Below are 115,343 nucleotides of genomic sequence, written 5' to 3'. Positions count from 1 at the left end.
AGAGTTCGAGCGGATTGCGCAGGATGATGCGAATGATTTCCAGCCGGCTCGGCGGCACGGTACGCGGCAGCGGTGCTGGCGGGACGAAGGGGTCCGGACGCATGTCCATCGTAAAAGCCTTTCGGGGAAGATCTAGGCCTTCCCGGCAAGCTTGAAGCTAGAGCAGGCCCTTGAGTTCGTCCAGCTTGTCGTTGATCAGCCAGCCGTAATAATTCTCTTCCGGCCAGACCGCCGCACCGGCGCCGCGGTTTTTCGCAGCAAGTGCTGCGGCGCGCTGGCGCGAATTGCCGACATTATAGAGCGTCGCCGTCAGGCCGGGATTGCCCGAGATATCCATGCCGGCGATCTCCTTGTAATCGTCGATCGACCTGCGGATCGAGGCCGCGACGAAGGCGAGCGAGATATCGGGATCCATGATGGCCCTGTAGACGGCGCCGGCATTCTTCTCGTTCAGCTTCGGATAGCCGGACACGCGGGTCACAAGATCGGAAAGCATCAGCGCCGTCAGCGGATTGACCTGGCCGAGGCCGAAGGTCTGGCCGGCATAAAAGGGCTGGAAGAAAACCGCGCTGAAACGGTTGTTAGGAAAGCTCGTGCCACCCACCGTCTTGCCGCGGAAATCGGTTTCCCAGACATCTTCGCGACAGGACCAGAGCGTGTAGGAATCGCTCTTGCCCTTGCATTCAGAAAATTGCGGCCGCGCCACGAACTCGTCGACGCTTTCCCCATCATAAGCGAAGCGGAAGCTTTCTCCGGCATAGGAGGCAGCCTTGACATAATAGGCCTGCAGCCGGTCGTAGGCATCGACATTATAGGTGTGTTCGCCGACGATCGCGCCGACGACATGGATCGGATTGATGCCGTAAGCGCTGGAGATCTTGCGGATCTTGCTCATCAGCTCGCGATCGGTCGCCAGAAGCTCATGAACCTTTTCGTATTTCAGATCGAAGCTGCTCTTGGTGCCCTTGGTGCGCCGGATGGAAGCGCCTGGAATATCGGGCTGCTCGGCGTGACGATTGCCCGCCGGCACCGTCTGCATTGCGAAGGCCGGCGCCGAATTCACCAGGGCAACGGCAATCATAAGGCTTGTCAAAAGGCGTCGCACGATCCGTTATCCCGTCCGTTCCATCGTCCTGTTTGTGATGCGGCTGCCTGGACCAGAATCTTGGCCGAATAAAGCCGAGCGGAAACAAAACGGGCCTTAACTAGAAAGTAAAAGGCCCGTTGTCGAGAGTCGCATTCGTCACAATCCGTCATTCATGCCGGGAAAGACATGAAGCGGTGCGCCGATATCACAGAATGAAGCGCGAGAGATCGGTATTCTGCGCGAGATCGCCGACATGTTCGCGCACATAGGCGGCATCGATCGTCACGGCCGTCCCGCCCCGATCCGGCGCGTTGTAGGAAATATCGTCCAGCACCCGCTCCATCACCGTCTGCAGACGGCGTGCGCCGATATTCTCGACGGAGGAGTTCAGATGCACGGCGACATCGGCAAGCGCGTCGATTGCGTCGTCGGTGAATTCGAGGCTCAGGCTTTCCGTCTCCATCAGAGCGCGGTACTGGCGGATGAGGCTCGCTTCCGTCTCGGTCAGGATCCGGCGGAAATCATCCTTGTTCAGCGGACGCAATTCGACGCGGATTGGCAGGCGGCCCTGCAATTCCGGCAGAAGATCCGAAGGCTTGGAGACATGGAAGGCGCCGGAGGCGATGAACAGGATATGGTCGGTCTTGACCGGCCCGTATTTGGTCGAGACCGTTGTGCCTTCGACGAGCGGCAAGAGGTCGCGCTGGACGCCTTCGCGCGAAACGCCGGCGCCCATGCCACCGTCGCGGGCGGCGATCTTGTCGATTTCGTCGAGAAAGACGATACCGTCATTCTCGGTGGAGCGAACGGCTTCGCGCTGGATCACTTCGTTGTCGATCAGCTTGTCGGATTCGTCGCGGATCAGGTCACTATACGAGGCCTTGACAGTGGTGCGGACCTTCTTGGTGCGGCCGCCCATCGCCTTGCCGAACATTTCCGACAGGTTCAGCACGCCGATATTGGCGCCCGGCATGCCGGGAATTTCGAAGCCACCCATGCCGGAACCGGCATCGGCCACCTCGATATCGATTTCCTTGTCGTCGAGTTCGCCGTCCCGGAGCTTCTTGCGGAAGTTTTCGCGCGTGGCAGGCGATGCCGTGGTGCCGACCAGCGCATCGAGAACGCGCTCCTCGGCGCTCACATGCGCCTTGGCCTGTACCTCGGCCCGCTTCTTCTCGCGCACCAGGCCGATGCCGACCTCGACGAGGTCGCGGATGATCTGCTCGACATCGCGGCCGACATAGCCGACTTCGGTAAACTTGGTGGCTTCCACCTTGATAAAGGGCGCGCCTGCGAGTTTTGCCAGGCGGCGGGAGATTTCCGTCTTGCCGACGCCGGTCGGGCCGATCATCAGGATGTTCTTCGGCATGACTTCGTCTCGCAGGCTCGGATCGAGCTGCTGGCGGCGCCAGCGATTGCGCAGCGCAATCGCAACGGCGCGTTTGGCATCATGCTGGCCGATGATGTAGCGATCGAGCTCTGAAACGATCTCGCGGGGGGAAAAAGTGGTCATTGCGTATCATTCTCCTGGCGGTCCAGGGCCATCAACAGCGCCCGGCCGTAATTAGTCGTTGTTTCGCCAAGTCCTTGAAAGCCCGCCTTGGTATAGGCTCTGATTGCGAATGCATTGTCAGGATGCGGATCGACCAGGATCCGCTGCGCGCCCTTTGCAAAGAGCATATCGCAGAACCCTATCATAAAGGCCGGTCCATGACCTTTGCCCGCGAGTTCCTCGATGCCAATGAACTGGTCGATGCCGTAGGTGCCCTTCGGCTGACCGGCGAGCGCTTCATCGTTCTCGTCGTCGAGATCGGCCGCCTGGATAAAGGCGAAGTCCTTTCCATTCAGCGTGACGATGAAGCACGAGACGGAGGCCGCATCGATATGCTTTTCCATCGAAGCCAGCGCCTTGGCCGGATCGCTCCACCAGCGCCTGACGTGCCGGCTTTCCAGCCATTTGGCGAGGAGCGGCAGGTCAACCGCGGCAAGCGGCCGGAAGGCATAGGGTTCAGCCTTCGGCATCCAGCGATTCCACCACGACGTTGTGGTTCGTGTAGACGCAGATGTCGGCGGCGATATCGAGAGCGCGGCGAGCGATCTCCTCAGCCGATTTGTCGGTATCCATAAGCGCGAGCGCGGCCGCGAGGGCAAAATTGCCGCCGGAACCGATCGCCGTCGTGCCATGCTCCGGTTCCAGAACGTCGCCATTGCCGGTGATCGCCAGCGTGATCGACTTGTCGGCGACGAGCATCATGGCTTCGAGATTGCGCAGGTATTTGTCGGTGCGCCAGTCCTTGGCGAGCTCGACGGCGGCACGCATCAATTGACCGGGATATTGCTCCAGCTTCTTTTCGAGCCTTTCGAGCAAGGTGAAGGCATCGGCGGTGGCGCCGGCAAAACCGGCGACGACTTCGCCCTTGCCGATGCGGCGCACCTTGCGGGCATTGCCCTTCATGACGGTCTGGCCGAGGCTCACCTGGCCGTCGCCCGCCATCACCACCTTGCCGCCTTTTCGAACTGTAATGATTGTTGTCATAAAACACCTGTCTGCCGGGCCGCATGCCGGCCCTGTTGAGCCCTATGTAAGTGGGCCGGAGCGGATTGCAAATGGGCCGGCTTTTCTCTTGCCCGGCTTCTGGATATTTCCCGATGCGCCTGATAAGGAACGGCCTTATTCCCGATGGAGGGCCATATGGCCGAGACCGCAGCAAGCCGCACGGGCAGCGTTTCCCGCAAGACCAACGAAACCTCGATTTCCGTTTCCGTCAATCTCGACGGCACCGGCAAATCGACGATCTCGACGGGCGTCGGCTTCTTCGACCATATGCTCGACCAGCTTTCGCGACATTCCCTCATCGACATGGAGATCGATGCCAAGGGCGACCTGCATATCGACGACCATCATACGGTCGAAGATACCGGCATCGCCATCGGCCAGGCGATCTCCAAGGCACTCGGCGACCGGCGCGGGATCACCCGCTACGCTTCGATCGATCTCGCCATGGACGAGACGATGACCAAGGCTGCGGTCGATCTTTCCGGCCGGCCGTTCCTCGTCTGGAATGTCGCCTTCAGTGCGCCGAAGATCGGCACTTTCGACACCGAGCTCGTTCGCGAATTCTTCCATGCACTCGCCCAGAATGCCGGCATCACCTTGCATATTCTCAACCATTATGGCGCCAACAATCACCATATTGCCGAGACATGCTTCAAGGCCGTTGCCCGCGCGTTGCGCACGGCGACAGAGATCGATCCGAGACAGGCGGGCCGTGTTCCCTCGACCAAGGGCACGCTGGTCTGAGCCCTTCAAGGGAGCGGCGGCAATGACATCCAGCTATATCTTCCTGACACCGCCCGGCGGCACGAGCGCCACGGCCGATGAGACGCGAACCATCCGTGATGGCTTCACGCTGCTCGGCTTCCTGTTTCCATGGGTTTGGCTGCTGGCGCATCGGCTTTGGCTGCATGCGGCCGCGGCCTTTCTGCTGCAGGGGATTGGTGGTGCGCTGATGGACGAACCCGGCCTCGGGCCGGCGGGAGCGGCAATCCTGCTGGGCGTGAATATGCTGGTCGGTCTCGAGGGCCAGAATTTCCGTGTCCGCAACCTTGCTGCCAAGGGCTGGAACGAAGACGCATTCATTGCGGCCGATACGATCGGCATTGCTGAGCAGGTCTATTTTTCGGACAAGACGGCTATCGCAGTTAGTGACGACACCGCGGCACCGGACTGGCAGAGCAAGGCCCGTCCGAACAGCCAGCACGGCCATGACACATCGCTTGGTCTCTTTGGTTTTGATGGAGGACGCTGACGATGCGCGTCGCGATTATCGACTATGGCTCCGGTAACCTACGCTCGGCGACCAAGGCTTTCGAGCGCGCCGCCCACGAAGCTGGCATCGATGCCCATATCGATCTCACCGACAGGGCGGAGGATGTTGCCGCGGCCGATCGTATCGTGCTTCCTGGCGTCGGCGCCTATGCCGATTGCCGGCGCGGCCTCGATGCCGTGCCTGATATGGCCGAGGTGCTGATCGAGGCTGTCGAGAAGAAGGCGCGGCCGTTCCTCGGCATCTGCGTCGGCATGCAGCTCATGTCCTCGCGCGGCCTCGAGAAGACCGTGACGCACGGTTTCGGCTGGATTCCCGGTAACGTCGTCGAGATGACGCCGGATGATCCGGCACTCAAGATCCCGCAGATCGGCTGGAACACGCTCGACCTGAAACGCGAACATCCGCTATTCGAAGGAATTCCGACGGGGTCGCAGGGACTGCACGCCTATTTTGTGCATTCCTACCATCTTGCCGCCGAAAACGCCGAGGATGTTATTGCGACGGCCGACTATGGCGGTCCGATGACCGCTTTTGTCGGGCGCGACAACATGGTCGGAGCGCAGTTTCACCCGGAAAAGAGCCAGAAGCTCGGCCTGGCCCTGATCGCCAATTTTCTACGCTGGAACCCGTAGAGCCCGAACCCGTCAAGCATTGTTCACGCAATCCCGAAGCAAAGCGGCTACACGGTTTTGCTGGAATTTCTCCAAGGGCTGGCTTTTAATACAGCCGCCTTATTTCCCTTGTATGGAAACGGCGGAACAGGAGTGCGCTCGATGCCGGCTTCACGGAAATCAGGCAAGGTGTTCTACACGTTGCGGCCCTCCAGGGAGGGCTTGCCCCCCTTTTCTGATATCAAGCTTCCCGGCGGCACGATCATCCGCCGTGTCGACGAAGCCATCCACAGGAAGGCGCTTTCCAATGCAGCCAAGGCGCTGAAAGAAAGGCTGGACCGATGATCCATGAATCTTTCCCCGCAAACGACGGTTCGAGCCGGCGGCAAAACGGGGTCAGCGCCGGCGATATCGCCGAGGCCGTGCTGGAATTCTATATCGAAGGTGAGGACGATCTGATCGGCCTGCTCGCCTACGCACTCTACGAGCGGCAAAAGCGCGATTTCGTTCTCAGCCATCGCAAGCGAAATGCCGGCCGTTCGCCCGATGAGGCCGAGCTTGCCGCCGTCAACAGCAATTATCTCTCGACCGACCTGCGCAACACGCTGCGCGACCGCGCCTCGCAGATCCTTTCGAGTTATGCCGAAACCTATGTCGAGGCGATGGAGCCGCAGATCCGGCTGACTGCCGTCAACAGCGATGCATTGCGCCAGGTACGAAGCATCGAGAAATCGATCAAGAGGCGCCTGGGCTTCTGGCGACAGGTCCGGGCCGGCTTTGCCGTCACCCTGCTCCTCCTTCTGCTTTTCGGCGCTGCGGCCATTGCCGCTGTCTTTTTCCAATCGGATATCGTAGATGCGTGGAATGCGCTGATGGTACCGACCACTCTACGGATGTAAGACGACATGATCCTTTTTCCCGCGATCGACCTGAAAGGCGGCCAATGCGTCCGCCTGAAGCTCGGCGACATGCAGCAGGCGACGGTCTACAACACCGATCCGGCCGCCCAGGCGAGATCCTTCGAAGATCAGGGTTTCGAATGGCTGCATGTGGTTGATCTCGACGGCGCTTTTGCGGGACATTCGGCCAATGGCGATGCCGTCGAAGCGATCTTGAAGGCAACGGACAATCCCGTGCAACTCGGCGGCGGCATTCGCACCCTCGATCATATCGAGGCCTGGCTGTCGCGCGGGCTGCGGCGCGTCATTCTCGGCACCGTCGCGGTCAGAAATCCGGCGCTGGTCATCGAGGCCTGCCGGAAATTTCCTGATCGTGTCGCCGTCGGCATCGATGCCAAGGGCGGCAAGGTGGCCGTCGAGGGTTGGGCGGAGGCCTCCGAACTCGGTATCATCGAGCTCGCCAGGAAATTCGAGGGCGCCGGCGTCGCCGCGATCATCTACACCGATATCGACCGTGACGGCATTCTGGCCGGCATCAACTGGAGTTCGACGCTGGAACTTGCCGACGCCATTTCCATTCCCGTCATCGCCTCGGGCGGCCTTGCCTCTCTCGACGATATCCGCCGCATGCTGGAGCCCGATGCGCGGAAGCTGGAAGGGGCGATTTCAGGCCGTGCGCTTTATGACGGTCGTATCGATCCCAAGGAAGCGCTGGCGCTGATCAAGGCGGCCCGGGCCAAGGAGACCGCATAAATGACCCTCAAGGCCCGTGTCATTCCCTGCCTCGACGTCAAGGACGGCCGTGTCGTCAAGGGCGTCAACTTCCTCAATCTCGTCGATGCCGGCGATCCCGTCGAAGCCGCGAAGGCCTATGATGCGGCCGGCGCGGACGAACTCTGCTTCCTCGACATCACCGCTTCCTCTGACAATCGCGAGACGATCTTCGATGTCGTGTCTCGCACGGCCGACCAATGCTTCATGCCGCTGACGGTCGGCGGCGGGGTGCGCACCATCGCCGATATCCGCAAGCTGTTGCTGTGCGGTGCCGACAAGGTCTCGATCAATTCGGCAGCCGTCAGCAATCCCGACTTCGTCACTGAGGCAGCCGACAAGTTCGGCGACCAGTGCATCGTTGTTTCGATCGATGCCAAACGCCGGCGCACGCAGGCGGTCGGCGGCGACAATCTCAGCGCCTGGGAAATCTATACCCATGGCGGCCGCAACGCGACCGGCATCGATGCCATCGAATTCGCCCAGAAGATGGTGGCGCGCGGCGCCGGCGAGCTCTTGGTCACCTCGATGGACCGTGACGGCACCAAGGTCGGCTACGATCTGGAACTGACGCGAGCGATCGCCGATGCGGTGCGTGTGCCGGTGATCGCCTCCGGCGGCGTCGGCGATCTCGACGATCTCGTCGCCGGGGTGAAGGAGGGCCATGCCAATGCGGTGCTTGCCGCGTCGATCTTCCACTTCGGCACCTATTCCGTCAGCGAGGCGAAGCACTATATGTCGAAGTGCGGCATCGACATGCGTCTCGACTGAACCTTGAAAGCGGACCTATGAGCGGATTTTCCCTTTCCGATCTCGAAAGCATTGTCGCAGAACGATCGAAAGCTTCGCCGGAGCAATCCTGGACAGCCAAGCTCGTGGCCGCCGGCCAGCCGAAAGCGGCAAAGAAGCTCGGTGAAGAGGCGATCGAAGCCGTGATGGCGGCGGTGACCGGCGACCGCGACAATCTGACCTATGAGGCTGCCGATGTGCTCTATCACCTATTGGTCGTATTGAAGATTGCTGAAATACCGTTAGAGAATGTCATGGCCGAGCTCGAGCGCAGAACCGCGCAGTCCGGCCTCAAGGAAAAGGCCAGCCGGCAGAGTTCATGAGTATCGCGACTGAGATTATCGGGGTGCCGGAAACGTTGGATCACTTCCAGTCGGAATCCTATTCGCCCTACCACTTCTTCTCTTCCGAACAATGGGCGAAATTCCGCGCCGACACGCCGTTGACGCTGACGAGCGACGAGGTCAAACGGCTGCGTTCGATGGGCGATCCAATCGATCTCGACGAGGTCCGGCGCATCTATCTGTCGCTGTCGCGGCTGCTCTCGGCACATGTCGAATCCTCGCAGATGCTGTTTGAACAGCGCAACCGCTTCCTCAGCCTGTCTGATGTGACGAAAACGCCCTTCGTCATCGGCATCGCCGGCTCGGTCGCGGTGGGAAAGTCGACCACCGCCCGTATCCTCAAGGAACTCCTGGGGCGCTGGCCTTCCAGCCCGAAGGTCGATCTCGTCACCACCGACGGTTTCCTCCACCCCAACGCCGTGCTGCAGCGAGAAAAGCTGATGCAGCGCAAGGGCTTTCCGGAAAGCTACGACACGGGTGCAATCCTGCGCTTCCTCTCGGCGATCAAGGCCGGGCGGCCGGATGTGAAGGCGCCCAGCTATTCGCACCTCGTCTACGACGTGCTGCCGGACGAATACAAGATCGTCGACCGGCCGGACATCCTGATCTTCGAGGGCATCAATGTGCTGCAATCGCGCGACCTGCCTGCCGGCGGCAAGATCGTGCCGATGGTCTCCGACTTCTTCGACTTCTCGATCTATATCGATGCCGCCGAAGACGAGATCCACAACTGGTATGTCACGCGCTTCATGCGGCTACGCGAGACCGCCTTCCGCGATCCGAATTCCTATTTCCATCGCTATGCCTCGATCAGCGACGCGGAAGCGCTCGAAATCGCCGAGGATCTTTGGGCAAACATCAACCTGAAGAACCTGCGGCAGAACATTCTGCCGACGCGTCCACGCGCCGATCTCATCCTGAAAAAGGGCAAGGATCACCTGATCGAACAGGTCGCGCTGCGAAAACTATAGCAGCGGTCGTTAGAGCCTTTCCGTTTTTCTCCGAATCACGGAAACGCTCTATCGCTTTGTTTTTACGCAATTCCGGACGCAAAACCGCTGCGCACTTTTGCTGGAATTGCTCTAGTCGGTGGGATTGACGCGGCGAAGCGTCAGATTGATGCGGCCACCATTCTTCAGCAGCGTCGACGTCGCCGGATGGATGCGGTCGACGCCGTGGAAACACAGCCTCCCCTCGCCGCCCAGCACCACCAGATCACCGCTCGAAAGCTTGAAAGATAGCGTGCGATCATTGCGGCTGAGGCCGCCGACGCGAAAGAGGCAGCTGTTGCCGAGCGAGATCGAGACGACCGGGGCTTTGAGATCCTGTTCGTCCTTGTCCTGATGCAAGCCCATGCGCGCTTCGTCGGAGTAGAAATTGACGAGGCAGGCTTCCGGCGGCTTGTCGTAACCCGAAACGTCATTCCAGATATCGAGCAATTGCTGCGGCATATCAGGCCAAGGTCTGCCGGTTGCCGGGTGCGTGGGCTGGTAGCGATAGCCGCGCTCTTTGTCCGTCACCCAGCCAAGCGGCCCGCAATTGGTCATGCGCACGGACATCGGCTTGCCGGTGCCGGGCATGGCGGGCACATAAAGCGGCGCTTCGGCGACGACGATACGGATCACCTCGACCAATGCCTCCTGACGCGCTCGGTCGAGGTAACTGGGGAGATGGCGGATGCCGCTCAAGAGCTCCGGCATGTCACTCACCGCTGCCGCCGCCGGGGCGGCCGCGCATTTTCTTAACTTCCGAGCGACCGGATTTTTCCTTCAGGCGGCGTTCGACCGAACCCTTGGTCGGCCTGGTCTTCTTGCGCGGCGGCGGTGGCGGCTTGGCGGCCTCGAGAATCAGTTCCTTCAACCGGTCGCGCGCATCCTCGCGGTTGCGGTCCTGGCTGCGAAACCGGCTCGCCTCGATCATCAGCACGCCCTCCTTCGACAACCGCCGGCCGGCGAGCTTGATCGCATTGGTTTTGACACGATCGTTCAGGGACGGCGAATTCGCGATGTTGAAGAACAGCTGGACCGCGGTCGAGACCTTGTTGACATTCTGCCCACCGGGACCGCCCGCCAGAACGAACTGTTCCGTCAGCTCCCATCCCGCGATGGTGATCCTGTCATCGATATAAAGCGCGTCGCTGGCCATGCGGCGTTCTATCTCACATCAATGGCGAATTGAAAATATCGGCCGTCATCAAGAAAAACCCGGCAATCCTGCGATGCCGGGTTTCAGGTGAGTCAGCGGCTAGAACATTCCGATTTTCTTCACTGAATGCTCTAGCTCTTTGTCTAACGCAATTCCGGACGCAAAACCGCTGCGCACTTTTGCTGGAATTGCTCTGAGCCTTATTCGGCAGCGACCTTCACGCCGGGGGCGGCATCGCGGACGCCGCCGTCGACATGATTTTCGAACTTGGCGAAGTTCGCGATGAACATTGAGACCAGCTTTTCGGCCTGCGCGTCATAGGCTGCCTTGTCGGCCCAGGTCGAGCGCGGATCGAGAATGCTGCTGTCGACGCCGTCGACGGAGACCGGCACGGCGAAGCCGAAGTTGGTGTCAGCACGGAATTCGGCCTGTCCGAGTTCGCCGGTCAGGGCGGCAGCGAGAAGCGCACGCGTCGCCTTGATCGGCATGCGCTTGCCGGTGCCATAGGCGCCGCCGGTCCAGCCGGTATTGACAAGCCAGCATTGGACGCCATGGCGGCCGATCAGCTCCTTGAGCAGATTGCCGTATTCGGCCGGATGCCGCGGCATGAAAGGAGCGCCGAAGCAGGTGGAGAAGGTCGCTTCCGGCTCGACGACACCCTTCTCGGTGCCGGCCACCTTGGCGGTGTAGCCGGAGAGGAAGTGATACATCGCCTGATCAGGCGTCAATCGGGCGATCGGCGGCATGACGCCAAAGGCATCGGCGGTCAGCATGATGATTGTCTTCGGATGCCCGGCACGGCCCGTTTCCGAAGCGTTCGGGATGAAGTCCATCGGATAGGCGCAACGGGTGTTTTCGGTCAGCGACCCGTCGTCGAAATCCGGCTCGCGGCTTTCGTTCAGCACGACGTTTTCCAACACGGTGCCGAAACGCTGCGTCGTCGCGTAGATTTCCGGCTCGGCTTCGGCCGAAAGGCGGATGGTCTTGGCGTAGCAGCCGCCTTCGAAGTTGAAGATGCCGTTCTCGCTCCAGCCGTGTTCGTCATCACCGATCAGCGTCCGGGCCGGATCGGCCGAAAGCGTCGTCTTGCCGGTGCCGGAAAGGCCGAAGAAGACCGCCGCGTCACCGTCCGGGCCGACATTGGCCGAGCAGTGCATCGGCATCACGCCCTTGGCCGGCAGCAGGTAGTTGAGCACGGTGAAGACCGATTTCTTCATTTCGCCGGCATAGGAGGTGCCGCCGATGAGGACGAGACCGTTGGTGAGATCGCAGGCGATCACCGTTTCCGAACGGCAGCCGTGGCGGGCCGGATCGGCCTTGAAGCTCGGCAGATCGATGATCGTCAGCTTCGGCACGAAGCTGGACAGCGCTGCAGTGTCGGGGCGGATCAGCAGATTGCGGATGAACAGTGAATGCCAGGCGAATTCGGTCACGACGCGGGTCGGCAGAGCATGACCTTCCTCGGCGCCACCGACGAGATCCTGGACGAAAAGCTCCTTGCCCGCGGCATGCGCCAGCATATCGTCGCGCAGAACGGCGAAATGCTCCGGCGAGATCGGCTTGTTGTTGTCCCACCAGATTTCGCCATCGGTATTGATGTCGCGAACGACGAACTTGTCGCGCGGCGAACGGCCCGTGTGCTGGCCGGTGATAGCCCGCAATGCGCCTTGAGCGGTCAGTTCGGCTTCGCCCCGGCGGATCGCTTCTTCATAGAGCGCGGCGGCGGAAAAGTTGTAGCGAACGCTGGCTGCGCCGCCCAATCCAACCGTTGCCAGCTCTATTGCCGGGTTATGAACTCCGAACATTTCCATGGCTAGTTCCCTTCACTCAGGCTCGTTGCCGTTAAAACTAACCGCGAAAATACGGGCAGAAATTTTAAAACACAAGATGGAAAACTTGAGAAAATGCAGTGATATCAAACAATTAATCGATTTAAATTTATCGTCTTAATTTTAAATCGTTTGAATAGATCGCGTTTAAACATTTCGACGCGCTACCTAAGATTGCCGGCGAATTTTACGACAATCTTCCCCTTTATCTTTGCCACAATTTGTTCCACCTTTATCCTCCATAAGCGCATCCGGTCACTGAGACCGCCTGGGGAGAGCAAATCCGGGAGATTGCGCACTGATGACGGAGACCAACACCATGCCGACAATCGCGCTCGTTGATGACGACCGCAACATCCTCACCTCGGTGTCGATCGCACTGGAGGCCGAAGGATATAAGGTCGAGACGTATACGGACGGTGCTTCGGCGCTCGACGGCCTGCTGGCGCGACCGCCGCAGCTGGCGATCTTCGACATCAAGATGCCGCGCATGGACGGCATGGAACTGCTGCGCCGCCTGCGGCAGAAGTCGGATATTCCGGTCATCTTCCTCACCTCCAAGGATGAGGAGATCGATGAACTCTTCGGCCTGAAGATGGGTGCCGATGATTTCATCACCAAACCTTTTTCGCAGCGTCTGCTGGTGGAGCGCGTACGCGCCGTCCTGCGCCGCGCGTCAAGCCGCGAAGCCGCTGCTGCCGGCACCAGCCCCACCGGCGCACCGAAGACCGGCGCGGTGCAGCAGGCCCGCTCGCTGGAGCGCGGGCAGCTGGTCATGGACCAGGAACGCCACACCTGCACCTGGAAGGGTGAGGCAGTGACGCTGACGGTGACCGAATTCCTGATCCTGCATTCGCTGGCGCAGCGCCCCGGCGTCGTCAAAAGCCGCGACGCGCTGATGGACGCAGCCTATGACGAACAGGTCTATGTCGACGACCGGACCATCGACAGCCACATCAAGCGGCTGCGCAAGAAATTCAAGATGGTCGACAACGACTTTGATATGATTGAAACACTCTACGGAGTGGGATACCGCTTCCGCGAAGCAGCCTGAGCCCCGAGCGGCGCAGCGCGCTCCTGCATAATTTCCTAAATCGGCATCGATTTAAGGATTTAATTATGCAGCAGTTCAAAATGTCACAGCGTCCTTTGCGCGTCTGAAAAGACGCGCGGCGCTGTCGGAAATGTTGAGGGCTGCGGGCCGGCCCATCCGGCCCCGCCCTTCGAAAGGGCCTGTCATTGGCACAGTTGGTGCAGGAAAGGGATCTGGACGATGCGGAGGGCGTGAGCACCCGTCGCGTCCGAGGCCGCCGTTGGTCGCATCCCTTCACCCTGATCCGCCGGATCTTCGGCAATGCCGTCTTTTCGAGCCTGACACGGCGCATCCTGTTCTTCAATCTCGTCGCGCTGGTGGTGCTCGTCGGCGGCATTCTCTACCTTAACCAGTTCCGCGAAGGATTGATCGACGCTCGCGCCGAAAGCCTGTTGACGCAGGGCGAAATCATCGCCGGCGCCGTTTCGGCCTCCGCGTCGGTCGATACGAACTCGATCACCATCGATCCGCAGAAGCTGCTCGAGCTGCAGGCCGGCCAGAGCATCACCCCGGTGCCGAACGACGAGGACCTTGAATTCCCGATCGATCCCGAAAAGGTCGCGCCGGTCCTGCGCCGGCTGATCTCTCCGACACGCACACGCGCCCGCATCTTCGATGCCGATGCCAACCTGCTGCTCGATTCGCGCCATCTCTATTCGCGCGGCCAAGTGCTGCGCTTCGACCTGCCGCCGGTGGAGGAAGAGAAACAGACCTGGAGCGAGTGGTTCGCCACCCTCTTCAACAAGGCGCTGCAGCCCGGCAATCTGCCGCTCTATAAGGAAGCGCCGGGCGGCGACGGCTCGATCTATCCCGAAGTGATGAACGCGCTCACCGGCGTGCGCGGCGCAGTCGTGCGCACCACCGAAAAAGGTGAACTCATCGTTTCCGTCGCCGTGCCGATCCAGCGCTTCCGCGCCGTGCTCGGCGTGCTGTTGTTGTCGACACAGGCGGGCGACATCGACAATATCGTCCATGCTGAACGGCTTGCTATCATGCGCGTCTTCGGCGTGGCGACACTCGTCAACGTGCTGCTTTCACTGGTGCTGTCATCGACCATCGCCAATCCACTGCGCCGTCTTTCGGCAGCTGCCATCCGCGTCCGCCGCGGCGCCAAGACGCGCGAAGAGATCCCCGACTTCTCTGCCCGCCAGGATGAAATCGGCAACCTTTCCATCGCATTGCGCGAGATGACGACGGCGCTCTACGACCGCATCGATTCGATCGAGAGTTTCGCGGCCGATGTCAGCCATGAGCTCAAGAACCCGCTGACCTCGCTGCGCAGCGCCGTCGAAACGCTGCCGCTTGCCCGATCCGACGATTCCAAGAAGCGGCTGATGGACGTCATCCAGCACGATGTCCGCCGCCTCGACCGGCTGATCAGCGATATCTCCGACGCCTCCCGTCTCGACGCCGAACTCGCACGCGTCGATGCCGGCTCCGTCGACATGGAGGTGCTGCTGCGCGACCTGATCGAGGTTTCGCGCCAGGTTAGGAGCACCAAGAAGCAGGTGGAAATCGAATATGCGATCGAACGCAAGCCGAACGTCAAGACGCGCTTCGTCGTCAACGGCCACGATCTACGCATCGGCCAGATCATCGCCAACCTGATCGAGAATGCCCGCTCTTTCGTGCCGGAAAAGGGCGGCAAGATTACCGTGCGGCTGGTGCGGACACGCTCGCGCTGCGTCACCACCATCGAAGACAACGGCCCCGGCATCCAGGCGGAAAATATCGACCGCATCTTCGAGCGCTTCTATACGGACCGGCCGGAGGCGGAAGGCTTCGGCCAGAATTCGGGGCTCGGCCTTTCGATCAGCCGGCAGATCGCCGAAGCGCATGGCGGTTCGCTGAGAGCCGAAAACATCACCGATGCCGAGAGCGGGCATATACTCGGCGCGCGGTTCATCCTCTCTTTGCCAATCGGCGCCGCAGCATGACCGAGGCAGGTTTCAACGTCCATGCGACGGCGATCGTCGTCGGCAAGACGGGGCTGCTATTCAGCGGTCCCTCCGGCTGGGGAAAATCGATGCTGGCCTTCACCTGCATGACCGAGGCGCGCCGGCTCGGGCTTTTCACGGCGCTGGTCGCCGACGACCAGGTGCTTCTCTCCGGAGAGGCCGGCGCGGTGATCGCTACATGCCCGCCGTCGATCGCCGGGCTGATGGAGCTTCGCGGCACCGGCATCGTTCGGCAGGACCATATTCCGCGGGCGACCATGCATTATGCCGTGCTTCCTGGCAGCGCCTCCGGTGAAAACCGGGTGCCTCCAGAAGGCGAAACCGTAGGCCTTGCCGCCGGTTTTTCGCTTCCCGCATTGCGGTTGCTCACAGGCGTCTCTTCACCCCTTGCGATCCTGATGGCAAAAGTGCCTGGCATCGGGCACTGAGGCCTTCCGGATTGGTCAATCTGCCTTATATATTCGCATTTTTATCTTGCACTTCGGCTTTTCATAGCCAAGATGTGCCCCCACCGGTGGACGTAATTGCTGCATTGCGATATTGGGGCCACCGTTTGTATATGGGAGCAGTAATATCATGATCGGACTTGTGCTTGTCACTCATGGCAAGCTGGCTGAAGAGTTTCGTCATGCTGTCGAGCACGTCGTCGGTCCTCAGAAATTCATCGAGACGGTCTGTATTGGCCCCGAAGACGACATGGACCAGAGACGGCAGGACATTCTGGAAGCCGTTTCCGGTGCCGATGATGGCCATGGCGTCGTCATCCTGACCGACATGTTCGGCGGCACGCCGTCCAATCTCGCCATATCAGTCATGAGCAGCGGCCATACCGAGGTCATTGCCGGCGTCAACCTGCCGATGTTGATCAAACTTGCCGGGGTGCGCGGCGAGAACAACATGGAGAAGGCGCTGGTCGAGGCTTCCGAAGCCGGGCGGAAATATATCAATGTCGCGAGCCGTGTGCTCAGCGGAAAATAACGGGCATTCATGACATCGCTCTCCCGGGAACTCCTCATCATCAACAAGCGCGGTCTTCATGCGCGCGCTTCCGCCAAATTCGTGCAGATGGTCGAGACCTTCGATGCCGCCATCACCGTTTCCAAGGATGGAATGACGGTCGGCGGAACCTCCATCATGGGCCTGATGATGCTTGCGGCAAGTCCCGGCTCAAGCGTCGTCGTTTCGGCGAGCGGCAGCCAGGCCGAGGAAGCGCTGGAGGCCCTGGACAAGCTGATCCAGAACAGGTTCGGCGAGGAGATGTGAGCTCCGATCGAGTTCATATAAACATATAAAGACTTCTTTATATCCTTATTGCTATCACCGGCGAAGCCTGCTAAACGGCGGACATGCCGTGCGCTTGCACGCGGGTCATTTTTCGCGCCTGCGCCAATTTTGAGACGTTTTTCAGCCTGGAGGCCTCTATGAGCACTGAAAAAGATTATGTCGTCGCCGATATCGGGCTTGCGGATTTCGGCCGCAAGGAAATTACGATCGCCGAAACCGAAATGCCGGGGCTGATGTCCTGCCGCACCGAATTCGGCCAGACAAAGCCGCTGAAGGGCGCGCGCATCACCGGCTCGCTGCACATGACTATCCAGACGGCTGTGCTCATCGAGACGCTGGTCGCGCTCGGTGCCGAAGTCCGCTGGGCCTCGTGCAACATCTTCTCGACGCAGGATCATGCCGCTGCCGCGATCGCCGCTTCCGGCGTGCCTGTCTTCGCCATCAAGGGCGAATCGCTCGAGGATTACTGGGTCTATACCGACAAGATCTTCCAGTGGGCCGATGGCGGCCTTTCCAACATGATCCTCGATGACGGCGGCGACGCCACCATGTACATCCTGCTTGGTGCCCGCGCAGAAGCCGGCGAGGACGTGCTGTCTCACCCGCATTCCGAAGAAGAGGAAATCCTCTTCGCACAGATCAAGAAGCGTCTTGCCGCTTCGCCTGGCTGGTTCACCAAGCAGCGCGACGCGATCAAGGGCGTCACTGAGGAAACGACGACCGGCGTCAACCGCCTTTACCAGCTCAGCCAGAAGGGCCTGCTGCCCTTCCCGGCGATCAACGTCAACGACTCGGTCACCAAGTCGAAGTTCGACAACAAGTATGGCTGCAAGGAATCGCTGGTCGACGGCATCCGTCGCGGCACCGACGTCATGATGGCCGGCAAGGTTGCCCTCGTCTGCGGTTACGGCGACGTCGGCAAGGGTTCTGCCGCTTCGCTCTCCGGCGCCGGCGCCCGCGTCAAGGTGACCGAAGCCGATCCGATCTGCGCATTGCAGGCTGCGATGGACGGTTATGAAGTCGTTCTGCTCGAGGACGTCGTTTCCTCGGCCGACATCTTCATCACCACCACCGGCAACAAGGACGTCATCCGCATCGACCATATGCGGGCGATGAAGGATATGGCGATTGTCGGCAATATCGGTCACTTCGACAACGAAATCGAAGTCGCCGCATTGCGCAATCTCAAGTGGACCAACGTCAAGCCGCAGGTCGACCTGATCGAATTCCCCAAGGGCAATCGCATCATCCTTCTGTCCGAAGGCCGCCTGCTCAACCTCGGCAACGCCACCGGCCATCCGTCCTTCGTGATGTCGGCTTCGTTCACCAACCAGACGCTGGCGCAGATCGAGCTCTTCACCAAGCCCGACCAGTATTCCAACCAGGTCTATATCCTGCCGAAGCATCTCGATGAAAAGGTCGCACGCCTGCATCTCGACAAGCTCGGCGTGAAGCTGACTGAGCTTTCTGAGGAACAGGCTGCCTATATCGGCGTCTCGCCGAAGGGGCCATTCAAGTCCGACCACTACAGATATTGATCTGATCGTTAATATCCACAAGATGTAGAAGCCGCGGCATTGACAAATGCCGCGGCTTATTTTTTGGACGCTCCCTTCCCGCAGATTCCCTTCCGAAGTATTGTTTTAAGACTTGATTCGTGGCGCCGGACCCTGTCCGACCGTTGCGAAAATGGGATGTCTTGTCGTAATGCGGCACATTGAAGGACGGAGACATACCGCGGATGTCGGAAATGAAAAGCAGCCTGCCCGGTCAGGCGGATGATGGCGCTCGCGCCGATCGCCGCCCGCTCATGGCAGGCCAAGGATATAAATCTGCAACGGCACACGAGGCCGCAAAGCAAGAGCACGGACCATTGGCGCGCTTCCTGAAAAGCTGCGCGGCCGGCACGGCGCTTGCCGCCCTGGCGCGGCCGGCTCTGGCACAGGCGGAGCAGCAGGCGGCGGCCTCGGCTCACCTCTTCACATCCTCGCAGGTGATCGGTGTTTCCGTCGTCATCGGCGTCATATCGGCAGCATTGCTGTCAACGCTGTGGCTCGTGCGCCAGCGCGGCAACCTGGAAAACGAGAGCCGGGAAATCCGCTCGGCGCTCTCCGATGCCCAGCAGCGCATTTCGCAATACCAGGCTCTGATCGCCGACAAGAACCGGCGGATCGTCATCTGGGACGGCAATGCGCGTCCCGAACTGCTCGGCCAGCTTCCGCCCGAGACCGGCGCACCACAGGACGGCGAATTCCTGGCCTTCGGCCTATGGCTGAAGTCACGTTCGGCTTCCGAGCTGGAAAAGGCGATCGACCGGCTGCGCGACGAGGCGCAGAGCTTCGACATGGTGGTCGAAACCATCCGCGACGAAATCCTCGAGGCGCAGGGCCGGGTTTCCGGCGGGCGGGCCTTCGTCCGTTTCGTGGCGCTCAACAATCTGCGTGCCGAGCTCGCAGAGCTCAGGATCGAGCGCGACCGGCTGATGACCTCGATCTCGGCCTTCCAGACCATGCTCGACGCGATCGACATGCCGGCCTGGCAGCGCGATCCGGTGGGCCGCCTCACCTGGGTCAACCAGGCTTATGGCGAGGCGGTCGAAGCGCGATCGCCGCAGCAGGCGATCAATGAAGGCCGCGAGATGCTGACGACCGTGGCGCGCGAACGCATTCGCGCCACGACGACGCCGGAATCGCCCTTCCACGACAAGATCTCGACGGTCGTGCACGGCAACCGCACATTCTTCGACGTCGTCGACGTCAGGGTTCCCGGCGGCTCGGCCGGCATCGCGATCGATGTGTCCGACATAGAGGCCGTGCGCGCCGAGCTGGAACGGACGCTGAAGAGCCATGCCGAAACGCTCGACCATCTCGCCACGCCTGTTGCCATCTTCGACGGCGAGCGCCGGCTGCAATTCTACAACCAGGCCTTCGTCGCGCTCTGGGAGCTGGATATCGCCTTCCTCGAGGGCCGGCCCGACAATAGCGAGCTGCTCGAGCGGCTGCGGGCGGCCAAGAAACTGCCGGACCAGCTTAATTGGAAAAGCTGGAAGGAAGCCGCACTTTCGGTCTATCGCGCGCTCGACACGCAAACCGATCTCTGGCATCTGCCGAACGGGCAGACGTTACGGGTCTTTGCGACCGCCCATCCGCAGGGCGGCGCCACCTGGGTGTTCGAAAACCTGACCGAGCAGGTCGATCTCGAAACGCGCTACAACACGCTGGTCAAGGTGCAGGGCGAAACGATCGACCACCTTTCCGAGGGTGTGGCGGTGTTCGGTCCTGATGGACGCATCCGCCTTTCCAACCCGGCCTTCCGCGCGCTCTGGGGGATCACCGAAACCGAAGCCAAGCCCGGCACCCATATCCGTGCGCTGGGCGAGGCCTGCGCCCCGTCCTATGATCGGCCGGACGGCTGGAAGACCTTCGCGGAACTGATCACCAGCTTCGACGACGAACGCCGCTCAGGACAGGGAACGCTGGAACTCTTCTCCGGCCTCGTGCTCGACTATGCCGTCATCCCGCTACCGAACGCGCAGACCATGCTGACCTTCGTCAACATGACGGACAGCGTGCGTGCCGAGCGCGCGCTGACCGAGAAGAACGAAGCGTTGCGCAAGGCCGACGAGCTGAAAAACGATTTCGTCCAGCACGTTTCCTATGAACTGCGCTCGCCATTGACCAACATCATCGGCTTCACCGATCTCCTGCGCACGCCGGGCGTCGGGCCGCTTACCGAACGGCAGGCCGAATATATCGACCACATCTCGACCTCGTCCTCGGTTCTCTTGACGCTCGTCAACGATATTCTCGACCTTGCGACCGTCGATGCCGGCATCATGCGCCTCAATTATGCGGATATCGATCTCAACGATCTGCTCGACGACGTCTCGATGCAGATTGCCGATCGCCTCCACGAAAGCGGCGTCGCGCTTGAAATCACCGCACCCGCCTATCTCGGCTCGATCGTTGCCGATCCGCAGCGGCTGAAGCAGATCCTTCTGAAGCTTCTGTCCAATGCGGCGAATTTCTCGCCCGAAGGCACCTCAATCTCGCTGGAATGCCATCGCGAAGGCACGGATTTCGTCTTCGCCGTCAGCGATCGCGGCCCCGGCATCTCACCTGATATGATCGCGACCGTCTTCGACCGTTTTGCCACGGGGGCAAAAAGCGGCAAACGCGGCGGCGCCGGCCTCGGCCTCTCGATCGTCGACAGCTTCGTCAGTCTGCATCATGGCGATGTGACGATCGACAGCGAGCCGGGCAAGGGCACGACCGTCGTCTGCCGTATCCCCTCGGTCGATGTCCCGCATTCCGCCGCCGCCGAATGACGACCAGCGATACGATCTCGCTTTTCCTGAAAGACGAGGCGGCTACCATCCGCCTCGGCGAGGACCTGGCGCTGGCCCTGAAAGCCGGCGATTGCCTTGCCCTTTCCGGCGATCTCGGCGCGGGGAAATCCTCGCTCGCCCGCGCGATCCTGCGCGCCATCGCCGATGACGAGGGGCTCGAGGTCCCGAGCCCGACCTTCACGCTGGTACAATCCTACGATCTGCGCATCGCCGTTTCGCATTTCGATCTCTACCGGCTCGGCGATGCCGCCGAACTGACAGAGCTTGGCTTCGACGAGGCCCTGCAGAACGGTATCTGTCTCGTCGAATGGCCTGAGATGGCGGAGAGCGAACTGCCCGCGGAGCGCATCGCGCTGACACTTGAACATGAGGTCAATGGCCGTCGGGCGACAATCAGAGCCGCGGGCGCGCAAAATACACGCATCCGCCGTGTCCTGGCGATCCGCGATTTCCTTGACGGTGCAGGTTATCCCGAAGCGAGACGCCGCTTCCTGACCGGCGACGCCTCGCTGCGCGCCTATGAGGCGATCTATCCGCAAGCCGGGAACCAACGCATCATCCTGATGGACTGGCCGCCGCTTGCTGAAGGCCCGCCGGTTCTCGACGGCAAACCCTATCCCAAAGTCGCGCATCTTGCCGAAAACGCTTATCCCTTCGTGGCGATCGCCGATACGCTGCGCAAGGATGGTTTTGCGGCGCCCGAAGTCTACAAGGTGGATTATAACAAGGGTATCCTGCTGATCGAAGATCTCGGCAGCGAAGGCGTGCTGGATATCCACGGACAGCCGGTTATAGAACGCTATCGCGAAAGCGTCGCCTGCCTGGCCAAGCTGCACGCCCTGAAATTTCCGCAGGACATCCCCGTTGGAAAGGGCCATATCCACCATATTCCTGATTTCGACCGCACGGCGATGAAGATGGAGGTGCGGTTGGTGCTCGACTGGCACCTGCCCTGGAAGCGCCAGGGCGCACCCGCAACGGAAGCCGAACGGGCGGAATATCTGGCGATCTGGGATGCACTCATCGACGAGCTCGCAACGGCCGAGAAGAGCCTGCTGCTGCGCGACTTCCATTCGCCGAACATCATCTGGCGCGAACATGAAAGCGGTATTCGCAAGATCGGCCTGATCGACTTCCAGGACGCGATGATCGGCCCGACGGCTTATGACCTTGCGTCGATCGTCCAGGATGCGCGCGTAACGATCGAGCCGGACCTCTTCCGGCAGCTGATGGATGATTATCTGACGCTTCGCCGCGCGGAGCGCGGTTTCGACGAAGCCGGATTTATGAAGGCCTGGGCGATCATGGCGGCGCAGCGCAATTGCAAGCTTGCCGGTCTTTGGGTGCGCCTGTTGCAGCGCGACGGCAAGCCAGGCTATCTGAAACACATGCCGCGCACGCTTTCCTATCTGAACGTCGCGCTCGAGCATGAAACGCTTGCCCCCTTGCGCGATTGGTGCGCAAGGGCTGGAATAGGCCAGAGCGAATCATAAGTTTCGGATCAGAATGACCATCAGACAAGCCATGGTACTGGCCGCGGGTCTCGGAACCCGCATGCGCCCGATCACCGACAAGATCCCGAAGCCGCTGGTGAAGATCGACGGCAAGCCGATGATCGACTACGCGCTGGATTCGCTGGTGGCGGCCGGCGTCGAACGCGCCGTCGTCAACGTTCACCATCACGCCAACCAGATGCTCGACCATCTCGGGAATTATCGCGGCCTCGACATCGTCATATCGGACGAGCGGGACGCACTGATGAATTCCGGCGGCGGCCTGGCGAAGGGGCTGAGGCTGCTTAACCGCGACAATATCTTCGTCATGAATGCCGATCTCTTCTGGATCGGCGAACAGCCGGGGCGGCCGACGAACCTGGAACGCTTAGCCGGATTCTTCGATGCCAAACGCATGGATATGGCGCTGCTTTGCGTCGGGATCGAGGATACGACGGGTCACAATGGCAAGAACGACTTCAGTCTTGCGGCCGATGGCCGGCTGACGCGTTATCGCGACGATCCGTCCAATCCCGTCGTCTATGCCGGCGCGATCGCCATGAACCCGTCGCTGTTCGACGATGCGCCGAAGGATGCCTTCAACCTCAATATCTATTTCGACAAGGCGATCGCGCGTGGACGGCTTTTCGGCATGGTGCTCGAAGGCCATTGGCTGACGGTCGGCACGCCGGAGGCAATCGGCGAGGCGGAGGAAACGATCCGGCGATTGCGGACGTTTGCTTAAGCCATGGCGGAGCGGCACCAGCCACGCATCCTGACGATCCCGGCGGGCCTCTCCTTCCTGAAAACGCTGGCGACGACAGTTTGCGACGGCCGATTGACGCCGATTTTCCGGCACGACGCCGATGATCCGCTGTCGCTTGCCAAAGTCACGATCTACCTGCCGACCCGGCGCGCCGTGCGTGTGCTGCGTTCTGAATTCGTCGACCTGCTCGGCGGCCGATCAGCGATCCTCCCCGTCATCCGCCCGCTCGGCGAAACCGATGACGATAGCGGCTATTTCGACGAGGCGCTGCCGACAACGATCGATCTCGCCCAGCCGCTATCGAATACCGCCCGTCTGCTGGAGCTTGCGCGTCTGATCCTTGCCTGGCGAAATAAGTTGCCGGAGATCGTCCGCCACATTCACTCGGACTCGCCGCTCGTCGCGCCGGCAAGCCCGGCGGATGCGATCTGGCTCGCCCGCAATCTTGCCGAGCTGATCGATTCCATCGAGACCGAGGATCTCGACTGGTCGGAGCTGTCGAAACTCGATACCGGCGATTATGCCGCCTGGTGGCAGTTGACGGCGGAGTTCCTGCAGATCGCCAGCGCCTTCTGGCCCGAACGGCTTTCCGAACTCGGCAAATCCTCGCCGGCACGGCATAGAAACGCCATTCTGCGGGCCGAAGCAGGCCGGCTTTCGGCGACGAAACCCGCGGGACCGATCATCATCGCCGGTTCGACGGGTTCCGTTCCCGCCACCGCCGATCTCATCGCCGCCGTCGCCCATCTGCCTGAAGGTGTGATCGTGCTTCCAGGTCTCGATCTCTCCATGCCCGAAATGCACTGGCAGATGGTCGCGCCGGAACCGGCGCCCGGCCAACATGCCAATCCCGCAAGCCGGAGCCATCCGCAATATGGCCTGTCACTGCTGCTCAAGCGGCTGAAGCTGACACGCGCCGACGTCACGCTCCTCGACAGACCGGAGGCCGATCTTGACCGGCGGGCCGAAATCCTGTCGCGGGCCCTTGCTCCAGCGGAGGCGACCAGCGACTGGGGAGCGTGGAAGAGCGATCTGCCGGCCGGCGCGCTGTCTTCGGCCTTCTCTGATGTCTCGCTGATTGAAGCCGCCAATGAGCGCGAGGAAGCAACGGCGATTGCCATCGCACTCCGGCTGGCGCTGGAAAGACCGGGACAGGACGGCGAGAGCCGGGCAGCTCTCATCACTCCGGACCGCAATCTCGCGCGGCGGGTGATGGCCGAGCTTTCCCGCTTCGGCATTCTCGCCGATGATTCGGCGGGCACACCGCTTTCGGCCATGCCGCAGGGCACCTTGCTGCAATTGCTGCTGGAGGCAGCGCTGCGACCGGGCGATCCGGTGGCAATCATCTCACTGCTCAAACATCCGCTTGCCCGCTTCGGCCTGGAGCGCGGCGCATTGATTTCCGCTACCGAGGCGCTCGAGCTGCTGGCGCTGCGCGGCGGTGTGGCCGAGGTGGATATCAGCACGCTCGAACCTCTCCTCACGCACCAACTTGCCGAACAGGCGCTGGACAGGCACGCGCCGCAATGGCGAAAATCGCTTTCGCCTGAGGCCGCCGACGCCGCATGCGACCTTGCCCGCCGGGTCACACAAGCGACCGAGCCTCTGGCTTCGGCGCTGATGCGGCACCGGCCGGAAGATCGTGGAAGAACAGTGCGCTTCACATTGTCCGAATGGGCCGAGCGCACTGGCCGTTCGCTTGAAGCGGTCGCGGTCGATCCGCAAGGCAATCTCGCCGATCTCTGGTCGAACGAAGCGGGAGACGCCCTCGCCGCCCTGCTCAGTGAAGTGATCGACACGGACGGCCAGATGGAGGCCGACGGACCGCAATGGATCGACATCATGGCAGCGCTCGCCGCCGGTCATGCGGTGAAACCACGGGCGCTCAGCCATCCGAGGCTCTTCATCTTCGGCACGCTGGAAGCCCGCCTGCAGAGCGTCGATACGCTGATCCTCGGCGGCCTGAACGAAGGCACCTGGCCGGGACAGACCGCCAACAACCCCTTCATTCCGCGAATGATGAAGACGGAGATCGGCCTCGAGCCGCCGGAGCGGCGCATCGGCCAGCTGGCGCATGATTTCGAGATGGCAAACGGCACACGCCATCTGATCTATTCGCGCGCGCTGCGCCAGGGCTCGACGCCGACCGTCGCCTCGCGTTGGCTGCAGCGGCTGCTGGCGCTCGGCGGAGAGGCGTTCGAAGCGGAATTGAAGGGACGCGGCAATCGGTTCCTCCAATGGGCCGCTCTCATCGATCGGGGAGATGCTCAGGCGCCGGTGCAGCGCCCCTCGCCGAAACCGCCGCTGGCGCTGCAGCCGAAATCCTATTCCTTCAGCGAAGTCGGCCGGCTGCGCCGAGATCCCTATGCCATCTATGCCCGTCGCATCCTGCGGCTTGACCCCGTCGACCCGTTCAATCGTGATCCAGGGGCGGCCGAACGCGGAACGCTCTACCACGAGATCATCGATCGATTCATCCGCGAGGCTCACATCGCCGGCACGCCGGATGCGGCAGCGGCGATGGAGGCCATCCTTTCCGAGCTTTTCGACATGGAAAAGTTGCCGCCGCATATCGACGCGGTGTGGCGGCCGCGCTTTCGCGCGGTGGCCCGCGTCTTCCTCGAATGGGAGGCCGGACGCCAGCATGGCATCCTGAAAACGCTGACGGAAGTACGGGGCGGCATGGAATTGGAGCCGATCAATATCCGGCTCACCGGCGTTGCAGACCGGATCGACGTCACAGGACCAAACTCGGCCGACATCATCGACTACAAGACCGGCTACAATCCCTCACCGGCGCAGGCACGTGTGCTTCTCGATCCGCAGCTTGCGCTTGAAGCGGCCGCCTTGAGCGCCGGTGCCTTCCGCGATGCCGGCAGCCTCGTGCCGCAGGACCTTCTCTATGTGCGTCTGCGACCCGGAAGCCGCTTCCAAGTCGATACCGTCAACAACGAGAGCTCGGCGCGCAGCGACAAGGCGAAATCGGCGATGGATCTGGCCGCCGAATCGATCGACCAGCTGGTCAAATTCGTGGGGTTGCTGCAATCCAGCGAGAGAGGCTTTACCTCGCGGCTGATCCCGGCCCAGCAATTCGATTTCGGCGGCGACTATGATCATCTCGCCCGCGTCTCCGAATGGTCGACGGCCGAAACCGAAGAGGGCGGCGATGAGTGATGTGACCGCCCTTCCCAACGATGACGATCCGGGCGCCTGGATCGGCTGGACGACGATCCAGCAGGCGATTGCCTCCGATCCGCTGCGTTCAGCATGGGTCTCGGCCAATGCCGGTTCCGGCAAGACGCATGTGCTGACACAGCGCGTCATCCGGCTGCTGCTATCAGGTGCGCGGCCTTCCGCCATTTTATGCCTCACCTACACCAAGGCCGCGGCGTCGGAAATGTCGAACCGCGTCTTCGAACGGCTGGCGGAATGGGTGGTGCTTGACGATGAAGACCTCGGCCGCCGCATCACACAGATCGAAGGTACGGCTCCCGACGGACTGAAGCTTGCCGAGGCACGCCGGCTGTTTGCCAAGGCGCTGGAGACACCAGGTGGACTGAAGATCCAGACGATCCATGCCTTTTGCGAGGCACTGCTGCATCAGTTCCCGCTGGAAGCCAACGTTGCCGGGCATTTCTCGGTTCTCGACGATCGCGCGGCGGTGGCGCTGCTTTCCGATGCGCGCCGGGCACTGCTGACGGCAACCGCGCCGGACGAAGACAGCGCCCTTGCCGAGGCATTCGCCTACGTGCTCAATCTCGGCGACGAATCCGGGCTTGAGAACCTGCTCGGCGACATCGTCGCCAATCGCAATGCCATTCGTCGTTTCACCGCGACGGCTGAACAGCAGGGCGGCGTGGAAATGGTTCTGCGCAAAAGGCTCGGCCTTGCCGTCGGCGACACGGAAGACAGGATCGCGGCGCAATATTGGCCTTTGCCGGAGCTTTCGGGCGGCACGCTGGAACTTTATCTTTCGCTTGCCGACCAGAAGGGCGGTGCCAAGGCGCAGGAGGTTGCCTATGGCCTCAGGCTCGCCGGGCGGGAGCGCGATGACGCAAGGCGCGCGCAATTTCTCGAGAAAATCTTTCTGACCGTGAAGGGCGAGCCCAAGGCGGACTCGCAATTCTTCGTCAAGGCCATGCTTGCCGAGGCACCGCAGCTGGCGGAGGCCATCGCCATTGCCCGCGCGCATGTCGCAGCAAGCCGTGACCGGCTGAAACTGATGCGGATGTACGGCGCCACACATGCAGCGCTCGTGCTCGCCGATCGGCTGAATCACGATTATGACGAGTTGAAGAAGCAGCGCAGCCAGCTCGATTTCGAGGACCTGATCACCCGCACCGCCGACCTCCTGACGAAAAGTGGCGTCGGCCCCTGGATCCACTACAAGCTCGATCGCGGCATCGATCATATCCTCGTCGACGAGGCGCAGGATACCAGCCCGATCCAGTGGAGCGTCATCCAGTCGCTCGCCGAAGATTTCTTCTCCGGCGAAAGCGCCCGGCCGATCGTGCGCACGCTTTTTGCCGTCGGCGACGAAAAGCAGTCGATCTATTCCTTCCAGGGGGCAAGGCCCGAGCGTTTCTCCGAGGAGAGCGACCGAACGCGGCGGCGCGTTTCCGATAGCGGGCAGAGTTTTTCCTCCGTGAGGCTGCCGCTCTCTTTCCGCTCGACCGCCGACGTGCTCGAGGCGGTCGACCACATTTTCAAGACACCCGAAAACGCGCGCGGCCTCAGTGCGGTCGGCGAACCGGTCGTGCATCGTTCCAGCCGCATCGGACATCCTGGCGCCGTCGATCTCTGGGAGATGGTTGCGCCGGAAGCGGTGGTGAAGGAGGAGGACTGGACGGCGCCCTTCGATGCGACGCCGGAAAGCGCGCCGGCCGCGATCCTCGCGCGGCGGATCGCCCATTCGATCGGCACGCTTGTTGGCCGCGAAACGATCGTCGACAAAGGCAAGGAGCGCCTGATCGAGGCCGGCGACATCCTGGTGCTGGTGCGCAAGCGCGACGCCTTCGTCAATGCGTTGACGCGGGCGCTGAAGCGCCGCGGCGACATTCCCGTCGCCGGCGCGGACAGACTGGTGCTGACCAGCCATATCGCCGTGCAGGATCTGCTGGCGCTCGGCCGTTTCCTGCTTCTGCCGGAAGACGACCTTTCGCTCGCCGCCGTGCTGAAGAGCCCGTTTTTCGATCTCTCCGAGGACGACATCTTTGCGATCGCCGCGTTGCGCGGCGACAATGAAAGCGTCTGGAGCCATCTCAAAAGCTTCGCAGCAGACGGCACCGAGCGCTTCCGCGCTGCCGTCGAGAGGCTGGAGCTGTTTCTCCGGCAGTCCAGGAGCCTGTCGGTCCATGATTTCTATGCGCGCGTGCTGGGCAGCTATGGCGGGCGGCGGCAATTCCTTGCCCGTCTCGGCACCGAGGTCAGCGATATCCTCGACGAATTCCTGACCTTCACGCTCGACCATGAGAGCTCCGGCCTTCCCGGGCTGCAATCCTTCATCTCGACGCTGGAGCTCGAAGCCCCCGTGATGAAGCGCGAGCAGGACAAGGGGCGCAACGAGGTGCGGATCATGACGGTGCATGCCTCCAAGGGTCTTGAAGCACCGATCGTTTTCCTCGTCGACGGCGGTTCGAAGGCCTTCACCCATACCCATCTTCCGAAGCTTCGCCTGATCGAGACCGGCCCAGACGAGCCGCCGATGCCCGTCTGGGTTCCTGTCTCGGATCTTTCCAATTCGCTTACCCAGGATGATGCCGCACGTATCCAGATGCTGGCGGAGGAGGAATACCGCCGGTTGCTCTATGTCGCCATGACGCGCGCCGCCGACCGGCTGGTCGTCTGCGGCTATCGTGGCGTGCGTGTGAACAATGACACCTGGCATATGATGATTTCGACGGCACTGCGCGACGACCATCCGCATGTGGAGGCGACCACATTCTCCGGTCCCGATGGGGAATGGCCGGGCATCAAATGGCGCGTGCCGCGGGTAGAACGAAGCTTCGAGCGTATCGATCGCAGCGAAGAGCGCGGCAGCGAGGAGACCTTGCCGGACGGCCTGTTGCGGCCATTGCCGCCGCAGGCTGAGCTGCCCCGGCCGCTCAGCCCTTCCGGTGCCGGGACGATCATCGATGAAGACGCGGGTGGCCTGCTGGTCGTTTCGCCGCTGTTCGGCGAAAAGGAGCGAAGCGATCGTTCACTGGAGAAAGGCAGGCTGATCCATCGCATGCTGCAGGCGCTTCCCGAAATTCCGCTTGCGGAGCGACCTGATGCGGCGAGCCGTTATGCTGAACGGGCGGCTCGATTCTGGCCGGAAGCCGAACGGCGCAAGCTTGTCGATTCGGTTCTGAAACTATTGGACGAGGAAGGTCTGCAGGCTGTCCTCGGTGCGCAGGCCCAGCCAGAGGTTTCGATCATGGGAACATTGACGCTCGAAGATCGGCGCTATGCCGTCTCCGGGCGCATCGACCGGCTTGCCGTCCTTGCCGATCGCGTCGTCATTCTCGACTACAAGACCAATCGGGTGCCGCCGGCAACGGAGGAGGCTATCCCCTTCGCGCACCGGGCGCAGCTGGCGATCTATCGCGAGATCCTGGCGCCACTCTATCCTGATAGGCGTATCGATTGCATGCTTGTCTATACCGAGAACGCCTCGCTCTTTACACTGAGCGAAAAGGCGCTCTGTTTGGCGCTTGCAGCGGTCAAGACAAAGTGAAATACCGGACATTGAAAATTCGGCACCGCACCATCACATGTGGTTCAACACCCAATTCCGTTAAAGGAGCAGCCCATGGCTACCGTGAAAGTCGATATCAATAACTTCCAGTCGGAAGTTCTGGAATCCGCAGAACCCGTCGTCGTCGATTTCTGGGCCGAATGGTGCGGCCCGTGCAAGATGATTGCACCGAGCCTCGAAGAAATCGCCGTCGAGATGGAAGGCAAGGTCAAGGTCGCCAAGCTGAATATCGATGAGAACCCGGAACTCGCTGCACAGTTCGGTGTGCGCTCCATTCCGACCCTTGCAATCTTCAAGGGCGGCGAAGTTGCCGATATCTCTGTCGGCGCAAAGCCGAAGACGGCTCTGTCGAACTGGATTTCGAGCGCCGCCTGATTGATATCGGCCAACTTATATTACTTGACGAAAAGCCCGGTTCGACCGGGCTTTTTTCATTTCACGGCCTTCATTTCTCGGCCTTCATTTCGGGGGCGTGCCGTTGTCGGCAAGCACATCGCCGACGAGATAGAGAGAGCCGCCGACCAGGATGCGCGGCGGCAATGCCTCCGGATCGAGAACGGCTTTTATCGCTTCCAGCGCATCGCCGACCGTCAACATCGGTTCTGCAACCAAACCGGCATCATAAGCGGCATTCGACAATATTACCGGGTCGATCATCGCTTCGCTGCCGCGGATCGGCACGCAGAAAACCTTCTCGACCAGGCCGGTAAAGGCCTTGAAATAGCCGACCGGATCCTTGGTGTTGATCATGCCGGTAATCAGGAAAAGCGGCCGAGACTGGCGCTCCTCGAAATTGGCCATGGCTTCGGCGATCACTTCGCCGGCACCCGGATTATGCCCGCCATCGATCCAGATCTCGGCGCCGGCCGGCGCATGCGACAGCAGCCGGCCCTCACTCAGACGCTGCAGCCGGCCCGGCCATTCGACCGAACTCATCGCCTTTTCCATCATCGTCTCGGTGACGGCGAAACCCGCCGCCTTGACGGCCCGAATGGCGGCGGCGGCATTGGCATATTGATGGCGGCCGGGAAGGCGCGGCAGCGGCAGGTCGGCAAGGCCGAATTCGTCCTGGTAGACGAGCCGGCCATATTCCTCATGCGCCATGAAATCCTGCCCGAAGACGGTGCTCGGGCAATGCAGCCGTTCGGCCGTCGACATCAGCACGTCGAGAGCTGCGTCATATTCCTGATGACCGATGACAACGGGAAATCCCGGCTTCATGATGCCGGCTTTTTCGGCCGCGATCAGCTCGACCCTGTCGCCGAGATAGGGCTGGTGATCCAGCGAAATCGGCATGATCACCGAGACGGCCGGATCGGAAATGACATTGGTGGCGTCGAACCGGCCGCCGAGACCGACTTCGATGATCGCAGCATCGGCCGGATGTTCGGAAAACAGGATAAAGGTGACCGCCGTCAGGATTTCGAAAACGGTGATGTGCTGTCCTGCATTGGCATCGGCCACGCGACGCACGGCCTCGGCAAAGACGGCGTCGTCGACAAGCTGCCCGCGTCCGCCCTTTACGCCAATGCGATAACGCTCGTGCCAATTGACGAGATGCGGCGAGGTGTGGACATGAGCGCTGTAGCCGCCGGCTTCGAGCAAAGCGCGGCAGAAGGCGGTGACCGACCCCTTGCCGTTGGTGCCGGCGACATGGATCACCGGCGGCAGTTTCCTGTGCGGATTGCCGAGCACATCGAGAAGACGAGTGATGCGATCGAGAGACAGATCAAAACCCTTGGGATGCAATCCCATGAGCTTGTCGATCTCCTGTGCTGCCTCGCTCACCGCGGTTTGGCCTCTGGGTATCAATTCGGCACCCCGCCTGCTTGTCGGTTATCAGGCGCTCGCCGCCAGGGCAATCGCGCCGCCATTCATGTCGTTCGCCGCAGAAACCGGCTTCTTCGTCAGGATCTTCAAGAGGCGCGCCAGCGTTTCCGGAATATCGTGGCGCTTGACGACCATATCGACCATACCATGCTCCAGCAGGTATTCGGCGGTCTGGAAGCCTTCGGGCAGTTTTTCACGCAACGTCTGCTCGATCACGCGCTTGCCGGCAAAGCCGATTTCGGCGCCGGGCTCGGCCAGATGAATATCGCCAAGCATGGCATAGGAGGCCGTGACGCCACCCGTCGTCGGGTTGGTCAGCACGACGATATAGGGCTGGCCGGATTCTTTCAGCATGTCGACGGCAACCGTCGTGCGCGGCAGCTGCATCAGCGACAGGATGCCTTCCTGCATGCGCGCACCGCCGGAAGCGGGGAACATCACCAACGGGCACTTTTCAGACGTCGCACGCTCGAAAGCCTTGACGATCGCCTCGCCGGCGGCCATGCCGAGCGAACCGCCGATAAAGTTGAATTCGTGCACAACGGCCACGAGTTTCAGTCCCTGCACCTTTCCGACGCCGGCGAGGATCGTATCCTCCTGTTCGGTCTTCAGGCGGCTGTCGCGCAGGCGATCGCTATATTTCTTCGAATCGCGGAACTTCAGCGGGTCCTGCGCGACCTTCGGCTGCGGCAGCGATTCGAACTCGCCATTGTCGAAAAGATCGGACAGGCGGGCCTTGGCCGGCATCTTCATGTGATAACCGGACGCCGGAATGACCCATTTGTTGCCTTCCAGATCCTTGTGGAAGACCATCTCGCCCGTTTCCGGGCACTTGATCCAGAGGTTCTCCGGCACTTCGCGACGGCCCAGCATGGAATTGATCCGCGGGCGAACGTAGTTGGTGATCCAGTTCAACTCGAATACTCCTGATAGTCTAAAGCGCGCCGTGATCTTTTCAGATTCGCTGCCACGCTTTAGGTCCTAGTTTCCCGCATGTCGTTGCCGCAAAACCGCTGCACACTTTTGCGCGACATGCTTTATTGCCAATGTGGGCAAACTATTCGGCAGCAACAAGGCGCGCCGAACGTGTTCCCGTGGAAAGGCCGCGCACCAGCGTGGCAACCGCCTGAACGGTATCCGCCGTTGCCTTTCCGTCATGCGTCAAGCTGGTCGCGACCTGATTGACGATCGCGGTGCCAACGACGACGCCGTCGGCCGAACCGCCGATGACTTTTGCATGTTCCGCCGTCTTGACGCCGAAGCCGACGCAGACGGGCAGCTTGGTGTGCTGCTTGATGCGCTCGACCGCGCCCGAAACCAGCGACGGATCGGGCAGCGCCGAACCGGTGATGCCGTTCATCGAGACGTAGTAGACGAAGCCTGAAGTGTTCTTCAGGACCTTCGGCAGGCGCTTCTCATCCGTCGTCGGCGTCGCCAGGCGGATGAAATTGATGCCTTTGCGGATAGCCGGAATGCAGAGCTCGTCATCCATCTCGGGCGGCAGGTCGACAACGATCAGGCCGTCGATACCGGCAGCGAGCGCGTCGTCGAGGAATTTCTCGACGCCGTAAATATAGATCGGGTTATAATAACCCATCATCACGATCGGCGTCGCATCGTTCGTCTTGCGGAAATCGGCCGCCAGCTGCAGCGTCTTCTTCAGCGTCTGGCCGCCTTTCAGCGCCCGCTGGCCGGCCAGCTGGATCGCCGGGCCGTCGGCCATCGGATCGGAAAAGGGCATGCCGAGCTCGATAATGTCGGAGCCTGCCTCCGGCAGCGCCTTCATGATGCCGAGCGAGGTGTCGTAGTCGGGATCGCCGCCCATGAAATAGGTCACAAGTGCCGGACGGCCCTCGGCCTTCAGCTCGGCAAAGCGTTTGTCCATGCGTGCGGTCATGTCTTACAGTCCCATTCCCAGAATCTTGCCGACGGTGAAGATATCCTTGTCGCCGCGACCGGAGAGGTTCATCAGGATGATCTCGTCCTTGCCCATCGTCGGGGCGCGTTTGATCACCTCGGCAATCGCGTGCGAGGGCTCGAGCGCCGGGATGATGCCTTCGAGGCGGGTCAGCGTCTGGAAAGCCTCGAGCGCTTCGTGATCCATGATCGGCACATAGTCGACACGGCCGGTATCGTTCAGCCAGGAATGTTCGGGACCGATGCCGGGATAATCGAGACCGGCCGAAATCGAATGGCCTTCCTTGATCTGACCGTCACCATCCTGCAGCAGGTAGGTGCGGTTGCCGTGCAGCACGCCCGGCGAACCAGCGGTGATCGAGGCGCAATGTTCATCGCCCTGCAGACCCTTGCCGCCGGCTTCGACACCGACGATCTTGACCGAGGGATCATCCAGGAAAGGATGGAAAATGCCGATGGCGTTCGAGCCGCCGCCGACGGCAGCGATGACGAGATCCGGAAGACGGCCTTCGGCTGCCAGCATCTGCTCCTTCGCTTCGATGCCGATCACCGACTGGAAATCGCGAACCATCTCCGGATAGGGATGCGGACCGGCTGCCGTTCCGATCAGGTAATAGGTATCCTCGACATTGGTGACCCAGTCGCGAAGCGCCTCGTTCATGGCGTCCTTCAGCGTGCCGCTGCCTGCCGTGACCGGTTTGACTTCCGCGCCGAGCAGCTTCATGCGGAAAACGTTCGGCGCCTGACGCTCGACGTCGGTGGCGCCCATATAGACGACGCAGGGAAGGCCAAAGCGGGCTGCAACGGTCGCGGAGGCGACGCCGTGCTGGCCGGCACCGGTTTCGGCGATGATGCGGGTCTTGCCCATGCGCTTGGCGAGCAGGATCTGGCCGATGCAATTGTTGATCTTGTGCGAGCCGGTGTGGTTCAGTTCTTCGCGCTTGAAATAGATCTTCGCGCCGCCGAGTTCGGCTGTCAGCCGCTCGGCGAAATAGAGCGGGCTCGGGCGGCCGATATAATGCGCGCCGAGATGTTTCAATTCGGCCTGGAATGCCGGATCGTTCTTTGCCCTGTTCCACTCGTCCTGCAGGTCGAGGATCAGCGGCATCAGCGTTTCGGCCACGAAACGACCGCCATAAATGCCGAAACGGCCATCTTCATCGGGGCCGGAACGGAAGGAATTCGGTTTAGGCGTCTCGTTCACTCTCAACTCCCTGAGGCCATCATCGGCGTATTCGCCTTTTCGACCGCGTCAAAAAATTCATCGATCTTCGCGACACTCTTCACGCCAGGCGCAGTTTCGACTCCCGAGGAGACGTCGATACCCGGTGCCTTGGTGATGAAAAGCGCTTCCGCGACATTGTCCTTGTTCAGCCCGCCGGAAAGCATGTAGTCGACGCTGCCGTCAAGCCAGCTGAGAAGGCTCCAATCGAAGGAAATACCGTTGCCGCCAGGCAGTTCCGAACCCTTCGGCGCTTTGGCGTCGAAGAGGAAACGGTCGGCGATGCCGATATAGGCCTCGACGCGCTTCAGGTCGTCTGCCGTGCGTACCGAAAAGACCTTCATCACAGGCAGACCATAGACCGCCTTTATGGTCAGCACATGTTCGGGGCTCTCATTGCCGTGAAGCTGGAGTATATCCGGCTTCAACAACGACACGATCTCGTCGAGTTCGTCATTGGTCGGATCGACGACGACAGCGACGATTTTCGCCTTGCCACGCGCAGGTTCCGCAAGTTTTGCCGCCAGGTCCGGCTCGATATAGCGCGGGCTCTTTTCGAAGAAGATAAAACCGATATGGGTCGCGCCGCGCTTCAGCGCGCGATCGACAGCCTCAGGCGTCTTCAAACCACAGATCTTGATATCCGGTCTCATGGCAGCGAAGTGACACGAAATGCGGAAAGAGTCGAGCCAATTTGCGACGGACACTGAATTTAGCGCGGCTCTCGGCTAGAGCGCCGCGCGTCCAAAGGACGCTCTATCACTTTAAATCTGCACATAATGCTTTCCGAAAAATCGATTCCGATTTTCGGGGTTATGCGCTAGTCGAAATCGATGGCATGCAACTGGCTGCCATGCCGCTTGAGCCAGGACTTCGCTTCCTCCATACCGGGGCAAAGCTTGCGGCAGAGAGCCCAGAAGTGCGGGCCGTGGTTCATTTCCTTGAGGTGGGCGACCTCATGGGCGGCGAGATAATCGATCACCGAAGGCGGCGCCATGACGATACGCCACGAAAAGCTCAGATTTCCCTCCGACGAGCACGAGCCCCACCGGCTGCGGGTATCCTTCATCGAGATCGAGCGGATCGGCGCTCTGATCGTTGCTGCATGCATCGTCGCCAGTCTTGCGAGATCGGCGCGCGCCTCCTTCTTGAGGAAGGCCGCAATGCGCCGTCCGACATGTTCCGGCATGCCGCTGACGCGCAACACCGGGATGCCGTCTATGGAAACCGCCTCCGTCAGCCCGCGCAAGCTGCCGCTGTGCTGGATGCGATGGGAAACGCCGCGAAGGAGGATTTCGCCGCCGTCACGCAGGCCGGTATCGGTCGAAAACTTGGCAAGCTTGGTGAGTAGCCACCCCTGGTGACGATCGAGGAAAGCATTGACCTCACGCGCCGCAAGGCCTTTCGGCACCGTCATCTTCAAGGCGCGGCCACCCGGTTCGATGCGCAGCGTGATGCGTGTCGCCCGGTCGTGCTGCTTGATCGTCAGCGGCATGAGCCGGCCGGCGACATCGAGCGTCCGCATTTCGGGCGGAGCCGGCTTTCGCGCCTTCGACCTTGTTTTCAGAAGCGAGAACATGCGTGTTTTCTATACGATTCGCCGGCAAATCTAAATGATCGCCGGAAGGGCAGACGTGGAAAAACCGGCATCGCGAGATGCCGGTCATCAATTCATCGTTCAGGCGTTTACGGTGTCTGGTATTCAGCGACCGGGCCGTTGTCATCGCGCTTGGCGTTTCTGCGGTCGCGCATGAAACGGTCGAACTCTTCCTGATCCTTGGCGCGGCGGAGCTCGCGCAGATAGGAGTCGAATTCCTCGCGCATTTCGTCAAGCTTGCGGCGCTCTTCCTCCATGCGGTCGAGTTCGGCCTTGCGCCAGTCGTCAAAGGCGACGTTGCCGGTCGAAAAATGCGGGCGGTGACGGCCATGCGGGCGGCGGCAGGAGGCAAAGAAGCCATCGGTCGCCTGGTTGACGTCACGCTTGAAGCCGCGCAGACGGTCGCCGAAGATGATGTAGGCAAGCATGGCAAGACCCAGAGGCCAGAAAACCATGAAGCCGAGAATCATCAGGGCAATGGTAGCCGGAGTCCAATCCGGTCGAAGCAATGCTGACTGGTTCATCGTGCGGGTATCCCTCGCTTTCCGCGCCCGGCAGAATACCGAACGCTGAAATCGATGTGGTTACCGCAATAACCGCCTTCAAGACGATTGCCCGCGAAATCGGACAAGGCCTTGAATCCGTTTTGCTAATTCAGCTATCCCTGATTCAGCCCGCCCGGCCGCCCTTGATGACACGCGGAACCGGAGGCTTAACGGCAGAACGCGAATGCTGGCGGACGAAATCGATGATGCGCGGCGCGATCTCGCGGCGGAAACGCGAACCATTGAAAACACCATAATGGCCGACATCCGGCTGAAGATAGTGCATGCGCATATCTTCGGGAATGTTCACGCAGATGGTCTGCGCCGCCTCTGTCTGGCCGACCCCCGAGATATCGTCATTCTCACCTTCGACGGTCAGCAGCGCCACGTTGCGAATTGCCGCCGGATCGACGCGTTTGCCGCGATGCATCAGTTCACCCTTCGGCAGCGAATGCTTGATGAAGACCTCCTCCACCGTCTGCAGATAGAATTCGGCGGTCAGATCCATGACGGCGAGATATTCGTCGTAGAAATCGCGATGTTTTTCCGGCTCGCCGTCGTTCTTCACAAGATGCATGAAGAATTCCTTGTGCGCGACGAGGTGGCGATCAAGATTCATCGACATAAAGCCCGAGAGCTGCAGGAATCCCGGATAGACCGGGCGCATGAAGCCCGGCTGCGGCCAGGGCACATTCATGATGACATTGTCGGAGAACCACTGCAGCGATCGCTCCTGGGCGAGCTTGTTGACCGCCGTCGGGTTGATGCGCGTGTCGATCGGGCCGCCCATCAGCGTCATCGACGCCGGCGAAAGCGGATCCCTGGCTTCTTCCATCACGGCAGCGGGTGCCAGCACCGGAACGGAAGGCTGGCAGACGGCGATGACATGCGTGTCGTGACCGAGGAAATGCAGCATCTCGATGACGTAGTCGACGTAATCGTCGAAATCGAACGTGCCTTCCGTCATCGGCACCATGCGGGCGTCAATCCAGTCGGTGATGTAGATATCGGCACTCGGCAGCAGCGCCTCGACCGTGCCGCGCAGCAGCGTGGCATAGTGGCCAGACATCGGCGCGACGATCAGGATGCGCGGGTCATTGCGGCTGGCGGCGGGCGCATTGCGCGCGAAATGCAAGAGATTGCAGAAGGGGCGCGACCAGATGACCTCTTCGCGGACGGTCACCGTCTTGTCACCGATCGTCGTCTGCTTCAGTCCGAATTCCGGTTTCCCGTAGCGGCGCGTCGTGCGTTCGAACATTTCGAGACTTGCCGCCATCGTGCGACCGAATGGCGTATGGGAGAACGGATTCAGCGGATTGGCATAGGCAAATCGCATGATATCGGCCGCGGCGCGAAACGGCGCCATGGCGGCATGGTTCAATTCATAAAGCTGATAAAACATTGGAAGGCGCCACCTTTCTCTATCGAAAAGATGACGCCGATTGAGAGGCATCGACTCTTTTCGTAACGCGGGCACGTCGCGCAGACTAACAGGTTTTTGTTGCACAGCAACATGGGCGTACCAGACCCACACAAGAAATGCCGCAGAATTGACCTGCGGCATCATAATCGACCTGAAAACTTAAGTTTCTCAGCAAGAAGCGTCGTTAACGATCCGCTATGAAGGTCTGCTTCTGCGTGCCGAGACCTTCGATGCCGAGTTCGACCACGTCGCCGGCCTTGAGATAACGCGGCGGCTTGAGGCCCATGCCGACGCCCGGAGGCGTGCCGGTCGAGATCACGTCGCCGGGGTGCAGCGACATGAACTGGCTGAGATAGGAGACGAGGAACGCAACCCCGTAAACCATCGTCTTCGATGAGCCGTTCTGCATCTTCTGGCCGTTGACCGTCAGCCACATGCCGAGGTTCTGCGGTTCGGGAATTTCATCCTTGGTCACAAGCCAGGGTCCGATCGGACCAAAGGTGTCGCAGGATTTGCCCTTGGTCCACTGACCGGACCGCTCGGTCTGGAAAGCGCGCTCGGACACGTCATTGGAAACGCAATAACCAGCGACATAATCCAGCGCTTCGGCTTCCGTCACATATTTGGCAGTTTTGCCGATGACGACGCCGAGTTCGACTTCCCAATCGGTCTTTTCCGAACCGCGGGGAATGATGACATTGTCGTTCGGTCCGACGATTGCGGATGTTGCCTTCATGAAGATGATCGGCTCGGGCGGCACGGTCGCACCGGTTTCGGCAGCATGATCCGAATAATTCAAACCGATGCAGATGAACTTGCCAGTGCCCGCGACGCAGGCGCTGATGCGGCCGGGTGCGATTTCCGGAAGGCTCTTCGGGTCGATCGCCGCTATCTTTGCAAGGCCTGCCGGTCCGATCGCTTCACCGCCAATATCGGCGACATGACCGGAGAGATCGCGGATCTTGCCATCGGCATCGAGAAGTGCTGGTTTTTCACTGCCGGCTTCGCCAACACGCATCAGCTTCATGGAATTCCTCCTCATCGAAAACGGATTTGCAGCCACCTATGAACGAATTATTCATCGGTGTCATTACGGCTTTGCCGGGAAGCGGTACGGCTTTGCCGCGATTCGGATGATTTTCTGCTGAAAACCGCCCGTATCTTTCGGCATCATGCTCTAAAAATTTCCGCCAGATCCGGGCCGGAAGGGATGATCTTCGTCGGATTGAGGCTTTCGATCGAATAGTAGCCGCGTTTGATGTGATCGAGGTTGACCGTTTCACCGATGCCCTGCCAATCCAGCATTCGGCGGCAGAAGGCGCGCAGATTGGCATAGTCGGAAAGCCGGCGCAGATTGCATTTGAAGATGCCGTGATAGGCGACGTCGAAGCGCACCAGCGTCACGAAAAGCCGGATATCGCTCTCGGTGGGATGATCGGCGAAGAGAAAAGACCGGTCCTCGAACTGCGGCTCGACCCAGTCGAGGCAGGCAAAGACGTCGGCAAAGGCTTCTTCGTAAGCGATTTGCGTGGTGGCGAAACCGGCGCGGTAGACGCCGTTGTTGAGGGCAGGATAGATGCGATCGTTGAAAGCGTCGATCTCGGTGCGCCTCTCCGCCAGGTAAAGATCGATCGGATTTTTTGCCAGGGCGCCAAAGCCGCCGTTCAGCATGCGCAGGATATCGGCGGATTCATTGTTGACGATGGTCTTTTTCTGCTTGTCCCAGAGAACCGGCACGGTGGCCCGGCCGGTGAAGTCAGGTGCTGCCCTGGTATAGATTTCATGCATATAGGTTACGCCGTTGACGTGATCCTCCGTCGCGCCGGGATAGTCACCGAAGCGCCAGCCCTGCTTGCCCAGCAGCGGCTCGACGACCGAGACCGAGATGATATCTTCCAGGCCCTTGAGCTTGCGGCCGATCAGGGTGCGCGAGGCCCAGGGACAGATATAGGCGACATAGAGATGATAACGGCCGGCGCTGGCTGCAAAGCCACCTTCGCCCGTCGGCCCGGCGCTACCATCCGCGGTCACCCAATTGCGGAAACTCGAGGTCTGGCGGACGAAGCCGCCCTTTTCGTCCTTCGCCTGAACGGGCTGCCAGTCTTCCGTCCATTTTCCGTTCACCAGCATGCGCACCTCCCCAATCGATTGACGAAATGGTTCATTACCCTGCTTCAACGCGGGCGTGAGGCCGCTTTTATGAAGACAGTCTGTACACCCAAACTGCGACGATGCTGCGCTTGCCAAGCCGGTGAAGCAGGAAATATGTCTCTGCTATACAAAATGACGTGGAGTTCGAAATGCATCTCTCGAAGGCCGTCGTGCGGACCGAACATGCAAGCCGCTACCTGCAGCAGCTCTGCAAACACTGGAGCCACAAGTTCAGTGTCGATTTTGATCCTCTGAAGGGCCGGGTGCCGTTCAGCGATACGGCCGAGGTGACGTTTGCGGCCGACGATGCGGCACTGACCATGACACTGACCGTCGCCGATCCCTCGCAACAGGAAAGGATGCAGAAGGTCATCGACGATCATCTGAAGCGCTTCGCCTTTCGCGAAGAACTTGACATCGTCTGGTCGGACTAAGCCAGCCCCGATCCTAATTTTCTGCCCCAAACCCTGGAACAAGCATGACGAAGAGCAATCACCGCGAATCCGACTATCCGATCGATCCGATGTTTCTCGACCGCTGGTCGCCGCGCGCCTTCACCGGCGAAATCATCAAGGAGACGCAGCTGCTCGGTCTACTCGACGCCGCCCATTGGGCGCCGTCCTCGGCCAACCACCAGCCCTGGCGCTTCATCTATGGTCTCAAGGGTTCGGAGCATTGGGAGAAATTCGTCGGCTTGCTCAACGATTCCAACCAGGAATGGGCCGGGAATGCATCGGCGCTTATCTTTGTCGTCTCGCGCGCCTTCACCGGGGCTGCCGGCTCGGCTGAAGAAAAGCCGAGCTACACCCATTCCTTCGATGCCGGTGCGGCATGGGGGCATCTGGCAATCCAGGCGCGCCTCTCCGGCCTTTACGCCCATGGCATGGGCGGCATCAAGCATGAAGAAATCAGGCAGGCTTTCAGCATTCCCGAGGGATACCGGGTCGAAGGAGGCGTCGCCGTCGGCCGCCTGGCCGACAAGAGCGTGCTTTCCGAACGCAATCAGGCGCGCGAATTCCCCAGCCAGCGCAAGCCGCTCTCCGAGGTCGCCTTCAACGGGCGCTTCGTCGCGAATTGAGCGAAGCCAAAGGCCAAGCAGATATCGGGCAAACGAAAGCCCCGCCATCCTAAAGATAGCGGGGCCATTTATTTTTGAAATATCAATTAGATATCGAGGTTTGCAACGCTCAGCGCATTCTCCTGGATGAATTCGCGCCGCGGCTCGACTTCATCGCCCATCAGTCGAGCAAACAGGCCGTCGGCATCGGTGGCATCATTGACCCTGACCTGCAGCAGCGAACGAACATTCGGATCGAGCGTCGTTTCCCAGAGCTGCTCGGCATTCATCTCGCCAAGACCCTTGTAGCGCTGCATGGTGAGGCCCTTGCGGCCGCTTGCGAAGATCGCGTCGAGCAAGGCGCGCGGGCCAGAGATTTCGATGTCGCCTTCGCGGCGATGCAGCGACGGCGGCGTCTGATAGATTTCCTTGAGGCGTGCCGTCAGCTGGTCGATGTGACGGGCGTCCGAGGAACCGATCAGCGCCATGTCGAGCACGACGAGTTCCCTGACGCCGCGGACCATGCGCTCGAGGCGCAGACCGCCATCGGTTGTCACATCGCCCCGCCAGCCACGCTCGGTTTCCTCGGCGATGATGTCGAGGCGTCCAGCCACTTCGTTTGCCAGCGCCAGCGCTCTCGCCGGATCGCTGGCGAGCTCGGCATTGAGCGCTCCGGCAATCGCCGCTTGTTCGACGGCGGAACGATTGTAGCGCGAATGGAGATTGTCGAGCAGCGCGCGCATGCGCAGAGCATCGAGGATGACCTCGCGCAGATCCTGGCCGGCGCGAACCTCGCCGCTGCCGAGCCTCAGCGAAGCATCTTCCAGGCCCTGGCTGATGAGATATTCTTCGAGCGCCTTCTCATCCTTCAGATACTGCACCGACTTGCCGCGCGAGACCTTATAGAGCGGCGGCTGGGCGATATAGAGATGACCGCGCTCGATCAGTTGCGGCATCTGGCGGAAGAAGAAGGTCAGCAGCAGGGTGCGAATATGGGCGCCGTCGACGTCAGCGTCCGTCATGATGATGATCTTGTGGTAGCGCAGCTTTTCGACATTGAACTCGTCCTTGCCGATGCCGGTACCGAGCGCGGTGATCAATGTGCCGATTTCCTGACTCGACAGCATCTTGTCGAAACGGGCGCGTTCGACGTTCAGGATCTTGCCGCGCAGCGGCAGGATCGCCTGGTTCTCGCGCGAGCGGCCCTGCTTGGCCGAGCCGCCGGCAGAATCGCCCTCGACGAGGAAGACTTCGGATTTTGTCGGATCACGCTCGGAGCAGTCGGCGAGCTTGCCCGGCAGCGAAGCGATATCGAGTGCGCCCTTGCGGCGGGTCAATTCGCGGGCCTTGCGGGCCGCTTCGCGTGCGGCGGCTGCCTCGACGACCTTGCCGACGAGGATTTTGGCTTCGCTCGGATGTTCTTCGAACCAGGTGTTCAGCGCCTCGTTGACGAGACTTTCGACAACAGGACGGACTTCCGAGGAAACGAGCTTATCCTTGGTCTGCGAGGAGAATTTCGGATCCGGCACCTTGACCGACAGAACCGCCGTCAGGCCTTCGCGGCAATCTTCGCCCTGCAGCGTTACCTTTTCCCTTTTGGTGATGCCGGAACTGTCGGCATAGGAAACGACCTGGCGCGTCAGCGCCGCGCGGAAGCCGGCCATATGCGTGCCGCCGTCGCGCTGAGGGATGTTGTTGGTGAAGCACAGCACGTTCTCATGATAGCTGTCGTTCCACCACATCGCGACTTCGACGGTGATGCCGTCCTTTTCGCCATGGATGGCAACCGGCTTGTCGACGAGCGACTTCTTGGCGCGGTCCAGATAGGCGACGAAAGCCTCGAGGCCGCCGTCATAACGCAGTTCTTCCTGCTTGATATCGGAATGGCGCTTATCGGTCAGCAGGATGCGGACGCCTGAATTCAGGAAGGCGAGTTCGCGAAGGCGATGCTCGAGCGTGCCGTAGTCGAACTCCGTCATGGTGAAGGTGCCGGTGCTCGGCATGAAGCTCACTTCCGTGCCGGTTTCATTCGGCGCGTCGCCCGTAACCTTCAGCGGAGCATCGGCCACGCCATGGGTGAAGCTCATTTCATGGATCTTGTCGTGACGGCGGATCTTCAGCTTCAGCCAGACGGACAGCGCGTTGACGACGGAGACGCCGACACCGTGCAGGCCGCCGGAGACCTTGTAGGAATTCTGGTCGAACTTACCGCCGGCATGAAGCTGCGTCATGATAACTTCGGCCGCCGACACGCCTTCACCGGTGTGAATGTCCGTCGGGATGCCGCGACCATTGTCGGTGACGGTCACCGAGCCATCCGGATTGAGAGTGACAGTGACGATGTCGGCATGGCCGGCAAGCGCTTCGTCGATCGCGTTGTCGACGACTTCATAGACCATGTGATGCAGGCCGGAGCCGTCGTCGGTATCGCCGATATACATGCCGGGGCGTTTGCGCACGGCATCGAGGCCCTTCAGAACCTTGATGGAATCTGCGCCATATTCGGTGCTTACGCCGTTTTCCGTCGCGGATGTATCGCTCATTCTGTCGAGATTTTCCCTGTTGTCGTAAAGCTGCGGCGCGCCTTGCGAATCACCGGCTTTCTTCACTCTTGTATATAGGTTTTTTGAACCCACTTCCCAATGGCAAGCCCCTAAAACAAGGCATAAAACAGGGGATTATGACGCTTTTCCGTCGCCTTTGCCGCCATTTTCGAGAAGAGCCGATAGCCGGCCTATCTCCGCACTGTCAAGGTTGCGAATCTGCCGGGCCAGCCGGTTGGCAAATTCGGTATATTCGGGAGGCAAGCCGGAGGTATCGATCACGACGCGCGGGTCGGACGAGCGGGCGAGCAGGAACAGTTCCTCGGCCTCATCCCAGATGATGTTGAAATAGCCCGCGATGCGCTGTAGCAGATCGAATGTCGGCAAACCACGCTTTCCATGTTCGAGCGCCGAGAGATAGGCAGGAGAGACATTCAGTGCTTCCGCCATCTCCTTCTGCGAGACGCCCTTGCGCGCCCGCAACCTGCGAACCGCCTCTCCGAAGGGTGTCATGGCCTTTCCCCATGCCGCCGCGACAGGCGAATGTAGAGCGCGCCCTCACCGCCATGATGTTGTGCGGCCGACTCATAGGAGGAGATCAGGTAGCGGAATTCCGGCTTCGAGAACCAGAGAGGCACGGCCCGCTTCAGCGCGCCCTCGCTGCCCATGGAGCTGCCCTTGCCCGTGATCACAAGCACATGGCGCATGCCGCGCTCATGGGCGCGGATCAGGAAATCGAGAAGGATGGCATGGGCCTCGCTCTGCACCATCCCGTGCAGGTCGATCCGCGCTTCGAGCGCCAGCCGGCCCTTGGCGATCTTACGCTTGACCGGCTTTTCCAGCGGATGATGCACCCCGGCCGATGGCTTTGCCATTGATGGTGCTGTCGGCTGCAGCGGCGTGGGTGTGGCGGGCGTCTGCTTTTCCTGCTCCCGTTCGGCCGCCGCTTCGGCTTCGGCAAGAAAGGCATCAAGTTCGGTCAACGCCCCCGCCTTGCCGGGCATCGGCCGCGTGCTGCGGGCAACCTTGCCCCAGAGGATCCTCTCATCTGCACTCAGCTTGCGATCCCTGGCCATCAGTCGAATCTTCCGGCGGCGGCATTGGGAATGAGGATGACGAAATCGGCGTCGTTGCGGACCGTGCCGGCACTTTCCCCGGCCATGTCCCCCGAGCCGGTGAAGATATCACCCCGCGCCGGCCCGATAATCGCCGAACCGGTATCGAGCGCCAGCATCAGCCTGCGGAACGGCCGGCCCTGGTCGAGATGGATGAGGCTTTCGGCGCGAATGAAAAAGGGAAAGCCGAAGGTATGGATCATCCGATCGACCGCAAGCGCGCGCCCGGCGAGAAGCGGCACCTTGGCGGCCGCGATCGGACCTGCCTGCGGATCGGCAACCGGTGCATCACGGAAGAAAATATAAGAGCGGTTATGCCATAACACTTCGTCGACGCGCTCAGGATTGCGCACCAGCCAGGCACGGATCGCCTGCATCGAAATCTCCGCCCGATTGATCTCGCCGCGCTCGATCAGTAGCTTGCCGATCGCCGAGAAAGCGTGGCCGGCTTTCGCCGCGTAGGTGATGCGGCCGATACGACCATCCTCATAACGCAGGCGGGCAGCACCCTGCACATGCACGAAGAAGACATCGACCTTCGACTTCGCCCAGGCGATTTCGAGCCCGCGGCCCTCGAGAAACCCCTGATCGATGGCGCCGCGGTCCGGATAGGCAGTGACGCGGTCCTCCTGCAGACGGCCGAAAACATAGGCCTTGTCGAGCCCGGCGGGGCGATTGGCGTCGTCGAGATCGATCAGATCGTCCGGACGCCGGTAGAAAGGAAAACGGAAAATTTCGTCCGGCCGCTCCGCCACGTCGATATCGGGTTCGTAGAAGGCGGTGACGAAGCCGGCATTGCCGTCCTTGCGGCGAATCAGAAAGGGCCGACAGCGCGTCTCGAAAAAGGCGCGCGCCGATTCCGGAGATGACGGCGTGAAATCTTCGGCGGCGGCGAGAAGCGTAAGCAGATCTTCGGAGCTCAGGCCCAGCGATCCGGTGCGGTACGGTTTGACATCGGTGATTTGCCGCCGGCAGCTTCGCATAACTTCAAAAAGGCTGGAGGGATCATCATCCTTCCAGCCTTCCAGAGTGTCGAAGCTTATGGCCTGCAGGACGAAGTCCGATGCGTGGTCACTCATGTTCCGATTCGGTCGCCACAAGTTTCCAGTTCGGATCGCGCGAGCGGGTGTCGCGGGCGAAGGTCCAGACGTCGTTGACCTCGGCGACGTTTTCAGCGTCGCCCTCGATCAGAACGTCGGCCTTGTCGTAGGTCGCCGATATCAGCTGGCTGGCAATGCGCACGGTGATCTGTGCTTCGCTGCCCTTGGTCTCCGCATGGGTGATCTCAGCCTTGTCGATGCCGACGAAAGTGGACTTCACCTTCTCGCCCCGGGCTTCACGCTCGCCGATCGCCGCATCGAAGCCGTCATAGACTTCGCGGGACAGCAAGTTTTTCAGCGTTTTCCGGTCGCCATCGGCATAGGCCATGACGATCATCTCGTACGCCATGCGGGCGCCGTTCAGAAACTCCTTCGGGCTGAAGGCAGGATCGGCCTTGTTCAGCGCACGCAGCGATTCGTTGAGCGGCGTTCCGGGCGCCGCGAAAGCATCGATGGCGGCGAAGCGATCCTCATCCTCCGTCGTCGCATCGCGCCGCGGCAGCGTCACGACCTTGCCAGCATCGGCGGCTTCGGCCGGAGCCGCATCCCGCGGCGTATAGAGATCGCGCGGCGGCTTCTCATTTCCTGTACGGCGCCCGAGCACGGAGCGGAGCTGAAAGAAAATCAGCACAGCCGCTACCAGGAAAAATAATGTGATGAAGTCGTTCGAACTCATATCGTATCGCAGCCGCCGTTAACATCTCTGATTTGTACTCCCATATAGTCTGCCTATACAGATGATTCAAATGATCGCTGGCATCTTCGCCAGCGCCAAGAGGAGACCGGCGAGCCCGGGACATGACCGACATGCGTTTTTCGATCCTGCCAGCCTCCATTCTGCTGCTGCCGTTCGCCGAAATTGCCGGTTTCGTCGTCGTCGGCCAGGCTATCGGATTGTGGTTGACGCTTGTTCTCGTCATGCTGGGTTTCGTTCTCGGCGTGGTTCTGCTGCGCCGGCAGGGAATCGGTATTTTGCGCCGCATGTCGAGCGAAGGACGAAATGGGGTGATGCCGGGCCGCGACCTGCTGCGGCCGGCGATGAACGTTATCGCCTCGCTGCTCCTGATCATTCCCGGCTTCCTCACGGATATCATCGCGATCCTCATTCTCATTCCGCCGGTGCGCGATCTCGTCTGGCGGGCGATCGCCAAACGCTTCGTCGTCGTCAATGCCAAGGGCGGCTCTTCTGCCAGCCCGCAACCCGATTTCCGCGACCGCAAGCCGAACTCGAAGGTGGTCGATCTCGACGAGGAGGACTATCATAGAGAGCCGGATCGCAACTCGCCGTGGTCCGGCAAGCATCTTGGCGATTGAGGCACTGCGGCTGATCAACCGAGCCAAGCGCCCAGGGTTGTAAGCCCTTGCCTGAAATGTTAGATGGCGGCACCATTCCCATGCCCCTCGAGGAAAAGCCAATGGCAGACGATAACAACAGCAACGGTGCGGCCAACCCCACCCTTTCGATCCTTGCGCAATACACCAAGGATCTGTCCTTCGAAAATCCAGGTGCGCCGCGTTCGCTGCAGGCCCGCGACAAGGCGCCGACGATCAACATCAATGTGAACGTCAACGCCAACCCGCTTTCCGATACGGATTTCGATGTCGTGCTGTCGCTGAATGCCGAAGCCAAGGACGGCGACAAGACGGTTTTCCATGCCGAACTCACCTATGGCGGCGTTTTCCGCGTTGCCGGTTTCCCGCAGGAACACATGCTGCCGGTGCTCTTCATCGAGTGCCCGCGCATGCTTTTCCCCTTCGCCCGTCAGATCATCGCCGACGTCACCCGCAACGGCGGTTTCCCGCCGCTGATGATCGACCCGATCGACTTCACGCAGATGTTCGCTCAGCGCGTTGCCGAAGAACAGGCCCGCGCCAAGGTTCAGGCCGTTCCGAACTGACCCGATCTTTCTTGTCTGAAATGCGGATGCCCGGGCCTGGTCCCGGGCATTTTCAATTGAGGACCGGTTTAATCGAGATTGGCGTATTTCGCCCAGACGCTTTTTTCACCGAGCTTGGCGACGAGCGCCTCATGCGCCTGCTCCTCGGATAGGCTGATGCGCGGGGCGAGCGGCCGGGGCCGCTCGAGCACGGCAGCAATCACCACATCGTCTTCCATCGCCATGTCACCGCGGGCTGCCTGGTTGGATCTGCCGGCCATACCGAGGCCGAGCGCTGCCTGCCTGCCGCCGATCATCTCGATATAAACTTCGGCAAGCAGTTCGGAGTCGAGCAGCGCGCCGTGTTTGGTGCGGTGCGAATTATCGATGCCGTAGCGCCGGCAAAGCGCATCGAGCGAATTCGGCCCCATCGGATGTTTGCGCCGCGCCATCGACAGCGTGTCGAGCACCCGTTCCGGCAGGATTGGCGGTAAACCGATCCGCGCGAACTCAGCGTTGATGAAGCCCATATCGAAGGTGGCGTTGTGGGCAATCCACTTCGCATCGCCGAAGAAGGTGAGGATTTGTTCGGCAACCTCGGCGAAAGGCTGCTTGTCCTTCAGGAATTCATCGGTGATGCCGTGCACGGCGAGCGCATCCGGATGAACCTTCTGATCTCCAGGATTGATGAAGATATGGATCGTGTTGCCGGTGGGGAAATGATTGAAGAGCTCGATGCCGCCGATTTCGATGATGCGGTCGGCGCGGTTGTCGAGGCCGGTTGTTTCCGTATCGAAGATGATCTCACGCATTCCGGAAATCTCCCTTGGCAATCCGCGTTTTCAGTTCGGCGACGATCTCGAACACCCGTTCCCTCGTCGTCGCGATACTGTGACTGGTGTCGATCAGATAATCGGCCCGGCGCCGCTTTTCCGTGTCCGGCGTCTGGCGTGAGAGAATCATGTCGAATTTTTCCTCGGTCATGCCTTCGCGCGCAAGCACCCTTTGGCGCTGAATCTGTGGATCAGTGCTGACGACGACGATGACATCCACTCTTGCCTCGGCGCCGGTTTCGAAAAGTAATGGAATATCGAGCAATACCATGTCGGCGCTGGCGGCGCGTTGTCGCTTCAGAAATTCCGTCTCACGTTTGCGAACCAGCGGATGGACGATCGCTTCCAGGCGTTTGAAGCCGTCGGGATCAAGAGCGAGCAGGCGGCCGAGTTCACGTCGGTCGACGGCTCCATCCTTCATCGTGCCGGGGAAGGCGGCATTCACCAGGAGTGCAGCCTCGCCGGCATAGAGATCGTGGACCACGGCATCCGAATCATTGACCGGGATTCCGGCATCGGCGAAGAGCTTTGCCGCTGTCGATTTTCCCATTCCGATGGAGCCGGTGAGACCGATCTTCAGCATCAGTGTGCTTCCATATCCGCGATGATGAGCGCACGCAGCGCCGCGTCGACGATGGGACGCTGGCCGAACCATTTTTCGAAGCCGGGTACGGCCTGGTGCAAGAGCATGCCGAGACCATCGACGATGGGAAACCCTTGCTCTTCCGCCTGCGTCAGGATCGGCGTCTTCAAGGGCACATAGACGATATCGGTGACGACGGCATCGGCTGCCAGAGGCGAGAAATCGAGTTGCGGCGCCTGCTCGCCGTCCATGCCGAGCGAGGTGGTATTGATGAAGAGGCCGGCCCCTTTCATCACTTCGGCAAGCGCTCCGGCCGGATGGGCCTGGACACGCGGGCCAAAACGATCCGCGAGTTCACGCGCGCGTTCGACGGTGCGGTTGACGACGTGAATCTCCTTGAAACCACGATCACGGACCGCCTGGATGATCGCGCGGCTGGCGCCGCCGGCGCCAAAGACGACGGCCGTGCCATGCCGGTCCCAGCCGGGATGGCGTTCGTCGAGATTGGCGATGAAGCCACGACCGTCGGTATTCGTCGCATGCAGGGCGCCATCCTCCCGCCAGAGCGTGTTCGAGGCGCCGAGTTCGCGCGATAGCGCGTCCGGCTTGTCGGCGAGCCGGAACGCCAATTCCTTGTGAGGAATGGTGACATTGCCTCCGATAAAGCCGGAACTGCCGTCCTTCAACGAGTGAATGAAATCGGCAAAGGCCTCGGGTGCCACTTCATGAGCGCGGTAGCTGCCCGGCAGACCGAGCGTCTTCAGCCAATATCCGTGGATCAGTGGCGAGCGCGAATGCTTGATGGGAAAGCCCGTGACAAACGCCTTCGGCCCGAATGTTTCACGTGAATCACCCATCGATCGCTCCGAGTTCTCGCAATTTTTTTAAGAGCGGCAGCATCGGCAGGCCGAGAATGGTGAAATAATCACCTTCAATCTTTTCGAAGAGCTGGATGCCCTCCCCCTCCAATTGATAGGCGCCGACGCTGGAAAGCGCCTGTTCGCCAACCCGCGCCAGATGCCTGGCGATGAACTCCACCGTCAGTGGCCGCATCGTCAATTCCGCATGGGCGAGATGTTCCCACAAGACCACGCCGTCGCTGACGATCGCGACGGCGCTGTTCAATCTGTGGGTTACGCCGGAAAGAGCTTGAAGGTGGCTAGCCGCGCCAGCCAGGTCCTTCGGTTTATGGAAGACGCTGTCGCCGAGCGACATTGTTTGATCCGAACCGATGATCAGGCAATCCGGAAAGCGGCTGCTGACCTCCTCCGCCTTGGCCCTGGCCAGGACGAGGGCCACGGCATCAGGCTTAGCACCGGCTTTTTCCAACGGCGCTTCGACGGCCCGTTCATCGATCCTTGCGGCATGCGCCTCGAAGGACAGACCGGCATTTTCCATCAGCATCCGGCGAAACGGGCTCGACGATGCAAGGATGAGTTTCGGTGTCATGGGTTCCTCGGCGTGCCGGCTTTTCGTCAGCGCTTAGCGCAGCTTCGGCCGCAGGGCAACGATTGCTGCGGCTGTTTCCTCGATTGAGCGGCGGGTGACGTCGATCAGCGGCCAGTTATGACGGGCGCAAAGCGAGCGGGCATATTTCAGTTCCTCGGAAATCGCGGCGCGATCGGTGTAGTGTTCGCGATCGAAACCCTGCGTCACCCCGAGCACCCGGTTTTCCCGCACCTGGGAAATACGGTCGGTGGTGGCGATCAGGCAGACGATCAGCGGTCTGCTCGCGACGAAGAGGCTCTCGGGCAATGGCACGCCATAGACGATCGGAATGTTCGCCGTCTTGATGCCTCGGTTGGCAAGATAGATGCTGGTCGGTGTTTTCGACGTCCGGCTGATGCCGATGATCACCACATCGGCATCGTTGTAATCGTCGGGCATCTGGCCGTCATCGTGATCCATGGTGAAATTCAGCGCTTCGATGCGCGCGAAGTAGCCGGCATTCATCACATGCTGAGCTCCGACCCGACGGCGCGACGGGGCGCCGAGATAGATCTGGAAGGCATTCATCACCGGCTCCAGCACATTCACCGAAGCGACACCCATCTCGATGCAGCGCTCATCGATCAGGCTCGCAAGCTCCCGGTCGACAATGGTGTAGAGCACGATGCCGGGGGCGTCATCGATCGCCTGCAGAACCGGCAGCAGCTGTTTGCGATTGCGGATCAGTGGATAGACATGTTCGATCGGCTGCGCCGATCTGAACTGCGCCGACGCGGCGCGCCCGGCGGAGATCAGAGTCTCTCCCGTTGAGTCAGAAATCAGATGCAGATGAAAGAAGTTCGTTCTGTTCTCCACGCTATTTTCCGCTGCCTGTTGAAAACACTGGATGAAACAGAGCTACGGCGGCGAGGCAGTCTCCGGCAAGGGAAAACATGCCTCCTTATCCACATTTCGGATTTTGCCGAACGGTTTCGGTTGGCCCTGTGGACGATGGGGAAGGGCTGGGCTTCTTGAAAGCTCGTCCACAGCCTGTCCACAGCTATGAGAAAAATTGTCGATCCGGAAGGATTTGGAATCATTTCTGGATTCGGCTTCTCCCCGAAATTTGGACGAGATGGACAAATCTTTCCGATGTTGTTTTGCAGCCGCGCGACAAATTGCATCGGCGGTGGATGGATTTTAATCCTTGATAGTCACCGACTCTAAGAAATAGAAACCTTTTAAAATATCTTTGTTATTTTATAGGGAAGAAGCGCTTGAGCGATACGCGCCGAAAGATCATGAGGGTTTTGAGTGGCGAGAGTCTCTCCCCTCCTCCTCTCTGGCTGATGAGACAGGCAGGACGTTATCTCCCGGAATATCGGGAGACACGGGCAAAGGCAGGGAGTTTTCTCGATCTCTGCTACACGCCTGAGTATGCCGTCGAAGTGACATTGCAGCCGATGCGCCGCTATGGCTTCGATGCGGCCATTCTGTTTTCCGATATCCTGGTCATTCCAGACGCAATGAAGCGAAATGTCCGGTTCACCGAGGGCCATGGCCCGGAGATGGATCCGATCGATGAAGCCGGGATCGGCAGTTTGAACGGCGAAGAGGTTGTCGATTATCTCAGGCCGGTTCTGGAGACGGTACGGCGGCTGCGTGAAGAACTGCCAGCGGAGACGACGCTGCTCGGTTTCTGCGGGGCGCCATGGACGGTTGCGACCTACATGATCGCCGGTCACGGCACGCCGGATCAGGCCCCTGCCCGTCTCTTCGCCTACAAGCATCCCCGCGCCTTCGAGCATCTGCTGATGCTGCTTGCCGACGTATCGGCCGATTATCTCGTCGCCCAGATCGATGCCGGCGCCGATGCCGTGCAGATCTTCGATTCCTGGGCAGGTGTTCTCGGTGAGAAGGAGTTCGAGGCGTTTGCGATCAGGCCGGTTGCGCGGATGATTGCTTCCGTCAAATCACAACGGCCGCATGCTCGCATCATCGCTTTTGCCAAGGGCGCCGGCTATCAGCTCAAGACCTATCGCCAGAAGACGGGCGCAGATGCGATCGGCCTCGATTGGTCGGTCCCGCTGGCCTTTGCAGCCGAACTTCAGAAAGACGGACCGGTTCAGGGCAACCTCGATCCGATGCGCGTCGTTGCCGGCGGCCGGGCGCTGGAGGAAGGCATCGATGATATTCTGCAGCATCTCGGCAATGGTCCGCTGATCTTCAATCTCGGTCACGGCATTACACCGCAGGCCGATCCCGAGCATGTGCGTCTGTTGGTGGATCGTGTGCGAGGCGGGGCGTGACGATGGAAAAGCAGACCGATCGGAGGTCTGGCGCTTACGCCCGGCGCCGGGCTCATTTTGCGCTGGCCTTCTTTGCGCTGATGGCGGTCGGGCTTTTTGCCTGGAACCCCGATAATCTCTACCTCTGGGTCAAGGCGCTGCACATCATCGCGGTCATTTCCTGGATGGCCGGGCTGTTTTACATGCCGAGGCTGTTCATCTATCACACCGATGCGGAGCCCGGCTCGGTGCAGTCGGAAACCTTCAAGGTGATGGAGCGTCGGCTTCTTCGGATCATCATGACGCCGGCGATGATGTTGACGTGGATTTTCGGCCTCTATCTCGCCTGGTCGGTTTATGGATTCCAGGGCGGCTGGCTGCATGCCAAGATCGGTCTCGTCGTATTGCTGACCGCTGTTCATATGTTCTTCAGCCGCGCCGTCGGAGCGTTCGAGCGGGATGAAAATCGCCGCTCGGCGCGTTATTGGCGGTTCATGAACGAGGCCCCGACAGTGCTGATGATCCTGATCGTCATCCTCGTCGTGGTGAAGCCGTTCTGAGGAAAATCGTCCTCAGGTTAAATTTGCTTCATTTTAAGCAGCCCTCTTGCGGCAGCGATTGCGAGTCGCTATTTTCCGCGCATCTCATCTACGTGGCATGTGTGTAGAGTTCAGTCGTCTGCGAGCCCTTTCGCGGTACCGAATACGACCCAACATCGCCTTTCCCCTTTGAAATTAAAAAGAGTATTGGTCACTTCATGGCTGAAATGAAGCTTCAGGAACTTAAGAGTAAATCCCCGACGGATCTGCTGGCATTTGCCGAATCGCTCGAGGTCGAGAACGCAAGCACGATGCGCAAGCAGGAGCTGATGTTTGCGATCCTCAAGATGCTTGCCAGCCAGGATGTCGAAATCATCGGCGAAGGCGTCGTCGAAGTGCTGCAGGACGGTTTCGGCTTCCTGCGGTCGCCCAATGCGAACTACCTACCAGGCCCGGATGATATTTATATCTCCCCGTCGCAGATCCGCCGTTTCTCGCTGAAAACCGGCGATACCGTCGAAGGCCCGATCCGTGGACCGAAGGAAGGCGAGCGCTATTTCGCGCTGCTCAAGGTCAACACCATCAATTTCGACGATCCGGAACAGATCCGGCACAAGGTTCATTTCGACAATCTGACGCCGCTCTATCCAAACGAGCGCTTCAAGATGGAACTCGATATTCCGACCACCAAGGATCTGTCGCCACGTGTGATCGACCTGGTAGCGCCGCTCGGCAAGGGCCAGCGTGGATTGATCGTCGCGCCGCCGCGTACCGGTAAAACCGTGTTGTTGCAGAACATCGCGCATTCGATCACCGCCAATCATCCGGAGTGCTATCTGATCGTCCTGCTGATAGATGAACGCCCCGAAGAAGTGACCGACATGCAGCGCTCGGTTCGCGGCGAGGTTATCTCCTCGACCTTCGACGAACCAGCCGTCCGTCACGTGCAGGTGGCCGAGATGGTCATCGAGAAAGCCAAGCGTCTTGTCGAACACGGACGCGACGTTGTCATCCTGCTCGATTCGATCACGCGCTTGGGCCGTGCCTACAACACGGTCGTTCCCTCGTCAGGCAAGGTCCTGACCGGCGGTGTGGACGCCAACGCTCTGCAGCGGCCGAAGCGCTTCTTCGGCGCGGCGCGTAACATCGAGGAAGGCGGCTCTTTGACGATCATCGCGACCGCGCTGATCGATACTGGCAGCCGCATGGACGAAGTGATCTTTGAAGAATTCAAGGGCACGGGCAACTCGGAAATCGTCCTCGATCGCAAGGTCGCCGATAAGCGCATCTTCCCGGCCATGGACATCCTGAAATCCGGTACGCGCAAGGAGGACCTTCTGGTTCCGCGCCAGGATCTGCAGAAGATCTTCGTGCTCCGCCGCATCCTTGCTCCGATGGGCACGACCGATGCGGTCGAATTCCTGATCGACAAGCTCAAGCAGACGAAAAACAATTCCGACTTCTTCGAATCGATGAACACTTAATCCTTAGCCGGATTCACCCTTAAAGCTGGAGGCATCGTCACGATGCCTCCAGCTTTTCTGTTTGAGAGGAATCGATTTCGATTCCATCCGATGAACCAGGCGTTATGGCCATGTTGAATGATACGATATATGCGCTATCGAGCGGTGCCCTGCCGTCGGGTGTTTCAGTCGTTCGAATCAGCGGCCCGCTGACCAAAGACATATTGGTGAAGCTCGTGGGGTCCGTGCCGGTAGCCCGGCGTGCGTCTTACCGAACGATTCGGGCTCGTAACAATCAGCCGATCGATAGCGGCCTGGTGCTGTTTTTTCCTGCCCCTCATTCGTTTACCGGTGAGGATGTGGCCGAGTTGCAGATCCACGGCAGCAGAGCCGTGCTGGCGGCGCTGTTTCACGCGCTTGGCGATATTCCGGGTGTTCGGACGGCGGTTGAAGGCGAGTTCTCCCGCCGGGCTTTCGAGAATGGCAAGCTTGATCTCGTTGAGGTGGAAGGGCTGGCCGATCTCATCGGCGCCGAGACCGAAATGCAGAGGCGCCTTGCGGTCGAACATAGCGCAGGCGGGCTTTCCACAATATACGATTCGTGGGCGGAACGATTAACGCGCGCCCGAGCGCTGATCGAGGCGGAACTTGATTTCCCTGACGAGGATGACGTTCCGGGGTCAGTATCGGATATGGTCTGGGCCGATATGGGCACGCTCCGCAACGATATCGAGCATCACCTGGCCGCAGCTTCGGCCGGCGAAATTATCAGGGACGGCTTCAAGGTGGTCATCGCGGGGGCTCCGAACGCCGGGAAATCAAGCCTATTGAACGCTTTGGCGCGTCGTGACGTGGCAATCGTGACGGAGATTGCCGGAACCACCCGCGACGTGCTGCAGGTTGATCTCGATATTGATGGTTACCTGATCAAGCTCTATGACACTGCGGGTCTTCGCGAGGCGGATGACAAAGTCGAAATGGAAGGTGTGCGGCGCGCGCGTGTGGCACTGCGTGATGCTGATCTTGTCCTGTTGCTGGTCGACATGACGAAACCGCTGATTCCCGACGACTTGGAGCAGTCCTCTCCGCATGTTACTGTCGGGACAAAGATGGATCTGACCGAAGTCGCTTCGAGTCGGTATGATCTGCAGATTTCGACCGCGACGGGTGACGGTCTGCCGGAACTACGGCGGTTGATCGGCGACATCGTTGAGAGACGTTGTGCTGGCCTGTCTATGGCAATCCCCACCCGGCAGCGGCATAAGGATTCGCTAGCGAAATGTTTAGTGGCGATTGATGCGGCCATATCGCAGACGGATGTGAATCTTGAACTGCGGACCGAGCAGCTGCGAATTGCGGCTGAGTATTTGGGCAGAATTACCGGACGAGTGGATGTCGAACAGTTGCTCGGGGTGATCTTCTCCGAATTTTGTATTGGCAAATGATTCACGTGAAACCTTTGGAGCTAAAGGGCTGTACGGTTTCACGTGAAACGCCTGCCGGATATGGAGTCATGAATGACGGATAATGTCTTCGATGTGATTGTAATCGGCGGGGGCCATGCCGGGTCGGAGGCTGCCAGCGCAGCTGCGCGCCTTGGGGCAAAAACCGCTCTGATTACGCATAGGCGGGACACGATCGGAGTCATGTCCTGTAATCCGGCGATTGGCGGGCTGGGCAAGGGCCATCTGGTTCGCGAGATCGACGCGATGGATGGCCTGATGGGTCGCGTCGCCGATGTTGCAGGCATTCAATTCAGGATGCTCAACAAGAAGAAAGGCGCGGCTGTCCGAGGACCGCGGACGCAGGCCGATCGAAAGCTTTATCGCCTGGCAATGCTGGCGGCGATCGAAGCGACGCCGGACCTGGATATCATCGAAGGCGATGCGTTTGATCTGGACGTTGTCGATGGTTGCGTCGCCGGCGTGATCATGAAGGATGGTCGAACCCTGAAAGCGCCGGCAGTGGTTTTGACCACTGGAACCTTTCTGCGCGGTCTTATTCATATCGGGTCGGAAAAGACACCGGCCGGGCGTGTCGGTGAAGCGCCGTCGATCGGATTGTCTGCAACTCTCGCCCGCCTGGGACTGCGGCTGGGACGTCTGAAGACCGGCACACCCGCCCGGCTGGACGGAAAGACGATCGACTGGCAATCCGTCGGTCGACAGGGAGCTGACGAGGAGCTTGTCCCCTTCTCCTTCATGACCGACACGATTACCACGCCACAAATCGAATGCGGGGTCACCAGGACGACCGAAGCGACCCACCGCATCATTGTCGACAACATTATGCGCTCGGCAATGTATTCCGGGCAGATCGAAGGCGTCGGGCCTCGTTATTGCCCGTCGATCGAAGACAAGCTGGTGAAATTCGGAGAGCGGGATGGACATCAGGTCTTTCTCGAACCCGAGGGACTGGACGATGACACGGTCTATCCGAACGGAATTTCTACCTCCCTGCCGGCGGAGGTCCAGGCAGACTTCATCAAAACAATTCCCGGCCTCGAAGCGGCAAGAATACTGCAACCGGGCTATGCAATCGAATATGATCATGTCGATCCGAGAGAGTTGACTCCATCGCTGGAGGTCAAACGGTTGAGAGGCTTGTTTCTCGCCGGCCAGATCAATGGTACCACCGGCTATGAAGAGGCGGGCGCGCAGGGATTGGCAGCCGGGCTGAATGCTGCTTTGCGAAGCAGCGATTCGGAACCGTTCCATTTCAGTCGGACGAATTCTTATATTGGTGTCATGATCGACGATCTCACGTCACGAGGCGTTACGGAACCGTATCGAATGTTTACATCGCGTGCGGAGTATCGACTGAGTTTGCGGGCTGACAACGCCGATATGCGCTTGACGCCCCTGGCCATGCGGCTTGGATGCGTCAATGGCGAACGAGTGCAGCGATTCACATCCTATCAAGCAGAGATCGAAACCAGTCGGGCGCTGTTGCAGTCGCTGGCGGTTACACCGAATGAGGCGCGCCGTGCTGGCCTGAATATCAATCTCGATGGACAGCGCCGAACTGCGTATGATTTACTGTCCTATCCGAATTATGATTTCGCCGCGCTCCGCCTTGTTTGGCCGGAGAAGCTGGGCATGATTGGACCGAAAGTCGCGGAAGCACTGGAAATTGAGGCTGGGTATTCGGTTTACCTCGATCGACAAGCCACGGCGATCAAAGATCAGCAACGCGACGAGGAGCGGCAGATACCGCTTGATTTCAGCTATGACGCGCTGTCCGGTCTCTCGAACGAGCTGAAGGTCAAGCTCAGCGCTGCTCGCCCTTTCAATATTGCCCAGGCTGCAATCGTTGAAGGGATGACGCCGGCGGCAATCGCATTGCTGCTCGTGCATTTGCGTCGACTATCCCCTGCCGAGCGCCATAGCGCTTGATTACAAGATTTGAGAGTCTTTCAGAATGGAATTAAACGGTTTGCGTGTTTCACGTGAAACACAGGAACGGTTGCAACACTTTGCAGCGCTGTTTCAGAAGTGGGCAAAAGCAATCAATCTGGTGGCGCCGTCGACACTCCATGATCTATGGCACCGGCACATCGCTGATAGCAGTCAGGTCTTTCAGATTCATCCTCAACCGATTACCTGGGTTGACCTCGGCAGTGGGGGCGGCTTTCCCGGCGTTATTACGGCGATTTTTCTAGCCGAGCTGCAAGGTGGATGGGTCCATCTGGTCGAAAGCAACCATAAAAAGGCAGCGTTTCTGCGGACAGCGCTGCGGGAGACAAATGCGCGCGGCAGCGTTCATAGCATTCGAATCGAAGATGCTTATACGGAGGTTGGCGAATGCGACGCGATTTCAGCGCGTGCTCTTGCGGATCTTGATTCTCTCATCGGATATTCATCGCCTTGGATGTTTGGCAAGGAAAATTGTCGTGGCTTCTTTCACAAAGGCCGGGATTACCGGAAGGAAATCGACAAAGCACGTGGTCGGTGGGAATTCGATCTGTTAGAACATAAGAGCGCCGTCGAGCAGGAATCTGTTATTTTGGAAGTATCAAATCTCCGGCGCTTGGTTTAACAGATCGGATATTGCGGCAATGGCTGGCGAACGACATCGGATTATCACCATCGCAAATCAGAAGGGTGGCGTTGGTAAGACGACCACAGCAATCAACCTGGCAACGGCGCTTGCTGCTATCGGCGAGCGTGTCTTGATCGTCGATCTCGACCCGCAGGGCAATGCCAGCACCGGCCTCGGTATCGATCGTCGTGATCGCAAGCTTTCCTCCTACGATCTGATGGTTGGTGATCGTGGGATCCCCGAAGTGACCCTCGAAACAGCGGTTCCTAATCTGTTTATCGTCCCGTCGACGATGGATCTTCTTGGCATCGAGATGGAAATCTCGCAGCAGAGCGATCGGGTGTTCAAATTGCGGAAAGCGCTGTCTTCGCCCGAAGCCATGGCGTTTTCTTATATTCTTCTGGATTGCCCGCCGTCGTTCAATCTGCTGACGATGAATGCCATGGCGGCAGCGCATTCGGTCCTCGTTCCGCTGCAATGCGAATTCTTTGCGCTGGAGGGGTTGAGCCAGCTGCTCGAGACCGTCAGCCAGGTTCGCCGGACAGTTAACCCGCGTCTGGATATTCAGGGTATCGTCTTGACGATGTTCGATGCGCGCAACAATCTTGCCCAGCAGGTTGTCAATGACGTGCGTACGCATCTCGGGGACAAGGTTTACCACACGTTAATTCCGCGCAACGTCCGGGTTTCCGAGGCGCCGTCCTACGGTAAGCCGGCTATTCTCTATGACTTGAAGTGCGCGGGCAGTCAGGCCTATCTGCAGCTGGCCTCCGAGGTCATCCAGCGAGAACGCCAAAGACTGGCCGCGTGATATCATTTTAGGGGTGTAGGTGAGTGTAGATCATGAATGACGATGTATCAAAGAGGCGATTGGGCCGCGGCCTTGCGGCGCTGATTGGTGAAATGGATCAGCCTGTCCCGGTGGAAGCCGAGCGGACTATCAGCGCCGACAGAATGATCCCGATCGAGTTCGTCAGCCGTAACCCCCGCAATCCCCGTCGGTTCTTCGATGACTCCGAGCTGCACGATCTCGCAAGCTCCATTCGTCAACACGGTATCGTTCAGCCGATTGTTGTGCGGACGATGTCGCGGGATCGATATGAAATTATCGCCGGCGAACGACGCTGGCGCGCAGCTCAGCTTGCCGGGCTGATCGAGATTCCCGTCATTATCCGTGATGTGGATGATAAGACGGCGCTGGAAATCGCCATTGTCGAAAACGTACAGCGCGCGGATCTCAATGCCCTCGAAGAGGCCTTGGGTTATGAGCAGCTTATCGCGGAATACGGCTACACCCAGAACGACCTCGGCGAAATCATCGGTAAAAGCCGCAGCCATGTTGCCAACTCGTTGCGCCTGTTGAAATTGCCGGATCCGGTTCGCGATCTACTTGCCGCCGGCAGCCTATCGGCTGGGCACGCGCGCGCATTGGTTTCGACATCCGACCCGGCAAGTCTTGCCCGTACGATCGTTGCCAAGGGCATGTCGGTGCGTGATGCGGAAAAGCTGGCGCAAAACAATATCAAGGCACAATCGGAGCCGCAGCAGGCGGCCTTGCGGCGAGATCAGAAAGATTCCGACACGCTGGCGCTGGAACGGACGCTTTCCGATGCACTCGGCCTTGATGTTGCGATCAATCACAAGGCAAGCGGCGGCCAGATTAAAATTTCCTATAAGTCGCTAGAGCAGCTCGAGGAAATCTGCCGCTTGCTCGAGAGGCGTTAGAGCACCGACGCTCTAACTTCTTGAAACAACGCATCGTACTTTCCGAAACATGATTATTGGGCCGACGTGCTGGTCAGGCGGATTTCCGGCCGGATTGAAGGGTGGTGGACAGAAGCGTTTGCATCGCAACGCTGTCTTCCAGCACCTGCCGCCGTCTGCTTTGCAGAATAGCGGCCTGTAGCCGATTGGATTCACGGGCGATGCTTTCCGCTGTCCACTGGCGCAGCGCCTGTTCGATGATCGGCTTGCGGCGGAAATGCAGATGCCGCCCCATTGTCTGCATGATTTGAGGCGACTGCAGCCGTTTTTCATCCATTTCGGCGCGCATCGAATCCAGAAGCTGGAATTGCTTCAAGCATGCCTGCAGCACAAGAAAGATCGCGGTTTTCGAGCTGCTGATTTTTTGCATGGAGTGCAGAAAGGCGTTGAGATCACCGCCGAGGATGGCATCGACGGCGTCGTCAACCGAGATGGCGCTGGCGTCGCCGATTATTTCGGTAACGTGATGTTCTTCGACCGTATCGAAGCCGCGGCAGTAAAGAGCAAGCTTGCGCACCTCGTTTCGGGAAGCGATCCTGTCGCCGCCGATCAACGCGATCAGCGCCTGGCGTGCGGCCGGCGTAATGCCGAGCTTCTCTGCACCGAGCTCCGTATCGATCAAGGCATTCAGGGCGCGGCTGTCATCGGCGTAGGAGGGAATCGTCATGACGGATCGGGCGGCTTCCGCGGTCTTGCGCAGCAGGGAACCCTTCTTGAGGTCACCGGCCTCGACGATCAGATAAGCGGCTTCGATTGGTTTTTCGGCCAGCAGTGCCAAAGAATCGACGAGATATTTCTCGTTGGCGGCACCGCGGATCCAGATCAGTTTCTCACCGCCGAACAGGCCAATCGACTGGACCTCGTCGACCAGCCGACCGGGGTCTTTCTGCAGGTCGCCAATATCGAGCTTCGTCAGCGAGAAGGGATCATCGAGAGCAACACCGCTCTTACCGGCGAGCTGGGTTGCCCGTTCGGAAACAAGACCGCGATCCGGCCCGTAGATGACGTAAATCCGATAGTTCCGTGCCGATTTCTGCAGGAATGTCTCGAATTCGTGGGATTTTATCTCTGCCACATCTCCGCCCTCAGCGGCTGAGTGCAGCGGCGATATCGGCTCCCACGAATTCCGCCACCTGATCCGCCGCGCGGTTTTCGGCATCACGGATCGCCCGCTGCTTGGCGAATTCCTGTTCGGAAAAATCCACCAGCGCCGTGGTCGCGCGGCTGCCGGCCTTGATGACGTGATCGTCGGTCGCCGAACGCAGCGTGTAGGTGACGCTGACGGTCACACGGCCAGCGCGCGACGTATCCGTCGAATCCGTCAAGAGTGTGTCGGCAACAGACGTGGTAGCGCGAATCTCAACCTGATATTGCGGGTTTACCGCTTCACCGGCACCGCGCGATGCAAGGAAGATCAGGCGATTGCGCACCTGCTGCTCGACGCGGCTGCTTGCTGGGGAAAAGCCGACCGAGGAAAGCTTTTCGACGACGCCGGAACTCTCGGAGTAAAGCGGTCGGACCTGGCAGGCGGAGAGAAAAGCCGCCGAGGCAAAGATCATGGCGATGCCGGCATTGCGGGCCAGCTTGCAAGCGATATCAAACGACAATGTTTACAATCCTTTGGGGAACCACGATGATCTTCTTCGGTGCCTGTCCGTTCAGCGCGTTCTTCACCGCATCCAGATCCAGCACGGCGTCGGTGACGGCATTCTGATCTGCATCGCGAGAAATTGTCAATTCAGCGCGTTTCTTGCCGTTGATCTGTACCGGCAGGACGACATCGTTTTCGATGACGAGTGCTTCGTCGTATCGCGGCCAGCTCGTCCGGGCAAGCAGGCCTTCATTGCCAAGCGCGGCCCAGCACTCCTCAGCCAGATGCGGCGTCATCGGAGAGACGAGCTGAATTAGGATCTCGGCGGCATCGCGCACCGCCGCGCGATAGATGGCATCGCCCTCGCCTGCCGCAACTCTCGTCATCGGTGCGGCCAGCGCGTTGACGAGTTCGTAAATTCGGGCAACGGCCTTGTTGAACCACAGCTTGTCATAGTCGTTCTCGACAGCCTTCAGCGTCTTGTGGGCGGCCTGCGAGATTGACAAGGCTTCCCCATCGGTGGCCGGCGCAGGTACCACGGCGGAGAGCGCATCCGCTGCTTCGGAAATCAAGCGCCACAGACGCTGGGTGAAACGATGGGCGCCCTCGACGCCTGCCTCGGACCAGATGACATCACGCTCTGGCGGGGAGTCGGACAGAACGAAGAAACGAGCGGTATCGGCGCCGTAGGAGGCGATGATATCGTCGGGATCGACGACGTTCTTCTTCGATTTCGACATTTTCTCGATCGAGCCGATCGCAACTTCTTCGCCAGACGTCAGCAGGAAAGCCCGGCGTTTGCCGTCGAGTTCGTCGATGCGGATATCGGCGGGTGCCACCCATTCGCGGCTGGCGCCGGCGCCGCGGCTATAGGTCTCGTGGACCACCATGCCCTGGGTGAAGAGACCCTTGAAGGGTTCGGTGGCGGCGACGTGACCGGTCTCGCGCATGGCGCGGGTGAAGAAGCGGGAATAGAGCAAGTGCAGGATCGCGTGCTCGATGCCGCCAATATACTGGTCGACCGGCAGCCAGCGGTTTGCCGCCTCCGGATCGGTCGGCTTTCCTTCCCAGGGCGCGGTAAAGCGGGTGAAATACCAGCTCGAATCGACGAAGGTATCCATCGTATCCGTCTCGCGGCGGGCATCCTTGCTGCAGTTCGGGCAGGAGACATGGCGCCAGGTCGGATGACGGTCGAGCGGATTGCCCGGCTGGTCGAAGGTGACGTCGTCGGGCAGCTTGACCGGCAGGTCCGCCTTCGGCACCGGCACGACACCGCAATCATCGCAATGAATGACCGGGATCGGGCAGCCCCAATACCGCTGGCGGGAAATGCCCCAGTCGCGCAGACGGAAATTGACCTTGCGTTCGCCCTGCGGCGCATTGCCGAGCGAAGCGGCCGACAGCCGGTCGGCGACGATATTGAAGGCTTCCTCGGTCGTCTTGCCGTCGAGGAAGCGCGAATTGATCATCACGCCATCACCGTCGTAGGCCGTGTCGCCGACGGAGAAGCTTGCCGCATCGCCATCCCTCGGCATGACGACAGCCACCACCGGCAGGCCATATTTGCGTGCAAAATCAAGGTCGCGCTGGTCGCCTGAGGGGCAGCCGAAGATCGCGCCCGTGCCATAATCCATCAAGACGAAATTGGCGATATAGACCGGCAGTTCCCAGGAAGGATCGAACGGGTGCCGGACGCGGATACCGGTATCCATGCCCTTCTTTTCGGCGGTCTCGAGTGCTGCGAGTGAGGTGCCAGCGCGGCGGCACTCGTCGCAGAAGGCTTCGATATCAGGGTTCTTCCCGGCGGCATCCTTCGCCAGGGGATGATCGGCGGCGATTGCCAAGAAGGAAGCGCCGAACAGCGTGTCCGGCCGGGTGGTATAGACCGTCAGTTCGCTCTCGCCGGCAGGTGTCGTTTCCGGCACGATCTCCCAGCGGATCGTCAGGCCTTCCGAACGGCCGATCCAGTTCTTCTGCATCAGGCGCACTTTTTCCGGCCACTGGTCGAGCGTATCCAGCGCGTCCAGCAGATCCTGGCTGAAGTCGGTGATCTTGAAGAACCATTGCGTCAGTTCGCGCTGTTCGACCAGCGCACCGGAACGCCAGCCGCGGCCATCGATCACCTGTTCGTTGGCGAGCACGGTGTTATCGACAGGATCCCAGTTGACCTTCGACTGCTTGCGATAGACCAGGCCCTTCTCGAGGAAATCCAGGAAGAGATGCTGCTGGTGCTGATAATATTCGACGTCGCAGGTGGCGAATTCGCGGCTCCAGTCCAGCGAAAGACCCATGGCCTTCAGCTGCGCCTTCATCGAGCCGATATTCTGGTACGTCCAGGAGGCGGGATGCACGCCGCGCTCCATGGCGGCATTCTCCGCCGGCATGCCGAAGGCGTCCCAGCCCATCGGATGCAGCACGTTGTAACCGCGGGCGCGCTTGTAGCGGGCGACGACATCGCCCATGGCGTAGTTGCGGACATGACCCATGTGGATGCGCCCCGAGGGATAGGGGAACATTTCGAGGACGTAATATTTTTCGCGCGGATCGGCATTGTCGGTCTCGAAGACCTTGTCTTCATTCCATTTCTGCTGCCAGCGGGGCTCGGCATCGCGCGGATTATAACGTTCGGTGGCCATGGTATTCGTATATCCGGAAAATCAGGGGAGTTGGTCGAGACCTTCACCATGAAACCACCGTAGCGTCAAGTTTTGCAGGCGCTGCGAGCGTCCGATCTTGGTCATGACCAGGCGATTTCGCGAAGGCGGGTCTTGGCAAGCACAGGCTGGCTGGTTAGTTCATTGCCGATCCTTTCATGCTGGTATGTCGAGGCAGAACGATGGAACTTCAAGAGCGCTTGAACGATGTGCGGTCGCGGATTGCGGCCGGGGAACGCGAGGCAGGTCGTCCGGCGGGTTCCGTTCAGCTCGTCGCGGTGTCGAAGACCTTCGAGGCGGACGCGATCTGCCCGGCCATTGAAGCCGGGCAGCGTGTCTTCGGCGAGAACCGGGTGCAGGAAAGCCAGGGCAAGTGGCCGGCGCTGAAGGCCGAGCATCAGGATATCGAGCTGCATCTGATCGGACCGCTGCAATCGAACAAGGCGGCGGATGCTGTGGCGCTTTTCGACGTCATTGAGACGGTAGACCGGGAAAAGATCGCCCGCGCGCTTGCCGAAGAGATGAAGCGGCAAGGCAAGGCGCTGCGGCTCTATGTCCAGGTCAATACCGGGCTCGAACCGCAGAAGGCCGGCATCGCTCCTGACGACACGCCGGCCTTCGTCGCCCTCTGCCGCGACGAACTCGGCCTTTCGATCGAAGGTTTGATGTGCATTCCGCCGGCCGAGGAAAATCCCGGACCGCATTTCGCCCTGCTGGCTAAGCTCGCGCTCAAATGCGGCGTCGAAAAACTTTCCATGGGCATGTCGGGCGACTACGGGACGGCCATCGCCTTTGGCGCCACGAGCGTGCGTGTGGGATCAGCGATTTTCGGCACGCGCTGAAACGCTGCTTTGGTCGGGCTTCCTGTTCCCCTTAATGCCGCCTAGATTAGGTTTGCATGTCCTGGGGAGGAGCAGATGCGGAACGGCTATCATCAGGCCTATGCGGCCTGGAAACGCGATCCCGAAGCCTTCTGGCGCGAAGCGGCCAGTGACATCGACTGGTTCAAGCCGCCAGAGCGGATTTTTTCACCCAATGACGGCGTCTATGGCCGCTGGTTCTCAGACGCCGAAACCAATACATGCCACAATTGCCTGGACCGGCATGTGGCTGGCGGCCGCGGCGGCGAGACAGCCGTCATCTTCGACAGCGCAATGAACGGCGAAAAGCGCCGTTTCACCTATGATGAGGTGCTTCGGGAGGTGATGGCCATCGCAGCAGCACTGGTCGAGCGCGGCATCGGCAAAGGCGATCGCGTCATCCTTTATATGCCGATGGTGCCGGAGGCGGTCTTTTCCATCCTCGCCTGCGCCCGCATCGGGGCGGTTCACTCCGTCGTTTTCGGCGGGTTTGCCGCCAGCGAACTTGCTGCGCGAATCGACGATTGCGCTGCGAAGCTGGTGATCACCGCGAGCTGCGGGCTCGAGCCTGGTCGCATCGTCGCCTACAAGCCACTGGTCGATCAGGCGATTGCGATCGCGCGTTCGAAGCCGGATCGCTGTCTGGTGCTGCAGCGGCCGGAGCTTCGGGCAGATCTCGTCAGCGGTCGAGATCAGGATTTCGAGGTGGCGGTGGCGCAGCATCGTGGCGATGAGATCGCCTGTGTCTCCGTCAAGGCCACCGATCCGCTCTACATCCTCTATACCTCGGGCACGACGGGCCAACCGAAGGGCGTCGTGCGCGACAATGGCGGCCATATGGTCGCGCTCAACTGGTCGATGCGGAATATCTACGGCTTGAAGCCGGGCGAGGTCTTCTGGACGGCTTCGGATATCGGCTGGGTCGTCGGGCATTCCTATATCGTCTATGCCCCGCTGCTATCAGGCGTAACCACTCTGATCTTCGAGGGAAAACCGGTCGGCACTCCGGATGCAGGTACATTCTGGCGCATCGTTTCAGAATATCAGGTGCGGGTGCTCTTCACGGCCCCGACGGCATTCCGCGCCATCCGGCGGGAGGACGGTGACGGTGAACTGATGCGCCAATATCCCATGCCGGATTTGCGCGCTCTGTTTCTTGCCGGCGAGAGGGCGGATCCGGAGACGTTGAAATGGGCCGAGCGCATGCTTGGCATACCCGTCATCGATCATTGGTGGCAGACGGAGACCGGCTGGCCGATCGCCGCAAATCCGCTTGGTCTCGGCGCCCTTCCCGTCAAGCACGGGTCGCCGGCGTTGCCGATGCCCGGCTATGATATTGCGGTGCTCGACGATGCCGGTCATCCGATCGAGGTGGGAACACTCGGCAATATCGTCGTGAAGCTGCCCCTGCCGCCCGGCTGCCTGCCGACCCTCTGGAACGCTGACGACCGTTTTCGCTCGGCCTATCTCGATGAGTTTCCCGGCTATTACAAGACGGCCGATGCCGGCTATGTCGATGAGGACGGCTATCTCTTCATTATGTCGCGCACCGACGACATCATCAATTGCGCCGGGCATCGGCTCTCGACAGGGGCGATGGAGGAAGTGTGTGCGCGTCATCCCGATGTCGCCGAATGCGCGGTCATCGGCGTGATCGATGCGCTGAAGGGTCAGGCGCCCTGCGGTTTCCTGGTGCTGAAGCGACATGTTTCCCGTGACACGACGGCGATCGAATCAGAGGTCGTGGCGATGATTCGTGATTCGATCGGGCCTGTTGCCGCCTTCAAAACGGCCATCACCGTTAACCGGTTGCCGAAGACACGCTCCGGCAAAATCTTGCGCGGCACGATGCAGAAGATCGCCGACGGCATACCCTGGAAAATGCCTGCAACCATCGATGATCCAACGATTTTAGAGGAAATTGCCGAGGCGCTGCGCGGGCGCGGTTTAGGCTCCTTGCCGATGTGAATTAAACTTTCGGTAAGCCTAATTGAGGAATTGTTAACCATGTTGATGCAAGCATTTGTTAACGGCAATGGCTTGCATAGCAGGCTTTGCATGACGCGGTCGCCGTTACCGGCCTAGTCCGGATTGCCCCTTTCTCAACGATTGTGGAACGGATCATGACAAGCATCCTCACCAACAACGCTGCCATGGCAGCGCTGCAGACTTTGCGCGGCGTAAACGATAGCCTCAAGGACACCCAGGGTCGCGTTTCCTCGGGTTATCGCGTCGAAAAGGCGGCGGACAATGCCGCGTACTGGTCGATTGCTACGACCATGCGTTCTGACAACAAGGCGCTTTCGGCCGTCTCCGACGCGCTCGGGCTTGGTGCAGCGAAGGTCGATACCGCCTATTCGGCCATGGATAGCGCGCTCGATGTCGTCAGCGAAATCAAGGCCAAGATCGTCGCCGCCACGGAAAAGGGTGTCGACAAGACGAAGATCCAGCAGGAACTCGACCAGTTTCAGGAGCAGCTGCTCAGCATTGCCCAATCGGCATCCTTCTCCGGCGAAAACTGGGTTGCCGGCGCCTCCGGCACGAAGAGCGTCGTCTCGTCCTTCGTGCGCGACGGCAGCAATGCCGTTTCGGTCAAGACGACGGACTACGTGCTCAATTCGGGCACGCTTGGAAACGTGCTTTTCGGCATGACCAGCACCGGTGCGATCGAGACGAGCAGCGGTATCATCGGTACGGCCTTCAACGGAACCTATGGCGGTACCGTCATCGTCATGCCGTCGATATATGCTCTCGACATCACTGGTTTCACCCAGGGTCAGCTCGACGCAGCCCTGGCCGGTATCGAACTGGTTCTCGGCGCCATGACCGCCGCCGGCTCGGCGCTCGGCTCGATCTCGACCCGTATCCAGCTGCAGGAAACGTTTGTCAGCGGCCTTCACGATTCGATCGACTCCGGCGTCGGACGCCTGGTCGATGCTGATATGGAGGAGGAATCGAGCAAGCTCACGGCGTTGCAGACGCAGCAGCAGCTTGCCATCCAGTCGCTTTCGATCGCCAATAGCTCGGCGCAGAACATCCTCACCCTGTTCCGCAGCTAATCGAAACAGGCCATCCGCAACAAAAAACCCGCCGGTCAGCTCATACCGGCGGGTTTTTCATGCGATCTATGATGTCTCAGTACTGATCGTCATCCTCGTCCTTCGGCGCCGAGCGCAGCGAGCTCAGCTTGCGGAAGACGGCATCGGCGTCGATTTCCTTTTCCTTTTCCTCCTCGCGCTCGTAGCTCGGGGTCAGGCGCTCGGTTTCCTGGGCCGATTGCAGCGTCGCGCCAAGCTCGGCAGCGGTCGGCAGCGGACGGCCCTTGGAGGCCTTTTCCACTTCCATGTCGAGATCGATCTGGCTGCAGAGGCCAAGCGTGACCGGATCCATCGGCGCCAGGTTGGCGGAGTTCCAGTGGGTGCGCTCGCGGATCTGCTCGATCGTCGATTTCGTCGTGCCGACGAGGCGGGAAATCTGCGCGTCCTTCAGCTCCGGATGGTTGCGAACGAGCCAGAGAATGGCGTTCGGGCGGTCCTGACGCTTGGAAACCGGCGTATAACGCGGACCGCGGCGCTTGGATTCCGGCACCCGCACCTTCGGTTCGGAAAGCTTCAGCTTGTGGTTCGGATTGGCCTCGGCGCGGGCAATCTCGTCGCGGGAAAGCTGTCCTGTCGAGATCGGGTCGAGGCCCTTGATGCCCTGCGCCGCTTCGCCATCGGCGATCGCCTTGACTTCGAGCGGATGCAGTTTGCAGAACTGCGCGATCTGATCGAAAGACAGTGCCGTATTGTCGACGAGCCAGATGGCTGTCGCCTTCGGCATGAGCAGTGTTTGAGCCATGGATATAGTCCTTCTATCGTCCGCGCCGGTCGCGGTCCGTGGATTGTCACCACAATGTCCGGGAAATATGGCGCTATATAACCGCACTGTCGCAGAATTGCAATTCTTCCGAAATGAAATGACCTTTGTCTAATTGCCGTGGCGATGCGAACTGCTATGAATTGCCGTGATTTCAAGTCCGGGCCCTTCCCAGCTCAATCGGCCCGTCGCATGTCCCATGAGGAGGAGTTGCATGTCGGAGAAGATCTACCCGGTCACGAAGCCGGTGAAGGCGCGCGCCCTGATCGATAAGGAAAAGTACCTGAAATGGTATCAGGAAAGCGTCGAGAACCCGGACAAGTTCTGGGGCAAGCACGGCAAGCGGATCGACTGGTTCAAGCCCTATACCAAGGTCAAAAACACTTCCTTTACCGGCAAGGTTTCGATCAAATGGTTCGAGGACGGTCAGACAAACGTCTCCTATAATTGCATCGACCGTCATCTGAAAACGAATGGCGACCAGGTGGCGATCATCTGGGAGGGCGACAACCCCTATATCGACAAGAAGGTCACCTATAACGAGCTCTACGAGCATGTCTGCCGGATGGCGAACGTGTTGAAGAAGCACGGCGTCAAGAAGGGCGATCGCGTCACCATCTATATGCCGATGATCCCGGAATCGGCCTATGCGATGCTCGCCTGCGCCCGCATCGGCGCGGTGCATTCGGTCGTCTTCGGCGGTTTCTCGCCCGAGGCGCTGGCCGGGCGCATCGTCGACTGCGAATCCACCTTCGTCATCACCTGCGACGAAGGCCTGCGCGGCGGCAAGCCGGTGCCATTGAAGGACAATACCGATACCGCAATTGACATTGCGGCACGCCAGCACGTGATTGTGGAGAAGGTTCTGGTCGTTCGCCGCACCGGCGGCAAGACCGGCTGGGCGCCGGGCCGCGACCTCTGGTATCACCAGGAAATTGCCACCGTGAAGGCGGAATGCCCGCCGGTGAAGATGAAGGCGGAAGATCCGCTCTTCATTCTCTATACGTCCGGCTCGACCGGCAAGCCGAAGGGCGTGCTGCACACGACCGGCGGTTATCTCGTCTATGCGGCGATGACGCATGAATATGTCTTCGATTATCACCACGGCGACGTCTACTGGTGTACGGCCGATGTCGGTTGGGTGACCGGCCACTCCTATATCGTCTATGGGCCGCTTGCGAACTGCGCAACGACGCTGATGTTCGAGGGCGTGCCGAATTTCCCGGACCAGGGGCGTTTCTGGGAAGTCATCGACAAGCACAAGGTCAACATCTTCTATACGGCGCCGACGGCGATCCGCTCGCTGATGGGTGCCGGCGACGACTTCGTCACGCGCTCTTCGCGCTCTTCGCTGCGCCTGCTCGGCACGGTCGGCGAGCCGATCAATCCCGAGGCCTGGGAGTGGTATTACAATGTCGTCGGCGACAAGCGCTGCCCCGTCATCGATACGTGGTGGCAGACGGAAACCGGCGGTCACATGATCACGCCGCTGCCCGGCGCCACCGATCTGAAGCCCGGCTCGGCGACGATCCCGTTCTTCGGCGTCAAGCCGCAGCTGGTCGACAATGAAGGCAAGGTGCTGGAAGGCGCGGCCGACGGCAATCTGTGCATCACCGATAGCTGGCCGGGCCAGATGCGCACGGTCTATGGCGATCACGAGCGCTTCATCCAGACCTATTTTTCCACCTACAAGGGCAAGTATTTCACCGGCGATGGCTGCCGGCGCGATGCGGACGGCTATTACTGGATCACCGGCCGCGTCGACGACGTGCTGAACGTCTCCGGCCACCGGCTGGGCACGGCCGAGGTGGAATCCGCCCTCGTCTCGCATAATCTAGTTTCGGAAGCCGCAGTCGTCGGTTACCCGCATCCGATCAAGGGCCAGGGTATTTATTGCTATGTGACGCTGATGTCCGGTCACGAGGGATCGGATACGCTTCGGCAGGAACTGGTAAAACATGTGCGGGCCGAGATCGGCCCGATCGCCGCGCCCGACAAGATCCAGTTTGCGCCCGGCCTGCCGAAGACCCGCTCCGGCAAGATCATGCGCCGCATCCTGCGCAAGATCGCCGAAGACGATTTCGGCGCGCTTGGTGACACTTCGACGCTTGCCGATCCGGCAGTCGTCGACGATCTGATCGCCAACCGGCAGAATAAGGCGACCGCCTGATAGATCGAGCCGTTCCGGTCCCCTTCCGGGGCGGCTTATTTGCTTCCGCGTATTCGATGCGTGGTTTGCGGCATCCAGGCATGTTCACGGGCGAAGCCCTGAGAAGATTGCCGGCGAGGTCACGGCCGCTAGACGCGGCTGAAATACCTGGCGCCCAAAATATCGTTAGCCGGATTCTTAGTTTCATTCTGCTGCGGCCGCAGAAGCCAGCAGTAATATTGGCTTAGAAATCGATCGCCCTGCCATTGATTTCGTAGTCGCCGAAGCGCGCCGGCTCGGCTCCGCCGCGGCCGCCGATCTCCGGCTGCAGTTCCAGCGGCTTCTGGCTCTTTCGCCGCTCTTCGGCTTCGGCAAGGGCGCGTCTGGCAGCCGGGGACAGCATCTTGCGCGGCGGCTCCGATCCCTTGGCCATCGGCGTTTCGCTGTTGTCATTATCGGCGTCCTGCATGGCCGTCTCCTGCCGGAAATATTGAAAATGGCTGATGAATAACCAAATCATAATGCGCCGGTGCCGGGATTGAAAGCTTGTGACGCCGAAATCGGAGATGGAGATCCGCCATGAACCTCGTTCGCACTGCCATGTTGCTTGCTTTCATGACGGCGCTTTTCATGTTTGTCGGCTTCCTGATCGGCGGTCGCGCCGGCATGATGATCGCATTCGTCATTGCTGCCGGCATGAATTTCTTCTCCTACTGGAATTCCGACCGCATGGTGCTTTCGGCCTATCGCGCGCAGGAAGTCGACGAGCGCAACGCGCCGGAATTCTTCCGGATCGTGCGCGATCTCGCCCGCAATGCCGGCCTGCCGATGCCGAAGGTTTATCTTTACGACAGCCCGCAGCCGAATGCCTTTGCTACCGGCCGCAATCCCGCCAATGCCGCCGTCGCCGCCTCGACCGGCCTGCTCAGCGCCTTGTCTGCCGAGGAGGTCGCAGCTGTGATGGCGCATGAACTGGCCCACATTCAGAACCGCGACACGCTGACGATGACGATCACGGCAACGCTTGCCGGCGCGATCTCCATGCTCGGCAACTTCGCCTTCTTCTTCGGCGGCAACCGTGAGAACAACAGCAATCCGCTCGGCTTCGTCGGTGTCATCGTCGCGATGATCGTGGCGCCGCTCGCCGCCATGCTGGTGCAGATGGCGATCAGCCGCACGCGCGAATATTCGGCCGACCGCCGCGGCGCCGAGATCTGCGGCAATCCGCTCTGGCTCGCCTCGGCGCTCGGCAAGATCGCGCGGGGCGCTGCCCACGTGCCGAACGAGGATGCCGAGCGCAACCCGGCGACAGCGCATATGTTCATCATTAATCCGCTCTCCGGCGAGCGCATGGACAATCTGTTCTCCACGCATCCGAACACGGAAAACCGCATCGCCGCGCTGCAGGACATGGCGCAAAGCGGCATGAATGTCTCGACGTCGCCGGCTCGTGCTGCTAATCCGTCGCGCAAATCGCGCTCTGTTCCGGATACGGGTCTTGGTCGCGGTGGTTCGCAACCGCCAAAAGGTCCGTGGTCTTGAATTCAGACGGCACGAAGAAGCCATTCCGCAAGCATAAGCCCTCCACCGAGCGATTTGCTCCGGTAAAGCCTGGCTTGCAGGCCCGGGCCGCGGCGGCAAAAATTCTCGCCGCCGTCGTCGACCGCAAGCTGCCGCTCGACGGCGCTCTCGATCATGAACACGGCAATCCGGCCTATAGGGCGCTCGGCGAAAGCGACCGGGCGCTCGTCCGCGCCATCCTGAACACGACGCTGCGCCACCTGCCGCGCATCGATGCCGCGATTGCCGGCCTGCTGGATTCGCCGCTGCCGGAGGGCGCAAGAGCGCTGCATCACGTGCTCGCAATCGGGGCGGCGCAGATCCTCTATCTCGATGTGCCGGATCATTCGGCCGTCGATCTCGCCGTCGAGCAGGCCAATCAGGATCCGCGCAATCGCCGTTTCGCCAAGCTGGTCAACGCCATCCTCCGCCGGCTCGGTCGCGAGAAGGAGCAGGTGCTCGACGCCATCGGCAAGGTCGCGCCGATGCCGGCCTGGTTCATCGCCAGGCTGGAAAAGGCCTATGGCCGGGACACGGCGCTGGCAATTTCGGAATCCCAGCTCGAACCGGCGGCAATCGATCTGACCGTCAAGTCCGATCCCGAAGGCTGGGCGAAGCGGCTGAACGGCGTTGTTTTGCCCACAGGCGGCATTCGTCTCGCCGCCTTCGACGGCGGCATTCCCTCGCTCGAAGGCTTCGACGAGGGCGCGTGGTGGGTGCAGGATGCGGCGGCAAGCATACCGGCGAAGCTTTTCGGCGATCTCTCGGGCAGACGTACCGCCGATCTCTGTGCTGCGCCCGGCGGCAAGACGGCGCAGCTCATCCTTGCCGGCGGCGCGGTCACCGCACTCGACCAGTCCGAAAACCGGCTGAGACGGCTGCGCTCGAATCTCGACCGGCTCGGCCTCAAGGCGGAGACGATTGCGGCAGATCTGACGACATTCGAGCCGGCGGAGCGTTTCGACGCGATTCTGCTCGATGCTCCCTGCTCTTCTACCGGCACGACACGCCGGCACCCTGACGTGTTGTGGACCAAGGGGCCTGAGGATATCGCCAGGCTGGCGGTGCTGCAGGAACGGCTGCTGCGGCATGCGCTGACATTGCTGAAGCCGGGCGGCACGCTGGTTTTTTCGAATTGTTCGCTCGATCCTGTCGAGGGTGAGGATGTCGTCGCCCGTGTTCTTTCCGATATGGATGCGGTCGAGCGCGTTCCGATCGGCGCCGGTGACTGGCCGGGCCTTGAGACGGCGATCACGCCGCTCGGCGAATTCCGCACGCTTCCCACCATGCTGAAAATGCCTGACGGCATCGGCTCCGGCCTCGATGGCTTCTATGCGGCTGTGCTGCGGCGCCTGGCCTGATTGCAAGGCGTGAGCGCTTCGCGGCGAGCTGCACTATACGAGGTGCTTCCATAGCCTCGTGGCACCCATGCCGTTCTCCAAAACCGCCGCCATGATTTCAGGTGAAACGCGTCAATGTGCGTATATTCGAACCTTGTCACGAATTAATTCATTGCGGACGATGAAATCGGCCGCTTTTCACCTATTCTTAACCACGAGGGTCAATAGACAATAGAATATGCAGTCCGGTCGGCGTTTTGCGAGCATGTATGTTCGGGAGGCTTGGCGGCGCGCCTTGCGCCGCGTCGCGTTGTTGCGCCTGAAGCTCTTTCGTCATTCGATCAAGGTGCCCGAGCGTCTGATCGTCGCGCCGACCGATCTCCGCAGCATCGATCCGCATGTGGCCGACGAGATCCTCAACGGACGGTTTCTCCTGGCCGGGCGCATGCTGGAAACCAACGAGAAGTCGCCCTTCACCTTCACCCTGCCCTCGCGCCCCTTCGCGATCCGTCTTCACAGCTTCGGCTGGCTGCGGCATATGCGGGCGAACAAGACGGAGCGTAGTTCGGCTGTCGCCCGCGCGATCGTCGATAGCTGGCTTTCCATCCATGCCGGTCGCATGGAGGGGATTGCCTGGGAAACCGACGTCACCGCCCAGCGCGTTATTGCCTGGCTGTCGCATTCGCCGGTGGTACTGCAGAATGCCGACCGTGGCTTTTATCGCCGCTTCATGAAGTCGCTGGCGTTCCAGGTGAGATTCCTGCACCGGATGGCGCCGTTCACCCTCGGCGGCCTGGAGTTGTTTCGGCTGCGTATTGCGCTGGCCATGGCCTCCGTCGCCATGCCGGCGCGCGCCTCTACGCTCAGAAGGGCGGCGCAGGCGCTCGACCGCGAATTTGATAGCCAGATTCTGCCGGATGGCGGCCATGTGTCGCGCAATCCGCGCGTCGGGCTGGAATTGCTGCTCGATCTGCTGCCGCTCCGGCAGACCTATGTCAATCTCGGCCATGACCTGCCGCAGAAGCTGATCTCCGGCATAGACCGGATGTATCCGGCATTGCGGTTCTTTCGCCATCAGGACGGGGACCTGGCGCTCTTCAACGGGGCGACCTCGACGCTTGCAAATGAGCTGATGTCCGTGCTGCGATATGACGAAACCGCCGGTCAGCCGTTCAAGGCCTTGCCGCATTCGCGCTATCAGCGGCTTTCCGGGGGAAAAACGGTGATCATTGCCGATACCGGCACACCGCCTTCAGGAGGCGCGCTTCGCACCGTGCATGCCGGCAGCCTCTCCTTCGAGATGTCGTCCGGCCGCCATCGGTTCATCGTCAATTCCGGTTCGCCGAAATTTGCCGGGCACCGTTATGTCCAGATGGCGCGCACGACGGCGGCGCATTCGACCGTCATCCTCAACGACACGTCGTCCAGCCGTTTTTCGCCCTCGCCCTTCCTCAATCACGCGATCACCGAACCGGTGAGAACCATCACCGTCGAGCGTGCCGAAACCGAGGATGGACGCGACGGCATCAAGCTCAGCCATGACGGTTATCTCAGGGTGTTCGGCGTGCTGCACGAGCGTGAGCTGACACTCAATGCCGCAGGCTCGATCGTGACCGGCCGCGACCGGCTCGTCGTCCGCGAAGGATATGAGCATGACGAGCCCTTGAAGGCCGTCGCCCGTTTTCATATCCATCCTTCGATCGTCCTGCATCAGAGTGACGGGGAGTCCGTGCTGCTGACGGCACCGGACGGCGAAAGCTGGCTGTTTTCCGCACCTGGCAATGAAGTGCTGATCGCCGAGGACATCTTCTTTGCCGACAGCTCCGGCATCTGCGGTTCGGACCAGATCGAAATCGACTTCGATCTTGCCGAGAAGACGGAAATCCGCTGGTTTTTGTCCCGCAAAAGCTAGAGGCGGATGATTTTTTTGCCGAGTGGCCAAAGAAGGGGATTGCATCCACATCAAGGAAGTAAAGTACGATGCCGTCCAAAAATGGCTCGTGCTTTTCGACATCTGCTCTGAGGCCTGTTTGCGTGGCGGCAAACCTGTGCTAACGCGGCGCCAGCATGCGAACATCCCTTGCGGATGTCCTCCCGAAGCCCGAATGGAGAAGGTTTCATGGCCGTCATTTCCAAGAAGATCCCCGCCCCCGACAAGGTCGAAGTCAAGACCGCGCTCATCTCCGTCTTCGACAAGACCGGGATCGTCGAACTCGCCCACGCCTTGTCTGCCAGAGGTGTGCGCCTGCTCTCGACCGGCGGCACCTATAAAGCGATCGCTGCGGCCGGTCTTGCCGTCACCGATGTCTCCGAAATCACCGGTTTTCCCGAGATCATGGACGGGCGTGTCAAGACGTTGCACCCAATGGTGCATGGCGGCCTGCTGGCGATCCGTGACGACGGCGAACACCAGGAAGCGATGAAACAGCACGGCATCGAGGGCATCGATCTCGCCGTCATCAACCTCTATCCCTTCGAAGAGGTGCGCGCAGCCGGCGGCGACTATCCGACGACCGTCGAGAATATCGACATCGGCGGTCCGGCGATGATCCGCGCATCGGCCAAGAACCATGCCTATGTGACGACCCTGACGGATCCGGCCGATTATGCCGAACTGCTGGAGCAGCTTTCCGCAGATGACGGCAAGACCACCTATGCCTTCCGACAGCGTATGGCCGCCAAGGCCTATGCCCGCACCGCCGCCTATGATGCAATGATTTCCAACTGGTTCGCCGAGGCGCTGTCGATCGACACGCCGCGTCACCGGGTCATCGGCGGCGCGCTGAAGGAAGAGATGCGTTACGGCGAAAACCCGCACCAGAAGGCCGCCTTCTACGTGACCGGTGAGAAGCGCCCGGGTGTTTCGACCGCCGCTCTTCTCCAGGGCAAGCAGCTCTCCTACAACAATATCAACGATACGGATGCGGCCTACGAACTCGTCGCCGAGTTCCTGCCGGAGAAGGCGCCGGCCTGCGCGATCATCAAGCACTCCAATCCCTGCGGCGTCGCCACCGGATCGAGCCTGGTCGAGGCCTATCGGCGGGCGCTCGCCTGCGACTCCGTTTCCGCCTTCGGCGGCATCATCGCGCTTAACCGGACGCTGGATGCCGAAACGGCCGAAGAGATCGTCAAGCTCTTTACCGAAGTGATTATCGCGCCGGATGTCACGGAGGAGGCGAAGGCGATCGTCGCTCGCAAACCGAACCTACGACTGTTGTCTGCCGGTGGCCTGCCCGATCCGCGTGCCGCGGGCCTGACGGCAAAGACCGTCTCCGGCGGCCTGCTCGTCCAGAGCCGCGACAACGGCATGGTCGAAGATCTGGAACTCAAGGTCGTCACCAGGCGCGCGCCGACGGCGCAGGAACTGGATGACATGAAGTTCGCCTTCAAGGTCGGCAAACATGTGAAGTCGAACGCCGTGGTCTATGCCAAGGACGGACAGACCGCCGGTATCGGCGCCGGCCAGATGAGCCGCGTCGATTCCGCCCGCATCGCTGCGCTGAAGGCCGAAGAGGCCGCCAAGGCGCTCGGCCTCGCAGTGCCGATGACGCATGGCTCGGCGGTCGCCTCCGAGGCCTTCCTGCCTTTTGCCGACGGTCTTCTGTCGATGATCGCCGCAGGGGCGACGGCGGTTATCCAGCCGGGCGGTTCGATGCGCGACCAGGAGGTCATCGATGCAGCCAATGAACACGGCGTTGCGATGGTCTTCACCGGCATGCGCCATTTCCGGCACTGAATGAGGATTGGGCGCGGTCACGCGCTCATCTCCGGCTTGATCGGGCTCGTTCCTATGCCCGGTCGGCTGGATAGGGTGTACGGAACAAGAGCACCAGTCCGCCGGCAAGAAAGAGGATCAGCGTTGCCATCCCGAGCCGCGGTGATCCGCTCATATAAGTCACCAGAGAGAAGAGCAGCGTCGCCATGAAACTGGTGGCGCGGCCCGAAAGCGCGTAGATGCCGAAGTAGCGGCCGGCTTCCTCCGGGCTGACGCTGCGGGCGAGATAGGAGCGCGACGAGGCCTGCACCGGCCCGAAGGCGAGCCCGATCAGCAGACCATAGAGGATATAGGCCTTTTCCGCGGCAGTACCGAAAAGGCCGCCGGAATCGGCCGTCGGCAGCGGCATCAGTCCGAATAGGGTGTAACCCGGTCCTGTCGAAATGATGCCGATGGTGGCGAGAAGCAGCATCGTGAGGCTGATGACGACGGTCACCTTCGAACCGACGCTCTTGTCGACGCGGCCGGCGATCAGGCAGCCGAAGATCGCGACGACATTCAGGATGATGCCGTAGATACCGATCTCGATCGTTGCCCAGCCGAACATGCCGGCCGCGAAGATACCGCCAAGGATCAGCAGACCGTTGACGCCGTCCTGATAGATCATGCGGGCGATGAGGAATGTCAGGATGCCGCGGCGCTCTCTGAGCTCGCCAAGCGTGTTTTTGAGTTCCCGCAAGCCGGAGCGCACCGCGGTGCCGAAGGGAAGACCCTTGCCGACATCGGGCGTGAAGAAGAACATCGGCAGGATGAAGATCAGATACCAGACGGCCGAGATCGGCCCGGTGATGCGTGCATCCTGGCCTGTCTCAGGATCGAGGCCGAACAGGGGATCAAGGCCGAGGATGGTCTTGCCGGTCTCAGGGCTCGCCGCCAAAAGCGTGACGACGGCAATGAGCACGATGATGCCGCCGAGATAACCGAGCCCCCAGGCGGTGTTGGAGAGCTTGCCGACCTCGTGCTTGCCGACCAGGCGCGGCATCATCGAATCGTTGAAGACGATCGAAAACTCGGCCGAGATCGAGGCGAGGATCATGAAAATGACGGGATAGAGAACAGGCGAGCCGGGTGCGGCGAACCACAGGCAGAAGAGGCTGGCGATCTTGATGACCGCGAAGAAGCCGATCCAGGGTTTGCGTGCGCCGGATTGGTCGGCGATCGAGCCGAGGACGGGTGAGAGAAGGGCGATGATCACCGAGGAGATCGTCGCCATGTTGCTCCAGGTCGTCTGCGCGGAAACCGGGTCATCGGTCAGGCGGGAAACGAAATAGGGTCCGAAGATAAAGGTTGTGACCACGGTGAAGAAGGGCTGTGCTGCCCAATCGAAGAACATCCACCCCCAGATGCCCTTCTCCGTGGCCTTCGGCGGTTGCGTTCCTGTCCAGTCAATGCGATTCAACATCCGCTCCTTCTTTGACGCGGACTGTCTCACCTCACCCGGTCGCGCGCAAGATCGGTCAGGATACCTGCAGCAACGGTAATACGCGCGAGATTGGGATCGCCGCCGTCGCTGAGGGTTGAAAGCTCCTCGAGGATACGGTTGATGCGGATACGATCCTGCGCATGCCAGGCTTGAACGGGAAGCTTTTCCTTGCCGTGATCGGAAAGGGCCGAGATGACGATGTCGCGCCTTGCACTGGCGATTTGATCGATGCTGCGGGCAAGCGCCAGATTCTCGTAATGGTCTGAGGTGAGGATCCGCCCGCCCGCCGCCAGCAGCCTGCCGATACGGAAGGTCTGCGACACGGCGATGTAGTTCTCGGCGGCGCGTACCAGGGGTTCGCCGGTGCGCTCGGCGATCTGCATGATCTCCGGCACCAGTGCGAAGATCGGGAGGCTGGCGATGTCGGCGGCGAGTTTTTCGGGCAGGCCCGCCTGGCTGTACTCCGCCTGGCGCACGGCGACCTCGCCGGCCACCTGTCCGGCGAAGGCGGTTTTCAGCTTCTTCAGGGCTGTCTGCAGCCGGCTAATCACTTCCGCCATATCGGCCTTGGTCATGCCCGTTTTCAGCAGCAGGCGCGTCAGCACGATAAAGCTGTGGCTGATCTCCTCGTAGATGCGGTTTTGCATCTCGCCTGATATCTTGCCGTCCAGGGCGTCCGTCCCGGCCCAGAGGCTGGTCAGGTCGAAACCGTCTCTAGCGACGATTGCGGCGCGCACCACTTCCGGTGCTGAAGCCGCCGTTGCGTCCATCATGGCAATGGTGAAGCTCGGCCCACCGCGGTTGATCGCTTCGTTGGCAAGCACGGTGGCGACGATTTCGCGCTTCAGGCGATGGCCGGCGATATCGCCGGCGTTCGACTTCTGCATCTTCACGGGGAAATAATTCGACAGCGTCGTGGTGAAATAGGGATCGTCTGGCAGATCGCTTGCGGCCAGCGCATCGAAGAGCACGATCTTGGCATAGGATACCAGCACGCCGATTTCCGGCCGCGTCAGTGGCTTGCCGGCAGCATAGCGTTCGGCGAGGGTCTGGTCGTCCGGCAGCGTCTCGACTTTGCGATTGAGCTGCTTGGCGCCTTCGAGAACCGTCATGAAGCGCGCAAGTTCCAGGCCATTTGCCGTACCCTTGCGTTCTGTCAGCGAGATCGCCAGCGACTGCAGGTAGTTGTTGCGCAGCACCAGGGTCGCCACTTCGCCGGTCATCGAGGAAAGAAGCTGGTCGCGTTTTGCCCGCGTCAGGCGCCCGTCATGCATGGCGGCCGCCAGCGCGATCTTGATATTGACCTCGACGTCCGAGGTGTTGACGCCGGCCGAGTTGTCGATGGCGTCGGAGTTGCAGCGCCCACCTTTCAGACCGTAGGCGATGCGGCCTTTCTGGGTAACGCCGAGGTTTGCGCCCTCGCCGATCACCTTGGCGCGCACCTCAACAGCGGTGATGCGGATCGGGTCGTTGGCGCGATCGCCAACTTCGGCGTCGGTTTCGGACGGCGCTTTCACATAGGTGCCGATGCCGCCGAACCAGAGCAGGTCGACCTCACTCTTCAGGATCGCCGTCATGATCTCGAAGGGCGTGGCGACAGCCTTGTCGATACCGATTGCGGCAACTGCTTCCGGCGTCAGTTTGACCGATTTCGCTGCGCGAGAAATGATCATCGCACCCTTCGACAGCACGCTCTTATCAAAATCCTGCCAGCTCGAACGCGGCAGGTCGAAGAGCCGCTGGCGCTCAGTCAGCGTCTTTTCCATATCGGGATCGGGATCGATGATGATGTCGCGGTGATCGAAGGCGGCAATGAGCCGGATCTTGGGAGAGAGCAGCATGCCGTTGCCGAAGACGTCGCCCGACATGTCGCCGACGCCGGCGACGGTGAAGGGCGTCGTCTGGATGTCGATGTCCATTTCCCGGAAATGGCGTTTCGCGGTTTCCCAGGCGCCGCGGGCGGTGATGCCCATCTTCTTGTGGTCGTAACCGGCCGAGCCGCCGGAGGCAAAGGCGTCGTCCAGCCAAAAGCCGGCTTCCTGCGCCAGTGCATTGGCGGTGTCGGAGAAGGTCGCGGTGCCCTTGTCGGCAGCGACGACGAAATAGGGATCGTCACCGTCGAGCCTGACGGTATCCTTCGGCGGGGCGATGTCGGCGCCAGATATATTGTCGGTGATCGAAAGCAGCGTGCGGATATAGGTCTTGTAAGCCTCGCGGCCAGTATTGAAGATCTCGTCGCGGCTGCCGCCGACCGGGAGCTTCTTCGGATAGAAGCCGCCCTTGGCGCCGACCGGCACGATGACCGCATTCTTCACTTGCTGCGCCTTGACGAGGCCGAGCACCTCGGTGCGGTAATCCTCGGCGCGGTCCGACCAGCGCAGGCCGCCGCGCGCCACCTTGCCGAAGCGCAGGTGCACACCTTCGACTTCGACGCCGTAGACGAACATCTCGCGGAAGGGTTTCGGTTCCGGCAGCCCATCGACCAGGTGCGGATCGAGCTTGAAGGCCAACATCGGTTTCGGCGAGCCGTCCGGGTTCTTCTGGAAATAATTGGTGCGCAGCGTCGCATCGACGATGTTGACGTAGCGGCGCAGGATACGGTCGTCGTCGAGGCTCGGCACGTCGGCAAGCTCGGCCTCGATCGCCTGGTGCAGTTCGGCAAGCTTCTTGACGCGGGCCTTCTCCGAAAGCCGGGTGTCGAGTGTGTCGTGGAACAGCCGGAAGATGGCGGCGGCGACGACGGGATATTTATCGAGCGTCGTTGCGATATAGTCTTGCGAATAGGCGATGCCGGCTTGGCGGAGATAACGGGCATAGGCGCGCAGCACGTTGGTCTCGCGTGCCGAAAGCCCGGCCGAAAGAATCAGCCGGTTGAAGCTGTCATTGTCGATCGTGCCGGCGAAGGCGGCGACGAAGGCTTCCTCGAGGGCGGCGCCGTAACGCGCCAGATCGATTTCGCCACCATTGCGGGCCTCGAGCTCCATGTCGTGCAGCACGACGAGTTTCTTTTCTCCATCGGCGACCGGCACCCCGATGTCGAAAGTGCGTTCACTGACGACATTGAAGCCGAGATTCTCGAGAAGCGGCACGCGGCGCGACAGCGCCAGCTGGCCGCCGGCGTGGAAAATCTTCAAGGAAAGGATGCGGCCCTGTTCTTCCTGACGATGGTAGAACTGGATGCGCAGCGGTTCGCCGGCGGCGCAGGCACCGATATCGGCGAGGTCGGCCACGGTTTCCTCCGGCGTGAAGGAATCCTGGAAGGCCTGGTCGACGGATATCTTCGGGGCCTTGGCGCCTGACAGCGCCTCGAAACGGTCGTCCCAGCGGGCCGTGATCTCGCGGATCACCTGCTCGAGTTTTGCCTGCGGAATGCGTGGCGTCTTGCCGCCCGAGCGGCCGATGATGAAATGCACGCGCGCCACGCCGCCTTCCGGGAAAGCCGGGTAATAGGCGGAGACACGGCCGTCATAGACAGTCTTCAGATAGGTGCCGATCCGTTCGCGGACGATCGAATCATATTCCTCACGCGGCACATAGATGATCACCGAGACGAAGCGGTCGAAATGGTCGATTCGCGGCAGGACGCGGACGCGCGGCCGATCGGCCAAGTCGTTGATCTGTTCGGCAAAACTTGCAAGCAACGTCGTGTCGATCTGGAAAAGATCGTCGCGCGGATAGGATTCCAGGGTGTTGTCGAGCATGCGGCCGGAATGGCTCATCGGGTCGAAGCCGAAATGTTCCTTCACCTTGTCGATCTTGGAACGCAGCAGCGGGATTTCCGAGGCGAGCGAGGTATAGGCGGTCGAGGTGAAAAGGCCGACGATGCGCAGCTCACCGGTGACGTTGCCCTCCGCGTCGAAGCGCTTGACGCCGACATAATCCATATAGGCGCGGCGATGGACGATCGATTTCACATTCGCCTTGGTGACGATCAGGAAGTCGGGGCCGTCGAGGAAGGCAAGGATCTCAGGCGTCGTCGTCACGGCGTCCTTGCCGGTGCGCAGCACGAGAACATCGGGGTTGGAAAGGATGCCGAGGCCAGCACCCTTGTCGCGCTCGACCCTGGCATCGGTCCCCTTGCCGGAATAGACATATTCCCGCATGCCGAGGAAAGTGAAATTCTCATCGCGCAGCCAGGTCAGGAAAGCGACGGCTTCGTCGCGATCGGCCTTCTTCCGGCTGGCGCCGTTGGCCGCAAGCTCGGCGATCACTCCGTCGATCTTGGAAAGCATCGGCTTCCAGTCGAAAACCGACAGGCGGACCTGTTCGAGGACTTTTTCGATGCGTTTGACGAGATCGGCGGCCTGGGCGGAATTGAGGGGCGCTATATGAAGCTGGATATGGCTGACGCGGTTGGCCGGATCGCTCGGGTGATCGGCGGAATACGTCGTCAGCGCCTTGCCCTTTTCCATGACAAGGATGGGATGCACGGCCATGAACAGGTCGCGGTAGGTGCTCGTCACTTCGCCCATGACCGATTCAAACAGAAAAGGCATGTTCTGGTCGGTGACTGAAAGCACCGAGACGGCGATGCCATCAGGCGTCACATCGGCAATCGTGTCGATGCTGACGCGGGGCGCCTTGCCGTTCCAGGCAGCAAGTTCCTTTGCCGAATGCACCGCGGAGAGCGCCAGCATTTCCGGCGTATAGAGTTCGAGATCGTCATTGCTTGCCCGGCCGAAGAGAATTTCCGGATCGAGATGCGCCTCGCCTGTCGCCTTGGCGATCTTGCGCGCGCTTTCGATCTGCTTTTCCCGTTTCGGATTGTTTCTGGCAGCCATGGATCGCCTCCCTCAATGTCTGATTTTTTGCAAGCTAGCAGAAGATTCTTCGAAAAAATCTCTAAAAGAGCGGTCCGAAGGATTGTTTTGACGCTTTTTGGCGCGGGAAACGAGAAATTGTAAGAGATTTTCCGCTTTCTTCGGCAAGCGAAAGCGAAAGTCCCGTCTTCCTGTTTTTCGTTCCGCCGAACATTTCCACGCCCGCATGAAGAATGGTTGACAGCGTGGCGTCAAAAAGATCATCAAACGCGGTCATCATTCGGATCTTGGATATCATGTCGGAAAATGCAGCGGGCGCAGTCATCGTCATTTCCAGCCATGTGGTGCGGGGCTCGGTCGGAAACCGGGCAGCCGTCTTTGCGCTGGAGACGCTCGGTCATCCGGTCTGGGCCTTGCCGACCATCGTGCTGCCCTGGCATCCCGGCCACGGCCGCTCGACGCGGCTGACTTTTGCGGAAACGGATTTCGACGCGGCGATCGACGATCTGATCCGCGCGCCCTGGATCGGCGAAGTCAAGGCGGTGCTCTCGGGCTATTTTGGCAATGCCGCCCAGGCGCGCTCGGTTGCCCGGCTGATCGGTGCGTTGAGGCAAAACAATCCCGAGCTGCTCTATGTCTGCGATCCCGTCATGGGCGATCTCGGCGGCCTTTACGTGCCGGAAGCGACCGCTGAGGCCATTCGCGACCATCTCATTCCGCTCGCCTCGCTGGCGACGCCGAACCGCTACGAGCTCGCATGGCTTTCGGGGGCAGCTCTCGAAGACAACAGCGCGATCATGGAGGCGGCGCTCGCGCTCGGACCATCGCGCATGCTCGTCACTTCGGCGGTGCCGATGATGGCAGGCGGTACCGGCAATCTCTATCTTTCCGGCCGTCACGCCCTTCTCGCCGAGCATCGCGTCGTCGACAACCCGCCGAATGGTCTCGGCGACCTCATCGCCGCCGTCTTCCTGTCGCGCCTGCTTTCCGGGATCGAGGACGAAAAGGCGCTGCAGCTTGCCACCGCCAGCGTCTTCGAGGTGCTTGCGCGTGCCGTCAAGCGCGGCAGCAACGAGTTGATGCTGGCAAGCGATGCTTCCAGCCTTTCGACGCCGATGGCCATGGTTCAGATGCGCCGGCTCGTGCACCCGGCGCAGCGGCGGAAAAAATGACGCATCTGCCAATATGCTCATTTTGCAGTGCAGCAGTTGATCTTGTCTTCGGCGCGCGCTAATCCAGAAGCATGCAGCGTTTTCCAAATCCCCTTCTGGACGGCTATCGCAACTTTATGAACGGGCGTTATGCCGACGCCCGCGACAGGTATCGGCAGCTTGCCGAAAACGGTCAGAGTCCCCATACGCTTGTCATTGCCTGTTCGGACTCGCGCGCGGCACCGGAGCTGATCTTCGATGCCGGCCCGGGCGAGCTCTTCGTCATCCGTAACGTCGCCAACATGGTGCCGCCCTACGAGCCGGACGGTCATTTTCATTCGACCTCGGCCGCACTCGAATTTGCCGTACAGGTGCTGAAGGTCTCGGATATCGTCGTGATGGGCCATGGCCGCTGCGGCGGCATCCGCTCAGCACTCGATCCGAATGCCGAGCCATTGTCACCCGGCGATTTCATCGGCCGCTGGATGTCGCTGGTCAAACCCGCCGCCGAGCAGATCCAGAGCAACGACGTGATGACGGCCGCCGAGCGGCAGACGGCGCTGGAGCGTGTCTCCATCCGCAATTCGATCAACAATCTCAGAAGCTTTCCCGACATCAAGGCGCTCGAGGAGGCGGGAAAGATTCATCTCCACGGTGCCTGGTTCGACATTTCGACCGGTGAACTCTGGGTCATGGACGCCGAGACACGCGACTTCATTCGTCCCGAAATCTAGGGACATGCCAGTTTATCAGTTTTTTAAGGATTGTTGTTAAGCTCGCCGTCAATTGGTCGCGCACGACCGACGTTTTGATCACCGTGGCGATTGGCGATGAAGTTCGAAACCATCAAAAGGGTTATCCTGGCCGCCATCATGCTGCCCTTCGTCTTCATGCTTATTGAAGGCGTCGTCGTCATACGTTCTTCGGTCAATCAATACTGGAACCTCGAAAAGGACCGGCAGTTCGCCGATGTGCTTGCCCGTGGCGGGTCGATCGCCGCAACGGAGATTCTGACCGAAATTGGCGCCACCCGCCGCTACCTCGCAGACCCCAGCAGCAGGACTGCCATCGACATGCAGCAAAGCCGGGTGACGCTCGATCGCGAACGCCACGCTTTTTATGCCAGCCTGCCCTCCCGCGATGCGCTCGACGAGGGGCTCGTCGGCGAATTATCGATTCTCAGCCTTGCCTACAGCCGCATCGTCGCGGCGCGCAGCGCCGTAGACCAGGGGCGTTATACCGGCAGTGATCCCGGTTCCATCTACTGGTATGCGGCTCTCAAGCAGCTTGCCGTCGTCGATGCGCTTTCGCCGCTGATCAGCGATCCGGTGCTGCTTGAGAAATCCAACCAGCTGATGGGTATCCTGCTGACCTATTACGGCGAAAGGCTGATCACCGGGATCGGCACCCGTTATCTCAACCAAGGGGCTTCCGCCAGATTGCCGGTGGAGCTTTTCGTACAGGGCAAGGTCATGCTCGGCGAGGGCATGGATCACATGGTTTTCCATTCCTCCGCGCCGGTCGTGCGCCACATCGTTGCTTATCTCGGCCGCAGCAGCCAGGTAAAGGCGAATGCGATCACCGATGCCATTCTCGCCGGATCGCGGCCGACACGCGCCGTGCATGACGTCTGGGCCGCCGCGCAGAGCGAGCGCATGACCTTCCTGCAGCAGAAGATGATCGAGGCCGCAAAGGATATTCATGAGACCGGCGAAAGCCTTTCGACGCGCTCGCACATACACCTGACACGGATCCTGGCGCTGTGTGCCGGCCTGCTGATACTCGCCACATTGGTGCTGCTGCTGGCGGCAAAGGGCCTGCGCCTGATCGACCGGCTGACCCAGGATCGGGAGACGCTGGTGGGCGAGTTGCGCAGCGCCGCCCAGACCGATCTTCTGACCGGCCTTTACAACAGGCGCGGCTTCGAGGTCGCCGCATCCGCACTTCTCACACAGGCCGAGCACGGATCACGCTGGATTTCCGTCGTGCTGTTCGACCTCGATCATTTCAAGAAGATCAACGACCTTCACGGGCATGACGCCGGCGATGCCGTGCTCCGGCATGTCGCGGGCGTCGCGCGTGAGAATTTTCGTTCCTTCGATCTGCTGGTGCGCCATGGCGGCGAGGAGTTCCTGGCGCTTCTGCCGGATTCGACGCCTGACGATGCTGCAATCGTTGCCGAGCGTGTGCGGCTGGCGATCGAGGCGGCGGAAATCCCCCTGCCGAGCGGCGATGTTCTCAAGGTGACGGCGAGTTTCGGATGCGCCGGACGGGCAAATGAAGCCACCAACCGGAACTTCGAGGATCTGGTCAAACGCGCCGACCTGGCGCTTTATGCCGCCAAGGCCTCCGGCCGCAATTGCGTCGTCTCGGGACCAATCATCCAGGCCCCGGTGCAGGAGGAGCGACGCAAGGCGGCTTCCGGCGGCGGCTTTGATTCCCGCAAATGAAAAACGCCGCATATCGCAGCGGCGTTTTCGCGTATTCTATCGGGCCTATTTGCCGTCGATCTGCTGACCGATATAGGCGATCGCCTGCTGGTAGACGCTGGCGGCGTTCCAGCCCTGGATGGCGACGAAATTCGGCTCTCCCGGCTGATAGCCGGCGCCGGCGCGCCAGCCGTGGCCCTTGAGGAAATTCGCCGTCGAGGCCAGTGCATCGGCGCGGGAACCGACCATGTCGACGCGGCCGTTGCCGTCGCCGTCGGCGCCGAAGCGCACGACATTGCGCGGCAGAAACTGCGTCTGGCCGATTTCACCATGGGCAGCGCCCTTGGCCTGTGGGCTCAGATAACCCTCGGAGACGAGCTGGAGTGCTGCATAGAGCTGGTCGGTGAAATATTGCGAACGACGGCAGTCATAGGCAAGGGTCGAAACAGCCGACAGCGTATGCTGGTTGCCCATGTAGCTGCCGAAACCGGTCTCCATGCCCCAGATCGCAATCAGCGGGCCGGCCGGAACGCCGAAACGGCGCTCGATCGAGGCAAAAAGCGCCTGATTGGCGGCCTTCATGCTGCGACCGCGGGAGATGATCGCGGCACCGCCGCGCTTCTGCATGAAAGCGTCGAAGGAGAGCTTAAAGCTCTTCTGGCCGCGGTCGGCGGCAATCGTCGGCCTGTTGTAATTGACGTTGGCGAAGGCGCGGTCGAGGACCGAGCGGCTGACGCCGTTTGCCGCCGCTTCCTGCTTGAAGTCGGCGACCCATGCACCGAAACCGCTGCTATTATTACCGCATTGAGCGCCCTGGGCCGCTGCCGGCAGCGCGTGGAGGACGCCCGCCACCGTCAACGCCGCCAGAAAGAATGTTGTCATGCGCATGAGAAACCCCGCTTCCGATCTACTGAAGCGCGCCGCGGCCGATCGGGGCCATTCGACGCGCTCAAAGTCTTCGTTCTGTTCATGTCGCTGTCCCGAACCGCTGCACGGTTTTGGACGGCATGCTTTGGCTTGACGCCGGGCAGAATGCCAGCCGAAGGCGATCTTGTCACGACCACCTTTTTCAGCAAGCGCTTATGGACAGAAGCGTCCACAATTCGGCAAAAAGCCCTGCCTCATCATCAGCAGGGCTTTAGCATATTATGGTTTACAAATGGTATCAGGCAGCCTGCTTGCGCGGCTTGACGAGACCACGATTGACGAGCAGCTCGGCGATCTGGATGGCGTTCAACGCAGCGCCCTTGCGCAGATTGTCGGAGACCACCCAGATGTTCAGGCCGTTTTCGACCGTCGCATCCTCGCGGATGCGCGAAATGTAGGTCGCATCCTCGCCGGCGGATTCATAAGGCGTGATGTAGCCGCCATCCTCGCGCTTGTCGATGACGAGGCAACCCGGTGCATCGCGCAGGATGTCGCGGGCCTGGTCGGCGGTGATCTCGTTTTCGAATTCGATGTTGACCGATTCCGAATGACCGATGAAAACCGGCACGCGCACCGCGGTGCAGGTCACCTTGATCTTCGGGTCGAGCATCTTCTTCGTCTCGGCCAGCACCTTCCATTCTTCCTTGGTGTAGCCGTCCTCCATGAAGACGTCGATATGCGGGATGACATTGAAGGCAATACGCTTGGTGAATTTCTTGTTCTCGATCGGATCGGCGACGAAGACGGCGCGTGTCTGATTGAAGAGCTCGTCCATGCCGTCCTTGCCGGCGCCGGAGACCGACTGGTAGGTCGAGATGACGACACGCTTGATCTTGGCGAAGTCGTGCAGTGGCTTCAACGCCACCACCAGCTGGGCGGTCGAGCAATTCGGATTGGCGATGATGTTGCGCTTGGTGAACTGGCTGATGGCATCCGGGTTGACTTCCGGCACGATCAGCGGCACGTCGGCGTCGTAGCGCCAGGCCGAGGAATTGTCGATGACGATGCAGCCCTGCTGGCCGATCTTCGGCGAGTACTTCTTGGAGACCTCGCCGCCGGCCGACATCAGGCAGATGTCGGTATCGGAGAAATCGTAATTCTCCAGATTGGAGACCTTCAGCGTCCGGTCACCGTAGGAAACCTCGGTGCCCTGCGAACGCGAGGAGGCGAGTGCCACGACCTCATCGGCGGGGAAGCCTCGCTCCGAGAGGATGTTGAGCATCTCCCGGCCGACATTTCCGGTTGCTCCCGCAACTGCTACTTTGAAACCCATTTCTCAAGCTCTCTTTCTCTTCTCTCCTCTTGTCCGGTGAGGGGAAAGGCGCGACTAATCGCGTCTTCCTGTCCCCAGCCGAGCCGGGGAGAGAGCGGCAGGCCAGAGACGTCAGACGGTTTTCGTCGTCGTTTTGGCCTTGGTTTTGGAAGAAACCGGAACGGCAATGTCCACCCCGGCAACTCGTGCCCGGTCATTGCATTCGGCAATGGCGTGTTCGTCGCGAACCATGGAGATTCCTTTTCCGCTGTTGCTCTTAGAAGGTTTTCCACAGGAGTCAAGGTTTTTGCGCTCAGAGCCGGCAGGCGAAAGCGGCGACCGCAATGCTGCGACGTTTTGTCATGCCGCTGTCATCCTCGGGAGGTATCCCGGCGCGGTTGTTAATGTCTGCAACGAAAACGGGGGTTTTCCATGCGTACGCTTCTTGCCGCCTTTGCGGCCACCACCATCCTTGCGGGCGCCGCTCAGGCGACGACGGTCTATCCGCTTGATCGCGCGACGATCCTTGCCGGTTCGCCGTTCGATTTCAAGGTCGAGCTCAACAAGCAGGTCAAGCTCGAAGACGTGAAGATCACGGTCAACGGCCAGGACTATAAGACCGTGCTTGGGGGCGAGGCGCAGTTCGTCGAACTGGAAAAGGGCAAGGACGACAAGGCTCTCGGTTCCGCTATCCTGCTGCGCGGCCTGAAGATTTCCGCTCCTGGCGACTACAAGATCGAAGTCGCTGCCGGCGACGAAACGAAGTCCGTCACCTGGAACGTTTACGAAACAGCGGCCCAGCCGAAGGCCAAGAACATCATCTTCCTGCTGGGTGACGGGCTATCCGTTGCGCATCGCACCGCTGCCCGCATCATGTCCAAGGGCATGACCGAAGGTAAGGCGAATGGCCGCCTGAATATGGATGATCTCGAGCGTATGGCTTTTATCGGCACGTCGGCGACGAATGCCGTCGATACGGACTCGGCCAACACCATGTCGGCCTACATGACGGGTCACAAGACGGCCGTCAACGCGATCGGCGTTTACGCGGACCGTACGCCGGCATCCCTCGATGATCCGCGTGTTGAAACCTTCGCAGAAGCCGTTCGCCGCCTGACCAAGAAGTCGATCGGCATCGTTGCAACGGCCGAGGTCGAAGACGCCACGCCGGCTGCGGTCGTTGCTCACACCCGCAACCGCAACGACAAGGCCGACGTCGTCGGCATGCTGCTCGACGTCAAGCCGGAAGTCCTCCTCGGCGGCGGCTCGGCCTATTTCCTCGGCAAGGAAGTCGCCGGTTCCAAGCGCAAGGACAATCAGGACTACATCAAGCAGTTCCAGGATGCCGGCTACAAGCTTGCCACCGACAAGAACGAGCTCGCAGCCAATGCATCGGCTGAAGGCAATCTCCTCGGTCTCTTCCACACCGGCAATATGGACGTCACGCTTGATCGAGAGTTCCTGAAGAAGGGTACCGTCGACAAGTTCCCGAACCAGCCAGGCCTCGTCGCCATGACCAAGGTTGCGCTCGACCGCCTCTCGAAGAATCCTGATGGCTTCTTCCTGATGGTCGAAGGCTCCTCGATCGACAAAATGTCCCATCCGCTCGATTGGGATCGTGCCGTCTACGAAACCATCGAATTCGACCAGGCCATCGGCGTTGCCCGCGAATTCCAGAAGGCGCATCCGGATACGCTGATCGTCGTCACAGGCGACCACACACATGGCGTATCCATCATCGGTACCGTCGATGATGAAAAGCCCGGCACGGAAATGCGCGAAAAGGTCGGGACCTATGCCGAAGCTGGCTTCCCGAACTACAAGGACGAAAACGGCGACGGCTATCCCGATAAGGTCGATGTCAGCCGCCGCCTGTTCCTGAGTGCCAACAATGGCCCGGATCACTACGAGACCTTCCGTCCGAAGCTCGATGGTCCGTTCGTTCCGGCTGTCCAGAACGAAAAGAAGGAATATGTCGCCAACGAGCAGTATAAGGATGTTCCCGGCGCGGTCTTCGTTCAGGGCAATATTCCGAAGAGCGGCGATAGTGGTGTCCACGCAGCCGACGACGTCGTCCTTCAATCGGCTGGTCCGGGCGCTGAAGGTTTCCATGGTTACATGGAACAGAGCGACGTCTATCGCGTGCTCGCCGACACCTTCGCTCTCGGCGCCAAGCAGACGAACTGATCTGCCGATCCGGCTAGGCCGCTTGCCGGCCTTGCCCCTTTCACCGATCATGGTCCCGGCCGTTCAGCGGCCGGGACTTCATTCTTGGAGATCGCCATGGAAAAGCTCCCTTCGCTGCATCTCAGCCGCCGCGGCCTGATCGGCGCCATCGGCACGCTGGCCTTGGCCGCTGTTGCTCGCCCGAGTTCTGCTGCGGATTCCTTGATCAGCTTCGATGAGCTTTACGGCAAGTTCGGCGTGCTCGGCCTCGAATTCTCCGACAAGGTGAAGCGCCTTGCCGGCAAAGGGATCAGCATGAAAGGTTTCATGGCGCCGCCATTGAAGGCCGAGGCCCAGTTCTTCGTGCTCACCGAGGTGCCGATGTCGCTCTGCCCCTTCTGCTCCTCGGATGCGGACTGGCCGGACAATATCGTCGTCGTCTATCTCGGCGAGAAGCAGACCTTCGTGCAGCCGCGCCAGACGATCGAAGTGCGTGGTACGCTTGAATACGGTTCGTGGACGGATCCGGAGACAGGCTTCGTCAGCCTGCTGCGGATCCGCCAGGCCGAATATTCCGCCGTCTGAACCGATATGCTCGCTCTCGATATCGAAAACCTGACCGTTGCCTTCCCAGGCCTGTCCTCGCCGGCACTGGCGATCGACCGCCTGTCGATCGATGCCGGCAGCAGGGTCGCCATTACAGGCGCGTCCGGCTCCGGCAAGAGCACCTTCGTCAATATCGTTGCCGGGCTGGAGCGGACACGGCAAGGCCGCATCCGCTGGAACGGCGAGGATATCGCGGGTTTTTCAGAAAGCCGGCGAGACCGGTTCCGTGCCGCCAATATCGGCCTGGTCATGCAGGAGTTCCATCTCTTTCCCGGCCTGTCGGCGTTGGAAAACGTGCTGCTGCCGGCGCGGCTTGCCGGCGCTGCCACGGCTGATGTCATCGAGCGGGCGCATGCGCTTTTGAGCACGGTCGGTCTTTCCCGCCCCGACCAGAAGATCGAAACAATGTCGCGCGGCGAGATGCAGCGTGTGGCGATCGGCCGGGCGCTGCTGCGTAAGCCCGGCGTCATCATCGCCGACGAGCCGACCGCAAGCCTCGATGCCGAAAGCGGCGAGGCGGTCGGCGATCTCATCCTCGATCTGGCCGTTGCCGAAGGCAGCACGCTGATCGTCGTTTCGCACGACCAGCGCTTGGCCAGCCGCCTCGACCGGCGCATCACCTTCGGTTCCGGCCGGATCAGCGAAGATTCCGCGGCAACGGCGGGAGAAGCTGCATGATCCGCTTCATCCTTTCCGATCTTCGTCGCCTCTGGGCGGGATCGCTGGTGGTCGTGCTGCTGGTAGCGCTCGCGACCGCGCTTGGTGTTTCTGTCGTCCTGCAGGAGCGGGCGCTTCGTCTCGGCAGCGCACGCGCTGCCGACAAGTTCGATCTTGTCATCGGCGCCAGCGGCAGCGAGACGCAGCTCGTGCTGTCCTCCGTCTTCCTACAGCCCTCTCCTTTGCCGCTGATGCCGGGCGAAGTGCTGGGCAAACTTGCTGCCGATCCACGCGTCGATTGGGCAGCCCCGATCGGCTTCGGCGATTCCTTCTCCGGCTATCCGATCGTCGGCACGACGACCATGCTGGCGCAGAACCTGTCCGGTGGTTTAGCCGAAGGCAAGATTTTTGCGCGCGAGGGCGAAGCCGTGATCGGCGCGGCTGTCAAGTTGTCGCTCGGCGGTGAGATCAAGCCTATGCACGGTTCGCTGGAAGAGGGCGGCGAGACCCATACCGAACTCGTCTATCATATCGCCGGCCGCTTGCGGCCGACCGGCACCGCCTGGGACCGGGCGATCCTCGTTCCCATCCAGGCCGTCTGGCACATCCATGGCATGGAGGCGGAGGAACATGCGGAGGACGGTGAGCAGCACGAGCATGAAGCTGTGTCCGGAACGTATAACACCGAACATGGTCATGCGCATGAGAAAGCCGGCGCTGATCACGATGGGCATCAGCATCACGGCGAGGCCGATCCGGATGCTGTGCTTGATGAGAGCTGGACTGCGGGCGCTCCCGGCCTTCCCGCCATTCTGGTCAAGCCGAAGACGATTGCCGATGCCTACAAGCTGCGGCAGGACTATCGCAGCGGCAATACCGTCGCCGTCTTTCCCGGCGAGGTGCTGACCAATCTCTACGCCACGCTCGGCGACGCCAAACAGATCCTCGTCACGGTCGCCTCGGGCGCGCAAGCTCTCGTCGCAGCCTCGCTGGTGCTGATCACGGTCATCCATATCGGCCAGCGCCGCCGTCAGATCGGCGCACTCAGGGCTTTCGGCGCCCCGCGCGGCGCGATTTTCGGTATCGTCTGGCTAGAATTCTTTTTCCTGGTGGCGGTCGGCATCGCACTCGGATTCGCGCTCGGTTATGCCGCGGCCCTCATCTTGTCCGGCATGTTCTCGCAAACGAGCGGGATCACTATGCCGGTCGGCTTCGCCCGTGAAGACGCCGGGCTTGCGGCGGTGCTGCTTGCCTTTGCCACAATTCTTGCCGCGCTGCCGGCAGTGCTCGCCTACCGGCAATCGCCGGCGCAGGCGCTAAGAGCATAACGGATCCACATCACAAACCGCTGTGAAACCTTCTTCCAAACTTCCGGCAGCTCTATCGTCACGGGCGGCGGAGAGCTTGATGTGCATGACAAAGCGTGGCGTCATTAGACTAAAGTCATAATCCGAAAGCCTCTCTCTTTTTGATCTGTCGTTTCTGGCACACTCCCGTCAGGCGTGTCGCGGCCAGGGGTATGCTTTGAGGAGAAGTAAGCCGCGCGCGTTGATCATCACTCTGTGGAGGACAGACAATGGCAAATGTCGCAAGCATCGACGGCGCGAAGGCCGGTCCGATGACCGGCGAGGAGAAGAAGGTCATCTTCGCCTCTTCGCTCGGCACCGTTTTCGAATGGTACGATTTTTATCTCTATGGTTCGCTCGCCACCTATATCGGTGCGACCTATTTCACCCAATATCCCGAGGCAACGCGTAACATCTTCACGCTGCTCGCCTTTGCCGCCGGCTTCCTGGTCCGCCCCTTCGGCGCGCTGGTGTTCGGCCGTCTCGGCGATCTCGTCGGCCGTAAATATACCTTCCTGATGACCATCATGATCATGGGTATGTCGACCTTCCTCGTCGGCATCCTGCCGGGTGCCGCCACGATCGGTATCGCAGCCCCGATCATCCTGATCGCGCTTCGCCTGCTCCAGGGTCTGGCGCTGGGCGGTGAATATGGCGGTGCGGCAACCTATGTCGCCGAACATGCGCCGAACGGGCGCCGCGGCTACTTCACCTCGTGGATCCAGACGACGGCGACGCTCGGCCTGTTCCTGTCGCTGATCGTCATCGTCTTTGTTCAATATCTGATGGGTGCGGCTGAGTTCGCCGCCTGGGGCTGGCGCATTCCGTTCCTGCTCTCGTTCGTCCTGCTCGGCATTTCCGTCTGGATCCGCCTGAAGATGAACGAATCGCCGGCGTTCCAGCGCATGAAGGCGGAAGGCAAGGGCTCCAAGGCGCCACTGACCGAAGCCTTCGGGACATGGAAAAATGCCAAGATTGCGATCATCGCGCTTCTCGGCGCCACCATGGGCCAGGCGGTCGTCTGGTATGGCGGCCAGTTCTATGCACTGTTCTTCCTGCAGAACGTGCTGAAGGTGGACCTGTTCTCGGCCAATGTCATGGTCGCCATCGCACTTCTCCTCGGCACGCCGTTCTTCGTCATCTTCGGCGGCCTCTCCGACAAGATCGGCCGCAAGCCGATCATCATGGCAGGCCTTCTCATTGCGGCAGTGACCTATCATCCGCTGTTCAAGGCGATGACCTGGACGGCGAACCCGGCGCTTGCCGAAGCGCAGGCTTCGATTCGGGCAACGGTGACAGCTGATCCGGCGGACTGCAGGTTCCAGTTTAACCCGACCGGCACGGCGAAGTTCACCAGTTCTTGCGACGTGGCGACGGCATTCCTGACCAGGAACTCGGTGCCTTACGACGTGGTGCCCGGCACCGCCGGACAGCCGGCAACGGTGAAGGTCGGCAACGCGACGATCCCAAGTTTCGACGTCGTCGCTGCCGGCGACAAGGCCAAGGGCATGACCGCCGCCTTCGAAAAAGGCGTCAACATCGCGCTCCACGATGCCGGCTACCCGCTGAAGCGCGGCGCCGTCAAGGTGCCGGATTCCAAGCTCGATGCCTTCATCGCAGCCAATCCGGAGCTGTCGCTCAACGCCGATGCCGTGCGCGCCGGCGAGAAGGAAACCGTACCAGCGGCGAAGCTGGTCGAGACCAAGCTGCTGACCGCGGATGAGGCCAATGGCGTCACCGACATGACGGTCTACAACATCGCCAATGGCGGCACTTTCGCCATGGTCGCCGATCCGGCCCGCGTCAACTGGATCGGCACGATCGCCGTGTTGTTCGTCCTTGTCTTCTATGTGACGATGGTCTACGGCCCGATCGCCGCTCTGCTGGTCGAGCTTTTCCCGACCCGCATCCGCTACACCGGCATGTCGCTGCCCTATCACATCGGCAACGGCTGGTTCGGCGGCCTGCTACCGGCGACGGCCTTCGCGATGAGCGCTGCCGCGGGCGATATCTACTACGGTCTCTGGTATCCGATCGTCTTTGCGACGATCACGCTGGTGATCGGCCTGATCTTCCTGCCGGAAACGAAGAACAGGGATATCCACGCCATGGATTGAGCGGTGGATTGAGGCCAATCCTTGCTTGAGAAAAAAGGCCCGGCGCTCACAAGGCGCCGGGCTTTTCCATATTACAGCGCCGCGCGTCTTTTCGGACGCGCAAAGAACGCTGTAACATTTTGAATTGCTGCATAATTTTATCCTTAAATCGATTCCGATTTAAGGAGTTATGCAGTGTGAAACAGCCTCTTCGAGAGCGGCCAGCCGTCCGGCGCCAGCTTGAAGAGCAAGCCGCAGCGGGCAAAGACGATCGCCGTCAGCAGCGAGAACCAGGCGCCGAAGGCAAGGCCGGCGATGACGTCGCTTGGATAATGGGCGCCGACCATGACACGCGTCATGCCGAGCCAGATCGCGCAGGCGATGAAGGCAACGCGGTAGCGTGGAAATAGCAGGGCGAAGGCGGCGAAGAAGGCGCCGACCGTGGTGGAGTGGCCGGACGGGAAACTTTCGAAAGCGGAATGGCCCGAAAAGGGCGTGAAGGAAAACATGCCGTAGTCGTGGAAATGATCGGGACGCGCCCTGCCGATCGCACGCTTCAGCAGATTGGCGAGAAGTCCTGAGAAGACGACCGTGAAGAAGAGATAGGCGCCGATCCAGCTGACATAGAGCGCCTGCGCCTTGGAACGCGCCGTCTTCACAAGCTTGTAGCCTGCCCTGCCCTGAAAGAACAGCAGGATGCTGGTGTAGATCAGCCAGGCGGAATCGCCGAAACCGGTCAGCATCTCGCCGAGGTGTTTCACCGGCGCGGGAACTTCGCTGGCGCCGATCGGCGCGTCGAAGAGCAGCATCGAAAGGATCACGGCATTGAGCGTAACGAAGAGGCAGGCCTGCCAGCGCAAAGGCGGCATGCCGACGGCGCTCCGGCGCCAGCGCCTGTCCAGGGAAGCCCAAAATGCCCGCATTTCGTCGTCCGTTCGAATTTGTCCCAGAGCCCGCGCGTCCAACAGGACACGCTAAGGACGCTCTATTACTTTGAATTGACGCACGATCCTTTGTCGAAAATCGCTTCCGATTTCGGGATTATGCGCTCGTTAAAATCCGGCGCAAAAATACACGAGATTGTGGCCGAGAATAGTCCGTTTTCGGATAATTCGACCAAGCGGGACGCGCTTCACCGCCCTCAATGGAAAAAGCCCTCCGCATGCGCGATGCGAAGGGCTGGATACTGTTTCACGTGAAATATCAGGCGGAAAGCGTCTTGAACTCGGCGAGGATCGCATCGCCCATCTCGACGGTGCCGACCTGCCTTGCGCCATCGGCCATGATGTCGCCAGTGCGAATGCCCTTGTCGAGCACGTTGGCGATCGCCTTTTCCAGATCGTCGGCTTCCTTCACCAGATTGAAGGAGTAACGCAGGCACATGGCGAAGGAGGCGATCATGGCGATCGGATTGGCGATGCCCTTGCCGGCGATGTCAGGGGCCGAGCCGTGCACCGGCTCGTAAAGCGCCTTGCGCTTGCCGGTCTTGCCGTCAGGCGCGCCGAGCGAGGCCGATGGCAGCATGCCGAGCGAGCCGGTCAGCATGGCGGCGACGTCGGAGAGCATATCACCGAAGAGGTTGTCGGTGACAATGACGTCGAACTGCTTGGGCTGGCGCACCAGCTGCATGCCGCCGGCATCGGCCAGCATGTGTTCGAGCTGGACGTCGGAATATTTCGCCTTGTGCGTCTCGGTTACCACCTGGTTCCAGAGCACGCCCGACTTCATGACGTTGCGCTTTTCCATGGAGCAGACGCGATTCTGCCGCGTGCGGGCCATTTCGAAGGCGACGCCGGCGATGCGCTCGATCTCGTAGGTATCATAGACCTGCGTGTCGATGCCGCGCTTCTGGCCACTGCCGAGATCGATGATTTCCTTCGGCTCGCCGAAATAGACGCCGCCCGTCAGCTCGCGGATGATCAAGATATCGAGGCCTTCGACCAGTTCCGGCTTCAGCGACGAGGCCGCAGCAAGGGCCGGATAGCAAATGGCGGGGCGCAGGTTTGCGAAGAGCTGCAGATCCTTGCGCAGGCGCAGCAGGCCGGCTTCCGGGCGCACTTCATAAGGCACGCTATCCCATTTCGGGCCGCCGACGGCGCCGAACAGAACGGCATCGGCGGCAAGCGCCTTCTGCATGTCGGCTTCCGAGATGGCAGCGCCATGCGCATCATAGGCGCAGCCGCCGACAAGGCCTTCATCGGTGACGAAACCGGCATTCATCGCCTCGTTCATATAGGCGATGATCTTGCGGACCTCGCCCATGGCCTCGGGACCGATGCCGTCACCCGGCAGCAGGAAAAGATTGCGCGCTGTCATGAAACCCTCCTGGGAAAAACAAGTTGCGGTTTCTTAGACCCCGGAAATGGGCATTTCAAGCGACAGAAGCGGTGAATCGGTACGCTTCGCTCCGAGCCGCGACGGTTGCTCCTGCGTCCACAAACGAATTAGAACGGTGACCCTATCTTTATTCTGGATGGTTCCCATGCCTTTCGCGCCTCTCCACCTCGACACGCCCTTGCTCCAGACCGCACCTGGCTACAGCGCCAGCGGCAAACCACTCTGGCTGAAGCTCGATGCGCTGCAGCCTTCCGGCAGCTTCAAGCTGCGCGGCGTTGGCCGGCTTTGCCAGCACGAGGTGGAAAATGGTGCGCGCGAAATCCTCTGCGCTTCCGGCGGCAATGCCGGCATTGCGGCGGCTTATGCCGGCCGGGCGCTCGGTGTGCCGGTCACGATTGTCGTGCCGGAGACGACGGCGGCCGACATACGGCAGACGATTGCCGCAGCGGGCGCGAATGTCCTCGTTCATGGTTCGGTTTTCGATGAGGCCAATGCTCATGCGATCGAACTCGCCCGGAGCCGCAAGGCAACCTATGTGCACCCCTTCGACCATCCGCTTCTGTGGGATGGCCATGCCACGCTGATCGACGAGGTGGTGGCGAAAGGGGCAAAATTCGATTGCGTCGTCACCAGCGTCGGCGGCGGCGGGCTGCTTGCCGGCATCGTCGAGGGATTGAAGCGCAACGGGCTTTCCGATGTGCCTGTTATCGCCGTCGAAACGGAAGGGGCGGCTTCGCTCCATGCCAGCCTCAAGGCGAATGAGCGTATCACCCTTCCCGCCATTACCTCGATTGCCAATTCGCTCGGGGCGCGGCAGGTGGCGCAGCATGTCTTTGACCTGCCGCAGCAGCATCCGATCGAAAGTGTTCTCGTCAGCGACGCCGATGCCGTTGCCGCCTGCCTGAAATTTGCCGATGCGCAGCGCATTCTGGTCGAGCCGGCTTGCGGTGCGGCCCTTGCGGTTGCCGATGTGCATGCCGGGTTGCTTCATCGCTTCGATAATCCGCTTGTCGAAGTCTGCGGCGGCATCGGTGTGTCGCTCGAAAAACTCAGGGGCTGGAAAGAAAAATTTCTTTGACCCACACCAAAGAAAAAGCCGGGCGTAAGCCCGGCTTGATCGGTAACCGATTGGAAGGGCTCAGGCTGCCCAGGGGTGCGAAGCGGCGTTCTTCTTTTCGAAGCTGTCGATCGCCTTGCCCTTTTCCAGGGTCAGGCCGATATCATCGAGGCCGTTCAGCAGGCAGTGACGCTTGAACTCGTCGAGATCGAACTTGATCAAGCCACCATCGGGGCCGGTGATCTCGAGGTTTTCGAGGTCGACGGTCAGGATGGCGTTGGAGCCGCGCGAGGCGTCGTCCATCAGCTTGTCGAGATCTTCCTGGCTGACCTTGATCGGCAGGATGCCGTTCTTGAAACAGTTGTTGTAGAAAATATCGGCGAAGCTGGTCGAGATAACGCAGCGGATGCCGAAATCCAGAAGCGCCCAAGGTGCGTGCTCGCGCGAGGAGCCGCAGCCGAAATTGTCGCCGGCAACCAGGATCTTGGCATCGCGATAGGCCGGCTTGTTCAGCACGAAATCCGGGTTTTCTGAGCCGTCTTCGTTATAACGGGCTTCGGCGAAGAGGCCGGTGCCGAGACCGGTGCGCTTGATCGTCTTCAGATAATCCTTCGGAATGATCATGTCGGTGTCGACGTTGACAACCGGCAGGGGCGCTGCAACGCCCGTGAGCTTCACGAATTTATCCATGACCCATGCTCCATTTCAGCAAATCTACTTCCAGAATTTGCATCTAGTCCAGTTTTTCGCCGAAATGAAGGAGAATCTTTCACAGATGGCGGCCACGCGACGTTTCGCGCGGTCCGCTCAATTGCGCCTGTCCCTTATTTGGACGCTGCGTTCAACCCCCAGAGGACGCCGAACGGATCACGAAGCTGGCCATAGCGGTCGCCCCAGAACATCAGTTCGACCGGCATGACGACTTCGGCGCCGGCGGCAACCGCGCGATCCCACCAGAAATCGATATCATCGATCACCAGCTGGATTGCAAAGCCTTCATGGCCTTTGAAGGGATGGCCATATTCGGGATAGGCGTCCGACAGCATCAGGGAACTGCCGTTGATGTAGAGATGCACATGCATCGTTCTGCCGCTCTCGTCGACCGGCACGAGATATGCCTCTTCGGCGCCGAAAGCCTTCTTGTAGAATTCCGAAGCTTTCACCGCGCCGCCGACCGTAAGATAGGGCAGCAGGCCGTTCTTGACCGGTGGCATCTTGGTCGGGTTGCTCTCTGTCGTCGCATCCATGCTTGTCCTCCATTCGTTTTTTGAACGCCGGCTGAATGCCTGGCTGCTTCAAGGACGTAGCATGGAAGCGTGATCCGACAGTGTCGGCCGAAATTTTTCGGCGAACCAAAATTTTCAGCAAAAGGTGATCAGAGATCGATGATCGTGCCGCGGCCGTCGTTCCAGACCCGCATCTCGCGCTGGCCGTTATTTGCCTTGGCGCGGACCGGAGCGGGCTTCATCTTCATCGAAAGCGCGCGTCCGACCATGAGCACGGTCAGGATGCCGCCGACGGCAAGCGTCACTGAAAAGGTGAGAAGCAGCATCGCCACGAAAACGGTGGCGCCGGCAAGCATGAGGAAGATGGAGCGAATGTTCTGCATGTTAGAGACCTTTCTTCGGAAAGGAATGTGGTCCTTCTCTTTCCTCTCTGCAAGGCAAGCATGGCTTTTTGTTGTTCTGTGGGAGGTTCTGGGGTGGGCTGCTTGCTTCGGCTTTCAAAGCTTGGCAGTAATTCGCCATGAGCCGAAACCCGACGACCCGCCCCATCCGCCTGCGCCGTTCGGTGCTGAGCGTGCCTGCCATCAATCCCCGCGCCCTTGAAAAAACCCATGCGGTCGATTGCGATGCGGTGATCTTCGATCTCGAGGATTCCGTGGCGCCGGAAAAGAAGGCGGAAGCGCGGGAAAATCTGAGGAATTTCTTTTCGGCTCGGCCGCTCCAAGGCAAGGAGCGGATCATCCGCATCAACAGTCTGTCCACCAATTTCGGCCTGGCGGACATGGAGCTGGTGACGGCGCTTGGTCCCGATGCCGTGCTGCTGCCGAAGGTCGACGAGCCGCAGGATGTCATGGCGGTGGGCGACCTTCTCTCCGAGGCCGATGCACCTGATGATCTGCGCATCTGGGCGATGATCGAGACACCGCGCGGCATCCTCAATGCGGCTGGTATCGCCGAAGCCGGGCGCACGCCGGGCTCACGGCTCGATTGTCTCGTCGTCGGGCTCAACGACCTGCGCAAGGAAACCGGCGTGCTGCCGCAGCCGGGGCGGAGCTATCTCGTGCCGTGGCTGATGCAGGTCGTCCTTGCGGTCAGCGCCTATGGGCTCGATGCGATCGACAGCGTCTTCAACGATTTCAGGGACGAACAGGGTTTCGATGCCGAATGTCTGCAGGGCCGGGCCATGGGCTTTGCCGGCAAGATGCTGATCCATCCGGCGCAGATCGAGCCCGCCAACCGCCATTTCGGCCCGGATCCGGCAGCGATTGTGGAAGCGGAGGCGATCATATCAGCCTTTGCCGACCCCGCCTCCGATGGGCTGAACGTCATCAATGCAGGCGGGCGGATGGTCGAGCGGCTGCATCTTGTCCAGGCGGAAAGTCTGGTCCATAAAGCGCGCCTGATTGCAGCACGAAAGACGATGTGATGAAACTCTACCGCTTCCTGACCGGTCCCGACGATGCTTCCTTCTGCCATAAGGTCACCGCCGTCCTCAACAAGGGCTGGTCGCTGGAGGGCTCACCGACCTATGCCTTCAATGCCGCAACCGGCGCGATGCAGTGCGGCCAGGCCGTCGTCAAGCATGTCGAAGGCAAGGATTACGATCCCGAGATGAAGCTCTCCGAGCAGTGAAGTTTTAGCGCATAACCCCGAAAATCGTAATCGATTTTCGGGGTTATGCGTGATTGAAAGTGATAGATCCTTAGCGCGTCCTTGGGCGCGCGGCGCTCTATCGTTCGGCGGCTTCCTCGGCGCTGGCCTCGATCCGCTCCATGTCATCGTCGCTCAGCCCGAAATGGTGGCCGATCTCGTGGATCAGGACGTGGGTGATGATGTCGCCGAGCGTCTCGTCGTTCTCAGCCCAGTAGTCGAGAATGGGACGGCGGTAGAGGCGGATGCGGTTCGGCATCTCGCCGGTTTCCACCGTGAAACGTTCGGAAATGCCCCTGCCCTCAAAAAGGCCGAGCAGATCGAAAGGGGTTTCCAGCGCCATGTCCTCGAAAACGTCGTCATCGGGGAAATCTTCGATCTCGATCGTGAGGTTGGTCGTCAGCTGGCGGAATTCATCCGGCAGATGGCTGTAGGCCTCCATCGCCAGCGACTCGAAGGCGCTGATCGTCGGCGCATGGCGGTCCCGCCAATCATCGCTCTGGTCTATGCGGGCCATGAATATTCCTTCCTTTGCGGGCCCATATAGAACCTTTATCGCCGATTTTCGAGTGCGGAATCAAAGGCAGGAATATTTTCATAGAAAATGGCCGTTGACTCTTCATTAGCTCTCTGGAATCTATAAGAACATAACAGGAACAAGACAGATCGGAGAACGCCATGGCGCAGCACGCCCTGGCGCGCGAGCGGCTTTTTGCGCTCCGCGAAACCATCGCCAGACTGGAGGGAAGGCCCGCGCCGGCGCTTGCCGCAGCGGAACGGGAAGCCCTGGCGGAAGGACGTAAGACCCGCCAGGAGCGCACGCTGCCGCCCCTGCCGTTTGGGGTGGAGTTTCTCGACGGGGCGCTGGAAGGCGGCTTGCCGCTCGATGCGATCACCGAATTCCGCTCGGCTCTGTCTCGCGATGCCGGTGCGGCAAGCGGGCTGGCGATGGCTGTTGCCGCGCGACTGCAAAAACGGGAGGCGGATGCCGGTCGCCTTCTGCCGTTGCTCTGGATCGGCGATGCCGTTGGCACGCTGGAGGCCGGCCGTCCCTATGCTCCCGGGCTTCGGGATTTCGAACTGAGCCCGGAGCGGTTTCTCCATGCGGCGCCGCGCAAGCTGGACGAGGCGCTCTGGCTGGCGGAGGTGGCGGTGGAAAGCGCGGCCTTCTTGGCCGTCATCTTCGAAGTGCGGGGCAATCCCGTCCATTTCGGCCTGACCGAAAGCCGCCGGCTCAGTCTCAGGGCGCATGCTGCCCGCCGTCCGCTCTTTCTTGTCCGTCAAGCGGGAGCGGAGGAGGCAAGCAGTGCGGCCTTGCGTCTGCATGTCGAACCGGCCCCGTCCGCTCTGCGGTCGTTGCCGGATGGATCGAAACTTTCCGGCAGCATCGGCAATCCGATTTTCTGTCTGACGCTGGAGAAGAGCCGAAATCCGGCCCCGCTCTCCTTTCTTCTGGAGTGGAATCCCCATGAATGCGAATTTCTCCCTGTCGCCGAACCAAACCTCGTTCGTCCTCCAGGCGAACAGTCAGCGCATTCTGGCGCTCAGCTTCCCGCATCTGCCAACGGATCGCATAGCCCGCAAGCGATGGGGGCTCTCCTGGCGTTCGAAAGGGCGTCCTGAGACGCCGCCTATCGTCTGTTCCGGCAAGCTCAACAATGCCATGCGGCTGACGGCACTGGACGAGTTGGCCGAAAGGCTGGGGCTGAAGAAGGAGCTGGGCGTTGCCGAAGCGCGCGCCATGTACCCAATGCTCGAGGTCGCGGAAGAGGATCCGGCGGCCGACCAACGGTTGCTGGAGGCAATTGCCGACTGGTGCGACCGCTATACGCCGCTGGTGGCGTTTGACGGCAAGGACGGTCTGTTTCTCGACATTAGCGGCTGCGCCCATCTTTTCGGCGGTGAAAAGGCGCTTCTCAAGGATGTGCTGTCGCGGCTTTTTCATATGGGGTTCGATGCCCGCGGTGCGATCTCATCGTCACCCGGCCTTTCCTGGGCCGCGTCCCGCTTCGGGCAAGGCGGCGTGATCGAGGACGAAGAGACGGAACATGTGCTGATGTCCTTGCCGGTTGCAGCCTTACGGCTGGAAGGACAAACCGTCGATGCCCTGAAGAAGCTCGGTCTGAAATATATCGGCGACGTCATCGATGCACCGCGAGCGCCGCTGACCCGCCGGTTCGGCCCGGAGCTGCTTCTGCGTCTCGACCAAGCGCTGGGACGTGAAGAGGAGCCGGTCTCGCCCCGGCGTCCTGTTGCCAGCCTCTCGGCCGAAAGCCGGCTGATCGAGCCCATCGGGACGGAAGAGCAGATCCTTGCCGTCACCAGGCAGGTCGCCTTATCGCTGCAGCCGTCGCTGGAGGCGCGGGGGGCTGGCGGGCGGGTGTTCGAACTGGTCCTGTTCCGCGTCGACGGCAGGGTCTTTCGTATCTCCGTCGGCGCTTCGCAGCCGCTTCGCGAACCAAAGTTCATCGCCGGGCTTTTTTCCGAGCGATTGCAGGCGGTCTATGACGATCTCGATGCCGGCTATGGTTTCGAGATCCTGCGGTTGAATGTGTTGCGGCACGATCCCTTCAACGAGGCGCAGGGTGATTTCGAGGGCGACCGTCAGGGAGAGGTCTCGCTTTCGGCCTTCGTCGACCGGGTCTCGGCCCGGCTTGGTGCGGATTGCCTGCAAAGCTTCCAGCTCCGCGAGAGCCATGTGCCGGAACGCGCCGTCATCACGGTTCCTGTGATGGAGAGCCTTCCCAGGCGGAAGACAGCGCAGGACATCCAGCTTCCTTTCCGCGAAGAGCGCCCGCTGCGGCTCTTTGCAACGCCGGAGCCGGTCGAGACCATACTTGCCGAAGTGCCCGATGGTCCGCCGCAGATCTTCCGCTGGCGGCGCATGCAGCATCAGGTGGCAAGAAGCGAAGGGCCGGAACGGATTGCCATGGAGTGGTGGATCGATGGGAATGAGGCCGAGGCGCGTGACTATTTTCGCATCGAGGACGAGACTGGACATCGTTTCTGGATCTATCGGCGGGGCTTTTATGGCCAGGCGCTTGATCCTCGCTGGTTCATGCATGGCGTGTTCGCATGACAACCGCGCGCGCATTCTTCGAGATCGGTACAAGGACGAACTTCTCGTTTCTCGAAGGCGCCTCCGGCCCCGAGGAGATGGTCGTGCAGGCTGCTCGTCTACGGCTCGGCGGTCTCGGCATTGCGGACCGGAATTCAGTTGCCGGCGTCGTGCGGGCGCATGCGCAGGCGGAGCAGCTTGAGGAGAGATACAAGAACAGAGATGAGATTCTGGCCCAAGCGAAGAAGGAAGGAAAAGAGGAGGAGATCCTCGATCCTATCCGGATTCAGCCGGGCGCCCGTCTCGTCTTTTCCGATGGAACGCCTGATATCCTCGCCTATCCATGCAATCGACGGGGCTGGGCGAATCTTTGCCGTCTTCTCACCGCCGGCAATCTGAAGGAGAAAGCGGTCAAGGGAAGCTGCATTCTGACGGAAGCGGAACTCATGGAATGGGGGGACGAGATGATGCTTGCCCTCGTTCCGGATCGCACCCTTGTCGATCATCAGGCGGGTCAGTCGACGCTGGAAGATTATCTGGAACGGTTTCGCAGACGCTTCCGCAAGGCCTTTTTTATGGCGCTGGCGCCAGCCTATGACGGTCGCGACAGGCAGGTCTTTGCGGTGTTTTCCATGCTCGCCGCCCGAAACCGCGTGCCGCTGATTGCAACCAACCAGCCGCTTTATCATCATCCCGAACGCCGGCCGCTTTCGGATGTCGTGATCGCGATCCGGGAGCATGTACAGATAGCGCAAGCCGGATTCCTGCTGGCGCCGAATGCCGAACGCTACCTCAAGGATTCACGTGAAATGGTCCGGATCTTCCGGGACTATCCTGGTGCGATCGAAAATACGGAGGTATTTTTCGACAGCTTGACCTTTTCGCTGAAGGAACTGGAGCACAATTATCCGCCAGAAAACGATCCCGGCGAAACGCCGCAGGAGACACTCGAAAGGCTAACGAGAGCGGGAGCCGCAAGACGCTATCCCAAGGGTATACCGCCCAAGGTGGCGCAACAGATCGATTATGAGCTCGATCTCATTCGTCAGAAGAAATATGCCTCCTATTTCCTGACGGTTCACAGGATCATTCAGCATGCCCGCTATGAACTCAAGGTCTTGTGCCAGGGGCGCGGATCGGCGGCAAATTCGGTCATCTGCTATTGCCTCGAGATAACGGAAGTCGACCCTCAAAAGAGCACACTGCTCTTCGATCGCTTCATTTCGATGGATCGCGACGAGCCGCCGGATATCGATGTCGATTTCGAACATGACCGGCGTGAAGAGGTCATCCAGTTCATCTACAAAACCTACAAAAAAGAACATGCCGGGCTGACGGCAGGGGTGACCACCTACCGGACCCGTTCGGCCGGCCGCGAGGTCGCCAAGGCCTTCGGACTGTCGGAGGATGTCCAGTCGGCGATCAGCAGCCTCGTCTGGGGCTGGTCGGAGGATAATCTCTCGGAGCGGGATGCGAAGGCGGCGGGTCTCGACGTCAGGGATCCGGTGACCCGAAACGTTCTTCAGTATGCGTCCGAACTTCTCGGGTTCCCGCGCCACCTCACCCAGCATGTCGGTGGCTTCGTCATCACGCGCGATAGGCTCGACGAGGTGGTGCCGATCATGAAGACGGCGATGCCGGATCGCTACATGATCGAGTGGGACAAGGACGACCTCGACAACGTCAAGATCCTCAAGGTGGATGTGTTGGCGCTCGGCATGCTGACCTGCCTGCGAAAGGCCTTCTCGCTGCTGGAGTTGCATTACGATGTGAAGAAGACGCTCGCAGACCTCGGTAACAAGGAGCATGGGGACGAAGGCGAGCCGGTTTACGAGATGATGGGCCGGGCCGATACGCTCGGCGTCTTCCAGATCGAAAGCCGGGCGCAGATGAGCATGCTGCCGCGTCTGAAGCCGAAGGTGTTCTACGATCTCGTCATCGAGGTGGCGATCGTGCGGCCAGGACCGATCCAGGGCGACATGGTGCATCCCTATCTCAAGCGCCGGGAGCAGCGGGCCAAGAACATTTCGATCAAGTATCCGAGCAAGGAGCTGGAAACGGTTCTGGAAAGAACCCTCGGCGTGCCCTTGTTCCAGGAACAGGCCATGCAGATCGCCATCACTGCCGCAGGCTTCGAACCGGCGGAAGCCGACAAGCTTCGCAGAGCGATGGCGACATTCAAGAGAACGGGTACGATCGGTAACTTCGAAAAGCGGTTCATCGAGGGGATGGTCTCAAAGGGTTATACCCAGGAATTCGCGCAACAGTGTTTCAACCAGATCAAGGGCTTCGGCGAATATGGTTTTCCGGAAAGCCATGCCGCTTCCTTCGCGCTGCTCGTTTATGCCTCCTCATGGCTCAAGGCCTATTATCCCGATGTCTTCTGCGCGGCGATGCTGAACTCCCAGCCGATGGGCTTTTATGCGCCGGCGCAGCTGGTCCGGGATGCACGCGAGCACGGGGTCAAGATCCTGCCGGTCGATATCAATGACTCGAACTGGGATTGCGGTCTGGAAGAGGCCGCTTTCGATCGGAATGCTATCGATTTTCGGCATCATGAGATGCGCGAGATCATCAAGACCCGGCATGCGGTGCGGCTCGGCTTCCGGCAGATCAAGGGCCTTTCGACAGACGATATGGAACGGCTCGTCAGCCATCGCGGCGAAGGCTACAGCTCGGTGCGCGATCTCTGGCTGCGGTCCGGTCTGCAGAAATCCGTCATCGAGCGACTGGCGGATGCCGATGCGTTCCAATCCCTCAAACTGTCACGACGCGATGCGCTCTGGGCGGTGCGGGCGCTGGATGTGAGGAGCGCTACTGAGGAGCTGCCGCTTTTCGAGCAGGTCCGTCATGTCGACCTCCAGGCCGAGCCCGTAACAAAGCTTCCGGAAATGCTGCCGGGAGAGCAGGTCATCGAGGACTATCGTTATCTCTCACTGTCGCTGAAGGCGCACCCCGTCTCCTTCCTGCGTGAGGAATTGCGCAAGGCCGGCGTGACACGCAATGTCGATCTGTTGAAGGTCGCGAACGGAAAGAGGGTGACGATCGCGGGCCTCGTGCTGGTGCGCCAGCGGCCGGGTTCGGCCAAAGGCGTGATCTTCATGACGCTGGAAGACGAAACCGGCGTGGCCAATGCGATTGTCTGGTCGAAAGTGTTCGACAAATACCGCTCGGTCGTGATGGGCGCCCGGCTGGTGAAAATCCGCGGCAGGCTGCAAAGCCAGAGCGGGGTGATCCATACCGTCGTCGAGCATATCGAGGACATGACGCCGGCGCTCGGTATCCTGCAACGCGAGGCCCGGCGTTTCGGCGTCTGCGAGCGGGCAGACGAGGTGCTGAGGCCGGGCGTCGATCAGCGACAGAAAAAGCTTGTAAATGCGCAGGAGAGGGCGGAGTTGGAAAAACGAATGGTTGCCACAGGCCGCCATGCGGGTGCGGCGGAAACCGCTGAGGTAATGCCGCGCGGACGCAACTTTCATTAAAAATGCATTGCAGCGATCAAGACCATGCGGCGCGCCTTCATTTGCCTTATGGCGTCATCATCCTGAAACCGCTGCATAATCCCGGACGATATGCATGAAGGCCTCACCGGACACCGCTGTTTGATGCTGCGGGACTCGAATTTTTTCTTGACAGCCACCATCTTCTTTAGCAGAAAACACGATAGTCAGTGTCATGTTTGGAATGAAGACGTGCTCGTCTGCAGCTGCAATTATATAACCGATAAAGAAATCCGGGAGGTTATCACCAACCTTCTCGATGAAGACTGTTGGCAGCTTATCGTGCCTGCGAAAGTCTACCACGCCATGGAGAAACGCGGCCGCTGCTGCGGCTGTTTCCCCAACGTGGTCGACATCATTATCCAGACAACCGAGGAATATCACGCCCGTCGCCACTCGACGGAGACCGAAATATTTGATTTCATGTCCCGCTTGAAACAATTCCATGAGGAAAACAGGAGAGCGGACATTGAAAGGCGACAAAAAGGTCATCGAGCGGCTTAACGAGGCTTTGTTCCTCGAACTCGGTGCGGTCAACCAATATTGGGTTCATTATCGTCTTCTTGAGGACTGGGGTTACACCAAGCTCGCCAAGAAGGAGCGCGCCGAATCCATCGAAGAGATGCACCATGCCGACCGGCTTGTTGCACGCATCATCTTCCTCGAAGGCCATCCCAATCTGCAGACCCTTGCACCTCTGCGCATCGGCCAGAACGTCAAAGAAGTTCTGGAAGCCGATCTTGCCGGCGAGTACGACGCCCGCGCGGCCTACAAAAAGTCGCGCGATATCTGTCATGACGCAGGCGATTACGTTTCCATGAAACTTTTCGAGGAGCTGCTGGCGGACGAGGAAGGTCATATCGACTTCCTCGAAACACAGATCGACCTGCTCGAGAAAATCGGCGAGAGCAAATACGGCCAGCTCAACGCCGATTCCGCCAACGAAGCCGAATAATATTCGAACGAGATGCCGGCCGCCGATGGCGGCCGGTGTGCCAGATTTGACACCGTTGAACGCAAGTCGGTGCGGTCGGCACTCTTCGGAGGCATCATTGCCGAGCGCAAACGGAGGCGGTTATCCTGCCGTGATCAGTCTTCCGATTGAAGTGTTTCCAAGTGCTGGAACTCGGCCACCACCTGGTCGTAGACGGCGCGCTTGAAGGGCACGATCAGCCCCGGCAGTTGCCGCATCGGCTTCCATTCCCAGGCATCGAATTCCGGTTCATGGCCGCCAGGCGGCGGGTTGATGGCGATCTCGCTGTCGTCGCCGTCGAAGCGGAAGGCGAACCAGCGCTGCGTCTGGCCGCGGAATTTTCCCTTCAGCCCGATGCCGATCAGCGCCGGCGGCAGATCGTAGTTGATCCAGTCTTTCGCTTCGGCAAGCAGGGTCACCGTCTTGATGCCGGTCTCCTCGTAAAGCTCCCGGTAGGCGGCGTCCAATGGATCCTCGCCCTTGTCGATGCCTCCCTGCGGCATCTGCCAGAGCTGCGGCGAGCCATCATATTCGGAATTGCCGTCGGAGATGCGTCTTCCCGCCCAGACGAGGCCATCGCGGTTCAGGATCATCACGCCGACGCAGGGGCGGTAGGGCAGATCCTCGGCTTTCACGGTCGCCTGGCTCATCTCTTCTCCGTTCTGGGATTCTTCTCAGGGGTTCACTCAAGGATCCCTCTCAAGGATTCTTGGGGTCGTTGGAAAGGGCGGCAACGCCGACGATCTCGATGCCGCGCATCGCCGCCTCCTCGCTCCATTTGGCGATGGCGTCAACGCTCTCATCGAAAGCCGAAGCGACGCCGATCGCCTGGCCGTTCTTGCGGGCGATGCGCTCGAGCTCGTCGAGCTTCTTCAGGACGGCGTTGATATCGAGCTGGCCGTCGAGCTGCAGGTCGGCGACGGCATAGGGCAGTTCCGTTCCCTTGGCGATCGCCGCCGTCTTCGACTGCGCCGATGTGCCGTCGTCGAGAAACAGCAACCCGCGCTTGCCGATGTCGCGCATGACAGGTTCCATGGCGGCGGGGTCGGACAGGAAACGGCCGCCGAGATAGTTCATGACGCCGGTATAGTTGGTGATCTCGCCCATCGCCTTGTGCAGGTTCTCGATGTTGCGGGCAGCCGGTTTCGTGGTCAGCAGCGTTTTGGGGCCTGGATCGTTCGCCGGGTAATCAAAGGGTTCGAGCGGCACCTGGAGAAGGATTTCGTGACCGCCGCGGCGGGCTTCCTGCATCCAGCGCTGCAGGCTGTTGCCGCTTGCAGCAAAGGCGAAGGTGATCTCCTCGGGGAGTTCGGCGATAGCACGCTGCGTTCCGGTCTGGCTGAGCCCGAGGCCGCTGACGACAATGGCGATGCGGACGCCGCGCGCGCCGGACGAGGGACGCGCATATTGATCCATCGGCCGCCGGCCATCGGGGCCGACGATCGGCAGCCTGCCAAAGGGCGTCTCTTCGAGCAGTGCTTCATTGGGCTGGGCTGCCATGCGCGGATCCTGGCCGATCTGCATGGCGTCGACCAGCACAGGCCCGCCGCCGTCGCGTGGGCGGGGACTGTATTTGGTGACGACCGAGCCGTCGCCGGTGACCATCTGCTCGACATTGGCGCCCGAGCGCGGGTCGGTGCGGGGCATGCCGTCTGCCGCTTGGCCCGTGGTGGCCGTCGGCGGCTGAGGCGCATTGGCAGGGGGTGTTGCGGCTTGTTCGGCCGCCGGCGGTTTGGTGCGTTCGAGCTCATCGCCGCGAAATGCCGTATAGAGGGAAAAGCCGCCTATTGCGAAAAGACAAAGACTGGCGGCGATACGGCCGAGGCGCAGGACACCTGGGCGCCGGCTGCCGGTTTTGCGGTTGCGGCCCAAAGGCGCATGCAGGTCCGTTCCCAATTTTTCGCCCGCTCCAAAACCGGGAAACAGCAGAAAGGCTCAAGGCCGGACGAGGTGCCCGGCCTTGAGCTGATCGATTACTTGGCGACGACGGCCTTGTCCGGGTTCGGCGGGAAGGCCGGATCGGTCTTCTTGCCGCGCAGAAGGTCGAGCGCGTAGTTCAGCTGAACGTCGTCCTTCGGGTCAGGCGGGACGTAGGCAACGGAGCCCGAACCTTCGTCCGTCTCGCTCTGGCCCTTGATGTGGCCGCGCAGGCTGGATTCGCCTTCGGTCACCATCTTGCCCTGCAGTTCCTCCGGCAGCGGCTCCTCGACCTTGATGTCGGGGGTGATGCCGGTGCCCTGGATCGAGCGGCCCGACGGCGTGTAGTAGAGCGCCGTGGTCAGGCGCAGCGCGCCGTTTTCACCGAGTGGGATGATCGTCTGGACGGAGCCCTTGCCGAAGGAGCGCGTGCCGAGAACGGTGGCACGGCGCAGATCCTGAAGAGCGCCAGCGACGATTTCCGATGCGGAAGCCGAACCGCCGTTGATCAGCACGATCACCGGCTTGCCATCCGTCAGATCGCCCGGGCCTGCATTGAAGCGGCGGGTTTCATCGGGATTGCGGCCGCGGGTCGAAACGACTTCGCCACGCTGCAGCAGGGCATCGGAGACGTTGATCGCCTGGTCGAGAAGACCGCCCGGATTGAGGCGCAGGTCGAGAACATAACCCTTCAGTTTGTCGGCCGGAACGGTGTCCTTGATCTTCTTGATCGCCTTTTCCATGTCGGGATAGGTCTTCTCGGTGAAGGAGATGATGCGGAGATAACCGACATCGTCCTCGACACGCGACTTGACTGCCTGGACGGCGACGACGTCACGGACGATCGTCAGCTCGATCGGCTTGTCGGCACCCTTGCGGATCAGCGTCAGTTTGATCGGCGTGTTGACGGCGCCGCGCATCTTCTCGACGGCGTCTTCCAGCTTCAGGCCGCGCACCGACTGGCCGTCGATCTCGGAGATGTAGTCGCCGGCGAGAACACCGGCCTTGGCGGCGGGCGTATCGTCGATCGGGGTGATGACCTTGACGAGTTCGTCTTCCATCGTGACTTCGATGCCGAGGCCGCCGAACTCACCCTTGGTCTGGGTGCGCATGTCCTCGGCGTCCTTCGCATTCATGTAGCTCGAATGCGGATCGAGCGAGGAGAGCATGCCGTTGATGGCGTTCTCGATCAGCTTGTCTTCCGCGGGCGGCGTCACATATTGCGCACGCACACGCTCGAAGACATCTCCGAAAACCGAAAGTTCCTTGTAGGTCGAGGATCCGGCCGCTTCTGCCGGCACACCCGCCGAGTAAATGACGCTCATTGCGGTCGCACCCATCAATGCGCCGACCAGAACAAGAGAAGCCCTACGAATCATTGCGTGCCTTTCCAGTGTCTTTGGCGGTCCACCACGGCCGGGAATCGACCGGTTTACCGTCCTTTCGAAATTCAATGTAAAGCGTTGGCCGGTTCGTTTCCAGCGCCAATGCAGTTGCGCTTGCCACTCTTTTCGCGCCCATCACGGCAAGCGGCTCGCCGGAGAAAACGAATTTTCCCTGACGGGTATTGATCGTATCCATTCCCGAGAGAACCAGGTGGTATCCATCGCCCGCGTCGAGGATGATCATCTGGCCGTAACTGCGGAATGCGCCGGCGAAAACCACCAGACCATCCGCAGGCGCCGTCACCACTGTCTCTGGATTGGTGGCGACCGTCATTCCC

The 115,343-nt window shown here is 60.5% G+C and carries 106 protein-coding genes (2 of these 106 running past the window's edge); 57 read left to right on the top strand and 49 right to left on the bottom strand.

Annotated features, from left to right (window positions below; all coding sequences use genetic code 11):
• The 5 genes from HX898_RS14765 to hslV form a co-directional block, all read right to left on the bottom strand.
• Positions 1-109 carry the 5' portion of a cytochrome P450 gene (locus tag HX898_RS14765; RefSeq protein ID WP_180194969.1) on the bottom strand. It extends 1,304 nt beyond the left edge of the window, so 109 of the gene's 1,413 nt are visible here — the first part of the coding sequence; the start codon lies at positions 107-109; its stop codon lies beyond the left edge, outside the window.
• Positions 110-157: 48 nt separating this feature from the next.
• Complete coding sequence (locus HX898_RS14760) at positions 158-1,105, bottom strand: DUF1402 family protein (RefSeq protein WP_138389312.1); 948 nt, start codon at positions 1,103-1,105, stop codon at positions 158-160.
• Between the two features lie 187 nt (positions 1,106-1,292).
• Complete coding sequence (gene hslU, locus HX898_RS14755) at positions 1,293-2,600, bottom strand: ATP-dependent protease ATPase subunit HslU (RefSeq protein WP_011649875.1); 1,308 nt, start codon at positions 2,598-2,600, stop codon at positions 1,293-1,295.
• The gene (locus HX898_RS14750; protein WP_180194968.1) at positions 2,597-3,109 is read right to left on the bottom strand and encodes a GNAT family N-acetyltransferase; all 513 of its coding nucleotides are present in this window, start codon (positions 3,107-3,109) and stop codon (positions 2,597-2,599) included. Before HX898_RS14750 ends, hslU begins: the two co-directional genes overlap by 4 nt.
• Complete coding sequence (hslV, locus tag HX898_RS14745; protein ID WP_017962666.1) at positions 3,096-3,623, bottom strand: ATP-dependent protease subunit HslV; 528 nt, start codon at positions 3,621-3,623, stop codon at positions 3,096-3,098. The genes HX898_RS14750 and hslV overlap by 14 nt, the downstream gene beginning before the upstream one ends.
• A gap of 156 nt (positions 3,624-3,779) precedes the next feature.
• Between hslV and hisB the strand changes: the two genes are divergently transcribed.
• The 9 genes from hisB to coaA all read left to right on the top strand — a co-directional run bounded on the left by hisB (position 3,780) and on the right by coaA (position 9,302).
• The gene (hisB, locus tag HX898_RS14740; RefSeq protein WP_003544176.1) at positions 3,780-4,388 is read left to right on the top strand and encodes an imidazoleglycerol-phosphate dehydratase HisB; all 609 of its coding nucleotides are present in this window, start codon (positions 3,780-3,782) and stop codon (positions 4,386-4,388) included.
• Positions 4,389-4,410: 22 nt separating this feature from the next.
• Entirely contained in the window at positions 4,411-4,896 is a 486-nt protein-coding gene (locus HX898_RS14735; protein WP_180194967.1) for a DUF2628 domain-containing protein, read from the top strand.
• Positions 4,897-4,898: 2 nt separating this feature from the next.
• Positions 4,899-5,549, top strand: a complete 651-nt coding sequence (hisH, locus tag HX898_RS14730; protein ID WP_029874585.1) for an imidazole glycerol phosphate synthase subunit HisH — start codon at positions 4,899-4,901, stop codon at positions 5,547-5,549.
• A 141-nt stretch (positions 5,550-5,690) separates the two neighbouring features.
• Positions 5,691-5,873, top strand: a complete 183-nt coding sequence (locus HX898_RS14725) for a hypothetical protein (RefSeq protein ID WP_029768237.1) — start codon at positions 5,691-5,693, stop codon at positions 5,871-5,873.
• Positions 5,870-6,427: a hypothetical protein gene (locus tag HX898_RS14720; protein ID WP_138389315.1), complete on the top strand. Its 558-nt coding sequence runs from the start codon at positions 5,870-5,872 to the stop codon at positions 6,425-6,427. Before HX898_RS14725 ends, HX898_RS14720 begins: the two co-directional genes overlap by 4 nt.
• Positions 6,428-6,433: 6 nt before the next feature.
• Positions 6,434-7,180: a 1-(5-phosphoribosyl)-5-[(5-phosphoribosylamino)methylideneamino]imidazole-4-carboxamide isomerase gene (gene hisA / locus HX898_RS14715; RefSeq protein WP_138389316.1), complete on the top strand. Its 747-nt coding sequence runs from the start codon at positions 6,434-6,436 to the stop codon at positions 7,178-7,180.
• A complete protein-coding gene (gene hisF / locus HX898_RS14710) occupies positions 7,181-7,969 on the top strand; it encodes an imidazole glycerol phosphate synthase subunit HisF (RefSeq protein WP_138389317.1) in 789 nt (262 codons plus the stop codon).
• A gap of 17 nt (positions 7,970-7,986) precedes the next feature.
• Positions 7,987-8,310 carry a phosphoribosyl-ATP diphosphatase gene (locus HX898_RS14705; protein ID WP_017962659.1) on the top strand — a complete coding sequence of 108 codons (324 nt, stop codon included), beginning with the start codon at positions 7,987-7,989 and terminating at the stop codon, positions 8,308-8,310.
• A complete protein-coding gene (gene coaA / locus HX898_RS14700) occupies positions 8,307-9,302 on the top strand; it encodes a type I pantothenate kinase (protein ID WP_003544165.1) in 996 nt (331 codons plus the stop codon). Before HX898_RS14705 ends, coaA begins: the two co-directional genes overlap by 4 nt.
• A 111-nt stretch (positions 9,303-9,413) precedes the next feature.
• On the opposite strand, the gene HX898_RS14695 is transcribed toward coaA, so the two are convergent.
• From HX898_RS14695 to HX898_RS14685, 3 genes are all read right to left on the bottom strand, one after another.
• Positions 9,414-10,031 carry an alpha-ketoglutarate-dependent dioxygenase AlkB gene (locus tag HX898_RS14695; protein WP_180194966.1) on the bottom strand — a complete coding sequence of 206 codons (618 nt, stop codon included), beginning with the start codon at positions 10,029-10,031 and terminating at the stop codon, positions 9,414-9,416.
• Position 10,032: 1 nt separating this feature from the next.
• Entirely contained in the window at positions 10,033-10,476 is a 444-nt protein-coding gene (gene arfB, locus HX898_RS14690) for an alternative ribosome rescue aminoacyl-tRNA hydrolase ArfB (protein ID WP_025396530.1), read from the bottom strand.
• Between the two features lie 200 nt (positions 10,477-10,676).
• Positions 10,677-12,287, bottom strand: a complete 1,611-nt coding sequence (locus tag HX898_RS14685) for a phosphoenolpyruvate carboxykinase (protein WP_180194965.1) — start codon at positions 12,285-12,287, stop codon at positions 10,677-10,679.
• 337 nt (positions 12,288-12,624) lie between these two features.
• On the opposite strand from HX898_RS14685, the gene HX898_RS14680 reads away from it, so the two are divergent.
• The 12 genes from HX898_RS14680 to trxA all read left to right on the top strand — a co-directional run bounded on the left by HX898_RS14680 (position 12,625) and on the right by trxA (position 30,361).
• Positions 12,625-13,359: a response regulator transcription factor gene (locus tag HX898_RS14680; protein WP_197725694.1), complete on the top strand. Its 735-nt coding sequence runs from the start codon at positions 12,625-12,627 to the stop codon at positions 13,357-13,359.
• A 185-nt stretch (positions 13,360-13,544) separates the two neighbouring features.
• The gene (locus HX898_RS14675) at positions 13,545-15,335 is read left to right on the top strand and encodes a sensor histidine kinase (RefSeq protein WP_017989882.1); all 1,791 of its coding nucleotides are present in this window, start codon (positions 13,545-13,547) and stop codon (positions 15,333-15,335) included.
• Positions 15,332-15,784, top strand: coding sequence for a serine/threonine protein kinase (locus HX898_RS14670; protein ID WP_138389321.1), 453 nt, complete (start codon positions 15,332-15,334; stop codon positions 15,782-15,784). Before HX898_RS14675 ends, HX898_RS14670 begins: the two co-directional genes overlap by 4 nt.
• A gap of 148 nt (positions 15,785-15,932) precedes the next feature.
• Positions 15,933-16,334 (top strand): PTS sugar transporter subunit IIA, encoded by a 402-nt coding sequence (locus HX898_RS14665; protein WP_003544139.1) that lies wholly within the window; start codon positions 15,933-15,935, stop codon positions 16,332-16,334.
• Positions 16,335-16,343: 9 nt separating this feature from the next.
• On the top strand, positions 16,344-16,619 hold the full coding sequence (locus HX898_RS14660; RefSeq protein ID WP_171600312.1) for an HPr family phosphocarrier protein: 276 nt from the start codon (positions 16,344-16,346) through the stop codon (positions 16,617-16,619).
• Between the two features lie 158 nt (positions 16,620-16,777).
• Positions 16,778-18,178, top strand: a complete 1,401-nt coding sequence (gene ahcY / locus HX898_RS14655) for an adenosylhomocysteinase (protein WP_180194964.1) — start codon at positions 16,778-16,780, stop codon at positions 18,176-18,178.
• A gap of 203 nt (positions 18,179-18,381) precedes the next feature.
• Positions 18,382-20,967 carry a PAS domain-containing sensor histidine kinase gene (locus HX898_RS14650; RefSeq protein ID WP_180194963.1) on the top strand — a complete coding sequence of 862 codons (2,586 nt, stop codon included), beginning with the start codon at positions 18,382-18,384 and terminating at the stop codon, positions 20,965-20,967.
• Entirely contained in the window at positions 20,964-22,481 is a 1,518-nt protein-coding gene (tsaE, locus tag HX898_RS14645) for a tRNA (adenosine(37)-N6)-threonylcarbamoyltransferase complex ATPase subunit type 1 TsaE (protein WP_180194962.1), read from the top strand. The genes HX898_RS14650 and tsaE overlap by 4 nt, the downstream gene beginning before the upstream one ends.
• A 13-nt stretch (positions 22,482-22,494) precedes the next feature.
• Positions 22,495-23,226 (top strand): nucleotidyltransferase family protein, encoded by a 732-nt coding sequence (locus HX898_RS14640; RefSeq protein WP_138332000.1) that lies wholly within the window; start codon positions 22,495-22,497, stop codon positions 23,224-23,226.
• A gap of 3 nt (positions 23,227-23,229) precedes the next feature.
• Positions 23,230-26,421 carry a double-strand break repair protein AddB gene (gene addB, locus HX898_RS14635; RefSeq protein WP_138331999.1) on the top strand — a complete coding sequence of 1,064 codons (3,192 nt, stop codon included), beginning with the start codon at positions 23,230-23,232 and terminating at the stop codon, positions 26,419-26,421.
• Positions 26,414-29,965: a double-strand break repair helicase AddA gene (gene addA, locus HX898_RS14630; protein WP_180194961.1), complete on the top strand. Its 3,552-nt coding sequence runs from the start codon at positions 26,414-26,416 to the stop codon at positions 29,963-29,965. Before addB ends, addA begins: the two co-directional genes overlap by 8 nt.
• Positions 29,966-30,040: 75 nt before the next feature.
• Positions 30,041-30,361, top strand: a complete 321-nt coding sequence (trxA, locus tag HX898_RS14625) for a thioredoxin (RefSeq protein WP_003544118.1) — start codon at positions 30,041-30,043, stop codon at positions 30,359-30,361.
• Between the two features lie 84 nt (positions 30,362-30,445).
• Here the strand turns inward: trxA and HX898_RS14620 are convergent, their stop codons facing one another.
• The 10 genes from HX898_RS14620 to HX898_RS14575 all read right to left on the bottom strand — a co-directional run bounded on the left by HX898_RS14620 (position 30,446) and on the right by HX898_RS14575 (position 40,650).
• On the bottom strand, positions 30,446-31,798 hold the full coding sequence (locus HX898_RS14620; RefSeq protein WP_171600302.1) for a folylpolyglutamate synthase/dihydrofolate synthase family protein: 1,353 nt from the start codon (positions 31,796-31,798) through the stop codon (positions 30,446-30,448).
• A 27-nt stretch (positions 31,799-31,825) separates the two neighbouring features.
• A complete protein-coding gene (gene accD / locus HX898_RS14615; protein WP_138389328.1) occupies positions 31,826-32,731 on the bottom strand; it encodes an acetyl-CoA carboxylase, carboxyltransferase subunit beta in 906 nt (301 codons plus the stop codon).
• Positions 32,732-32,873: 142 nt separating this feature from the next.
• The gene (trpA, locus tag HX898_RS14610; protein ID WP_029874599.1) at positions 32,874-33,713 is read right to left on the bottom strand and encodes a tryptophan synthase subunit alpha; all 840 of its coding nucleotides are present in this window, start codon (positions 33,711-33,713) and stop codon (positions 32,874-32,876) included.
• Positions 33,714-33,716: 3 nt separating this feature from the next.
• Positions 33,717-34,937, bottom strand: a complete 1,221-nt coding sequence (trpB, locus tag HX898_RS14605; RefSeq protein ID WP_003544114.1) for a tryptophan synthase subunit beta — start codon at positions 34,935-34,937, stop codon at positions 33,717-33,719.
• Between the two features lie 2 nt (positions 34,938-34,939).
• Positions 34,940-35,608 (bottom strand): phosphoribosylanthranilate isomerase, encoded by a 669-nt coding sequence (locus tag HX898_RS14600; RefSeq protein WP_171600299.1) that lies wholly within the window; start codon positions 35,606-35,608, stop codon positions 34,940-34,942.
• Between the two features lie 167 nt (positions 35,609-35,775).
• Positions 35,776-36,534, bottom strand: coding sequence for a SprT family zinc-dependent metalloprotease (locus HX898_RS14595; RefSeq protein ID WP_138331994.1), 759 nt, complete (start codon positions 36,532-36,534; stop codon positions 35,776-35,778).
• A 107-nt stretch (positions 36,535-36,641) separates the two neighbouring features.
• Positions 36,642-37,076, bottom strand: coding sequence for a DUF2852 domain-containing protein (locus HX898_RS14590; RefSeq protein WP_017962639.1), 435 nt, complete (start codon positions 37,074-37,076; stop codon positions 36,642-36,644).
• A 145-nt stretch (positions 37,077-37,221) separates the two neighbouring features.
• A complete protein-coding gene (gene phaZ / locus HX898_RS14585) occupies positions 37,222-38,499 on the bottom strand; it encodes a polyhydroxyalkanoate depolymerase (protein ID WP_180194960.1) in 1,278 nt (425 codons plus the stop codon).
• 205 nt (positions 38,500-38,704) lie between these two features.
• Positions 38,705-39,547 carry a fumarylacetoacetate hydrolase family protein gene (locus tag HX898_RS14580; RefSeq protein ID WP_180194959.1) on the bottom strand — a complete coding sequence of 281 codons (843 nt, stop codon included), beginning with the start codon at positions 39,545-39,547 and terminating at the stop codon, positions 38,705-38,707.
• A 143-nt stretch (positions 39,548-39,690) separates the two neighbouring features.
• A complete protein-coding gene (locus HX898_RS14575) occupies positions 39,691-40,650 on the bottom strand; it encodes a glutathione S-transferase family protein (protein ID WP_180194958.1) in 960 nt (319 codons plus the stop codon).
• Between the two features lie 170 nt (positions 40,651-40,820).
• Between HX898_RS14575 and HX898_RS14570 the strand changes: the two genes are divergently transcribed.
• Entirely contained in the window at positions 40,821-41,105 is a 285-nt protein-coding gene (locus HX898_RS14570) for a DUF2218 domain-containing protein (RefSeq protein ID WP_138331989.1), read from the top strand.
• 44 nt (positions 41,106-41,149) lie between these two features.
• Complete coding sequence (locus HX898_RS14565) at positions 41,150-41,749, top strand: nitroreductase family protein (protein WP_180194957.1); 600 nt, start codon at positions 41,150-41,152, stop codon at positions 41,747-41,749.
• 86 nt (positions 41,750-41,835) lie between these two features.
• Here HX898_RS14565 and gyrB read toward each other — a convergent pair whose 3' ends face one another.
• The 5 genes from gyrB to HX898_RS14540 form a co-directional block, all read right to left on the bottom strand.
• Positions 41,836-44,271 (bottom strand): DNA topoisomerase (ATP-hydrolyzing) subunit B, encoded by a 2,436-nt coding sequence (gene gyrB / locus HX898_RS14560; RefSeq protein ID WP_180194956.1) that lies wholly within the window; start codon positions 44,269-44,271, stop codon positions 41,836-41,838.
• A 135-nt stretch (positions 44,272-44,406) separates the two neighbouring features.
• Positions 44,407-44,784, bottom strand: coding sequence for a helix-turn-helix transcriptional regulator (locus HX898_RS14555; RefSeq protein WP_018244167.1), 378 nt, complete (start codon positions 44,782-44,784; stop codon positions 44,407-44,409).
• The gene (locus tag HX898_RS14550) at positions 44,781-45,347 is read right to left on the bottom strand and encodes a Smr/MutS family protein (RefSeq protein WP_138331986.1); all 567 of its coding nucleotides are present in this window, start codon (positions 45,345-45,347) and stop codon (positions 44,781-44,783) included. Before HX898_RS14550 ends, HX898_RS14555 begins: the two co-directional genes overlap by 4 nt.
• Complete coding sequence (locus HX898_RS14545) at positions 45,347-46,465, bottom strand: murein transglycosylase A (protein WP_180194955.1); 1,119 nt, start codon at positions 46,463-46,465, stop codon at positions 45,347-45,349. The genes HX898_RS14550 and HX898_RS14545 overlap by 1 nt, the downstream gene beginning before the upstream one ends.
• A complete protein-coding gene (locus tag HX898_RS14540; RefSeq protein ID WP_003544090.1) occupies positions 46,458-47,162 on the bottom strand; it encodes a Tim44/TimA family putative adaptor protein in 705 nt (234 codons plus the stop codon). Before HX898_RS14540 ends, HX898_RS14545 begins: the two co-directional genes overlap by 8 nt.
• A 131-nt stretch (positions 47,163-47,293) precedes the next feature.
• On the opposite strand from HX898_RS14540, the gene HX898_RS14535 reads away from it, so the two are divergent.
• Both HX898_RS14535 and secB read left to right on the top strand, forming a co-directional pair.
• Entirely contained in the window at positions 47,294-47,800 is a 507-nt protein-coding gene (locus HX898_RS14535) for an FxsA family protein (RefSeq protein WP_138332031.1), read from the top strand.
• Positions 47,801-47,901: 101 nt separating this feature from the next.
• Complete coding sequence (gene secB, locus HX898_RS14530) at positions 47,902-48,384, top strand: protein-export chaperone SecB (protein WP_003544086.1); 483 nt, start codon at positions 47,902-47,904, stop codon at positions 48,382-48,384.
• Positions 48,385-48,452: 68 nt separating this feature from the next.
• Here secB and dnaQ read toward each other — a convergent pair whose 3' ends face one another.
• Genes dnaQ through HX898_RS14505 form a run of 5 tightly spaced genes read right to left on the bottom strand, consistent with a single transcriptional unit; the run spans position 48,453 to position 52,083 of the window.
• Entirely contained in the window at positions 48,453-49,175 is a 723-nt protein-coding gene (gene dnaQ, locus HX898_RS14525; protein WP_180194954.1) for a DNA polymerase III subunit epsilon, read from the bottom strand.
• Positions 49,168-49,779 carry a dephospho-CoA kinase gene (gene coaE, locus HX898_RS14520; protein WP_180194953.1) on the bottom strand — a complete coding sequence of 204 codons (612 nt, stop codon included), beginning with the start codon at positions 49,777-49,779 and terminating at the stop codon, positions 49,168-49,170. Before coaE ends, dnaQ begins: the two co-directional genes overlap by 8 nt.
• Positions 49,779-50,636, bottom strand: coding sequence for a shikimate dehydrogenase (locus HX898_RS14515; RefSeq protein WP_138389337.1), 858 nt, complete (start codon positions 50,634-50,636; stop codon positions 49,779-49,781). The genes coaE and HX898_RS14515 overlap by 1 nt, the downstream gene beginning before the upstream one ends.
• Positions 50,629-51,228, bottom strand: coding sequence for a Maf-like protein (locus HX898_RS14510; protein WP_180194952.1), 600 nt, complete (start codon positions 51,226-51,228; stop codon positions 50,629-50,631). The genes HX898_RS14515 and HX898_RS14510 overlap by 8 nt, the downstream gene beginning before the upstream one ends.
• A gap of 33 nt (positions 51,229-51,261) precedes the next feature.
• A complete protein-coding gene (locus HX898_RS14505; RefSeq protein ID WP_138389338.1) occupies positions 51,262-52,083 on the bottom strand; it encodes a pyruvate, water dikinase regulatory protein in 822 nt (273 codons plus the stop codon).
• 401 nt (positions 52,084-52,484) lie between these two features.
• Between HX898_RS14505 and hemE the strand changes: the two genes are divergently transcribed.
• The 8 genes from hemE (at position 52,485) to HX898_RS14465 (ending at position 61,263) form a co-directional block, all read left to right on the top strand.
• Positions 52,485-53,516: a uroporphyrinogen decarboxylase gene (hemE, locus tag HX898_RS14500; RefSeq protein ID WP_138331979.1), complete on the top strand. Its 1,032-nt coding sequence runs from the start codon at positions 52,485-52,487 to the stop codon at positions 53,514-53,516.
• Positions 53,517-53,518: 2 nt separating this feature from the next.
• Positions 53,519-54,055 carry a protoporphyrinogen oxidase HemJ gene (hemJ, locus tag HX898_RS14495; RefSeq protein ID WP_138389340.1) on the top strand — a complete coding sequence of 179 codons (537 nt, stop codon included), beginning with the start codon at positions 53,519-53,521 and terminating at the stop codon, positions 54,053-54,055.
• A gap of 197 nt (positions 54,056-54,252) precedes the next feature.
• Positions 54,253-55,518 carry a transcription termination factor Rho gene (gene rho / locus HX898_RS14490; RefSeq protein ID WP_012759538.1) on the top strand — a complete coding sequence of 422 codons (1,266 nt, stop codon included), beginning with the start codon at positions 54,253-54,255 and terminating at the stop codon, positions 55,516-55,518.
• A gap of 104 nt (positions 55,519-55,622) precedes the next feature.
• Positions 55,623-56,942 carry a tRNA uridine-5-carboxymethylaminomethyl(34) synthesis GTPase MnmE gene (mnmE, locus tag HX898_RS14485; RefSeq protein ID WP_180194951.1) on the top strand — a complete coding sequence of 440 codons (1,320 nt, stop codon included), beginning with the start codon at positions 55,623-55,625 and terminating at the stop codon, positions 56,940-56,942.
• 72 nt (positions 56,943-57,014) lie between these two features.
• Positions 57,015-58,892, top strand: coding sequence for a tRNA uridine-5-carboxymethylaminomethyl(34) synthesis enzyme MnmG (gene mnmG, locus HX898_RS14480; protein WP_180194950.1), 1,878 nt, complete (start codon positions 57,015-57,017; stop codon positions 58,890-58,892).
• A 25-nt stretch (positions 58,893-58,917) separates the two neighbouring features.
• Positions 58,918-59,535, top strand: a complete 618-nt coding sequence (rsmG, locus tag HX898_RS14475; RefSeq protein ID WP_180194949.1) for a 16S rRNA (guanine(527)-N(7))-methyltransferase RsmG — start codon at positions 58,918-58,920, stop codon at positions 59,533-59,535.
• 19 nt (positions 59,536-59,554) lie between these two features.
• Positions 59,555-60,349, top strand: a complete 795-nt coding sequence (locus HX898_RS14470) for a ParA family protein (protein ID WP_011654065.1) — start codon at positions 59,555-59,557, stop codon at positions 60,347-60,349.
• A 32-nt stretch (positions 60,350-60,381) separates the two neighbouring features.
• Entirely contained in the window at positions 60,382-61,263 is an 882-nt protein-coding gene (locus HX898_RS14465) for a ParB/RepB/Spo0J family partition protein (protein ID WP_017962618.1), read from the top strand.
• A gap of 73 nt (positions 61,264-61,336) precedes the next feature.
• On the opposite strand, the gene holA is transcribed toward HX898_RS14465, so the two are convergent.
• The 3 genes from holA to leuS are packed head-to-tail and all read right to left on the bottom strand — an operon-like array spanning position 61,337 to position 65,529.
• Positions 61,337-62,377 (bottom strand): DNA polymerase III subunit delta, encoded by a 1,041-nt coding sequence (gene holA / locus HX898_RS14460; RefSeq protein ID WP_180194948.1) that lies wholly within the window; start codon positions 62,375-62,377, stop codon positions 61,337-61,339.
• A 10-nt stretch (positions 62,378-62,387) separates the two neighbouring features.
• Positions 62,388-62,909: an LPS assembly lipoprotein LptE gene (gene lptE, locus HX898_RS14455; RefSeq protein ID WP_138331972.1), complete on the bottom strand. Its 522-nt coding sequence runs from the start codon at positions 62,907-62,909 to the stop codon at positions 62,388-62,390.
• The gene (gene leuS, locus HX898_RS14450) at positions 62,899-65,529 is read right to left on the bottom strand and encodes a leucine--tRNA ligase (RefSeq protein ID WP_180194947.1); all 2,631 of its coding nucleotides are present in this window, start codon (positions 65,527-65,529) and stop codon (positions 62,899-62,901) included. Before leuS ends, lptE begins: the two co-directional genes overlap by 11 nt.
• 200 nt (positions 65,530-65,729) lie before the next feature.
• On the opposite strand from leuS, the gene HX898_RS14445 reads away from it, so the two are divergent.
• The 3 genes from HX898_RS14445 (at position 65,730) to HX898_RS14435 (ending at position 69,466) form a co-directional block, all read left to right on the top strand.
• Positions 65,730-66,389 carry a YggS family pyridoxal phosphate-dependent enzyme gene (locus HX898_RS14445; RefSeq protein ID WP_138331970.1) on the top strand — a complete coding sequence of 220 codons (660 nt, stop codon included), beginning with the start codon at positions 65,730-65,732 and terminating at the stop codon, positions 66,387-66,389.
• 75 nt (positions 66,390-66,464) lie between these two features.
• Positions 66,465-68,375, top strand: a complete 1,911-nt coding sequence (locus HX898_RS14440; RefSeq protein WP_180194946.1) for a propionyl-CoA synthetase — start codon at positions 66,465-66,467, stop codon at positions 68,373-68,375.
• 155 nt (positions 68,376-68,530) lie between these two features.
• Positions 68,531-69,466 (top strand): flagellin, encoded by a 936-nt coding sequence (locus HX898_RS14435; RefSeq protein ID WP_029874623.1) that lies wholly within the window; start codon positions 68,531-68,533, stop codon positions 69,464-69,466.
• A 76-nt stretch (positions 69,467-69,542) separates the two neighbouring features.
• On the opposite strand, the gene HX898_RS14430 is transcribed toward HX898_RS14435, so the two are convergent.
• The gene (locus HX898_RS14430) at positions 69,543-70,247 is read right to left on the bottom strand and encodes a DUF1013 domain-containing protein (protein WP_007632151.1); all 705 of its coding nucleotides are present in this window, start codon (positions 70,245-70,247) and stop codon (positions 69,543-69,545) included.
• A gap of 232 nt (positions 70,248-70,479) precedes the next feature.
• On the opposite strand from HX898_RS14430, the gene acs reads away from it, so the two are divergent.
• Positions 70,480-72,435: an acetate--CoA ligase gene (acs, locus tag HX898_RS14425; protein WP_180194945.1), complete on the top strand. Its 1,956-nt coding sequence runs from the start codon at positions 70,480-70,482 to the stop codon at positions 72,433-72,435.
• 223 nt (positions 72,436-72,658) lie between these two features.
• Here acs and HX898_RS14420 read toward each other — a convergent pair whose 3' ends face one another.
• Positions 72,659-72,883 (bottom strand): DUF1674 domain-containing protein, encoded by a 225-nt coding sequence (locus tag HX898_RS14420; protein ID WP_138331966.1) that lies wholly within the window; start codon positions 72,881-72,883, stop codon positions 72,659-72,661.
• 110 nt (positions 72,884-72,993) lie between these two features.
• On the opposite strand from HX898_RS14420, the gene htpX reads away from it, so the two are divergent.
• From htpX to purH, 4 genes are all read left to right on the top strand, one after another.
• A complete protein-coding gene (gene htpX / locus HX898_RS14415) occupies positions 72,994-73,956 on the top strand; it encodes a zinc metalloprotease HtpX (RefSeq protein WP_171600283.1) in 963 nt (320 codons plus the stop codon).
• Positions 73,947-75,335, top strand: coding sequence for an RsmB/NOP family class I SAM-dependent RNA methyltransferase (locus HX898_RS14410; RefSeq protein ID WP_180194944.1), 1,389 nt, complete (start codon positions 73,947-73,949; stop codon positions 75,333-75,335). The genes htpX and HX898_RS14410 overlap by 10 nt, the downstream gene beginning before the upstream one ends.
• Positions 75,336-75,552: 217 nt before the next feature.
• Positions 75,553-77,226: a heparinase II/III family protein gene (locus HX898_RS14405; RefSeq protein WP_138331963.1), complete on the top strand. Its 1,674-nt coding sequence runs from the start codon at positions 75,553-75,555 to the stop codon at positions 77,224-77,226.
• A 207-nt stretch (positions 77,227-77,433) separates the two neighbouring features.
• Positions 77,434-79,050 (top strand): bifunctional phosphoribosylaminoimidazolecarboxamide formyltransferase/IMP cyclohydrolase, encoded by a 1,617-nt coding sequence (purH, locus tag HX898_RS14400; RefSeq protein ID WP_180194943.1) that lies wholly within the window; start codon positions 77,434-77,436, stop codon positions 79,048-79,050.
• Between the two features lie 52 nt (positions 79,051-79,102).
• On the opposite strand, the gene HX898_RS14395 is transcribed toward purH, so the two are convergent.
• The 3 genes from HX898_RS14395 to HX898_RS14385 form a co-directional block, all read right to left on the bottom strand.
• Complete coding sequence (locus HX898_RS14395) at positions 79,103-80,491, bottom strand: MFS transporter (protein ID WP_180194942.1); 1,389 nt, start codon at positions 80,489-80,491, stop codon at positions 79,103-79,105.
• A 26-nt stretch (positions 80,492-80,517) separates the two neighbouring features.
• Positions 80,518-85,293: an NAD-glutamate dehydrogenase gene (locus HX898_RS14390; protein WP_180194941.1), complete on the bottom strand. Its 4,776-nt coding sequence runs from the start codon at positions 85,291-85,293 to the stop codon at positions 80,518-80,520.
• Between the two features lie 61 nt (positions 85,294-85,354).
• The gene (locus HX898_RS14385; RefSeq protein ID WP_246697913.1) at positions 85,355-85,597 is read right to left on the bottom strand and encodes a hypothetical protein; all 243 of its coding nucleotides are present in this window, start codon (positions 85,595-85,597) and stop codon (positions 85,355-85,357) included.
• On the opposite strand from HX898_RS14385, the gene pdxY reads away from it, so the two are divergent.
• The 3 genes from pdxY (at position 85,569) to HX898_RS14370 (ending at position 88,873) form a co-directional block, all read left to right on the top strand.
• Complete coding sequence (pdxY, locus tag HX898_RS14380) at positions 85,569-86,444, top strand: pyridoxal kinase PdxY (RefSeq protein ID WP_062940004.1); 876 nt, start codon at positions 85,569-85,571, stop codon at positions 86,442-86,444. The genes HX898_RS14385 and pdxY overlap by 29 nt on opposite strands.
• A gap of 71 nt (positions 86,445-86,515) precedes the next feature.
• Entirely contained in the window at positions 86,516-87,157 is a 642-nt protein-coding gene (locus HX898_RS14375; protein ID WP_003544008.1) for a carbonic anhydrase, read from the top strand.
• A gap of 96 nt (positions 87,158-87,253) precedes the next feature.
• On the top strand, positions 87,254-88,873 hold the full coding sequence (locus HX898_RS14370) for a GGDEF domain-containing protein (RefSeq protein ID WP_138331959.1): 1,620 nt from the start codon (positions 87,254-87,256) through the stop codon (positions 88,871-88,873).
• Positions 88,874-88,918: 45 nt separating this feature from the next.
• Here HX898_RS14370 and HX898_RS14365 read toward each other — a convergent pair whose 3' ends face one another.
• The 3 genes from HX898_RS14365 to HX898_RS33540 all read right to left on the bottom strand — a co-directional run bounded on the left by HX898_RS14365 (position 88,919) and on the right by HX898_RS33540 (position 91,376).
• Positions 88,919-89,740: a lytic transglycosylase domain-containing protein gene (locus tag HX898_RS14365; protein ID WP_138331958.1), complete on the bottom strand. Its 822-nt coding sequence runs from the start codon at positions 89,738-89,740 to the stop codon at positions 88,919-88,921.
• 277 nt (positions 89,741-90,017) lie between these two features.
• Positions 90,018-91,052, bottom strand: a complete 1,035-nt coding sequence (locus HX898_RS14360) for an aspartate-semialdehyde dehydrogenase (RefSeq protein WP_003543997.1) — start codon at positions 91,050-91,052, stop codon at positions 90,018-90,020.
• Between the two features lie 111 nt (positions 91,053-91,163).
• Positions 91,164-91,376: a hypothetical protein gene (locus HX898_RS33540; RefSeq protein WP_011654045.1), complete on the bottom strand. Its 213-nt coding sequence runs from the start codon at positions 91,374-91,376 to the stop codon at positions 91,164-91,166.
• Positions 91,377-91,463: 87 nt separating this feature from the next.
• On the opposite strand from HX898_RS33540, the gene HX898_RS14350 reads away from it, so the two are divergent.
• From HX898_RS14350 to HX898_RS14330, 5 genes are all read left to right on the top strand, one after another.
• The gene (locus tag HX898_RS14350; RefSeq protein WP_180194940.1) at positions 91,464-93,218 is read left to right on the top strand and encodes an alkaline phosphatase; all 1,755 of its coding nucleotides are present in this window, start codon (positions 91,464-91,466) and stop codon (positions 93,216-93,218) included.
• 96 nt (positions 93,219-93,314) lie between these two features.
• The gene (locus tag HX898_RS14345) at positions 93,315-93,782 is read left to right on the top strand and encodes a hypothetical protein (protein ID WP_138331956.1); all 468 of its coding nucleotides are present in this window, start codon (positions 93,315-93,317) and stop codon (positions 93,780-93,782) included.
• A 6-nt stretch (positions 93,783-93,788) separates the two neighbouring features.
• Positions 93,789-94,481 carry an ABC transporter ATP-binding protein gene (locus HX898_RS14340; RefSeq protein WP_138331955.1) on the top strand — a complete coding sequence of 231 codons (693 nt, stop codon included), beginning with the start codon at positions 93,789-93,791 and terminating at the stop codon, positions 94,479-94,481.
• On the top strand, positions 94,478-95,788 hold the full coding sequence (locus HX898_RS14335) for an FtsX-like permease family protein (protein ID WP_180194939.1): 1,311 nt from the start codon (positions 94,478-94,480) through the stop codon (positions 95,786-95,788). The genes HX898_RS14340 and HX898_RS14335 overlap by 4 nt, the downstream gene beginning before the upstream one ends.
• Before the next feature lie 248 nt (positions 95,789-96,036).
• Complete coding sequence (locus HX898_RS14330; protein ID WP_138331953.1) at positions 96,037-97,923, top strand: MFS transporter; 1,887 nt, start codon at positions 96,037-96,039, stop codon at positions 97,921-97,923.
• 167 nt (positions 97,924-98,090) lie between these two features.
• Here the strand turns inward: HX898_RS14330 and lpxE are convergent, their stop codons facing one another.
• Entirely contained in the window at positions 98,091-98,825 is a 735-nt protein-coding gene (gene lpxE, locus HX898_RS14325) for a lipid A 1-phosphatase LpxE (RefSeq protein WP_138331951.1), read from the bottom strand.
• Positions 98,826-99,105: 280 nt separating this feature from the next.
• Complete coding sequence (gene leuB / locus HX898_RS14320; protein WP_180194938.1) at positions 99,106-100,218, bottom strand: 3-isopropylmalate dehydrogenase; 1,113 nt, start codon at positions 100,216-100,218, stop codon at positions 99,106-99,108.
• A gap of 166 nt (positions 100,219-100,384) precedes the next feature.
• Here leuB and HX898_RS14315 point away from each other — a divergent pair, with 166 nt between their 5' ends.
• Positions 100,385-101,317 carry a pyridoxal-phosphate dependent enzyme gene (locus HX898_RS14315; protein ID WP_180194937.1) on the top strand — a complete coding sequence of 311 codons (933 nt, stop codon included), beginning with the start codon at positions 100,385-100,387 and terminating at the stop codon, positions 101,315-101,317.
• 60 nt (positions 101,318-101,377) lie between these two features.
• On the opposite strand, the gene leuD is transcribed toward HX898_RS14315, so the two are convergent.
• The 3 genes from leuD to HX898_RS14300 all read right to left on the bottom strand — a co-directional run bounded on the left by leuD (position 101,378) and on the right by HX898_RS14300 (position 102,905).
• Complete coding sequence (leuD, locus tag HX898_RS14310; protein WP_003543984.1) at positions 101,378-101,986, bottom strand: 3-isopropylmalate dehydratase small subunit; 609 nt, start codon at positions 101,984-101,986, stop codon at positions 101,378-101,380.
• Between the two features lie 134 nt (positions 101,987-102,120).
• Positions 102,121-102,543: a glyoxalase/bleomycin resistance/extradiol dioxygenase family protein gene (locus HX898_RS14305; RefSeq protein WP_180194936.1), complete on the bottom strand. Its 423-nt coding sequence runs from the start codon at positions 102,541-102,543 to the stop codon at positions 102,121-102,123.
• Between the two features lie 128 nt (positions 102,544-102,671).
• Positions 102,672-102,905, bottom strand: coding sequence for a hypothetical protein (locus HX898_RS14300; protein ID WP_017962593.1), 234 nt, complete (start codon positions 102,903-102,905; stop codon positions 102,672-102,674).
• Between the two features lie 137 nt (positions 102,906-103,042).
• Between HX898_RS14300 and HX898_RS14295 the strand changes: the two genes are divergently transcribed.
• Both HX898_RS14295 and HX898_RS14290 read left to right on the top strand, forming a co-directional pair.
• Entirely contained in the window at positions 103,043-103,948 is a 906-nt protein-coding gene (locus HX898_RS14295) for a CoA ester lyase (protein ID WP_180194935.1), read from the top strand.
• Positions 103,948-104,154: a DUF1737 domain-containing protein gene (locus HX898_RS14290; protein WP_017966045.1), complete on the top strand. Its 207-nt coding sequence runs from the start codon at positions 103,948-103,950 to the stop codon at positions 104,152-104,154. The genes HX898_RS14295 and HX898_RS14290 overlap by 1 nt, the downstream gene beginning before the upstream one ends.
• 97 nt (positions 104,155-104,251) lie before the next feature.
• Here HX898_RS14290 and HX898_RS14285 read toward each other — a convergent pair whose 3' ends face one another.
• On the bottom strand, positions 104,252-104,689 hold the full coding sequence (locus HX898_RS14285; RefSeq protein WP_003543974.1) for a metallopeptidase family protein: 438 nt from the start codon (positions 104,687-104,689) through the stop codon (positions 104,252-104,254).
• A 161-nt stretch (positions 104,690-104,850) separates the two neighbouring features.
• Between HX898_RS14285 and HX898_RS33215 the strand changes: the two genes are divergently transcribed.
• The 5 genes from HX898_RS33215 (at position 104,851) to bfr (ending at position 111,685) form a co-directional block, all read left to right on the top strand.
• Complete coding sequence (locus tag HX898_RS33215; protein ID WP_246697912.1) at positions 104,851-105,795, top strand: hypothetical protein; 945 nt, start codon at positions 104,851-104,853, stop codon at positions 105,793-105,795.
• On the top strand, positions 105,707-107,251 hold the full coding sequence (locus HX898_RS14280; protein ID WP_348649450.1) for a DNA polymerase Y family protein: 1,545 nt from the start codon (positions 105,707-105,709) through the stop codon (positions 107,249-107,251). Before HX898_RS33215 ends, HX898_RS14280 begins: the two co-directional genes overlap by 89 nt.
• Positions 107,248-110,712, top strand: coding sequence for an error-prone DNA polymerase (locus tag HX898_RS14275; protein WP_180194933.1), 3,465 nt, complete (start codon positions 107,248-107,250; stop codon positions 110,710-110,712). Before HX898_RS14280 ends, HX898_RS14275 begins: the two co-directional genes overlap by 4 nt.
• Before the next feature lie 123 nt (positions 110,713-110,835).
• Complete coding sequence (locus HX898_RS33210) at positions 110,836-111,234, top strand: (2Fe-2S)-binding protein (RefSeq protein ID WP_018244118.1); 399 nt, start codon at positions 110,836-110,838, stop codon at positions 111,232-111,234.
• Positions 111,200-111,685, top strand: coding sequence for a bacterioferritin (bfr, locus tag HX898_RS14265; protein ID WP_003543950.1), 486 nt, complete (start codon positions 111,200-111,202; stop codon positions 111,683-111,685). The genes HX898_RS33210 and bfr overlap by 35 nt, the downstream gene beginning before the upstream one ends.
• Before the next feature lie 134 nt (positions 111,686-111,819).
• Here bfr and HX898_RS14260 read toward each other — a convergent pair whose 3' ends face one another.
• The 4 genes from HX898_RS14260 to HX898_RS14245 form a co-directional block, all read right to left on the bottom strand.
• The gene (locus HX898_RS14260) at positions 111,820-112,353 is read right to left on the bottom strand and encodes an RNA pyrophosphohydrolase (protein WP_138331945.1); all 534 of its coding nucleotides are present in this window, start codon (positions 112,351-112,353) and stop codon (positions 111,820-111,822) included.
• 49 nt (positions 112,354-112,402) lie between these two features.
• On the bottom strand, positions 112,403-113,599 hold the full coding sequence (locus tag HX898_RS14255; RefSeq protein ID WP_180194932.1) for a divergent polysaccharide deacetylase family protein: 1,197 nt from the start codon (positions 113,597-113,599) through the stop codon (positions 112,403-112,405).
• 77 nt (positions 113,600-113,676) lie between these two features.
• Positions 113,677-114,999: a S41 family peptidase gene (locus tag HX898_RS14250; RefSeq protein ID WP_003543943.1), complete on the bottom strand. Its 1,323-nt coding sequence runs from the start codon at positions 114,997-114,999 to the stop codon at positions 113,677-113,679.
• A protein-coding gene (locus HX898_RS14245; RefSeq protein ID WP_138331943.1) for a murein hydrolase activator EnvC crosses the window boundary here: on the bottom strand, positions 114,989-115,343 show its final stretch. Its footprint extends 1,046 nt past the window's final position; 355 of the gene's 1,401 nt are visible here — the last part of the coding sequence; its start codon lies beyond the right edge, outside the window — the gene reads right to left on this strand; the stop codon is at positions 114,989-114,991. The genes HX898_RS14250 and HX898_RS14245 overlap by 11 nt, the downstream gene beginning before the upstream one ends.

Source organism: Rhizobium sp. WYCCWR 11128 (assembly GCF_013416305.1).
In the GTDB taxonomy this organism is placed as follows: domain Bacteria; phylum Pseudomonadota; class Alphaproteobacteria; order Rhizobiales; family Rhizobiaceae; genus Rhizobium; species Rhizobium indicum.
The sequence above is the reverse complement of the archived record's forward strand: the minus strand, read 5'-3'. Positions and strand labels throughout refer to the sequence as shown.

Bases quoted from the DNA above. Each gene is read 5' to 3' on its own strand.
- HX898_RS14365 (WP_138331958.1), bottom strand. From the start codon at position 89,740: ATGCGCATGACAACATTCTTTCTGGCGGCGTTGACGGTGGCGGGCGTC.
- HX898_RS14305 (WP_180194936.1), bottom strand. From the start codon at position 102,543: ATGGATGCGACGACAGAGAGCAACCCGACCAAGATGCCACCGGTCAAG.
- HX898_RS14735 (WP_180194967.1), top strand. From the start codon at position 4,411: ATGACATCCAGCTATATCTTCCTGACACCGCCCGGCGGCACGAGCGCC.
- HX898_RS14335 (WP_180194939.1), top strand. From the start codon at position 94,478: ATGATCCGCTTCATCCTTTCCGATCTTCGTCGCCTCTGGGCGGGATCG.
- HX898_RS14260 (WP_138331945.1), bottom strand. From the start codon at position 112,353: ATGAGCCAGGCGACCGTGAAAGCCGAGGATCTGCCCTACCGCCCCTGC.
- hemJ (WP_138389340.1), top strand. From the start codon at position 53,519: ATGGAAAAGCAGACCGATCGGAGGTCTGGCGCTTACGCCCGGCGCCGG.
- HX898_RS14360 (WP_003543997.1), bottom strand. From the start codon at position 91,052: ATGGGTTTCAAAGTAGCAGTTGCGGGAGCAACCGGAAATGTCGGCCGG.
- HX898_RS14375 (WP_003544008.1), top strand. From the start codon at position 86,516: ATGCAGCGTTTTCCAAATCCCCTTCTGGACGGCTATCGCAACTTTATG.
- HX898_RS14540 (WP_003544090.1), bottom strand. From the start codon at position 47,162: ATGAGTTCGAACGACTTCATCACATTATTTTTCCTGGTAGCGGCTGTG.
- HX898_RS14510 (WP_180194952.1), bottom strand. From the start codon at position 51,228: ATGACACCGAAACTCATCCTTGCATCGTCGAGCCCGTTTCGCCGGATG.
- HX898_RS14395 (WP_180194942.1), bottom strand. From the start codon at position 80,491: ATGTTGAATCGCATTGACTGGACAGGAACGCAACCGCCGAAGGCCACG.
- HX898_RS14695 (WP_180194966.1), bottom strand. From the start codon at position 10,031: ATGCCGGAGCTCTTGAGCGGCATCCGCCATCTCCCCAGTTACCTCGAC.
- HX898_RS14330 (WP_138331953.1), top strand. From the start codon at position 96,037: ATGGCAAATGTCGCAAGCATCGACGGCGCGAAGGCCGGTCCGATGACC.
- HX898_RS14705 (WP_017962659.1), top strand. From the start codon at position 7,987: ATGAGCGGATTTTCCCTTTCCGATCTCGAAAGCATTGTCGCAGAACGA.
- HX898_RS14295 (WP_180194935.1), top strand. From the start codon at position 103,043: ATGAGCCGAAACCCGACGACCCGCCCCATCCGCCTGCGCCGTTCGGTG.
- HX898_RS14405 (WP_138331963.1), top strand. From the start codon at position 75,553: ATGCAGTCCGGTCGGCGTTTTGCGAGCATGTATGTTCGGGAGGCTTGG.
- HX898_RS14640 (WP_138332000.1), top strand. From the start codon at position 22,495: ATGACCATCAGACAAGCCATGGTACTGGCCGCGGGTCTCGGAACCCGC.
- HX898_RS14575 (WP_180194958.1), bottom strand. From the start codon at position 40,650: ATGCTGGTGAACGGAAAATGGACGGAAGACTGGCAGCCCGTTCAGGCG.
- trxA (WP_003544118.1), top strand. From the start codon at position 30,041: ATGGCTACCGTGAAAGTCGATATCAATAACTTCCAGTCGGAAGTTCTG.
- lpxE (WP_138331951.1), bottom strand. From the start codon at position 98,825: ATGCGGGCATTTTGGGCTTCCCTGGACAGGCGCTGGCGCCGGAGCGCC.
- leuD (WP_003543984.1), bottom strand. From the start codon at position 101,986: ATGGATAAATTCGTGAAGCTCACGGGCGTTGCAGCGCCCCTGCCGGTT.
- trpA (WP_029874599.1), bottom strand. From the start codon at position 33,713: ATGACCGCACGCATGGACAAACGCTTTGCCGAGCTGAAGGCCGAGGGC.
- coaA (WP_003544165.1), top strand. From the start codon at position 8,307: ATGAGTATCGCGACTGAGATTATCGGGGTGCCGGAAACGTTGGATCAC.
- leuB (WP_180194938.1), bottom strand. From the start codon at position 100,218: ATGACAGCGCGCAATCTTTTCCTGCTGCCGGGTGACGGCATCGGTCCC.
- rho (WP_012759538.1), top strand. From the start codon at position 54,253: ATGGCTGAAATGAAGCTTCAGGAACTTAAGAGTAAATCCCCGACGGAT.
- secB (WP_003544086.1), top strand. From the start codon at position 47,902: ATGGCAGACGATAACAACAGCAACGGTGCGGCCAACCCCACCCTTTCG.
- HX898_RS14250 (WP_003543943.1), bottom strand. From the start codon at position 114,999: ATGATTCGTAGGGCTTCTCTTGTTCTGGTCGGCGCATTGATGGGTGCG.
- htpX (WP_171600283.1), top strand. From the start codon at position 72,994: ATGAACCTCGTTCGCACTGCCATGTTGCTTGCTTTCATGACGGCGCTT.
- HX898_RS14315 (WP_180194937.1), top strand. From the start codon at position 100,385: ATGCCTTTCGCGCCTCTCCACCTCGACACGCCCTTGCTCCAGACCGCA.
- HX898_RS14290 (WP_017966045.1), top strand. From the start codon at position 103,948: ATGAAACTCTACCGCTTCCTGACCGGTCCCGACGATGCTTCCTTCTGC.
- HX898_RS14465 (WP_017962618.1), top strand. From the start codon at position 60,382: ATGAATGACGATGTATCAAAGAGGCGATTGGGCCGCGGCCTTGCGGCG.
- HX898_RS14470 (WP_011654065.1), top strand. From the start codon at position 59,555: ATGGCTGGCGAACGACATCGGATTATCACCATCGCAAATCAGAAGGGT.
- HX898_RS14750 (WP_180194968.1), bottom strand. From the start codon at position 3,109: ATGCCGAAGGCTGAACCCTATGCCTTCCGGCCGCTTGCCGCGGTTGAC.
- pdxY (WP_062940004.1), top strand. From the start codon at position 85,569: ATGTCGGAAAATGCAGCGGGCGCAGTCATCGTCATTTCCAGCCATGTG.
- HX898_RS14435 (WP_029874623.1), top strand. From the start codon at position 68,531: ATGACAAGCATCCTCACCAACAACGCTGCCATGGCAGCGCTGCAGACT.
- coaE (WP_180194953.1), bottom strand. From the start codon at position 49,779: ATGCTGAAGATCGGTCTCACCGGCTCCATCGGAATGGGAAAATCGACA.
- HX898_RS14670 (WP_138389321.1), top strand. From the start codon at position 15,332: ATGACCGAGGCAGGTTTCAACGTCCATGCGACGGCGATCGTCGTCGGC.
- rsmG (WP_180194949.1), top strand. From the start codon at position 58,918: ATGGAATTAAACGGTTTGCGTGTTTCACGTGAAACACAGGAACGGTTG.
- dnaQ (WP_180194954.1), bottom strand. From the start codon at position 49,175: ATGCGTGAGATCATCTTCGATACGGAAACAACCGGCCTCGACAACCGC.
- HX898_RS14350 (WP_180194940.1), top strand. From the start codon at position 91,464: ATGCGTACGCTTCTTGCCGCCTTTGCGGCCACCACCATCCTTGCGGGC.
- acs (WP_180194945.1), top strand. From the start codon at position 70,480: ATGTCGGAGAAGATCTACCCGGTCACGAAGCCGGTGAAGGCGCGCGCC.
- HX898_RS14345 (WP_138331956.1), top strand. From the start codon at position 93,315: ATGGAAAAGCTCCCTTCGCTGCATCTCAGCCGCCGCGGCCTGATCGGC.
- HX898_RS14600 (WP_171600299.1), bottom strand. From the start codon at position 35,608: ATGAGACCGGATATCAAGATCTGTGGTTTGAAGACGCCTGAGGCTGTC.
- HX898_RS33210 (WP_018244118.1), top strand. From the start codon at position 110,836: ATGCTGCGGGACTCGAATTTTTTCTTGACAGCCACCATCTTCTTTAGC.
- HX898_RS14515 (WP_138389337.1), bottom strand. From the start codon at position 50,636: ATGGGTGATTCACGTGAAACATTCGGGCCGAAGGCGTTTGTCACGGGC.
- HX898_RS14580 (WP_180194959.1), bottom strand. From the start codon at position 39,547: ATGAAGCTGATGCGTGTTGGCGAAGCCGGCAGTGAAAAACCAGCACTT.
- HX898_RS14570 (WP_138331989.1), top strand. From the start codon at position 40,821: ATGCATCTCTCGAAGGCCGTCGTGCGGACCGAACATGCAAGCCGCTAC.
- leuS (WP_180194947.1), bottom strand. From the start codon at position 65,529: ATGGCCACCGAACGTTATAATCCGCGCGATGCCGAGCCCCGCTGGCAG.
- HX898_RS14445 (WP_138331970.1), top strand. From the start codon at position 65,730: ATGGAACTTCAAGAGCGCTTGAACGATGTGCGGTCGCGGATTGCGGCC.
- HX898_RS14665 (WP_003544139.1), top strand. From the start codon at position 15,933: ATGATCGGACTTGTGCTTGTCACTCATGGCAAGCTGGCTGAAGAGTTT.
- HX898_RS14595 (WP_138331994.1), bottom strand. From the start codon at position 36,534: ATGTTCTCGCTTCTGAAAACAAGGTCGAAGGCGCGAAAGCCGGCTCCG.
- ahcY (WP_180194964.1), top strand. From the start codon at position 16,778: ATGAGCACTGAAAAAGATTATGTCGTCGCCGATATCGGGCTTGCGGAT.
- HX898_RS14370 (WP_138331959.1), top strand. From the start codon at position 87,254: ATGAAGTTCGAAACCATCAAAAGGGTTATCCTGGCCGCCATCATGCTG.
- mnmG (WP_180194950.1), top strand. From the start codon at position 57,015: ATGACGGATAATGTCTTCGATGTGATTGTAATCGGCGGGGGCCATGCC.
- HX898_RS33215 (WP_246697912.1), top strand. From the start codon at position 104,851: ATGGCGCAGCACGCCCTGGCGCGCGAGCGGCTTTTTGCGCTCCGCGAA.
- hslU (WP_011649875.1), bottom strand. From the start codon at position 2,600: ATGACCACTTTTTCCCCCCGCGAGATCGTTTCAGAGCTCGATCGCTAC.
- HX898_RS14725 (WP_029768237.1), top strand. From the start codon at position 5,691: ATGCCGGCTTCACGGAAATCAGGCAAGGTGTTCTACACGTTGCGGCCC.
- HX898_RS14545 (WP_180194955.1), bottom strand. From the start codon at position 46,465: ATGAGTGACCACGCATCGGACTTCGTCCTGCAGGCCATAAGCTTCGAC.
- HX898_RS14535 (WP_138332031.1), top strand. From the start codon at position 47,294: ATGCGTTTTTCGATCCTGCCAGCCTCCATTCTGCTGCTGCCGTTCGCC.
- HX898_RS14565 (WP_180194957.1), top strand. From the start codon at position 41,150: ATGACGAAGAGCAATCACCGCGAATCCGACTATCCGATCGATCCGATG.
- HX898_RS14660 (WP_171600312.1), top strand. From the start codon at position 16,344: ATGACATCGCTCTCCCGGGAACTCCTCATCATCAACAAGCGCGGTCTT.
- hisB (WP_003544176.1), top strand. From the start codon at position 3,780: ATGGCCGAGACCGCAGCAAGCCGCACGGGCAGCGTTTCCCGCAAGACC.
- HX898_RS14300 (WP_017962593.1), bottom strand. From the start codon at position 102,905: ATGCAGAACATTCGCTCCATCTTCCTCATGCTTGCCGGCGCCACCGTT.
- purH (WP_180194943.1), top strand. From the start codon at position 77,434: ATGGCCGTCATTTCCAAGAAGATCCCCGCCCCCGACAAGGTCGAAGTC.
- hisF (WP_138389317.1), top strand. From the start codon at position 7,181: ATGACCCTCAAGGCCCGTGTCATTCCCTGCCTCGACGTCAAGGACGGC.
- gyrB (WP_180194956.1), bottom strand. From the start codon at position 44,271: ATGAGCGATACATCCGCGACGGAAAACGGCGTAAGCACCGAATATGGC.
- hisA (WP_138389316.1), top strand. From the start codon at position 6,434: ATGATCCTTTTTCCCGCGATCGACCTGAAAGGCGGCCAATGCGTCCGC.
- HX898_RS14340 (WP_138331955.1), top strand. From the start codon at position 93,789: ATGCTCGCTCTCGATATCGAAAACCTGACCGTTGCCTTCCCAGGCCTG.
- HX898_RS14275 (WP_180194933.1), top strand. From the start codon at position 107,248: ATGACAACCGCGCGCGCATTCTTCGAGATCGGTACAAGGACGAACTTC.
- tsaE (WP_180194962.1), top strand. From the start codon at position 20,964: ATGACGACCAGCGATACGATCTCGCTTTTCCTGAAAGACGAGGCGGCT.
- HX898_RS14390 (WP_180194941.1), bottom strand. From the start codon at position 85,293: ATGGCTGCCAGAAACAATCCGAAACGGGAAAAGCAGATCGAAAGCGCG.
- HX898_RS14420 (WP_138331966.1), bottom strand. From the start codon at position 72,883: ATGCAGGACGCCGATAATGACAACAGCGAAACGCCGATGGCCAAGGGA.
- HX898_RS14430 (WP_007632151.1), bottom strand. From the start codon at position 70,247: ATGGCTCAAACACTGCTCATGCCGAAGGCGACAGCCATCTGGCTCGTC.
- hslV (WP_017962666.1), bottom strand. From the start codon at position 3,623: ATGACAACAATCATTACAGTTCGAAAAGGCGGCAAGGTGGTGATGGCG.
- HX898_RS14440 (WP_180194946.1), top strand. From the start codon at position 66,465: ATGCGGAACGGCTATCATCAGGCCTATGCGGCCTGGAAACGCGATCCC.
- HX898_RS14680 (WP_197725694.1), top strand. From the start codon at position 12,625: ATGCCGACAATCGCGCTCGTTGATGACGACCGCAACATCCTCACCTCG.
- mnmE (WP_180194951.1), top strand. From the start codon at position 55,623: ATGGCCATGTTGAATGATACGATATATGCGCTATCGAGCGGTGCCCTG.
- HX898_RS14550 (WP_138331986.1), bottom strand. From the start codon at position 45,347: ATGGCCAGGGATCGCAAGCTGAGTGCAGATGAGAGGATCCTCTGGGGC.
- HX898_RS14685 (WP_180194965.1), bottom strand. From the start codon at position 12,287: ATGGAAATGTTCGGAGTTCATAACCCGGCAATAGAGCTGGCAACGGTT.
- HX898_RS14555 (WP_018244167.1), bottom strand. From the start codon at position 44,784: ATGACACCCTTCGGAGAGGCGGTTCGCAGGTTGCGGGCGCGCAAGGGC.
- phaZ (WP_180194960.1), bottom strand. From the start codon at position 38,499: ATGTTTTATCAGCTTTATGAATTGAACCATGCCGCCATGGCGCCGTTT.
- HX898_RS14590 (WP_017962639.1), bottom strand. From the start codon at position 37,076: ATGAACCAGTCAGCATTGCTTCGACCGGATTGGACTCCGGCTACCATT.
- arfB (WP_025396530.1), bottom strand. From the start codon at position 10,476: ATGGCCAGCGACGCGCTTTATATCGATGACAGGATCACCATCGCGGGA.
- HX898_RS14385 (WP_246697913.1), bottom strand. From the start codon at position 85,597: ATGACTGCGCCCGCTGCATTTTCCGACATGATATCCAAGATCCGAATG.
- HX898_RS14650 (WP_180194963.1), top strand. From the start codon at position 18,382: ATGTCGGAAATGAAAAGCAGCCTGCCCGGTCAGGCGGATGATGGCGCT.
- addB (WP_138331999.1), top strand. From the start codon at position 23,230: ATGGCGGAGCGGCACCAGCCACGCATCCTGACGATCCCGGCGGGCCTC.
- addA (WP_180194961.1), top strand. From the start codon at position 26,414: ATGAGTGATGTGACCGCCCTTCCCAACGATGACGATCCGGGCGCCTGG.
- HX898_RS14285 (WP_003543974.1), bottom strand. From the start codon at position 104,689: ATGGCCCGCATAGACCAGAGCGATGATTGGCGGGACCGCCATGCGCCG.
- hisH (WP_029874585.1), top strand. From the start codon at position 4,899: ATGCGCGTCGCGATTATCGACTATGGCTCCGGTAACCTACGCTCGGCG.
- HX898_RS14720 (WP_138389315.1), top strand. From the start codon at position 5,870: ATGATCCATGAATCTTTCCCCGCAAACGACGGTTCGAGCCGGCGGCAA.